Genomic DNA, 115,343 nt, shown 5'->3' with positions numbered 1-115,343 from the left:
CCACAAGAAATTGTTTCTGAACGCTTTTCTAAAGCAATTGAACAACTGGGAAATGAAAAGATTGAAACGCGATTTGCCGCAATTTATGCTTTAGAACGAATTGCCAAAGATTCTCCGAAAGATCATTGGACAATCATGGAAATCCTCGCTGCTTTTATCCGCGAGAATGCCCCAGTGAATAGGGAATATGAGGATGAGTCGCTGCAATCATCAAAACTTCCTACAGATATTCAAACAGCCTTAACTGTGATTGGCAGACGCGATTCATCTAAAGATCCAGTCAATCAGAAACTCGATTTACGCAATACAGACCTCTGTAATGCAGACTTAACGGAAGCTAACCTCTCTAGAGCAATTTTCGTCGGGGCTAACTTGCAATGGGTCAATTTTACCAGAGTAAACCTCTCGGAAGCAGACTTATCTGTTACCTGTCTTTGTGGCTCAATCCTCTATGAAGCCAACCTGCAAAAAGCAATCCTCCCAGAAGCCAATCTTCAAGGCGCAGTTCTTAGAAAAGCGAACCTTTCTCAAGCCATCCTTTACGATGCCAACTTGGAAGGCACAGTTCTTTGTGATGCCAACTTAACAGGAGCAGTTCTTTGTGATGCCAACTTGGAAGGAGCAATCCTTTGTGATGCGAACTTGGAAGAAGTCAACTTTGAGGGTAGCAATCTCCAAGATACAAACCTAATTGGCAGTAACTTGCAAGGGGCAAAACTTGCTGGTGCTAATCTAGACAGTGCATTACTGAGTACAGCTAACCTCCAAGGAGCTAATCTCCAAGAAGCTAACCTTTGTGGAGCAAACTTGAGCGGCTCGGAAAACGTAGAATCACAGCAGATTGAACAGGCAATTGGCGATCGCACAACAATCTTACCGGAAAACTTGAAAATACCCCAACATTGGCGGTAATAACAAGCTAAAGTTTCAGCATCTAAAACTTGATTACACGATAGGGACGCATAAGTGTGCGTCCCTATGTGTTTAATTTAGTACCCAAAACTAAAAAATTGCCAAAAACCTGATAGATATTCTCTATCAGGCAAAATTTTCCGCAATTTAAATCACGAACAATTATGAAACGCCGAGAGGTTTTTAACACAGTAGCGATCGCCACTGCAACTGCTGCTAGTCTAGTTTCCTGTAGCCAAGCTGGTAAATCCCCTAGCGTACAAGCAGGATTGCCGAATATTCGTTGGCGGATGGCAACTAGCTGGCCCAAATCTTTGGGTACTTTTATCGGCGCCCAAACAGTTTCCCGGCGAGTTGAAGAAATGACCAATGGACGTTTCCAAATTACGCCCTTTGCCGCTGGAGAGTTAGTACCGGGATTGCAAGTACTCGATGCTGTGCAAGCTGGGACTGTTGAATGCGGACACACATCTAGTTACTATTACATCGGCAAAAGTTCAGCATTAGCCTTCGCCACCTCCGTACCCTTCGGTTTAAATGCCCAACAGCAGAATGCTTGGCTTTATAACGGTGGTGGATTAGAAGCCATACACAAAATTTATACCAACTTCAACGTGATTAGTTTTCCCGCTGGTAGTACTGGGGCACAGATGGGGGGATGGTTCAAAAAAGAAATCAAGTCTATTTCTGACCTTAAAGGTTTGAAAATGCGCATTCCCGGATTAGGTGGCGAAGTCATGTCCCGTTTAGGGGTGAATGTGCAAGTATTGCCTGGAGGCGAAGTTTATTTAGCATTGGATAGGGGAGCCATTGATGCTGCTGAGTGGGTAGGCCCTTACGATGACGAAAAACTCGGTTTAAATAAAGCCGCGCAATTCTACTATTATCCTGGCTGGTGGGAACCAGGGCCAACCTTGGATGTGTTAGTTAATCTCACCGCCTGGAACCGCCTACCCAAAGAATATCAACAGATTTTGAAGACAGCGAGTTTTGAAGCCAATTTGAATATGCTGAGTCAATACGATGCCTTGAATGGACAAGCGCTGACGCGGTTATTGGCTGGTGGTACAAAACTAGTTCCTTACAGCCAGGAGATTCTGCAAGCAGCCCAGAAAATATCTTTTGAGTTATTTGAAGAAAATGCCAGTAAAGATGCGGCTTTTAAGCAAGTCTACGAACAGTGGAAAGCCTTTCGACAGCAGATTTTTAATTGGAATCGTGTTAACGAATTAAGTTATGCCAATTTTGTCACTTCTAATAACATCAAGTAATATCATGTCCGCGTAATTAGTTATGCTAACCGCAGTCATTACACCCCACCCCTTAATCCCCTCCCCGCAAGCGGGGAGGGGAGACAAAGCGTAGCTTTGGCGGGGTGGTGTTCAGATCCCCGACTTCTTCAAGAAGTCGGGGATCTAGCAGATCCGCAAAATTAATGCGATGAACCACTAGTCTAAACACCAATTCTTAGGAGAGCGCTAGTTTCCCAAAGAAGGTAAGAAACTGACAATTCCGGGGAAAACAATAATTAACACCACCACCAATAGTTGCAACAAAATAAATGGTATTACACCACGATAGATATCCTTTGTCGTAACTTCTGGCGGCGCGACACCACGCAAGTAAAACAGGGCAAAGCCAAAGGGAGGTGTAAGGAAAGATGTTTGCAAATTTGCTCCCAAAACTACACCATACCAAATCAAGTCAATACCTAAGTTTTGGGCAACTGGTACAAACAACGGCACGACAATAAAGGCAATCTCGAAAAAGTCGATGAAAAAGCCGAGGATAAATAGTACCGCCATACTGACAATCAAAAAGCCAGTTTTACCACCGGGAAGATTGGCGAGAACATCAAACATGAAGCGATCGCCATTTAATCCCCGAAAGACTAAACTAAAAGCTGTAGAACCAAATAAGATAAAAACTACCATGCTGGTGATTCGCAAAGTAGCATCACAAACTTGACGCAGAGATTCTAAGGTAAGTTGACGATTAGCAGCCGCCAGTGCGATCGCACCACCACAACCCACTGCACCCGCTTCTGTCGGCGTAGCAATACCAAAAAATATACTCCCTAGCACCAACAAAATCAGTATCAAAGGCGGTATCATCACTTGAATTACCCGCCTTCCCAAAGCTTTACCACCAATATCTCTGACCTCAGTAGGTAAAGCTGGTGCTAAATCTGGCTTCAAAAATGCCACAATCAGTACGTGTAGGGCAAATGCACTAGCCATCATCAAACCGGGAATCACCGAACCGATGAACAAATCGCCCACCGATACACCCAATTGGTCGCCCAGCACTACCAACACTACACTCGGCGGGATAATTTGCCCCAAGGTTCCTGATGCAGCTATCACACCAGTAGCTAATTCTTTGCTGTAACCATAGCGGAGCATAATTGGCAGAGAAATCAAACCCATCGCGACCACAGTCGCCGCTACTACCCCAGTAGTTGCTGCTAACAGCGCCCCCACCAAAATCACAGCTAAAGCCAGTCCGCCGCGCAAGCGTCCCAACAAAATTCCCATCGTTTCTAAGAGTCTCTCCGCTATCCCCGATTTCTCCAGCATTGCCCCCATGAAGATGAAATAAGGGATAGCTAATAAGGTATAGTTTGCCATGATGCCAAAAATCCGCTGTGGCATGGCAGTCAGAAACACTGGGTCAAAGACACCTAAGCTGATTCCCAATATTCCAAATAAAATTGCCACACCACCCAAAGAAAAAGCCACCGGATACCCCAGCGACAGCAACACCAAAGCACCAGCAAACATCACTGGCCCCAACCATTCATAAGCCAGTGTCATGATTTTCCTCCCTGCTTTGAAGAATTGCCAAGTTTTTGATCGCCTGAGAAATTCCCTGGAAAATCAGCAGCACAAAGCCGACAATAATCATCGCTTTAATGGGGTAACGAGGCAATCCCCCAGGATCGGATGAGGCTTCCTTAATTAGCCATGAAGCCACAACCGCATCCCAAGAAAAAGCGATCGTGATAATACAAAATGGGATGAGGAAAAATATAGTCCCTACTAAGTCTGCAAGTGCCTTTCGCCGAGGCGGCCAATTACTGTAAAAAATATCAACCCGCACGTGTTCGTTGTGCTTAAGGGTGTAAGCTGCTCCCAATAAGAAAACTAAATCAAAAATGTACCATTGAGATTCTATATAGGCGTTGGAAGTAAAGTTGTTACCGCTAATTCTTCCGAGATATCGCCCGATAACATTCCACACGCCAAGTACGATCATTATTAGTACTAGCCAACTGGTAAATCGACCAATGCGTTCAATGCAATTATCAATAATATTTGATATTTTTAATAATTTTTCCAATAGTTATTTTACCTCTTGAATTGCTGTAAGAGACTTATTTGTACTTTTAAGGGTTTGTAGTAAGCACTTTAGTGCTTAGAAAATAAGGACTAAAGTCCTTACTAATAACTTGCTTACCCATCAATTTAAACTTGACAGACCACTAGTAGTCTGTCCCAAAAGTTTTGAGAGGTTAGTGGTGTTCAGATCCCCGACTTCTTTAAGAAGTCGGGGATCTAGCAGCCCCTCAAAATTAATAGGACAGACAACTAACTTTAATTCCGAAAAATCGTCTATGTGGTTTCACTAATGTCAATCTACCAACTCATCTGCTAGAGATTCTAAAGGTTTACTGTTATATAAGCAATGCTTGCTAGAGTCTGGAGTGCATCAATTGTGGGCATCGATGCCGTCAAAGTAGGCGTAGAAGTCGATGTGTCAGGGGGATTACCGGGAATTGTTGTCTTGGGACTTCCAGATTCAGCGATTCAAGAGTCCAGAGAAAGAGTCAAAGCAACTTTGAAAAATACTGGCTTTGCCTTTCCGATGCGTAAAATAGTCATTAATTTAACTCCGGCAGATTTACGCAAAGAAGGCCCCTGTTTTGATTTGCCTATTAGTGTAGGAATTTTGGCGGCTTCTGAGCAAGTTAGCGCTGATTTGTTGGGGGATTATCTATTTTTGGGCGAAGTCTCTTTAGATGGCAGTTTACGTCCCGTGGCTGGTGTATTACCGATCGCAGCAGCAGCCCAAAAGATGGGAATTGCAGGTTTAGTTCTCCCTGCTGATAATGCTCAAGAAGCGGCAGTGGTTGAAGATTTAGCTGTTTATGGCTGCAAGCATTTGTCTGAGGTGGTAGATTTTTTAAATAATCCGGGGCGTTACAAACCTGTGCAGATAGATAGTACAACACAGACAACAACAGTATCCTACCCTAGTGCAGATTTGCATGATGTCAAAGGACAAGCTCATGCACGTCGTGCTTTAGAAATTGCTGCGGCTGGTGGGCATAATCTTATTTTTGTCGGGCCGCCGGGTAGTGGGAAAACCATGCTGGCACGCCGCTTACCAGGAATTTTACCGCCGTTGAGTTTTGCCGAATCTTTAGAAGTGACTCGGATTCATTCGGTAGCTGGTTTATTGAAAAATCGTGGTTCATTAGTACGCGATCGCCCTTTTCGCAGTCCACACCACTCGGCATCCGGGCCTTCTCTTGTGGGTGGTGGTAGCTTCCCTCGTCCTGGAGAAATATCATTATCTCACAGAGGTGTGCTTTTCTTGGATGAGCTGACAGAATTTAAACGAGATGTTTTAGAATTTCTGCGCCAACCTTTAGAAGATGGCTACGTCACAATTTCCCGCACCAAACTATCGGTAATGTTTCCCGCGCAGTTTACTTTAGTTGCAAGTACGAATCCTTGTCCTTGTGGTTACTATGGCGATACTATTCAACAATGTACTTGTTCTCCCCGCCAACGCGAGCAATATTGGGCAAAACTTTCTGGGCCATTGATGGATCGAATTGATTTACAAGTTGCGGTGAATCGATTGAAACCAGAAGAAATTACCCAACAACCGACGGGAGAAACATCAATATCAGTACGCGAACGAGTCCAACAAGCAAGCGATCGCGCAATTACCCGTTTCCAAGGAGAAGGAAATCTGCGTTGCAATGCCCATTTGCAAAGTAGTCATCTTCAGAAATGGTGCAAGTTAGATGATCTTAGCCGCAATTTATTAGAAGCAGCAATTAGAAAATTAGGCTTATCGGCAAGAGCAAGCGATCGCATTCTCAAAGTAGCACGAACTATTGCAGATTTAGCAGGAGAAGATGAGTTAAAAACCAATCATGTAGCGGAAGCGATTCAATATCGCACGATAGATAGGATGCAGTAGCAATCTTGTTATTATCGCTCAGATAGTTCCTGTTCCCAGCAGCTAGAACAACAAGGCTAATTTAAAAGTCAATATTTGGCTGGAAACTAGAGAATAGGGTCGTGCGATCGCATCTACTTTGGAACTTCCACAGTATCGTGTTGAACCTAATACTTGAAAGTGGGTTAAGTAGGAAAAGTAGGATCTTTTCTCTAAAACATTAAGTAAACTCTTATTTAAGTGTATTCTTGACGGGTTAGGCATAACTAGTATTGACAGAATTAATTTTGTCTTAACCTGTCAAAAATGATTCCAGTGTAATCTGTAGTCATCAGTAAGCTTTAACCATTAATCCTTTTAGTAAAGGATAGGTCGTTGCTGAATCAAAATCAGAAAATTTTATCTTGGAGTGTAGGATGAAAGCTTTGATCACACGAAAAATTGCCCTTGTCGTTACTGTAGTCACTGCAAGTCTTGGCTTGACTGCTAACAAAATTTCAGCTGACGTTGGGATCACTAAATTAGCTGATATCCTTCAAATTAATGTTACAGGCAAATGGTCTGCTTTAAGATTCATTGGCTTGACCTCAAACAATACTCTTGTAAATATAGATCCGAGTGGGTTTGCCAAAGCAATAAAAGTTAAAGGAATTGACGGCAACTTACAAGGTATTGACTTCCGTCCAGCAAACGGTCTGCTTTATGGTGTCACAGATACTGACAACATATACACGATCAACTCTAGAACTGGTCAGGCTACCTTTGTGAGCAAACTATCTAGCAGCTTTAATGGAGGATTTCAGTCAGGGTTTGACTTTAATCCTGTACCAGACCGCTTACGGATAGTAGGTAGCAATGACCAAAATTTCCGTACTAATGTAGATACTGGTGCAGTCACTGTCGATAAACTCCTAGCTTATGCTACTGATGATGTCAACGCCACAGCTGACCCCAACATTACCGCTGTTGCTTACATAAATTCGGTTGCTGGAGCCACATCAACTCAACTTTTTGGCATTGATTACGATCTTGACGTGTTAGTACTGCAAAACCCACCTAATGATGGCACTCTCAGAACGATTGGCAAGCTTGGTGTTAACTTTGCACCGATAAGCGGGTTCGACATCTTTACAAATGCACAAGGCAAAAATACTGGCTATGCACTGTCTGGTTCAGGTCTTTACACTATTAACCTATCTACTGGCACTGCAACTAAAATTGCCGATGTACCTAAAGGTAACTTCATTGGTTTAGCCATTACATCTAAGTAGGCATCCCCAAGCTCAACTTGATCTATTTGTTAAAAGCGTAAACGCGTATGCTCTGCTCTTGATTGTTAAGATATTCAATCGAGAACAGAGCAGGCGCTTCAGAAACTCTCACGAACTCCTCATAAACACATCACGAATTATGCTTGAAAAGTTTGTGATGTGTGTCTTCCACGCTGAAAAAAGATTCGCTCTTTTCGATAGAGGAAATTTAGAAATTGCTCGTCGCCTAAACATTATTGACGCTAGCGAAGTAGCAATTACAATTGTCACTGTCGAGGAACAACTTCGTGAACGATTTCAAGTTATTCGACGAGCGGTTCCTAATGATTTGGTTTCGGCTTAGAGGCTATTTATAAAAAAAATCTAAAGAGAAACAGTTGGATTAAAGACAAACGGTAGAATACAGATAAACAGTATATTTACTGACCTAAATCCCTGAATAAGTTTGTGGGTTCATTGTGCAAGACTAGTCCAACTGAAAATAAAATACAGGAGTTAAAGTTGATGTCAGCGAATCTTACAACGCCAGCAGGTTTGGCAGCAGGCATAATGCTAGGTGGTATGACGATGTTATCGCCGGGTGTAGCCCTTTCACAATCTGCTAACCCAAGCAACATTACAGGTCAGTGGAGTGCAATACTAAACGAGGGTAATTCTAGTCTTAACATTACACAATCTGCAAACGGTACTATCTCCGGCACTGTCAATGGATTCCCCTTGCAGGGGTTCTATAATAGTTCCTCACGCCGTATAGTATTTTTAGTCACAGTTAATGGAGTTCCACTTCAGTTTTATTCAGGATGGCTCTCAACTAACGGTTTGGCGATCGGGGGACAATTAAGCATTTGGGAGTTCTCAAGAGGTAATCCAGCTACTCAAGGAGTTGATTACAACTTTAGCGCTACTAAGGTCTCTGACTTCCCAAACTAGGCAGAAGGGTTCAGTGAATTCGTAGCGTACCTGCTTTATTGAACTCGGAAGTTGAGCCTTTGAACTCGGAAGTTGAGTCTTTTTACTCGAAAGTTGAGCCTCTGAACTCGGAATAAGCTAAAAAACATCTAATTTGCATAATCGAATTAAATATAACTCTTGTGGGGTGGGCATCCTGCCCGCCCAGCTTATGCAATTTAAATGTGGAACAGCTTACCACCTTGACATTTTCAAACAACCTCTAAGACGCAGGAGAAATTAACTGACCAATACGCTTGAGAATTTGCAAAACGGCGTACAGTTCTCTCGCCGATGCAAATGGAGCAAAAACTCTTGACAAATCGTACTGTGGTGTATTTGTTTGCGTCACTTTGACAAATAAAATATCGTCTCCATTCGTCACCATCCCAAACACAGGTTTATTGGGATTGGGGTTAGCCATCATATAAGCTAGAGCTTGCGGTACAGCCGACCAAACTGAGAGTGTGGTTTTTTTCGACTCCAACACCATCACCCACAATTGATCTTGTAACACTAAAACATCAATTCGTCCGCGCAGTATCTCCTCGCCATCATTCAGTATGAGTTCCACAGATGATTCAGCCTTAATTCTGAAAGGAGGATCGTAAAATCCAGAGAGTGCAAGTATTGGTGACACCAACAACAATATGACTGTCCCTTCTACTAAATCACCTCCGGCACGGTGATAGAGATACCTGCGGCGCACGACATCCACAGAAGCTTTTTCCGCTTCCGTAATTTCAGACAATCCCTCATACCACTCTGGGAAAAATTGCTCGTTTTCAACACGGACAAAACCGAATCGATTTTCTGCATCCTCTAGAGTGGTAATCGCTTCTGTAATTGCTGCGGTCTGTGTCATATTATGTCCGCCAAATTACCCATAATAAAATAACCCCACCCCCAACCCCTCCCCGCCTGTGGGGAGGGGAGACAAAGCACAGGGCGGGGTGGGGTTCTTCGGGTTTAATAAGCAATCAAGCGGACATGATATCATTGCTTCTAGGTAAAAATTACTTTGCTATAGGATCAACATCAGCGCATCTTTATTATCGCCAATTAGCGCCGCAGCTACGCCCGCCGTAGACATCGCGTTGTCATGTGACTATAAAATTCTAAATTCCTCCCCAAGAACGTTTCACCAATACCCTTGGGAGGATGTCACAACTCAGTAAATCAGTATCCAATATATCAGGGACTAAGCAACATCCCCTAGAAGGAGACTGATTGGATGAATTTGCAAGAAATTTGGAAGTTATTACAAGAGACATTCAAAGAATGGAGTGACGATAAAGCCTCACGGTTAGCAGCGGCGTTAGCTTATTACACGATTTTTTCCATTGCACCATTGCTAATTATTGTAATTGCGATCGCAGGTGCAGTATTTGGAGAGGAAGCGGCAAGAGGTCAAATTGTCGGGCAAATTCAAGGTTTAGTCGGGGTAGATGGCGCAAAGTTTCTCGAAACAGCCATCAAAAATGCTAACCAACCAAAAACAGGAGCGATCGCTTCGATTATTAGTGTCCTAGTTCTGTTATTGGGTGCTACAGGCTTATTTACTGAGTTGCAAGATGCCATGAACACGATTTGGGAAGTTAAACCCAAACCTGGACGTGGCATAAATAACATAATTCGTCTCCGGGTTTTGTCCTTTGCAATGGTGATCGGAATTGGCTTTTTACTTTTAGTTTCTCTAGTAATTAGTACGATATTAGCAACATTAGTTACATACTTTAGCAACTTATTGCCAGGTTTCGATTTCATCTGGCAGATTGCTAATTTAATCATCTCTTTTGCAATCACAACAGTACTGTTCGGACTAATTTTTAAAGTTTTACCAGATGTCAAAATTGCATGGAGTGATGTTTTAGTTGGAGCGGCTCTCACTTCAGTTTTATTCTCTATTGGGAAATTTTTATTAGGACAATATTTGGGTAATGGCAGCTTTGGCTCGACTTATGGTGCTGCTGGTTCACTGGTGGTAGTTTTAGCTTGGGTTAACTATGCCGCACAGATTCTTTTCTTCGGTGCAGAATTTACTCAAGTTTATTCCCGAAGGCATGGAAGCGGCATAGTTCCAACTAAAAATGCTGTACATGTATCTGATAACACAAACTATAATGGCAAGGCTCCAAGAGAACAAGCATCAACTAATAAAAATAAAAAGCCATCTTCTCGCTTTATTAATCGCTTCTTTCAGTATTTTAGAAAGCCCAAACGCTTAAAGCAGAGAAGAAAAAATCAGCGATTTTAATCCTTGATTACTGGAGATTTATATTTGTAAATCTGATAGATATGGAAGTATTTAATATCCAGTCCAGCCAATTAGTTATTCTTGCCACAGTTGAGTGATTTTTTGGAGTTACTTGCTGAACTGGTTGGGTTACAAACTTCCCCAGTTCCAACGTTTCCTGAATCCACCACTGCTGCTATTGGTAAAAAATGGGCGGATGATTGAGCGCCATCTGCAACGAGAGTTAATTACAGATGATGAATTGATGAGCAAGTTACGTCAGCAAGGTGTAGAATTTTTAGCTGACGTGAAGTTCGCGTATATAGAGGCTGACGGCAGGATCAGTATTATCATGTCCGATTCAAAAACTAGTTCCGTCCCTGAGCAAAAAGTAGCGTTAAAAAGCGATCTACATTAATTAGACTGTAAAATATGACGGTTGTATTCTGTGCCGAACTGTGATTGAGCGTTATACTTTGCCCGAAATGGCTAATCTGTGGAGTGAAGCTTATAAACTAAAAACTTGGCTGCAAGTGGAAATTGCTGTTTGTGAGGCTCAAGCTGAACTTGGTTACATTCCATCTGAAGCGGTTGAGGAAATTAAAGCCAAGGCAGATTTTGATCCAAAGCGGGTGTTAGAAATTGAGGCTGTAGTCCGCCACGATGTCATTGCTTTCTTGACAAATGTCAATGAATATGTTGGTGATGCCGGACGCTACATTCACCTGGGTTTAACTAGTTCGGATGTTTTGGATACGGCTTTGGCACTACAATTAGTTGCCAGCCTGGATCTGTTATTGCAACGTTTGGAAGATTTGATTCAGGTAATTCGCCAAAAAGCACGGGAACATCGTCATACAGTGATGGCTGGCCGATCGCACGGTATTCATGCTGAACCGATTACTTTTGGTTTTAAACTAGCTGGTTGGTTAGCAGAAGTGTTGCGACACCAAGAACGCCTAAGAATACTCCGCAAAACGATCGCTGTGGGTAAAATTTCCGGTGCGGTGGGAACCTATGCCAATATTGAACCCCGTGTAGAAGCGATCGCTTGTCAAAAACTCGGACTCGAACCCGATACGGCCTCAACCCAAGTTATTTCCCGCGATCGCCACGCCGACTACGTGCAACAATTAGCTTTGGTAGCTGCAACCATCGATCGCTTTGCTGTAGAAATTCGCAATCTCCAAAAAACAGACGTTTTAGAAGTTGAAGAATTCTTCGCCAAAGGTCAAAAAGGCTCCTCAGCCATGCCACACAAGCGCAACCCCATCCGTTCGGAACGACTGACGGGGATGGCACGACTCGTTAGAAGTCATCTAGGTGCAGCTTTAGAAAACGTGGCTTTATGGCATGAGCGAGACATTTCTCACAGTTCTGTAGAACGGGTAATTTTGCCAGATGCTTGTACTTTGACGCATTTTATGTTGTCAGAAATAACCGATTTGGTCAAAAACCTGTTGGTTTATCCTGAGAACATGAAACGCAATCTCAACTGTTACGGCGGCGTTGTGTTCAGCCAAAAAGTGTTACTGGCTTTGATAGACAAGGGAAGCAGCCGAGAAGAGGCTTATGCGATCGTTCAAGAAAGCGCTCACGCTGCTTGGAATCAGCCAGAAGGCAACTTCCAAGACTTAATTAGCAAAGATCCGCGTGTCACCCAAAAGTTGTCTCCAGCAGAACTAGAGGTTTGTTTCGACCCCCAGCAACATCTGCGGCATTTAGAAGAAGTTTACCAACGATTAGGTATTTAGAATTAATTTGCTTGTAGTAAGCGTTTAAGCGCTTAGGGACTTCCAAATAAAAAAATATTCAATTATTGATTGTGGGGTGGGCAACATGAGCGCCCAGTTTGTATGGCGGGCAAGATGCCCACCCCACAAGATTGGATCATTTATTTCTTGGAGTTCCCTTACTACAAACCTGTTACCCAAAAATACGCAGATATGCTCAAAAAAGATATACAGCGGATTTCAAGTTAGTGAGGTACGCAAGCTAAGTCTCAAAGTCAGGTCTTAGCGCAGCCCATTCTAACCCTTCTCTACGTTCGCACGGCGTGTCGTAGACAGACGCTCCGTGTAGCTTGCTTCCCCGGAGGGGTACGGTAGGCTCAGGGCATCGCTCCTGAATTCTGAATTCTGCTGTATAAAGATACCAACAAAATTTAATATTGCAATCTGTTTAATGCTCGAATTATTGCTAGCACTGGGTAGTATACATAACAAATACTTACTTATTTATTAATATTACGAGTGCTTTGATGATTGAAATCCTAGCCACACTTTCTGCCTCTGCGGCAGCAGGAATGAGAATAGGCATACCTTTGCTGATTATTGGATTATTGCAGGGTAGCAACTTGTGGTCACAAGTTCCAATTTTATCTCACATTTCCCCACCAATATTATTATGTTGCCTCACCAGTTGGTCATTAATTGAATTATTAGCTTCAAAAAAGCTCTGGGGGCAAAGATTGCTCCAAGTGGTTCAGTTATTCATGTCTCCCCTTGTAGGCGCAATTATGGGATTAGGAGTAGCGACAGCAACAGCAACCCCAAACTGGCTGATTGCCATAATTGGAGGTTTATTAGCTTTGGTACTCCAGCTCGTCCAAATTGGTTGGTTCTATCGATTACGTGGCTTACCACTGTGGGCAGTTTTTCTTCAAGATACTTTGTGCATTGCTCTAGTACTATTTGCCTTTGATGCTCCCTGGCAAGGAGGAGTAATTGCTTTAATACTGCTCTGGTTCGCAGTTCGTAGTGCAAAGCAGTGGTATAACTGGTATCGGCAGAAAAGTTAGGAATGAAGATAGAAGTTAAAAGTGAAAAGTTAGCGAGAAAAATTTAAAACTCCTAACTCCTAACTCCCAACTTCCAACTCCTAACTCTTGTGATTTACTGCAAAAGCCCAATCATGTGCAAGAAGCCGTGACCAGTAATCAGCTCTACGATTAAGGCAATAAAACCCAGCATCGCAATCCGACCATTCCATACTTCAGCACTAGTCGTCAGACCCCATTCCCAACGCTCTTGAGGGTACATCTTTACCATTTTTTTCATTTGGGCAGCTTGCGAAAGCTTGAAACTGGGGTTTCTCAGCGCATCAATTACTAATTGGGCTAGTGCATTAATAAATACTGGATGGGTATTGGGAGCTGGTACGCGACGGAAGTTGTGAATTCCTGCTTCTTCGGCTACTTCTCGATACTCAATATCAATTTCTTGTAGTGTCTCGATATGCTCTGAGACAAAACTGATTGGCACGACAACCAAATCTTTCACGCCTTCTGCGCCTAGTTCTTTGAGGGCATCTTCAGTATAGGGTTGCAGCCATTCTACTGGGCCGACACGACTTTGGTAAGCTAAGGTGTGGGCATTGGGTCGATTAAGAGTCTGCATAATTAACGCAGTACATTCTTCAATTTCTACCTGGTAAGGGTCGCCTGCTTCTTCTACGTAGCTTTTCGGAACGCCGTGAGCGCTGAAGAATATATGAACATCATCCGGGTTGGGGAATTGCTCAAGTTCCTGGGCTATGAGTTGCGCCATTGCTTGAAGATAGCCTGGTTGTTTATACCAAGAAGGAATGACGGTGTAATCAATCGGTTGAAGTTTTGGATCTTCTTGCCAAAGCTTATCTAAAAGCCGGAAGCTGGAACCACTGGTACTGATAGAAAACTGGGGATATAATGGTAATATTACCAGGTGTTCTACCTTATCTTGGGTAATCTGTGCGATCGCCTCTTCTGTATAGGGATGCCAGTAACGCATTCCCACGTAAATATTAACTTCTTGCCCCAAAAAACCTAACTGTTCTTTTAAAGCTTCCCCTTGGGCTTCTGTAATCCGCCGCAATGGGGAACCACCACCGATTTGCTTATAATTTTCTTGAGATGTTCTGGTTCGCCGCGTGGCAATAAACCAGGCTAGGGGCTTTTGCAACCAGCGAAATGGTAGGCGAATAATTTCCGGATCGGAAAATAGATTGTACAAAAACGGTCCAACATCTTCTAGCTTATCAGGGCCACCGAGATTGAGTAATAAGACGCCTACACGACCCATAGCAGTTACTTTCCCCCAATCTTTTCAGGTTTTTTACTAATGTTAACAATATATCTTTATTAAATATAAAGCTTAATAGCAAGGAAATATGCAATGGCAACAATTTTAAGAGATTGGAGTTACCGTTATCAGTGGTTATATGATGGTATCTCTCGTTTAGCAGCCTTAAGTGTAGGTGGTGAGGCGCGTTTTAGGCAACTTGCTTTGCAAGGCTTAACAATTCACTCAGATTCTCAGGTTTTAGATTTATGTTGTGGTAGTGGTCAAACGACGGAGTTTTTAGTAAAAACTTCACAAAACGTAACAGGTTTGGATGCTTCACCTAAGTCTTTACAACGGGCGCGGCTAAATGTACCGGAAGCTTCATACATAGAAGCTTTTGCCGAGGAGATGCCATTTGCAGACAATCTGTTTGATGTGGTGCATATCAGCGTTGCATTACACGAGATGCAGCCTCAGCAATTACGAAAAATTATTAATGAAGTTTATCGGGTACTGAAACCAGGAGGAGTGTTTACGTTGGTGGATTTTCATGCTCCGACAAATCCGATATTTTGGCCTGGGATATCAGTGTTTTTGTTGTTGTTTGAGACGGAAACAGCTTGGGAATTGTTGAAAACTGATTTAGCTGAGTTGTTAGCTAAGACTGGCTATACTACTTTATTAATGGCAGCTAAGAGACTCTGCTATTAATAAAGTATAGGTTGTTTTCATATAGTACTTAAGCAGGTAGGCGGAGAAAAAATGACGCAGGAACTAATAGACCTCAAAAAGAGTATTTTGGAAGGACGTTATGCAGATGCCTTAGCAATTGTAGATGAATTAGAAGGCATGAGTAAACAAGCTATTCTGCGGAATATCCAAGCTTATTTAAGGATTCTGCTGATTCATTTGATTAAGAACCAAGTAGAACAACGATTAACTGGTTCATGGGCAAATTCTATTCGTAATTCAATCAGAGAAATTAGAAGTCTTAATATCAAAGATAATAAAAAATCTTACTATATTAATTTAGGTGAGTGGGAGAGTTTAATAGAAGAGGAAGTGATTGAAGATGCGATCGCTGATGCGAGTGATGAAGTAATGAATGGAGTATATAATCAATTTCAACTGTCTGAAATAGTAGATAGAAAACAAATTATTCAGACTGCGTTGAAGTTTTTGACGCTAACTTATTCCCATTCAGCTAAGGAGTTACCCGCAGTTTTGGCTGAAAATTTAACTCAGTTATCCGGTGGAGAAGATTGGAAAGCGGGTAGGCGGTAAAAAAAATATTTTAATTCTTAATAGTAATTTTGATGAATTACAATTTTGTCATCATTATGATTCTTTTCCACCCATTACTAGATTTCAATCTCTAATAGAGATTTTGAGAAATTGTAATAAGCCAGATAACCAGGATTTTAAGACACTCTGGCGGCGGCGTTTCAATCCCTAATAGGGATTTTGATTAATTGCAATAATGCTAAACGCTGCTGGCGCAAATCTATGCTCAGTAGTTTCAATCCCTAATAGGGATTTTGATTAATTGCAATTGCTGATAAAGGTGGTTACGGTTACTTATTTGGTGTTTCAATCCCTAATAGGGATTTTGATTAATTGCAATCAAGTTCTTTGTTAGCGTAAGTTGTAATTTGGAATGTTTCAATCCCTAATAGGGATTTTGATTAATTGCAATTTTGCTAAAACTTGTAAGCTCGATAAACGATGTATGTTTCAATCCCTAATAGGGATTTTGATTAATTGCAATGCATCCTTAAACTCTGTTCGTAGGCTTGTTCTTCCCGTTTCAATCCCTAATAGGGATTTTGATTAATTGCAATTTTTATGGATTTTCTCAATCTCGCACTGAGCGGTTTCAATCCCTAATAGGGATTTTGATTAATTGCAATGCCTTGAAGGGTTTGAGGTGGATAAGAAATCGGTTTCAATCCCTAATAGGGATTTTGATTAATTGCAATTTCGTTAGTAAGGAGCAATAAAAATCATGCCTAGTTTCAATCCCTAATAGGGATTTTGATTAATTGCAATAGTTTTTCTTGATAGTTGAAATCAATCTTCGAGGTTTCAATCCCTAATAGGGATTTTGATTAATTGCAATCTTAGTTTTTCTTGATAGTTGAAATCAATCTTCGAGGTTTCAATCCCTAATAGGGATTTTGATTAATTGCAATGTAGCTTTGTCCACGATTGCATAGGTAAAGATGGCTTGTTTCAATCCCTAATAGGGATTTTGATTAATTGCAATAGCGGGAGCCTGAAAGCCAAGCTATATTTAGTTTTCAAGGTGCGGTTGCGCGATTCTAGAGCAATCATAGCATTAGAGAATTTCTTTGGGAAGAGTGTCGGGAAAGGTTGAAGGCTGAAACTCAATTATTGTAAGCATTTCAGAGATTGCGCGGATGAATTTGGACAATTAGTGGGGTGAAACGCTTGCTGGTGTTGAGATAGAAGTACTTTTTTTCGGGTGTGAAATTTGTACACCTACCCCTCCGCGCATTTGACCATACAGTAACCTAAATATAAGGGAACTTAGTAATTTAACGTAGAGATGATGAAAGAAATAACGCGCCGCAAATTTATGGCAACAGCGACAGTGGCGACAGGTTTTGCCCTTGCAGTACAACCCATTTCTGCCGGAGTCATCACTACTGATGCCAAGGGGTTAGTAGCTGGTACAGTGAAAATTCCTGTCAAAGATGGCGAAATTCCTGCCTATAGAGCAGCACCAGCTATCGGTGACAATTTCCCAATTGTTCTGGTAATCCAGGAAATTTTTGGCGTACACGAGCATATCCAGGATATCACTCGTCGCTTTGCTCGGTTGGGATATTTAGCGATCGCACCCGAATTATTTGTGCGTCAAGGCGATGTCTCGAAGTTAAGCAATATAGACGAAATTCGTCCAATTGTCGCCAAAGTACCAGATGCCCAGGTGTTATCCGATCTTGATTCCACAGTTGAGTGGGCAAAGAAGTCAGCTAAGGGTAATGGTGAGAAGTTGGGAATTACAGGCTTCTGTTGGGGCGGTCGTATTACTTGGTTATATGCTGCACATAATCCCCAAGTGAAGGCTGGTATAGCTTGGTATGGGCGACTTGTGGGCGATGCTACCGAACTTCAGCCCAAGTATCCCATCGATATTGCATCAAAACTGACAGTCCCGATTCTCGGACTCTATGGTGGCAAGGATACAGGTATTACTCTTGATACAGTAGAGCAGATGCGCGATCGCTTAAAGTCCAGCAGTAGCAAATCTGAAATTATCGTCTATCCCAACGCACCCCACGCATTTTTTGCCGATTATCGCCCCTCCTACCGTGAGAAAGAAGCTCAAGATGGTTGGAAACGCCTTTTGGCATGGTTTAAGCAAAATGGTGTTTAAAAAATTAGCTACTCATAGACTGTGACGCTGAAAAAAGTTCCAAATTGTTTCACTGGCGTTCAGCCCCAACTTCGCATTGAATTTGTTTAGGTTCTCGTCAGTTGAAGAACCACCAGGCCAGAAATGTCCACCGTTGACTACCGCTAGCTGCCAGACTTCGGAATTGCCACTGCAACCTGTGTAGATAGCGGTTTTCACTTTATCTTCAGAAAAATTTGGAGATGCATTTGATAAGGTACATCGATCGTGCGATCGCCAAAACTCTACCATGTCTGAGATCGAAACCAGCGCTCCTCGTTGAGTGTGGTCATCACCTTCATAAAGTACATCGCGATCGTTTGTACCGTTGATCGTTAACATCGATATGGGAGTTTGAGGTTGGCAACTAGGTTTTAGTCTAGCTGGGAGCGAACCCGCTACTGATGCAAAACCAGCAATTTTATCAGGTAACTTACAAGCTAGTGCTTGGGTAAGTATGCCACCTCTAGAAAAACCAGTGGCATAAACTTTATGACTATCAATATTAAGTTGCTGCTGAAGATGATTAATCAAAGCACTGACAAATAAAACATCATCTACCTTTCCTTGAGCGTTACCTCTAAGACTCCATTTTTGGTCAATTCCATCTGGATAAGCAACAATAAATCCTTTTTGCTCTGCTAATTTATTGAAGTGAGTCACGTCACTGATAGACCGACCATTACCATCATCTCCATGAAACACTAAAACTAATGGTATCGGACGGTCTAGATTATAAGATTTTGGAGTGTAAAAATAGTAAGTACGTAAATTTCCTTGATCGTATAATTCTCCATAATTATCACCAATCAAGATTTTTTCTTTAGTTATATTTTTTTCGTCAGCATGAATGGAATCGCAGGCCGTTACGAAACTAATTCCTAGTATAAATATCAAAAACTTTTTAAAAAAATGAGAATTTTGAGATATATTCATGTTGATTAAATTGACTTATGTTAGCTACTTGTATTTACTTCTAAGTCTTATTCAGTAACAAAATTTTAACTAATAGAGGCTAACAACTAAAGTTGTTAGCCTCTATTTAGATATTAAACTCTGACATTTACATAACGAGCAGGAACTCTAACTTTGACCCACCTGTTACCGCGTCGTACTGTTTCCCAATGTGCAGGAATTAGCTTCCGTTGATATCGGGCAACAACAGGTTTACGCACAATAGCAGCTCTGTGAACATTGGGTCTGACAATGATTTCTGCTGCTGATGCTTGTGACGGCAAAGAGGAAATTGCAAATGGGAGAGCAAGTAATGTACCTAATAAAATACGTTTCATATTCAAATCTCCATCAATTAATTTGCTTGAGTTTTATACAGCATTTATCAATAATTTGTGAACAGATATTCTTACCTGTTAACTTTACAGTAAGTTTTGTTTGTTGCACGAGTTAATTGATTTGCTGTATTGCTCTCAGTTTAAATTGCTGAATAATAAAACACAGGGTAATAAAGTCATAATTTCAGTATGACTTTATTCACATTTGGAACTTTGGACAAAAAAAGGGAGTTTAGAACTCCTATATTATTAGTATTATTTGTTACTTGATTACGTTTGGTTACTGAATTTTATATACAATCATAGCAATCAATACGGCAAGACCTAGCCCTCTGCGAAAATAATTAACGCCTTGAAATAGCTCCATCCACGCCCAAGTAAACAATGCGCCATTTGCCAGAAAGTCTAATACTGTATTTATTTTACCACTTGTAAAAACCAGAGTGAGTAAACTAGCTACTATCCAAAGAATAAGTGGTGGGTTTGGCATTTGAGCTAAAACAATTTTGCCACTGCTGTCACGGAAGGTTTTATCAACTAATGTATTTTCCATTGTTTGAAATTACTACTNNNGTAAANATTATTAACTTGCAAAAAATACACGGCGATTTATTGATTATAGGCNNNGGTTTTATTGCAAGTTATTTAATCATATTAAAACATNNNACCAATTCTATTTTCACCCATCTAATTGCTGAGATTAGAGCAGTAAAGGATATTCATATATGACTATATTGAAAGACATACTTGTAGCAATTAAATTAACGATTGCAACACATCCTTGGGTAAAGACGCGATGAATCGCGTCTGGGACTTCCAAAGAATAAATTATTCCAAGAAAAACAAGAGATAGGATTTCTCAAAAATGATAATCATTTTAAGGAAGAAAAGGGGTTGCCGAGTGCAACCCCTTTTCTCCCTCTCATCTATGCATGAAGAATGTATCAGTCTTCTCGCAGTAAAGATTGTCTAGTTAGTTTGACCAGGCACGGCGATCGCACCTGTTCTCTCTCGATGCGGTAGTGATCGCTTCTCTACCGACTTGTGAAAACACGCCCTAGTGTTGACTAGAAATAGTGAGTACCTACTACTCGTATATACCGCTCTCTTGAATCACATCAAAATTACAAGCAATAATCTATCTCTTGAATCACATCAAAATTACAAGCAATAATTGATTTTACTGGCTCAGTTGCACTCAAATTAATGACTTGATGCAATACATTACCTGGAATATATATAAAATCTCCGGTGTGAACAATCACGGATTTTTTTAAATCCTGCCCATATTTAACTTCCACTGAGCCACTAAGATTATAAATCATTGCTTCCGAGCCATCTGGATGATAGTGTGGGGGAACATGCTCTCCAGGTTGAATGGTAGCTATAAACATAGAAATTTTGCTTTTTATTCCCTGGTTTTTTGACAATTCCTCAAAGAAAAATCCTGGGTTGTCTTCATTTTTTTCTGTGCTTCTTAATACGAAAATTTCTTCCATTTTCTTCTGATACTTATGATATATAAAGGAGGATTAATTAAAATTAAAAATTCATTGTATATCATAAACAATGAATGATATATTCATAATTATTCCCCAAAATTCATCTATTTTTATTTTATCTTGTTCAACGATTGGCATACCTAAGCCATTATAAATTCTTTTAATTCTATTCCGGTGATACCAAAGGATTAAGTCAGGAAAACATATGCAATGTGTTGCTGTATCTGGATAAAGATTTGCATCAATTTTCGGTAGATCATACCAGTGTACATGGGGTTTATAGTGGTGGGCATTATGATACCCATAGTTAATAAATATCCAATTAAGCCAGTAATATTTACGGCTAATTAACGAAGAGTAAGTATTCTTTTGTTCATAATCTTTATTTAGCTTTGTTGTTGAACTTCCTAAAGGAATGATAGCAAATGTATGGTGATAACAATCATATACTCTTAAAATATTGAGCATGAGTATGTGTGCTAAAAATATATATAATATGCTCCAAGAATGAATGAAGTATAAAGTGGCAAAAAACATTGAGCGCAGAATAAAAACAACGATAATTCGCCAACGCATATTTTTATATTGTGAACGAATCATCGGTAAAAGTAAACTTCTCCATCTTGAAATCAAACTCAGAATAGGAATATAAAACAATTCTAGTGTTATAAGTATTAGTTGTAAAATGTATGGCCGACTTAAGACCCAATTAGTAATGGAGAAACCATCATATCCTACTTTGTGACGATGATGTTCAAGATGCTGATATTTGAGAAGCATATAGGGAACATAGCAAGCTCCACTAATTATTGTCATTAAGACACCAAAGATATAATTGATTTTAGGTTTTTGAAATATTGTGTCATGCATGAACTCATGGGTTAGCAATGCAGCCCAAATGCTTGTATGAGTGATGAGTATTGTACCTAATAAGTTTAACCAGAACCGATCTAATAATATTAAATACAAGCCGAGAAAAAAAAATACAATTGTGTAATTTATAACAAATATATCTAAAATTAATTTATAGTTAAGCCATGCTTTACCTTCTAATTTATTAAATCTTTTAATAAAGATTTTTAGTTTAAATCCCATAGTTTTAACGACTTGAACTTTCTTCTTATTGCATTAATCAGTAGGTATCACTGAATCATCAGCTTTACACAACTTGGCTAACTGTCAAGGTCATAGCATGATATTATGAGTATGACATTGTTAGTGAGAATGTGATGATTATAGTGGAAAACGCAGATTTTATGCTAAGTATTACTATGTTGAAATAAAAATATTTATTAGTTAAAAATTGACTAAAGAGCAGCGCAGAAATAACTTACCTATTTGTTGAAGGTGAAGAAGGATTGATACCATTTTGAGGTATAATTCGATAGTTCCAGTCTCCATGAAATTCAGACTTNTCTAAGCAAACGCTTGAAAGTTCTTTGTCACTGACCTCAATGCCTTTTTGGTACTTGTTTTCGTCAAGAGTAGCTTGAATTTTCAGTCCTTTTTTGGTATTCGTGTTACCAATGAGGTTAATCACGACCTTTTTACTTGTAAGTAGTCTGCCTCTCCAATTTTCAGTAATATGACAGAACATACGATGTTCTATCTTGTTCCACTTACTTGTACCAGGTGGGAAGTGTGCAACTTGAATTGTCAATCCAAATTCGTTGGCAAGTTTCTGAAGCTGGGTCTTCCATAACCGCAGTCGATACCCATTGCTACCACCACAGTCGGCTGTAAGGGACTTCCAAAGAATAAATTATTCCAAGAAAAACAAGAGATAGGATTTTACAATAATGATAATCATTATTGTAAATGGAATAGTTTATTTTCTGGAAGTCCCCTCTACAAATGGTCTATTTGTCGCATTCTTTTTTCCAATTGGTATTACACAAAAAAATTCGCCAATACGTATTTATTTTTTTACTTTCTTCTCTACGTCCTTAAAATAGAAAAGCCTCCCAGAATGGGAGGCTGAAAAGTTAGCGGAGACAACTTGTTAAACTACAGCGATCGCTCCTCCTAATGCAGAGAAAATGGCGGAGACGAATGCTGTGGCAAACAGCCACCACGCTGCTGTAGCTGCGGCTTTGCGGGTTTCTTCTGCTTGCCGCTGTGCTTGATGTTTTACCTGCTCTAGACGGCGTTGGGCTTCGTGCTGTATGCGTTCTGCACGTTGTAATACTGTGTTGCGCGCCCGTTCAATTTGGTCGATGATTCGGTTGGCATCTGCTTCGGAGATGTCCTCACGAGAACTCATGATTGCCACTAGGGTATCACGGTCAAAGGAGGACAGGCGATCGCGCAGGGCATCAAATCCCGCTTGGGGATCGTCAAAAACTGTGCGAATATCGCGCTTAATACTATCATAGTTAAGTTCTGGGCGATCCAGGGAGTTGAGATAGTTACGAATGCGGGCGAAAACCCCGTCAATTGCATCTTGAATGCCCCGTTGGATGCTCCGTACTTGTTCGACAAATTGATCCCTTACGGACACCATATTATCGGCAATCCGTGCTGCTTCTTCATCAGAAATATCTTCCCGAATTTTCAGCAGGGCGATGATGGTATCACGGTCAAACTGCGAAAGGCGATCGCCAAAACTTTCTACGCCGACTCGCGGATCGTGCAACAATAATTGCAAGTCGCGTTTGATACCTTCAGGGTTGAGTTCTTCTTTACCAGTTTGGCGCAGATACTCTTCCAGATAAGCTTTGAATGTTTCGGCTCTTTGTTGTGTACGGCTAGCTAGGCGACGAGGCGCACGCACAAAGTTCCGAATCGAAGTTTGGGTGGAATCAATGATTTCATTGACTTGTTCTTCACTCAAATCTTGGCGTTGACTGAGCAATTTCACTAGTGTATCTCGGTCTACCTGTGACAATCGACGGCGCAGGGCGACGGCTCCCTCTTTGGGATTTTCAAACAATTTGTTCAAATCTCGCTGAATACCTTCAGGATTGAGTTCTTGTTTGCCAGTATTTCGGAGATAATCTGCGATCGTTGTCGTCACAGAGTCGTATTGCTCTTTAGCTTTATCGACTACAATTTGAGGTGTGTGGCGGATATTATACCATGACTCCTCAGTAGCATTGATGATTTGATTAACTTGATCTTCACTCAAATCTTCTCGCTGACTCAACAACTGTACTAAGGTATCGCGGTCAAAGCGAGACAAGCGCGCCCGAATTGAGCTAACCCCAGCTTGCGGATCTTCTAGTAGCTTTTTGAAGTCGGCGCGGATGCCATCAGGATTCAGTTCTGATTTGCCGGTGTTACGCAGATATGATTCTACATTTAACCACAGGGTTTCTGCTTGATATTGTGCCTGTTCTGCTAATCCTTTGGATTCTACCAAGACGCGATCGCGTTGTTTTTCCAACTCATCGAGAATGCTATCTACTTCATATAACTGGACATCATTACGTTGTAACAATATCTCCCGAATTTCTTGGCGGTCAAGGTGCGCTAGTCGCAATGTCAGAGTTTCATAATCTGCCTCTGAGTCTGCCAACAGTGGTTTAAAATTCTGCTCAATGCCTTCAGGTGTCAAATCTGCCTTGGGAGTAACGAGCAGATAACTTTCTACTGCGCGTTGCAAGTCTTGGACGATATCTCTTTCTTCAACAGCTCTGACTGTTATTAGCACTTCTTGGCGGACAGTTTCTAGCTGATTGGCAATGCGCTGAATTTGACCTTGGGTAAGCAATCCCCGTTGTTGCAAAATTTTAGCGAAATCATTGCGGGATAGTCGTTCTAGTTCCCTGCGGACGATTCCAGGGTCGGCTGCTGGGTCGTAGATGACATCACGAAATTCCTGGGCAATTCTTTCTGGACTCAGTTGCCAAGCATAAGTATTGTACAGGTAGTTTTCCACATCAGACCGAATTGGGCTGTAGGGTTGTGATGGTGTTGGCAAGCCTAACTTATCTGCTTGTTCGGTGACTTTATCTTTAGCGCTGGTGAGACTACCCAAGATTTTTTCCACATCCAAATCAGACAAATCTGTGCGTCCCAACACAATGCCAGTTAAGGCAGATAGTCCTTGCTGGAGTGTACTTTGAATTGGCCCGGTAGCTGCCTTTTGGTCAGATTCTTTGGAACCACCGTTTTCTGCTAATAACCGTTCCAACTTGGCGTTGAGTTCGTCTGTTTTGCTTTGTCCTGGTGGAAGTGATTTTAGGTAATCCATCAACTCACCCAAACGGTCTTCGGTGGGTGGGTGCTGACTTACCACTTGCTGCCAAACTTTATACAAAGTATCAGCAATGCGACTAACGTCTTTTTTGGAAAGATCGGTGCGGCTACTGACTAACTCGATAAACTTTTGGCGGTCGATGTTGCGGATATCTGGAGTCCCTGCGATCGCTTTTAATTGCGGATCGTTGAGTAAATTTTCAAAATCACTCCGAATCTTCGATACATCGAGTTCGGGAGGACGGATCTTTTCTAAGTAATCTTCAATGTTTTCCCGGATACTTACGGGATCGATGGCGCTTCCGAGTTCTCGACGGACAGCGGCGGCGGCGGCTTCAGCTGTGGCTACCACTTGGCTATTCACAGCTTTCGCACCTAGTGCGGCGGTAGCAGTCCCCATAATCGCCTGAAACCCAGATGTTGCCGTATTGACAACTGAGCCAATTAAGGAGCCGACTGTGGTGGAACTTACCCAAACTAGAAGCAAAAAGTAAGCCCCCCAAATCACTAAACCAAGAATCGCTCCCAATCCCCGATCTGAGATGACAAGGCTCAATTTTACTGCTAGATAAGAAGCGATTAATAAGGCGACAGTCACAGTGATTAATGTCCAAATCCCGACTGCTGTGCCGATTTTGCGAATACTGCCGCCCAAACTTCCAACTTCCCCATTATCTGAATCCGAATCAGATGAGTGCCCCAGGTAGGAAATACCGACTGCAAGGGAGAGATTAGTTAGAACTAATTGGAAAGCAAAGGCAAGAATCACACCTGAGATTAAAGCCACAAAAAAGCGTGGCCCAGAAATGAGAACTGATGCTTGTTCTGGTGTGACGTTTGAGGGTTCTGCTGAAACCTGTGCTAACCACAATAGTGGTTTATAGAGTCCCACCATGATTTCTGTACTTTGGAACATTGGATTTCCTTCTACTAAGTTTAAAGTTGGGGAATTAAGAATTTCTTGAGAAGCAACTCTTAGTATTTATTATGTTTGTACCTATGGCAATACCTAACTCTTTAGATCAGAATCGTAGAATTTAGCTGTTTAAAGCATCTCTCCAAGGGCTGAAAGCTCTATCCAGCGGAAGATATAACTTTTACTATCTATTGATGAAAAAAATCATTTAATTGGCACGCAAGATTAATTATATACCGCTCATTTTTAATTATTAATTGCTTGTTTAATGATGTAACTTTATTTGAACTATATTTGTAAAATGAAATCCTAAATAAGATTTTTCCAGATGCCACACCAATTTATTTCTCAGCATGACAAGTGGTAATAGCAAAGAAAATTGACATTCTCACCGACCTAAAGGCGCAATGCTTTAAAGCATTGCGTGAAGCACGGGGCTTCAAACCCAAATATGTGGTTAAGGCAGGAGACAGTGTTTCGACTACGCTCAACAACCAGACAGGTGTTCACTGAGCGTAGTCGTACTCTTTTGGGGAAGCAAGCTACGCGCAGCGTCTCCGGTAAAAGAAGTGAGGCAGAAGGGAACCCACGTTTAAAAACACGGGGTTAATCTTGGACGCCTTGTGTCTCATGGCACTTTCTGCGGCGCTCAATGACTTGCTCTAAGCATTGGCGAAGCCTCTCTTAGAGAAGGCTTTACGCTGTGCTATCAACACAAATTATACTTAGAGCAAAAAGCGAACCAATATGTACAAAGCCGAAGCTACTAGTTGTAATAGCATCACCGGAATACCGTAGTGTAGAAAAGTTTTAAACGAGATGCGCCGTCCATGCTGCTCAGAAATTCCGGCGGCTACGATGTTAGATGATGCACCCACAAGTGTGCCATTACCTCCCAAAGTTGCACCAAACATCATTGCATAAAACAGTGGTAATACTTCTGGTGGAAACTGTCCTTGAAAATCTTGTGCAAGAACTTCGGCGGGTGCTAATCCGACAGTAACAATGTATTGTTTTAGTAAAGGCACCATCCCCACCACTAAAGGAATATTTGGCACTACGCTGGACAATAGACCCACAAAAAATAATAAAACTAGGGAACCTAGCATAATATTTTTTCCTAAAACTGCTGCCAATATTCCTGATAAGCCATTAATTACACCTGTTTTTTCTAGCCCCCCAATTAGCACAAAAATGCTCATAAAAAATATTAATGTACTCCAGTCTACATCTCGTAAAATGTTGTTAACTGAATCTATATTGCTATGGTGAGATAAAAGCAAAGCTAAAGCTGCTCCTAATAAAGCTGCGGCAGCAGGCGAGATCGGAACTGGTAAAGATTCTCCAATCACAAAAAATATCATCACGAAAAATACAATAACTGCACCAAGGCTTAAAGCTCGTGGATGATTTATTTGTGGGTGTGGCAGTTCTTCAAGATTATCTAACTGTGTATTCCAAATTTTACGGAATAAAAATGGTAGTGTTATAATCACTACAAGAACGGCAATTACTCCTCCTAAACTTAATTCCAACAAATAATCTGTAAAGCTGATATTCACAGCATCACCAACAATAAATGTTGCGGGATCTCCAACTAAAGTTAGCAATCCAGCACTATTAGCAACAAATACCATTAAAATCAACAATGGTACGAAATTTATCCCAACTTCCTGCGCCATTGGTGGAATTAAAGGTGCTAGCAACATAACTGTTGTGGCATTTGGTAAGACTGCACAGATGGGTGTCACAATAGCCACAATACCAAGTAGTAGACGTTTGCCTTTTCCCCTAGCTATGAGTACTATTTGAGTAGCTAAATAATCAAATATCTTAGTAGGTTCAAAAGCCCGTACTAACACCATAACTCCAAAAAATAAACCGAGTGTTCCATGACTGTTGCCAATGTAACCAACAGCTTCTTGTAAAGTCATGACGTTGCTAAAAACTAATAACAATGCTCCTAGTAATGCCGCAATAGTCAGATGTACCCATTCCGTCATTACTAAGACGATGACACCAATAAATGTGACTATGCTAAGGATTGCTTGCCAGTTTTCCACACCTAAGCTCCCGAAGTTGAATTGTTTACTTGCTAGCGAAAAAAGTCACCTAGTTGTAGGTGACTTATCTATGATTTGATAAAAATTACTGAAATTTTAAACAGCGATTATTCATCAATACAACTGGGAATACCTAAAACGGCACAGGGAAAATTAGAACCTAGAGCTTCAATCATTGGATGATTGACAGAGTTGCAACCTAAAAATAGAATATCGGCATTTTCTAATTCAACAACTTTGTTAAGTTCTGTAGAAATGGAGCCAAACCGTAAATGAGATTTGAAACAACCCTGCCATTCTTCAGCCAAACTTCGGGCTTGCCAGAGAATTATATCTGCTTGTTGTAGGGGAGTTATTAACGCCTGTAATTTTGGTTGAGTTAATACCTGTGTGACAGACTTTGATACTTCACTAACTTCACATTCTAATGGAGATTGTTGTTGGGGAAAGGTTAAGATATTTGGATACTGATTGCTTTGATTATCTTCTACTACATAAACGGCTTGAACTGTAACTTCTGTATTGGTGGCCAAACGCGTTTGATGGGCAATCCAAAAGGCAATATCTAATGCCGTATGACTGTTGGGAGATGCGTCATAAGCAACAATTAAGTTAACTCCTTTTGAGCTTTGAGGCTTTTTAGAAAAAGGTTTTTTTGGTTCTGGCAAGAGTACCATTTGTTCAATTAAGTCATCTCGACCTGTGGCACTTTGCAGACGTGCTAACATTGGCTTGATTTGCACAGCTTTACTTCTCCCAATGAAATGAATTAGCAATGAGAAGCAGGGGGACAAATTTTGGATTTTGGACTTCGGCTACGCTCAGTCGAACGATTTTGGATTGAGTGACGATAACCAAAATTTAAATCTTAAATCAGTCAAGGAAACCCCAATAATAACTGTATTACAGCCAAAGTCTTGGGGGTTCCTTCCATTGCCTACGGAGTTAGCTGACGGGCTAAGACTGGAAGGTGTCTCTCTCTTAGGAGTGCTGTTAGCGNNNGTGGGGCGTTTAGCCCGTGCTGAGTTAAAACTTTTTACTCTTAAATTGCCACTCTCTTCAAGATTAGCCCCAAACATTGGTTCCTCCGTTCCAAATCCAGCTTTCATGAATTTGAATTAGGCTACCCACTAAAAAAATGATAATCTAATTTACTCGTCTTGGGCAAAATATCGATCGAGGAAATTTAAGGCATGGTTTCGGAGTTCAAAATACTCTTTTGAGTTTCGCATGGCGGCGCGATCGCGTGGATGCTCAAAAGGAACTTCTAAAATCTCCCCAATACTAGCAGACGGGCCATTGGTCATCAAAACTATGCGATCGGACATATAAATTGCTTCGTCTACATCGTGGGTAATCATCATCACTGCTTGACGATTATTTTCCCAAATATCCAATACCTGCCGCTGCAATTTACCACGAGTTAGTGCATCTAGCGCCCCAAAAGGTTCATCCATTAGCAACATTTTGGGACGAATTGCTAAGGCTCTGGCAATACCTACTCTTTGTTTCATACCTCCAGAAATTTCATCGGGATATTTGTCAGCCGCCGCCGTCAAGTTTACCATTGCCAAGTGTTGATTTACAATGCTGATTTTTTCAGAGCGATTAGCATTTTTTAACACTTCATCTACGGCTAAACGGATATTTTCTCGCACTGTTAACCAAGGTAACAGTGAATAGTTCTGAAATACCATCATCCTTTCGGCTCCCGGCTGACGAATTTCTTTCCCATCTAGCCTGACTGAGCCGGAAGTTGCTTTTTCTAAACCAGCTACTATCTTTAGTAGAGTTGATTTACCACAACCTGAGTGACCGATTACAGAAATATATTCATCTTCACCAATCGTTAGATTAACTCCATCTAAAACGACAAAGTTATCTTTATCTGGTGTCGGATAAGACTTGACTAAATTTTCAATTTCTAAAAATCCAGGGCGGGGCAGAACTTTGTTCTGAGTATTAATCGGTAATGAGGTATATTCCATCATCAAAGGCTCCGCAAATAATTTAGTCAATCAATATTTGAACTTGGGATTTAAGACATGAAAAAACGACTGGGAGCGTTAGCCCTAATGGCAAAACTATTCAGATAACGCACCGGATCGCTGGGGTCGAAGCCTTTCTTATCTATAAATACTTCTGGTGGCTCGACCTTGTAATCATCCTTGGGACACTGAATGCCCATTTCAGATGCTATCTCCCGATATAAATCTGTTCTCCAGCCAAGTTCTGCTAGTTTCTCGGCATTTTTGGGGAATTCCTTAATTTGTCCCCATCGTGCTGCTTGTGTCATCAACCAGATACTTCTCGATCTCCATAAGAATGTGGAGTGTTCTCCTGGCTGTTTGGGAAGGTTGTCAGGGATATCGAAGAAAATCGTGGTGTCAGCGGCTTTAATGGTGCGGTCTTTGCCATCAAAGCCGCCATAGTTGTAGTTGCCGAGAATTCCCGGACTTGTAAATTTCGCGATTGGCGCATCTTTCTTTTTGGGTCTAGCACCTGTAAAGGAACGTTCTGTAAGTAGTTCGGCAACTTCTTGGCGGTTTTCTACTTTGCTGCAATATTGGCAAGCCTCAATCATCGCCTTGACTAAGGAACGATAGGTTTTGGGATATTTGTCAATAAAAGATTCCATCACCCCCAATAAACGGTCTGGGTGTCCCAACCAGACTTCTTTACCTTGTGCGAAGGTAAAGCCGATGTTTTCGTTACCTGTAATTGCTCGTGTATTCCAGGGTTCTGCAACCATGTAAGCTTGCATTGCACCAATCCGCACGTTTGTTACCATTTGGGGGGCGGAACGATGATGACGCGAAACTCTTTAAGGGGATCAACACCTGCGGCGGCGGATAAGTAACGGATAAAGTATTCGTAAATGGCGGAACTTAATACTACTGCCCAAACTTTGCCTTCTGAGGGCTGCTTGTCAAAGTAGCCTCGGAAATCGCGCCCAAAGGCTTCTAGCGCGCCATCACCATATTGTTCTTGATACTCGTACCAAGGACGCAGCCCAAAATCCCACATGGCTTTGTTCATCGTCATGGCGTTACCGTGGCGATGAATGGTCATAGCTGCACACAAGGGGGCATGGCGTGCGCCTTCGGCACCAATTCTGGCGTTGGTGACGGCACCGGATACTACGGGCGAAGCATCCAGACGACCAAATATCAAACCGTCACGGGAAGTAGCCCAACTGGCTTCGCGGTTAAGTGTGACGTTCAAACCATATTTGCGGAAGAAGCCTTTTTTCCAGGCGATCGCAAATGGCGCACAATCATTAACGGGAACGTATCCAATAGTGAGATCAGATTTTTCTAGGTCTTGGGATTTAACTACTGGTTGTACAGCTAAGGCTTCTTCTGTTAGTCCTTTGGCGGATCTATCTCCTGAAATCGCACAGGAAGATAACGCTATTCCGGTTGTGGTTGCTCCGATTCCTTTGATAAAGTCTCGTCGAGTCCAGTTACTATCACCCATTCTTGTAGCTCCATTGGTGATTAATTACTCACGCTTCAGGTGCAGAGTATTGTTAGATTTTGCTGTTTTGAACGCAGCCAAATTTTGTTAGTTAGAAGTTGTAGGGCGATGGGTGACTAATTCTTGAATTTTACCCACGGCGTAATCTAAAATTAACCCAGTTAAGCCAATTATGAAAACGGCTAAAAATACTGAACTTAGGTTTAAACGACTCCATTCATCCCAGACAAAAAAGCCGATCCCAACACCGCCTGTGAGCATTTCTACGGCGACGATGACCAACCAAGCTATGCCTAAACTAATTCGCAAACCTGTAAAAATATACGGTAAGCTTGCAGGCAAAATTATTTTTGTAATCCTTCGCCAATCAGGCATTTCCAAAACTCGTGCCACATCTAAATAATCTTTGGGAACGCTAGAAACTCCTAAGGCGGTATTAATAATTGTCGGCCATAAGGAAGTAATAAATATCACAAAAATGGCGGAAGGTTCTGCTAAGTTGAAAATTGCTAAGGCGATGGGTAGCCAAGCTAGAGGCGATACAGGTTTAAAAATTTGAATGATCGGATTAAACGCTAGCATTGCTAGGTCTGGACATGCCAATTAGAAACCCCAGAGGAATCGCTACTACCGCACCTAACAAAAAGCCTATTAATACCCGGCGCAGACTTGCGATCAACAGCCAACCAATTCCTAAGTTACCCGGACCTCGCTCGTAAAAGGGATTTCTTATGTAGTCTAGATTAGCGATTAGCGCTTCTGGTGGGGTGGGCATCAATTCATGATTGGCAAGTGCAATAATCCACCACAACACTATTATTCCCAAGAAGCCCAATACAGGTAGAAAGAAGACATCTCTAAGGATGACAGGTTTTGCCTTTTTCCAAGCCGCTTGTCCAGCGATCGCCGCGATCGCTGCTAAGTTTAGTTGAAATATCATTTACGACCTCAACAGGTTTAAGTGCAGGTACAAAAATTTGAGCAGTACCAGCCTTGGACACTGAATGAGATCGGAACATTATAAAAATGCCGTCTCTTCAGTCTCCTCTCAATGCCTACGAAGTTAGCTGACGGGCTAGGGCTGAGAGATGCCCTTCTAAAGAAAGTTATAAGTTATGAGTTATGAGTTACTAAATTTTATTTAATTCCTAACTCCTCACTCTCAACTCCTCACTTTCTATTAGATACGCCCCACAATTTGGTTCCTCCGCTCCAACATCACGCACTGTGATCTGTTGGATTAAGCTGACTTACTCTAAGTAAATACTAAGTTATTATGCGCATTATAACATTGATATACATAACCTAACATAGATACTTCCGTAAAAGTATCTGTCTTCTGATAGTTGTTGTTTATTTTGTTACTTAAATCAACTGCCTATCCTAACTTTTCGCTAATCCAGAAAATTGATAATTTTGGTTATCTTATGAATCAAATCCTTGCACAGTAAGCTAAATAATTTTGGCAATCAAGTCACAAGGCTGTTAACTGCTAGATTTAGATTGATGACATTAAGATATATATTATACTTTTTAAGCTTTATGTACGTATACTCATTTCACCAGCAAGAGGATTTGTAAAATCTACTTCTTTTGGTAGGTGAAAGATATTACTAATTTTGGTAAAACACGACTCTAGTCGTTAAACTATTTGCATATGGAAGTTTACTCATCTATCTCCTAGCTGAATTTAACATAATGGATTTTAGTCAACTCCTGGCTGAAAAAACGGACACCATCCTTGATAAATGGATTTTAGCAGTTCGCAAGGATAGACGGATTGAAAGTGCTGATGACCTATCTTATACAGCGGTAAAGGATCATATTCCTGATGTTTTGAAAGCTATGGTGACAGTGCTTTCAAAATCTCAAGAGAATGATATTCAATCAATGGTTACTGCCAGTTTTCAGCATGGAGCGATTCGAGCCGAACAAGGTTTTGATCCAGCAGAAATTGCTAGAGAATATCATCTGCTGCGAACAGTAATATTTGATGCTCTACAAGCAGATTTACTAAAAGGAATCCCCTCAGAGATAATTCGTTCCATGCGTTTGATTGACGCTATTATAGACGAAGCGATCGCTCGATGTTTCAAGAGTTATGTTGAGGAACGCCTGCGTGAATTACAGAAGTTGCAAGCATCACTAACGCTCCATAATGAAGAACTCACGCGGCTAATTAGCACTAATCAAGATTATCTTTCCCAACTAGCCCACGAATTGAAACATCCTCTAACTTCCATTATTGGTTATTCGGATCTATTTTTACGCCAACAACGACGAAAGACTGAGATCAAAGACAGCGTTACCAATCTAGAACATATTGAACGCGTACTACGCAATGGTAGACAGTTACTTCATCTAATTAATGATGTACTAGAACTTTCGCGCTATGACGCCGGGCAGATAAAACTCCAATTAGCACCTACCGATGTGCGTCAATTAATCGGTAATGTGTGTGAAATGTTGGAACCTTTAGCTGCGGGAAAAAATTTACAAATAGTAGTCGATTGCGATCGCATCCCGGAAAAATTAATCACAGATTCTTTTCAGTTGCAACAAATTGTTACAAATCTTATTAGTAATGCGATTCGTTATACAGAGTCGGGGACTATTATTATTATGTGTCAGGTGTTAGAGAAGCAAAGATGGGCGATCGCAGTTTCTGACACTGGAGTAGGCATTGCACCTGAAAACCAAGCCCAGATATTTGAACCCTACTTTCGCGTGAGTTCTAGCGATCGTCCCTATCTTCCTGATAGTACAGGATTGGGATTAGCGATCGTCTCGCGTTTAGTAAAACTATTGCAAGGTCAAATTAATCTAGCCTCACAGGTAGGCGTTGGTTCTACTTTCACCGCCATTTTTCCTTTAGTGGAGTTTTAAAAGTATTGGGCGACTGGAAGTCACGGCTACACTAGCATTGTCTACCTCCGTGGACTAATACAAAATCAAGGGTTTAAACCCACGCAGGTGGGTTTTGTCTGTATAGCCGCGATTTCAATCGCCGGGGCTTTTCTACCATCGCCATTTCTATCTTTCGATTTCATCTATTTCTTTGGGAACCCCAGCAGTTAACACCTCATGTCCCTCAGGTGTAACTAACACATCATCCTCAATCCGAATGCCAATGCCAACCCATCGCGGATCGGTCTGTGGCTGGTCTTCTGCTAGTTTGGTATCTGGCACAATATATAGTCCCGGTTCCACTGTCAAAATTTGACCTGGTTGTAAAATCTGTGGTTTGTCTTCACCATGCTGATAAACACCGACATCATGGACATCTAAACCTAACCAATGACTGGTGCGGTGCATATAATACGGTTTGTATTTTTCTTCTTCAATTAACTTGTCGATTTCACCTTTGAGAATGCCAAGTTCGACTAAACCTTCTGTGAGAACGCGCACTGCTGTATCATGAACTAATTTGAAGGGATTACCTGGTTGGACTTGAGCGATCGCTTGTTTTTGCGCCTCCAAAACAATTTCATACAGTGTCTTTTGTTCTGGCGTAAATTTACCACCCACGGGAAATGTCCGGGTAATGTCAGAGTTGTAATAACCGTAAGCACAACCGGCATCAATTAGCAGTAATTCTCCATCCTGCATTTGACGATTATTCTCAATGTAGTGTAGTACGCAAGCATTGACACCAGAAGCCACAATCGAAGGATAAGCTGGCCCCATTCCACCCCGCACTCGAAAGATGCGTTCCATCTCCGCCTGGATTTCGTACTCATAACGTCCCGGCGCGGCAATTTCTTGGGCATAGTTGTGTGCTTCGGTGGCGATCGCAGCTGCTTGACGCATCAATTCCACCTCAGCTTCGCTTTTGATCAATCTCATGCTGTTGAGGACAGGGCCAGTATCTTCAATAGCGATCGGGCCTGTACCGCGTTTCGGATAAGTCCGCAGTAAACTTTGGTAATGTTTCAGGATTTGATCGTTAAAAGTGCGATCGCGTCCTAAGTGATAGTAAATCCGGCTAGCTTTTTCTAAATACTGCGGTAACTTTTCATCTAACTCGCTAATGGGGTAAGCTTCATCAGCACCATAAATTTCCTTCGCTGCATCTACCCCACAAAGATAACCAGTCCATACTTCCTTTTCCCGATCCTTCGGTTGGACAAACAACACAAACCGATGTTCTGCGTGATGCGGTGCTAACACTGCTACTGCTTGTGGCTCATTAAAACCAGTCAAGTAAAAAAATCACTATCTTGGCGATAAACATACTCGACATCGTTGTGCATCACTGCCATTGGCGCACTGCGAAAAATGGCTGTTCCATCACCAATTTTTGCCATTAATTGCTCGCGACGCTGCCGATATTCTGCTTGCATAGTTGATGTATTTATGAAAGTATTGTGTTATTTTACACTTTTGACAACCAGAGTATGCACAGATTATGCCTCTGAATAGTTGCTAATCTAAGTTATTCTAACCAATATTTGTTTCGATTCAAGTCATAAATCATTGGATAATAATCAATTATCTCGAAAGACTTAGATCCCCGACTTCTTTAAGAAGTCGGGGATCTTGTTGTTATTGAATAATTTAGGATATTTATGAAATGAAATAAATTTTAAACGTTTATCTTATATAAATTATGGTATTTCATAAATCTAACAACACACAGTATAAAAACTATGTCCACTCAACCCCTAATAAAAAAAGCGATCGCTTACGTAACTAACAAAGATGGATTAATGGTTTTTACACATACTGATTTTCCTGAAGCTGGCGTGCAAGTACCAGCTGGTACAGTTGAAGAAAGTGAGGAGCCATCTGAAGCTGTACTGCGGGAAATTTATGAAGAATCTGGTGTTAAGGGAGTTCGCATTATTGAGTTATTGGGTATTTATCAATACAACATGACTCCCTATCGTGATGAAATTCAAGAACGTTATGTTTATCATCTCGAATTAACTCAGCCTACACCATCTACTTGGCGGCATTGGGAAATACATTCAAGTACGAGCAAAAACCCTATAGCCTTCGATTTTTATTGGGTTAAATTAGATAGCTCAAATTTAGGACTAGCTGGTGGTCAAGGTTATTTTTTATCTAAGCTTGTTCACAAAATAAAAAAGAGTCACGATTCAGCTATTACTTAAAAAAGTGCAAAGAAAATAAAGGTAAGATTATACAAAATATATTAAGAATAATGTAGCAATCGCTTCTATCTTAATTAAGTCTGTCTAATTGAACATAAAAAACTTCTGGTTCGTAGGTAGATTTTTGATACAACCTTCAAATGTCAAAGAAAATAGACAAAGTAATCATTTTTTATCTATAAATAATCATATATAAATTACAAAACATATTTTGTAATAGCTTATATAGAACTTGAAATTTTTAGAATAATAGTTTAAAACAAACAAATATTTATCTTCAAAGAGTGACATTAATAAATAAAAAATAGTTATAAAGAAATGTTGAAAACCAGGTAAATGTTATTTCGTTACAGAAAGAGATTGCCAAAAAAAGTTAAAAAAATATGGCAGCCAATAATAAAAATTCACCATGCCTGACAATTCAAATTCCTCACCATTAGGTTTGAATACATCTCGATTGTTATCAGATTCTTTTGCAAAATCAGAAATCTTGACAACTTCTCTTAAGAGTTTAAATTATGATTTGGGGTTTGGAAATAAGAGTTCTTCACTAGCACTAGAAAGTCAAGCGGTGACTGCGCCCATTAAAACGTCAGCAAATCCCAATCCTAATCCTTACTTAACTAGTGCGGCGATTACTCCTGACTTTAACGGTGATGGTAAAACAGACAAAGTTTGGGTCAATGCTTCAACTGGTGAGATTATCATTCGGTTGATGGATGGCACAACAGTTGTCGAACAGGGTTCTTTGGGTCAATTTGACCTATCGGCCTATGATTACAAAATTGCTGACTTCAATGCNNNNTGGCAAAACCGACTTCTTATTACGCAANNNGACAACCTAGGTGAAAATAGCGTTGTCCTGATGGATGGCACCAGAGTTGGTAGTGCGGCTGTTCTAAGTAGCGTTGATCCAGCCTGGAGTCCTCAGATTGGAGATTTCAACGGCGATCGCAAAACCGATATCTTCTGGCATAATGCCACAACTGGCGAGAACGCTATTTGGGAGATGGATGGCACCACCGTTCTGAATGCAACTGTTCTAGACCCTACAGACACAGCACTAACTCCTACCATTGTTGATTTCGACGGCAATGGCAAGAGTGATATCTTCTGGCGCAATGCCACAACAGGCGATAACACCGCTTGGTTTATGGATGGTACCCAAAAGACTGAATTTGCTCTGCAATCCCAAGATGCCGCCTGGACTTCTAGCCTTGGTGATTTCAACGGCGACTTTAAGACAGACATTCTGTGGAGAAACGCCCAAACAGGTGAGAACAAGGTTTGGACAATGAATGGTATCTTAGTCACAGAAGGTGCTTTGGCTACACTTGACTCATCCTGGACTTCTAAAATTGGTGACTTCAACGGTGATGGCAAGACTGATATCTTCTGGCACAATGGAACCACAGGTGCGAACACCGCTTGGTTGATGGATGGCACAACAGTTGCGACTGAAGCTTTTTTACCAGCCAATAACGCGGCCTTGACACCATCCCTTGGCGATTTCAACGGCGATGGCAAGACTGATATCTACTGGCGCGATCAGACAGCAGGTACAGACAACATTTGGACTATAAATGAAACGACAGCAGTTGAGACTCCCATTAGCGACGCAGATAAGCTTGGGCCAGAGTGGTATACGTTCTAAAATCAGAATTCAGAATTCAGAATCCTGAATTCAGGAGATGGAGGCAGGATTCATTATTTTCCCCTGCTTCCTCTGCTTCTTTCCCAATCCCCTTTATTCAAAACTTGTAACTTAAAACCTGAATTTCTCCCTTTTCCGGCAATTTACCAGGGCTAATGGAAATACTATCTCCATTGCTACGCCGCACTGGCATCCCTTGCATCAGGGTCAGAAAATTATCCAATGGCGAAAGATCGCACTTAGCAGCATCAGCAGCTTGTGTGCGGTAATGAGTCGGAATCACCAACTTGGGATTTAATACTTGAACAGCCTGCTTTGCTTCCTCAGCATTGTAGGCTTTTGCACTGCCTCCCACTGGAATAAATGCCACATCGGGACGCCCCATCAGGATTTTTTGCTCAATAGAAATGGGTGCAGCGGCTCCGCCTAAGTGTAGGATATTAATTCCGCCTTGCTTCCAACTCCAAGCAGTATTTGAGCCAAACTGCTTACCACCTTTGCGATCGTGGTCTATGGCAATTCCTTGGAACTTAATGCCTTTAAACTCATAAACACCTGGTTCGTAGATGAGTTTTGCATTTCCCGGTAGTACGTCCACAGCACCTTCATCTAGCAGTTGACTGCTAATGAGTACCAAATCTGCTGCAACTTTTGGTGGACGATACCCAGCAGTACAGCCGACCGACCGAAATGGATTGACGAGAATTTTCGCACCGCCACCAGTAAAAAGAAAGCAAGTATGACCCAACCACTGAACTGATAAACCGCTAGATTGTGCGTCAGCTTGAGATTCAGAACCCAAGGTAGTAACCAAAGCTGTGACCAACCCCGCCCCAGCATAGCCCATCAACTGTCGTCGTTTCATTAATTATGCTCTTGACTGTAACTGTTCCAGAAAATTTCGCAATAACTGTTTTCCTGAAGATGTCAGGACACTCTCTGGGTGAAACTGGACGCCCTGAATGTGAGGATAGTTCCGGTGTCGCACTCCCATAATGGTGTTATCTTCAACCCAAGCGGTGATTTCTAACACATCTGGGCAAGTCTCACGTTCGATTACCAAACTATGATACCTGGTGGCAATTAGAGGATTTTCTAATCCCCGGAAAACTCCCACTCCAGTGTGAGACACCTGAGAGGTTTTGCCATGCATCAACTCTGGAGCAGAAATTATTTTACCACCGAACACTTGACCAATGCTTTGATGTCCCAAACAGACACCCAAGATTGGCAACTCTTGACCTAGCTGTTTAATCAACTCTAGGGAAATGCCAGCATCTTCCGGGCGACCAGTNCCAGGAGAAATAACCACAGCTTCCGGCTTTAATGCTCGAATCTCATCTATGGATATCTTGTCGTTACGAAAAACTTTAATATCATCTGCCACTGGGAATTCTGCTGCCAATTCTCCCAGATATTGCACTAGATTATAGGTAAAACTGTCGTAATTGTCGATAACTATAATCAAAGTTCATCACTCCTGGTTTTTACCACTCATCAGTTGTAAAAAGCATAGACAAGTATCTCATGCTGTTTGTTAGGTGTAAAAATAACGCTGACGTGGACGCGTAAATATAAAGCGGCTACTCTGCGACCACTTTTTAAAGATTACCAAGTAATCCTTTAGCCAGGATGCTTGGCGCGTACGCTTAGCCCGTCGTAGACATCGCACGACTTAAATTTTGAATATATTCTACAAAGGGAATTCGGACAAAGTGTGATTCTCTTAATGACTCACTTAGCGATACTTGCGATAAATGCTCGCCGACGCAAATTACCTCTACAAAGCCGATATAATTAACGTTAACAGAGGAGGAAGCAATAGCGTACCTGCTACTAACATCGCTACGAAAGCAGAGACAAGCACTGCACCAGCTGCACAATCTTTAGCAATTTTTGCCAAATCATGGTATGTCTGCTTAACGGTTAAGTCCACAACAGACTCGATCGCTGTATTTAGTAACTCTAATGCCAAAACTAAACCACTAGTTATACCAATTACCGCGATTTCTACCGCTTGCAGATGCAAAAAAACGCTTAAAGCGATCGCCATTGCACAAACACTTACATGGATGCGAAAATTACGTTGAGTTTGAAAACTATAGCTGATTCCAGCCCAGGCATATTTAAAACTAACAAATAAATTAGAGGCTACTTTCCAGGAGAATTCCCGTTCGTTAGACACCAGTGTTTGTAACGAGGTAGGCGTTGGTGATGGAGAAATTTTTTGGGACATAGACTTAAAAACACAAGAACAGAGTTGCTACAGTGGGAATATTCGCCGATCTTAATGGCAGAATTAACTTTGAGGCAATCTTTAGGCAATTTTCCACAGAAGTATTATAAAAGTATTACCCAAAATTGACATTAAGGCATACATAAGCTACTGCTATTCCATGTCAATAGCAATACCGATTGTATTCAGCAATATCACTTGCTGTTTTAACATTCGCTCCAAACTTTTTTCATCAGGATGATCCCAGCCCAACAGATGTAATAAACCGTGAGCAGCTAACCACGCTAGCTCGGTTGGCAAGCTATGTTCCTGTTGTTGAGCTTGGCGTTGTGCTGTATCTACAGACACAATAATGTCACCTAAATATAATGGGACAGAGGCAAGCATTTCTTTGCTTTGAGGAAAATCAACCTCTAAAGCTGCAAAGGCTAAAACATCTGTCGGCTTATTTTGCTGACGATATTGAGCATTCAGTTCTTGAATTTGCGAATCATCTGTCAAACGCAGTCCGATTTCATAACTTGGCGCTGGTGGAATCTGAGGCTGAAGTATTTCCAACCAGTGATTAAACCAGTTTTCCCAAGTTTCAGGGGTAATTCGGTTCTCAGTCTCGTCAATTTTTACAGATGTTGTCGGGGACAACTCATAAAAATACTCCTCTACATATAGTTCAACTCTCAGGGGCACACAGTCTCCTTGTCTGAGGTTTACAATTTGTCGTTAATGAGTGAGGTAAGCAAGACCAACAAGTAGAGCTAAAAGCCCTACAGCAGTCAATCCAAAATGCTTTAGGGAAGTTCCACCCTTCCGCACCATGTTTCGCATGGCGAGTTTGACGTAGCTAGGTTGAGGTTCTGTTGAAGGTGAGTTGCTCATAGTTATTTGTCTACCGACTCTTTTATAACTGTAACAGTTGGTCTGGGATAGAATTGCGATCGCCAATATATTGCTAAGGCGTTTCTCAGTGAAACGCCTTAGTAATCGCGGTCTTATGCAACTAGTACCTCTATGCCAGAGTGTTTTCTACTAGTTTATTTTCTTGGCGCAGATAAGCTTGGATGAATGTATCAAGTTCGCCATTCATCACATCACCAATCGCCGTTGTTTCCGTGTTTGTACGTAAATCTTTCACCATTTGATAAGGGTGAAACACATAGTTACGGATTTGGTTTCCCCAGGAGGCTTCCACCATATCGCCACGAATTTCGGCAATTTCTTGGGCACGTTGCTCTTTAGCTATGACCAACAGTTTTGCTTTGAGGCGATTTAGAGCTTTTTCTTTATTTTGCAGCTGCGATCGCTCTTCTGTACAGCGCACAGCAAGACCCGTGGGAAGGTGAACAATCCGCACCGCAGTTTCTACTTTGTTGACATTCTGCCCGCCTTTACCACCTGAGCGAGTTGTGGTGATTTCCAAATCCTTGTCTGGAATATCCAATTGCACAGAGTTATCAATCTGCGGCATTACTTCCACCCCTGCAAAACTGGTTTGGCGCTTACCGTTGGCATTAAAAGGTGAAATCCGCACTAAGCGATGTGTACCCATTTCTGAACGCAAGTAACCATAAGCATAGCGACCAGTAATTTCTAGGGTTGCCGATTTAATTCCGGCTTCATCACCCTCCGACTCTTCAGCTAAAGTTACCTTATAGCCGTGAGCTTCGCCCCAACGGGTATACATCCGCATCAGCATAAATGCCCAGTCTTGAGCATCTGTGCCACCAGCACCAGCACTAATCGTCAGTACAGCACCCTCTGCATCATAGGGACCAGAAAGTAACTGTTGTAACTCCCACTGGTCAAGGTCACGATTCAGCTTAGTGATAGTAGATTCTGCTTCTTGGAGTAGTGCCTCATCAGTTTCTAACTCCAACAACTCAACAACTGCCTTAGTATCTTCTAAATTGGCGTGCCAGCTGATCGTATTGCTGAAGATGGGCTTTGAGATCGTTGAGTTCTTGTAGCGTTTGTTGGGCTTGGGTTTGCTCATTCCAAAATTCTGGTTGAGCAGATATTTTTTCGAGGTCTTGAATTTTGGCTGNNNGTGCAGGTACGTCAAAGATAGTCCTGGGTTNNNCCCAGGCGGNNNGACAACGTTTCGATTTCGCGTTTGAGTTCTAGGACATCCATAATNGCTTGCTTAATGAGAGATAGAGCGCTTTGGATTAAAAAATTGCTCTTTATTCTACTGATATTTCTTGATTTTAGCTGTAGTTGGGCAGGTTTTTTCAGCACTACTTGTATAAGTTACAAAATTTACTTGAAATTATCAAGCGCTTCTTTATTCGCTGAAGTAGTTTGATTTAACTGTTGCAGATAGGCTTTGATGAATAAATCAATCTTACCGTCTAATACCTCTGTCGCAGCAAGTGTTTCTACATTGGTACGTAAATCTTTCACCTTGGTGTAAGGATGCAAGATGTATTCCCGGATGAGTTTGTTGGATAGGGATTTTATCTGTCGGGGTTGAATTTCGTCAAGCTGGACACCTTGGGCTAGTGCGTAGGCGTAGCCAGCCGTAGGCATCGCAAACAATTTACTCTTGAGAATAGCTAAGGCTTTCTCTTTGTGATGAAAAAAACCGTGGTTGCTAAAAATTTAACCACGGTTTTTACTTTATAAAACTTTATCTTTTGTTAGTGTCTACAGACACTTAATCGCGGCCATTAATCGCAATTAGTAACCGCAAGATAAAGACGAACAAGTTGATGTAAGTAAGGTACATTGACAAAGCAGCAGGCAGATATTGATCATCGCTGTAAGTGCGGGGCAAGATGTAGAAATCGACAACAGAAACCCCAACAAATAGGAATACTCCTAAACCGGAGATGGCGATTTCTAACCAATTTGGCGTGTAAACACCAAACATAGCAAATCCGAATTGGGCAAGGCACACAACAAGCAAGGCAATTACACCAAGATTGATGGTTTTCGTCAAAGCCATCCCATCTTGTTCAGAAAGATTTGAACCTATTTGACGGGCAGCAATAAAGGTGACACCACAACCAAGGGCAGCCAACCCAATGCCTTGAATGCCAACACCTTGGGATCTCAAGGCGACAAATACCAAGCCACTGAGAGTATATCCAGATAAGAGGCTGTAGGTTGCCAACAGGGGTAGTGCAAGACCCTTATTACCTTTTTGGGCAATATTTTGGGCAACAAAGAACAAAATTAACTCCAAAATCACTGCACCAATGAAGGTGGGAAAGAATATTTCGGGGTTAGTACGGATAACTCCCAAACCACCGTAGGTTCCTAATGCTGTTAGCACCAATCCACCACCAACGTAGGGGAGAGCGTTGGCAATCACATTTGGGCCAACGAGGGCATGAGACTTAGCCTCACGGATAGCTTCACGAAAATTACTGGTATTGCTCATATTGAAAAACTGTTGTTTAGGAAAACGTTCTGCTTATTACTATTCTTACCAATATTTGAAGAAGAAGTCAGAATTCAGGAGTCAGGAGTCAGGAGTCAGAATTCAGGAGTCAGAATTCAGAAGTCAGAATTCAGAATCAAGACGCTCTCTACGAGACGCTAAAAGCGAACGTGGACTCGCTACCGCTACGCTATCCGCCACTCCTACAGAATTCATACTGAATTCTGACTCCTGACCCCTGAATTCTGTTTCGATAAATTTGCAATTAATTCAGTGCCGATCAAATTGCACTCAATATGACAGATAAGTATTAAGTCAGTCATGCATTTTTCAGCATAAATAGCTAGTTTTCGTTGCAAAAGCTAAAGATTATGTGCCATTCAAGAGTTATGTAAAAAACAAAAATAACCTGCAACAGAGGGGTTCGCAAAATCATGCGTACAAATACTGAATTGTGGAGTTAGACCCCTAACAAGTTCAGTGAAACGACGATGGCTTATTCTTCCCTGACTCAGCAAAATAATAACAGCTTAGAAGAAAATATACGCAACTCCATTTTCTCAGCAATAGGAGTTACAACAAGGGAATGTATATGGCAACAAGTGAGTCCTCTTTACGAACTGATGGTATAGAATTATTGCACTTGTACCACCAGAATCCTTCTATTAAACTTCGTAATAAACTTGTACAGTTACATACTGGCTTAGTACGGAAGATGGCTCATAAATTCAGCCATCAATGTAATGAACCTTATGAAGATTTAGAACAAATTGGGTATTTTGGTTTGATTAGGGCTATTGAGCGTTTCGACCCTAGCCAAGGATATGCTTTTAGTTCCTTTGCAGTGCCATATATTCGCGGTGAAATGCTGCACTTTTTGCGCGATCGCAGTACTCTATTAAAAATTCCCCGTCGTTGGCAAGAATTATACAATGAAGGGCAAAAGATTCGCAAGGACTTGGCAATGTCTTTAGGTCGTCAGCCCAAGGATGCTGAAATTGCCAGCCAACTCCGGGTATCTGTGCAAGAATGGCAAGAAACCAAATTAGCGGCTCAAAACCGGATGCCTTTGAGTTTAGATGCAACCGCAGTTAACTATGTTGATTGCCAAATAACCTTGGGTGAAGCACTTCCTTGTCCTCGTTCTCATGTGCTTCTGCAACAAGAAGAAGAACGCCAACAACTCCAAGGTGCAATCAATATGTTGGAAGAAAAACCCCGCATGGCAGTTGAAATGGTATTCTTGAAGGAACTTTCTCGCAAGGATGCTGCTAAAAACATTGGTACTAGTCCAATGACTGTAACTCGCTATCTGCAAAAGGGAATTCAAGATTTGATTTGTTATTTGCAACCGCAGGTAATGCCCACTGGGTCTTGATGTCATTAGTCAATGGTCAGTGGTTGGTAGAAAAGCAACTGACAAATAACTAATAAACTAATTATCGAGATTTTAAATCAGCGATCGCACCTTTGGTCATAGCAGCAATAGCTTGATCTGTCGCTTTTGGCAAATGATAATATTTACCGCCTGCTGTTTGCGATAATTCCTTGGCAAAGCCTGTAGACACAAATTTACTTTCCGTATCAATTACTAATAGTTGCATCCCTAAAGCACGAATTCTAGCAGCAATTTCTAATAATTCTCCTTTGATATCTGGCTTTTCTCCTGGTTCTAGCTGTTCACCTAAAGAACGCGCTAAAGGAATATTACCCCGCCCATCGGTGATTGCGACAAGGACAACTTGCCCAATATCTCCACTCATCTGAGCATTTAAGCCGACGCGCACAGCTTGAGTTAAACCATGTGCTAAAGGCGAACCCCCACCACAGGGCAACCTTTCCAAACGGTTACGCGCCAAAGCAATAGAACGTGTTGGAGGTAATAATACCTCTGCCTGTTCTCCCCGGAAGGGAATTAATGCTATTTGGTCGCGGTTTTGATAAGCTTCAGTCAACAGTTGCATCACTGCACCTTTAGCCGATTGCATTCGATTCAAGGCCATTGAGCCAGAAGCATCTACCACAAATACTACCAACGCGCCGGCTTTGCGTACCAGGCGTTTCGAGCGAATATCAGGCTGTTCGACAATAACTTTTCTATCTGGTTGTCTTTCTCTTCGTGCTTTTTGATATGGAGCCGCAGCTCTCAAGGTAGCATCTACTGCAATGCGTCGCGCTTTCCCTTTGGGTAACATTGGCTTAATATAGCGTCCCCTGTCATCGGAAAAGATGATACTGCGACTACCAGATTTACCTTGCCGCTTCGCTGTTTGAGTAAAGTAAAGCACGCTGTCATCAAGAATTACCCCTTCTGGATCAAAGATAAACTCTTCCGGGATATCGGGGGGTTCTTGTTCTTGATTTTCTTCTTGTTCTTCTTGTTCTTCTTGTTCCTCTTCTGATTCGTCCTGGGGTTCTTCTTGATTCTGTTGCGGCGGCGGTGGAGGGGGTGGCGGTGCTTGATCTGGTGGTGGTGTCTGCACAACTGTGGCGCGTGGTACAATTACCAATTCCACTGCACGGCGCAAATCTTCGGCATTAACTGTTGTCCGTCCCTCTAAAGCCGCAGCAGCTTTGGCAACCCGCGTGGCGAATAACTCGGCGCGATGTCCCTGAACTCCGCCACGAATGGCTTCATCCACTAAGTAGGCAATTTGTTCGTGGGTGATGATTACTTCTTTCAACCATTCCCGCGCCAAGATGATTTGGGTTTTGAGGGAGTCTAAATCTTCGTTGTACTGTTGGAGAAAGTCTTGGGGAGATTTAGAATAAGCGATCGCAACTTCTACTGCTTCTACTCTTTGATCTAAGCCGAGTACACCGTCAGCAGAGAGTGCGATCGCAATTCTATCTAGCAAATGCTCCCGTAATCCGCCTTCTTCTGGATTGTAGGTGGCAATGAATAGGGATTTACACGGATGCTGAAAACTAATCCCTTCCCGTTCGATCTGGTTGCGTCCCTCAGATAATACTGTTAAAAGCTGATTTGATATTTGGTCATCTAATAAATTAATTTCATCTACGTACAGTACACCCCGGTTAGCTGTAGCGAGTAAACCGGGCTGAAAAATCGTATCACCTTGTTTTACAGACTTTTCCACATCCACTGAACCTAGGAGTCGGTCTTCTGTGATACCTAGAGGAATTTGCAAAAAAGGCGCAGGGATGATTTCGACGGGAACATCTTGAATATTTTTATCTGCGTACTCCGCCAATAATTGATCGTCCCATTCTTCTGGATGGTTGGGGTCACAATTGCTGATTGAACCTTTGATAACTTCAATGGGCGGTAGTAGAGCGTGGATAGCACGAGCCATTACAGATTTTGCCGTACCGCGACGACCTGCGATCGCCACTCCTCCCAAACCAGGATCAACTGCGGCTAAAAGCAAGGCTAATTTAATTGCTTCTTGACCGACTACGGCTGTCAAGGGAAAAGCAGTGATTGTGGGGTTGATAGTAGGCGCAGGCATTGTTTGCTTTTATAGCGAGTCTCGGCCTTTAGCATACCAATTTCTGACACATTTAGAATAGGGATTATGGCAATGAGAGAAAGGTAAGGTTATGAGTATTGCTCAGACTAAACGCTTCACACTGGATGAATACCACAGGCTTGGAGAATTGGGCTTTTTCCATGAAGATGACCATATTGAATTAATTAATGGGGAAATTATTGAAATGGCATCCAAAGGTACAGTCCATGAAACTTGTTTAAGAAATTTGTGGAAGCAACTCCCAAAAATTGTAGGAGATAGGGCAACTTTGCAATCTCAAGCCCCGATTACCTTACCACCTAAGAGCGAACCTGAACCGGATTTTGCGATTGTTCAAAACCGAGATGATAATTATCTCTCCTCTCACCCTAAACCGACTGATGTGTTATTGGTGATGGAGGTTTCAGATTCTTCTTTAGCTTATGACCAAGATGTGAAAATCCCTCTTTATGCTCAAGCAGGTATTACTGATTATTGGATATTCAATTTATTCGATAATTATTTGGAAGCTTACAGTAAACCATATCAGGATAATCAAGGCAGATATGGTTATTCAAATAAGCGAATTTTCCTGTCAGATGAGATAATAACTTTTCCCTGCTTCCCTGATTTATCTCTTGATTTAGCTAAGGTTTTTCCGCCAAAACGGAACTTTTAAACTTTGTTATAGGATTCAGTCATAAGACAAAGGATTAAGTTTTATGGCTTATAGTGATTTTAAACTTATTGAAGTTATCGATTCTTTTGGGTTGGTTATCCACGAATCATCTGGACTATTTGCAAATGTCCAGGAGCAAGAATGTAGTGATTTATTATCTACTATTCTTAGGGAAAATGTTGATTTAGCTGTAGCGATAAGTTCGGAAAAAGCTCGAAGTGAAATGATAATAAGTCCAATTCTATTAGAAATTAGACGTAAATTTAATTATGAAATCAGCTTTTTTTCGGGAGTTGATTTTACTGTTGATAGCCAGCGAGGATTAAACGGCTTTTGTGATTTTATTTTGAGTCTTTCTTCGGAGCAGTTGCTTGTACGTAGTCCGGTGATTGTCTTAGTAGAAAGTAAAAATGAGAATTTGAGGTCTGGTTTAGCCCAATGTATTGCCGAAATGGTAGCTGCTCAGTTATTTAACGAAAGAGGTGGAAATCAAATAAAAGCTATATATGGTGCTGTTACTATCGGCACTATCTGGCAATTTCTCAAGCTTGAAGGTAATGTAGTTTCGATTGACTTGAGTGAATATTATATTAAGGATATTAAAAGAATTTTGGGTATTTTGTATGGTGCGATCGCGCAAAGTAAGCCGTAAATTATTTATTGTATAGAATATTATTCTAATAAATAAATGCTGATTTTGAGGTAATACGATAGATGATTATTAAAATTGATAAATTGCACACGATAATTTTTAGGTTAAACTAGACTTTTATTTAGTAAAATTATCTAAATATATGAAAATACCGGACAAGCAGGATAACAAAGTTGAATTATCACATGAAGAGATTTTGAAAAGAGTTGAGAAAGTAATATTGGAAACCTTATCAATACAGTATGAAGATATAAATCTAGATGATAGTATTTTTTTAGGACAAGAATATGATCATGTCACTACAGTTTATGGCTCTGTTTTAGATTTTAGCCAATGTTCCTATCCAGAAAATTCGCTTGGAATGAAACCTCTAGATGGAGTAGAGCTATCAATGGCTTTGGAGGAAGAATTTGACATTGAAATTCCCGATGAAGAATTCGATGGCAAAGCATCTATGACTATTAAGGAGCTTGTTGACTTTATTTCTTTAAAACTGGGCAGTGCGTAGCCTTAAACTTTCCCAGTCCCTCATGGTACGAAAAAAGATATATTGAACTGAGTTAGATATACGGGCTGCCTAAAATAGCTTTGATAAACCTAGATTTATACTCAAATAGATTTTACCAAGACACCGCTATTTGAGTTTTTTTCATATTTTATGATAATACTATTAGTAAAGTTGGCTAACAGTCAATTTCTACAATATAAAATAAGGTAAAAATGCACAGAATTTTGATTTTCAAAAATGAAAAACTTCTGCGACAAGCACTTACCCACCGTTCTTATGTCCATGAAAACCCTGGAGAAGGCGAACATAATGAACGCTTAGAATTCCTCGGTGATGCTTTGCTGAATTTTTTAAGTGGCGAATATCTCTATGGTCGTCATGCAGAAATGGGAGAAGATGAATTAACCCGGCGGCGTTCGGCGTTGGTGGATGAGAAACAATTAGCAAAGTTCGCCGAGGAGGTAGGTTTAGACTTTAGGATGCGGTTAGGAAAAGGCGCAATTCGAGATGGAGGCTACCAAAATCCTAATTTGCTCAGTAGTACCTTTGAGGCAGTTCTTGGTGCTTACTATTTAGATAATGATTCTAATATTGAAACAGTTCGCGCAATTATAGAACCACTATTTGATTCTGTAGATCCTAAGCATATAATTTTGTCTCGTTCTAATGTAGACTCAAAAAATCGCTTTCAAGAATGGGTGCAACGTAATGTTACTCCAAATCCCCCTAAATATTTTACAGAACAAGTAGGAGGCCCTTCTCACGCGCCTGAATTTATCGCCAAAGTATTAGTAGATGAAAAAATTTACGGAGAAGGCAAGGGACGGAATAAGAAAGACGCAGAAAAAGCTGCTGCTGAAGATGCGCTAGATAAGTTGAAAATACAAGCTTTATTGTAGAGTTTATGCGTTTAGAAATTTTGATAATTTTAAAATTAGAAGCTTTTTAACACTGAAAAACTGCAAAAAAAGAGGGTGGCGTATACCATCCTCATTTTATTTTTTGTTACTTTACTCATTCCCAGATAGTAGCCAGAAAAGAGTCAACTATTACAGTTGCGGTACATACTGTTGCTTCTCCGGTACTTCAGCGTACTCAGCTACAATCTGGCGGAATTCTTCGCCGTCAATGGTTTCTTTTTCGATGAGCAAATCTACTAAGCGATCGGTGACAGTGCGATGGTCACGGATGATATTCTTAGCATTGTCGTAGCACTGCTCAACAATTTCTCTAACTTGAGCATCAATGCGAGAAGCAATGGATTCGGAATACTCAGATCGGGTTGTCCAATCACGACCCAAGAATACTTCTCCCTGCTGGCTTTCTAACGACAGTGGCCCTAAGTCCGACATCCCGAACCGAGTCACCATCTGCCGGGCCATTCCCGATAGTTGCTGCAAGTCTCCACCAGCGCCAGTTGTGACTTCCGCAGCCCCAAAAATCACCTCTTCAGCGGCGCGACCACCCAAAGCACCAGTAATTCTGGCTTTCAACTGAGAACGAGAAATTAATCCCTGTTCTTCGTTGGGTGTAAACCAAGTTAAACCCTGTGCTTGTCCACGTGGGATAAGTGTAACTTTTTGCACTGGGTCATGGTCTTTTAACAAAGTCCCCACTAAGGCGTGTCCAATTTCGTGGTAGGCAATTAAGCGCTTGCTCTTGCTGTCCACCAAAGGAGTACCTTCCATCCCTGCAACTACACGATCCACCGCATCATCAATTTCGCGGAGAGTGATAGCTTCTTTACGTCTTCTCGCAGTGAGAATTGCTGCTTCGTTGAGTAAGTTGGCTAAGTCAGCACCAGTGAATCCAGGAGTGCGGCGAGCGATCGCATCTAAAGATACGCTAGTGTCTAGTTTCTTGTTCCGCGCATGGACTTGCAAGATTTCCAAACGCCCTTTGATATCGGGTGCATCGACTGTTACTTGGCGGTCAAAGCGACCGGGACGCAATAAGGCTGAGTCTAGTACATCGGGACGGTTGGTGGCAGCAATAATAATGATGCCTGTGTTACCTTCAAACCCGTCCATTTCGGTGAGCAATTGGTTGAGGGTTTGCTCTCTCTCGTCGTTACCGCCACCGATACCAGCACCCCGTTGGCGTCCAACGGCGTCGATTTCATCGATGAAGATGATACAGGGGGCGTTGTCTTTAGCTTTCTTGAACAAATCGCGGACGCGGGATGCACCCACACCAACGAACATTTCTACAAATTCCGAACCGGAAATACTGAAGAAAGGTACACCTGCTTCACCTGCGATCGCTTTTGCTAGTAAAGTTTTACCAGTTCCAGGAGGCCCAACTAACAGCACTCCCTTGGGAATCCGTGCGCCTACAGCGGTAAATCTTTCTGGCTGCTTCAGGAAGGTGACAACTTCTTGCAATTCTTCCTTAGCTTCTTCAATCCCAGCTACATCATCAAATTTGACGCCGGTTTTCGCCTCCATTTGGAAACGCGCTTTCGATTTGCCGAAGTTCATTGCTTGACCTGGCCCGCCGGGAAGGTTGCTAGAACGCCGGAACAAAAAGAATAACCCAGTAATCAATAAAACTGGAAAGATGAGATTGCCCAACAATCCCCAAATTGCGCCATCATTCCGCATGGGGTGAGCATCAAAACTAATTGATTTTTCTTTGAGCTTGCTAATTAACTCAGGAGCGTTAATAGGCAAATCCACACGCCACCTTTGGACATGATTTTCCAGGTCTGGATCGCGGGCTTCTATAATTGCTGTCCTACCGCCTTCATACAGATCCACACTGCTGACGCGATCGCCATCCAAGTATTCTAGAAAGCGACCATAAGTCATGCGGGTATTAGCTGTATTCTTACTCATGTCGGCAGGAGCGCCTGCAAAGGCCCCTTGCCAGAAGAAAAAGCCAATTACCAAAGCTGGCAACGTCCAGAGTGCTACGACTTTCCAAGAGAATTTCATTTTAATTTGCCTCTAGATGCCTATACAACTCGTTAGCTCTAGTAACCGAATGTTCATCACTCTGTCACTTTAAGCTGTTAAACGGATGTTTATAAATCCATTTTGTTTAATTTGATCTCTTACATGCACTGTCATAAGGCAGTTAGAGCATTATGGCGATGCCAACAAGAATCTTAATCAAAGTTAACTTAATTTTAATACAATATCGCACGAGAAAAGGGAGCGCAACGAGATGCAAAGACAGAGAGAATTTCTCCAGAATGCTCCTCATATCGTCCAAGCCGCTCTCAATAATGATTCTGGGGGAGTGAGCGAGATGAGGAAGAAGGGGAGAAGTTACAGTAAGTTTTTCTTTTCCCCCCTGCTCCTCTGCCCCTCCGCACCTCTGCTTCTTGTGCCCAATCCCCTACTTTACTTCTGTAATTTTTAGAGTGTAAGGAAGATACTTGCCCTTTTCGTAGGAACCAACCCAAATTTGGTAACTTCCAGGTAGCCATTCACCAACAATGCCAGCATTTTTGCCATCAAAGTCGTCATTGCACCAAGTACCACCGGGCCCTTTGATAATTATGGTGGTGTCTTCAGGACTTTGCACTTGCAACTTTAGGTAGTCAAATTTACTTGTTAACGCTAATGTGTGGTCTGGTGTTTCATCCACAAATCCGGTACAAGGGCCGGTGGCTGTTTCGCTTCTCCCACCTACTTGACTCCCAGATATTGAACCACCACTCATCCCGCGAACTGTCAGGGGGTCTGGCGAAAACTGAGGGCTAAGGGTGACATCTCCAAATATCGTTGGCGCTTCCTGAGCATCAACCGCAGCATTAACTGTCGATATGATGAAGAGCGTAACTATCATAAACGATAATCTCATCCCTCTATTGAGCGCTGTTGTCGGCATTGTAATTACGTTTGCTTCTAAGTGTTTTTGAAGACATTAATTTTACACACCAAGTTCCCAACATGAGGAGAATTGACTACCTATTTTAGATGTGAAATTGGGGATAATTCATTAGTAATTAGTCAATTATTTCTTGTTCCCATAGTTGCTTTACCTTATGGATAAGGGCACACGTTTGTGCGCCCCTAAAATCTGAAATATTTCTAAAATCTGGAAGTAATCGCTACTTAGCTTCCGTCATAGCCCGACTCAAGCGCGGTTTATCTAAACCAATCTGATTTAGTAGTAACCAAGATTGGATCAAGTCGGGGCCATGAACATCTCCAGTTAAAGCTGCTCGGAGCGATCGCATCACTAAGCCTTTTTTGACTTTTTGTTCTTTCACAACTTGTTTAATAATCTCCTGGGCGGCGGCTTCTGACAGTTGCGGCTGATTGTCTAAAGCTGTGACAATCGCTTCAAGAACAGCCGCCGAGCCTTCTTGCTTCAGTTGTGTACTGCTTTCCTCGCTAAATTCAACTCTGTCGCTAAAAAACAATTGGCCTTGAGCTACTCCATCTACCAAGCGAGTCAAACTCTGACTAATTAAAGTTACTAACTGTTCTAACCAGGGGCGATCGCGTCCACCATCAAATTTATAGCCAGCTGCTTCCCAAAAGGGGATGAGTAAATCTGTGAGTTTATCTACTGGCGTTTTGTGAATATATTGACTGTTCAACCAATCCAGCTTGTCCCAGTCAAACTTTGCACCTGCTTTATTTACACGCTCAAAGCCAAATTCTTTAGCAGCTGATTCTAAGGTAAATATTTCTTGCGTCGAGTCTGGTGGCGACCAACCCAGCAATGTCATGTAATTTACCAAACCTTCAGCAGTAAAGCCCATTTTCTGGAAGTCAGAAATGGAAGTGACGCCATCTCGCTTAGAAAGCTTGCGCCCTTCCATATTCAAAATTAATGGCGTATGGGAAAACTCTGGGATTTTTGCACCCATTGCTTCATACAGCAGAATTTGCTTGGCGGTGTTGGCGATGTGGTCTTCTCCCCGGATGACATGGGTGATTTGCATATCAATGTCATCCACTACAACGACAAAGTTGTATAAAGGTTGACCGCTACCCTCTTCTGAAGCGCGGGCGATGACCATATCACCACCTAAATCGCTACCTCGCCAAGACATCTTTCCCCTTACTAGATCGTTCCAGACAATTTCCCGCCCATCTTCGATTTTGAAGCGAATCACAAAGGAGCGACCTTCGGCTTCAAAGGCGGCGCGTTGTTCTGGGGTGAGGTTGCGGTGACGGTTGTCATAGCGAGGTGCTTCGCCTCTGGCTTTTTGAGCTTCTCGGAGCGCCTCTAGTTCTTCGGAAGTAGTGTAGCAGCGATAGGCTAATCCTTGAGCTAGCAGTTTTTCTACTGCTTCTTTATAAAGATCCAGGCGTTGGGATTGGAAAAATGGCCCTTCATCCCAGTTCAGTCCTAGCCAGCGCAATCCTTCAAGAATATTGTCGGTGTATTCGGGACGCGATCGCTCTAAATCTGTATCTTCTATTCGCAGTATAAATTTACCGCCGTGGTGACGGGCAAATAACCAGTTGAATACAGCGGTTCTAGCTGTACCAATATGTAAATTTCCGGTTGGACTCGGCGCAATACGGACTCTAACAGTCACAGTTAATTCTCTCTTTCGCGAAGCATGATAAATGTAGCTTATATTTAAACTTTGAATTCTGAGTCAACCTCTTTGGGTAATTCAAAATCCAATATCACCTAAGTTAGGTGATTTGCTACTCATAATTTTTAGAACGGGACTGACGGGGCTCGAACCCGCAGCTTCCGCCTTGACAGGGCGGTGCTCTAACCAATTGAACTACAATCCCTTGTTTGGCAACTTTGCTATTATCACTATTTTTTCTTTACTTGTCAAGTGTTTCGGAGTTAGGAATTAGGAATTATTTTTATTACGTATTTCACAGGTGCGAATTATACGTTAAAAAGACCGTGATAATACAACTTGTGGCTCTGATTCCAGATGTTGCAACATTCTGGATTGCATTTGTTTATACTGCTGCTTCAATAGCTGTTTGCTCAATTGGGGTTGAGAAACTGGCGGTAGACGATGACTCTGTTGCACCCAAGTTTTCAACATTTGCCGCTGAGTTGGCTCAATGCGACTGCTGAGAACCTTTATACAAGAATGTGGTGCTTCCAGAGTAAAGAAAATCAAAGGATATTGTTCATTTTCGGACAGAAGACCTACCATCTTAAGATTTTGAGTATTTTGCATATCTAAGTAGCAGGGTAGCCACTTAGGAGCCAATTGCCGATTGTAGAGTACAGTTACCCACAACAGCATCGGATGAGGGGATGTCACAAAGACAAACTGGTTATAACGGGTAGAAACCGCATAATTTTTGATTTCTTGTTTAGACAACATTAACCATAGCGCTGTTATAGAGCCTTGTGGGGTGTCTAGAAGCTGGGGAAAAACAATTTCTTGAATTGGTTTATTTGGAGGCCACAAAAGTTGCCGATAGCTTTGTTCTACTGTGATTGGCAATGGGGAATTTAAGGGGCGGCTAAGAACGGAGTTAGAGGCAAAATTTGTAGGTAAACTGTGACAATTAGACTGTTCTAAACTATTTAAAACTTGTAAAATTTCAGCGATATTTTGAGGGCGATCGCTTACTTTTTTAGCCAGACAAGCCATAATTAAATTATTGAGTTTTTGAGGTATTTTAAGAGTAGGTTTAACATCTGCGATCGTTTTTGGTGCTTCAAAGTGATGTGCTTTATACCAAGCACCAAAGTAATCAGTTTCCGGTTGCCAAGGTTTTTTGCCTGTAAGCATTTCAAACATCATCACGCCCAGGCTATAAATATCAGAACGACTATCTAGTTTTTCCCCATCTAGCTGTTCTGGAGAACAGTAGGGTAAAGTGCCGTTAAATCCGCTACTTGTACTAGCTGTTGATGTATAATTCAAAAATCTGGCAATACCAAAATCGAGAATTTTAACTAACTGACCCAATATCGGATCGGGAATAACTAATATATTGGCAGGCTTGATATCTCGATGAACCAACGGACAAATTTTGCCATCAATATTAATCCCTTGATGGGCACACTGTAAGCCCAAACAAATTTGGCGAACGAGAGTCAAAAACATGGGCAGAGATAGCGGAATTAAATCCTTTAAACTCTTGCCACATAGATATTCCATGACATAGTATGGTTTTCCTTTCTCATTCACACCATAATCATAAGCCCGCACTATATGTACGCTCTTTTGACTCAAGGCTGCACTCATTAAAGCTTCACGAGCAAAGTCTTGTTGCATCTTAGTATTAGCAACAGTTTGAGTCAAAAACTTGATAGCAACTGGTATACCTCCTAACAAAACATCATTCGCTAAAAAAACTTCACCCATGCCACCGCTGCCAATTAATTGCTTGAGTTGATAACGATTGGCAAGTAAGCCCGTACTACTTGGAGATGTAAATGGGCTTTGATTCACTTTGTTCACCTCTGATGCTGAGTCCATTTAAAGTTAGCAATAAACACATAAAAATCTTGTTAGTTAATGGTGGCAAGCATTTTGATTTTGTTAGCAGAATTTCAACGAGGTAATAGCATTTTCAAAAACATTTCCAAAAATTTATTCATCCAAGTTTTTAAAACTTCTGTCTCAGATTTTTGATGTGTGGCTAAGTTTCGTAATATATCTAACTTCAGCTTTTCGTACTCTGTTTTTAGAATATTTTTGGCTTGACTAGGCAAAATTAATTCATTTGACTGTTGACTAGTATCTAACCAATCTACAAGTTGTTGACGCTGTTTAGCTGTGAGATTTAAAGTCGTTACATGAGAGCAATGAGTTGGATCTTCTAAGGGAAAAAATAGTAAATGATAGTAGCCTACTTCTGCTAAACTACGCGCTATATTTTGACTCTTATTATCTTTTAGATCCAGAAAATAAGGTAGCCACTTAGTTGTAGAAGGTTGAGCGTCATATAGTACTGTTACCCAAAGTAGCATCGGGTACACATTCATTTTACTAATAAATTCAGTACTATGTATTTTATCCAAAAATTTTGCAATCTCTTGTTTGGGCAACATTGCCCAAAAAGTTGGTATAGGTCTTTGAGGAGTCTGTAGTAAATGGGGAAATCCAATTGGCGCAATTGGTTTATTTTTAGGCCAATTTTTCTGCAAACACTCTTTTTCTGATAGTAAAGTTGCAGGTACTAATTGAACTGGAAGTGATACTTTAATAATGTCGGTACTGTTACTATAAATAACATTATTAACTTGAGCATTAACTTTTTCTAAATCTTCTAATATTTGGTTGATATTCTGAGGGCGATCGCTGACTTCTTTAGCTAAACAACTCATCAATATTTTTTCTAATATTTCTGGTATTTTAACTTGCGGATTTACTTCTTCAACTGTAGGTGGCATTTGAAAGCGATGGGCTTGATACCAAGTACCAAAGGAGTTACTTTTTGTTTGAAATGGGTGTTTTCCTGTCAGCATCTCAAACATTAATACTCCCAAACTATAAATATCAGAGCGGACATCTAGCAGTTTACGCCCTTCCATGTGTTCTGGAGAACAGTAAGGCAAACTGCCAATAAAAGAATCTGTTAGGGTCATCCCGCTTCGCTCTGTTAAAAACTTGGCAATACCAAAATCTAGTATTTTAACAATTTCACCTTTTTTAGTATCTTCAGCAATAAATATATTTTCTGGTTTAATATCTCTGTGAACAATAGGATAAATTTCTCCTTTAAGACTGATACCTTGGTGGGCACATTGTAAACCCAAACAAATTTGATTACAAATTTCTAAAAACTTCGATATTGTTAAGGGCTGAATTTTCAGAATTTGTTTGAGATTTTTTCCTTGCAGGTATTCCATTACATAAAATGGAGTTTTATCCTCAGTAACTCCATAACTTAAAATGCGAACGATATGTTTACTTTTGCGACCCAATTGAGCGCCAATAAAAATCTCTCTGGCAAAACGTTGAGACATTTGTTGGTTTGACAAACTAAGTGATAGGATTTTGATTGCGATCGGCATACCGCCTTTAGCAGTATCTTCTGCTAGATAAACTCTACCCATACCCCCTTTGCCAATCAAATCTCTGATTAAATAGCGATTGTTTAAAAAGTGTCCGATGTAATCGTCTAATTCTGCTTTTTGCCCTACCATACTCTCACTTTTATTTTCTGGCATAAAAATCATTTATAAAAAATGTTATTGGCAAAATACTTTAATTCAGTCTAGCTAATTATTAAATTTAAATCTCAGAAATATCTGAACTTTGAGAAAATTAATTATATGCTGTAAATATGCTTAAGCTGTGTGCAAAAGCTGCTAAACATTGTGTAACATATTTATTAAGGAGTACGGTTGAGAAATTACACGTAAACTATAAATAAGCTAGATAAAGTTACTTAGTAGATTCCGTGAATACACAGGAATAATCAAAAATAACTAAATAGAAGTCAAGCTGCGATATCTACGATGGTCACTGAGCTTTGCCGAAGTCGGGCTACGCCTACGCACTTTTATTTCTATACGGTTAAAGGTTAAAATTTGGGATGAAACGGCGTAATAATCTAATAAGTGGATTTTCAATTTTAATTTTAAAGGCCAGTATTTGGGTGCGTTGCAGGGAGTTAAAATTGTTATCACTGATAATAATTAATGATTGTTGACCATCCGGTAGTTTTGGTCCAAGAGTTAAGCCTTCGATGTTGTCTAGCAGTACATCTAATTTTCTCAAATCTAACAGCAGTTTTTTCTTAACAGGTTTAATATTTTTGGAGTCAACTGCTAAAAGGCTATCAATATTATGAATATCATCAGCTTCTTCTAAAGAAATCTGAAATAAGGAAATCGCAAATCCTAAACCAGTAAAAGACCTTTCTAAACTTAAGAAGTGTCCTTGATTATCGAGAGCAAGTAAATCAGGTAATCCACTAGCAAATTTGCCAATCAGATTCAAAAATGGTGCAACTGGTTCAGTTTGGTAAAGAAATTCCTTTTCTGACTGGTTGTTGAGCAAGTTGTATTGCAAAATTCGGCAAGGGCTACCGATATTAGGTTTAGCTGCAACACCATCTTGAATTAGAGCATTTTCGGTGGCTGTGAATAGATGCTTATTATCGGGTGTAATTGTGAGGCTTTCAAAAGCCAAATTGTTGCGGATACCTTGTTGACTAGCTTTATCTGGTAAAAATTTATTTGGTATAGGGAGTGTTGCAATTTCTCTGCCAGAAGATAGCGAGAACTCTTTAATAAAAGGATTAATTAATTTTGCAGCATCGCCTTCAGAAGAAACAAATACGGTTGCTTTATTAGTTAATGCGATACCTTCTGTATCAGTTTCACTAGGTCGAAATGTTTGACCATTTTCATTTAATAATGTGGTAACGCTGACTGGAATAATTCCACCTTTTTGTAAGGAACCTTTACTAAAGTCGATTTTCAAGGTGTAGAAACGAGCAGCAGCTTTTTGTCCACGATCATCAGAGATAGCATAATAAAGGTTGTTTTTTGGATTATATGTAATTCCAGATAAACCTCCAACTTCAGTGTTTTGAAAGATTAGACTTTTTGGTAAGTTGGCTTCTCCGATAAATTCTATACTACTGACTTCAACACCATTTGACGGTAAGTTTGCGAATATGAAGCTAATAATTACAATTAAAATCAAAATGTAAAGAATTTTTGGAAATACGAAGATTTTTTTAATTATCTGCATAGTTTTTTTATTAGATAAGTATTTATAGAAACGTCCAAATTTACGTCTCTAAGAATAATATCAATTAAATAAAGAATTTGACAGATATAAGCCTGAAAATCCTTATAAAATAAAGCTTTTTTAATCTTGGGGAAAATCTGAGCAGATGTTTCCTTTACTCAGACTTTGCAAGACGAATTTTGAATTTGAAAACCTTTAGAAAATACGAAATTATTTAAGCTAGTCGTAAATCATATTCATCTTGAAAAAAGTTGACAAGCCAATCTTTGACTTTAAGGGTGGCGCGGCAGTCATCTTCATTGTAGCGTTGAATAATTTCCAGTAAGGTGCGATCGCCTGTTTCTAACCATTGATCGTACCAGTAAATACACTTGGCACCACTGGCTTCTTTATCACGCCACTCAAATCCTATCCAACGAGCGATCGCTTTCAAGGCATAGCTTTCTACGGGCAATGCTACACTTTGGGTTAATTGTTCATACACATCCACAAATCGATTCAGTACAGGACGCACTAAGGAGTGTGGAGTGCCGTAAAGTTTTGCCAACCGTTTGACTGTATCAAACTCGTAGACACAAAAATGATAAATAGGCGCTTCGGGATATTGCCAAACCAAATCCAAAAATTGCTGCCAAACTAATTCTTCGTCTTCTGGTTTGTCTGCTAAAAAAGAATAAAATTGTTCTGTATTAGCTTGTCTATTAACAACTAAAACTCCTAAGAGATAATCTAAATCTAAGTCTGGCTGGGCTTCAATATCAAAATAAAGCTCTATGGGCGCTGTGAATGTAATATCTTCTGTTGGTAGCGGGTAGGGTAAAATTAAAGGTCGTTTTTCTAGCACAGATTGAGCTTGCACTACCAATTTGGGCGCTACTTCGGTGTCAAAACCAAGTAGCTTTTCTAAGCTGCTGGGACTGGTGTTAGCAAGAGATTCCAGCGTGTTAATGTCTAAGGCTTGGAGTTGAGTGTAGCGCAGGGGTGTTACACCTGGTAGTAGTGAGAGATGTTTTTCAGATTGAGCGATCGCATAACATTCACTATACCAATGGCAAAAATTGCACTTTTGGCGAGAAATAAACACCTCTGGCGGATTCGGTGACTCTAAAACTTGAATAAATTCTTCTAGAATCTGCTGCATCCGTGGCATCCATTTAAACAGATCCACTGCATAATTTGTATTTTTACTTCGCAATATCAGCGAAGCTGTTTCAGGTGCAACTCCCTGCACTGTTGCCAAAACTTGGGCATGAAATGCAGCGACAACCTGATATTCTTGCTTAGGGCGCTTACCCAGTTCAATATTTGCCGGGACATAGATCCAATCTCCAAAATGGGATTGTCCTGGTTGTTTCACGAGTAAATCTGGACGACTTAGCAGAGTGTCTGCTTCGGAATAATTTGCTAACAGTACTCCTTTATAGATGTATTCAACCCCACGCTGCATCAATTCTAAAGTTGCCTTCTCTGCCTTTTCCCAGTTTCCATAAGAATAATCTGGTTGGTGATAAGTCATTTGTGCCAAAGCACTCAACTGATGAGCGATTTTGTCCTGTTGGAGTTTCCGTAGCAACTCATTGGGAGCATCGCGCTGACTTTTGTCACCGTGGATATCTAGAAAAGGTCGGCGTTTACAGCGTTGGTATTGCAGTAGGAGTTCAGCATTAATTAGCATCCTTTTAAGTTAACAAGAATTAGCATAATCTGGGAGTAACTATGACAATTAAAATCTGGAAGTGGCAATACCTTCTCTAAATTCGCGCAGTGTGTCGTAGACAGACGCTACGCGTAGCTTGCTTCCCCGTAGAGGTACAGTGGGCTACGCCAAGGTGTTCACGCTTAATTTGCCGTTTATTTTATACTGTCAACAGCTAGCTATTGGCGTAAACAGCATAAACGTTTGCTTTTCTCCTAAANNNCAACTGAGGGAGAGTAACAAAACCACGGTTTGTCCATTATTACAAGGGTACATGACAGAACAACATGAANNNCCGTGTCTCATCTGTGAGCGTGTCACACTCTGGAAAAACGGTCAGAATCCCTACTTTATCCACGAATTCGAGCATTCAATCTTTGTAATTGGCGATCATCAATTTCATCGCGGATATTCCCTAATCCTTCTAAAACAACATATTCGAGAGTTGCATGAACTTCCCCCAGGTATCCAGTCTGCCCTATTTCAAGAGGTGATGCTGGCAGGAAAAGCTCTTGTTAACGCTTTTAATCCCTGGAAAATGAATTATGCCTGTTATGGAAATGGTGAGCCACATATTCATTGGCATCTCTTCCCCCGTTACGAGTCCGATCCAGACCGCAAGGCTAATCCGTGGCATCATGTATCAGAGTTCAAACACCATTTGATTACTTCTCAAACAGCCCAAAATTTAGCACATAAAGTTACAGAACATTTATCGTTACTGATGACGAGATGAAATTTAGCAGCGAAGGCTTAAATTAATTTCATCGCTTTTACCATAAAGTGCAAATACTTTTGAATATCAATAACTTGCAAACAGCAGATATTCCTTGTGAATTATGACTAGTATTTCTACATCATCAATCAAGCTGCATCGAGAGCAATTTCCTGCTTTAGCGAACAAGGCTTATTTCAATTATGGGGGACAAGGGCCGATGCCCCAAAGGGCAATGGATGCGATCGCCCAAACTCAAGCTTATGTTCAGGAAATAGGTCCCTTTGGTAATGAGGCGTATAGCTGGATAGCGCCCCAGACTCAAGCTGCTAGAGTTGCGATCGCTTCGGAGTTAAATGCACCATCTGAAACAATTACTCTCACTCAAAATGTCACTGTTGGCTGTAATATCGCCATGTGGGGCATCGAATGGCGTGCTGGCGACCATCTCCTACTTTCAGACTGCGAACATCCAGGCGTGATTGCCACAGCCCAGGAAATTTCGCGAAGATTTGCTGTGGAAGTTACCACTTGTCCCCTAAAAGCGACTTTAAATGAGGGCGATCCAGTAGAAGTTATTGTCCAGCATTTGCGCCCGAATACCCGTCTAGTAATATTGAGTCATGTTTTCTGGAATACTGGTCAAGTTTTACCTCTTGATAAAATTGCCGAAGTATGCAGGAATAATCATTCTTTTTTACTGATAGATGCTGCCCAATCTGCTGGTTTATTGCCTTTAAACTTAACTGAATTGGGAGTAGATTTTTATGCTTTCACTGGTCACAAATGGTTATGTGGCCCAGCGGGTGCTGGTGGTTTGTATGTCCGCCCAGAAGCACGAGAAAGCCTGAAACCTACATTTATTGGCTTGAATGGCATTGTTGTAGATAGTCAATCTCAGCCTGTAGATTGGCTTCCAGATGGGCGACGATACGAAGTGTCTACATTAGCTTATCCGTTGTATCTTGGGTTAAAGGAAGCGATCACAATTCATCAGCAATGGGGAACGTCACAGGAACGTTATGAGCAAATTTGCCATAACAGTGAGTATCTCTGGCGACAATTGACAGCATTAGCCAATATTAAATGTTTGCGAACTTCCCCACCCGAAAGCGGTATAGTCTCCTTTCAACTTGAAAATAATCAACCTCAGACTCATTTGAAGTTGGTAAAATTTTTGGACTCACAAAGGATATTAACTCGGACAATTGCCGATCCTAGCTGTATACGCGTTACCGTTCATTACTTTACTTTAGAATCGGAAATCGACTTATTGATTGAGGCGATTCAAAATTTTTGCAAAAGTAATTAAAAGTTAGGAGTTAGAAGTCTGTAAATTATGATTTTAACTCCTAACTCCTAACTCCTAACTCCTAACTTAAAAATGGAACGCCCAATCTTATACTTAGCAATAACTAACCACGGCTTTGGTCATGCTACCCGCACGGCTTCTGTAGCTGCAACAATTCAAAAGTTATGTCCAGAAATTCTGCTAATTGTGGTAAGTACTGCCCCACGCTGGCTTCTAGAGTGCTATATAGAAGGCGATTTTATCTATCGTCCCCGTGCATTTGATTTGGGTGTGGTGCAAACAGATAGCTTGACAATGGATAAAGCAGCGACTTTAGAAAAATTGCTGGATATTAAGAAGCATCAAAATTCGCTGATTGCCTCAGAAGTGAATTTTATCCGTCAAAATCGCGTTAATCTCATTTTGGCAGATATTCCCTTCCTTGCTCCTGGGTTTGCTAAAGCGGCAAATATTCCCTGCTGGATGATGAGTAACTTTGGCTGGGACTTTATCTACCGGGATTGGGGAGGTGAATTTACCGCAGTTGCAGATTGGATTAGTGATTGGTATGCAAAGTGCGATCGCCTGTTTCGTCTCCCTTTCCACGAACCAATGCCAGCTTTTAATAATATCACAGATGTCGGCTTAACAGGCGGTTCCCCCCGTCACTCTGCTGATGATTTACGTTCTCTTTGGAGAATAACTGCACCAGTTGAAAAAACTATTTTGTTGACCTTTGGCGGGTTGGGTTTGCAGCAAATTCCTTATGATAACCTACAGCGATTTCCAGATTGGCAATTTATCGTATTCGATCAATCTGCCCCTGATTTACCTAATTTAGTGAAAATTAATGACCACAAATACCGCCCTGTAGATTTTATGTCTATTTGTGGGCGAGTTGTTTCTAAACCTGGTTATAGTACTTTTTCGGAAGCCACAATACTAGGATTACCAATTGTCACCATACCGCGTGAAGACTTTGCCGAAGCAACTTTTATAGTAGAAGGCATAGCTAATTATAATCAGCATCAAATCATCACCCCATCTGAGTTTTTTCAAGGGACTTGGAATTTTCTCCATGAGTTACCCCAACCTCCAAGGCAATCTCAACCAATTGCTAAGGATGGTAATGAAACTATAGCTCAAGCTGTTATCAATTATTGCCATACTAAAGATAGTAGATAATATTTCTCAGAAACTTTTCTGGTAAATATGAAACTTTGACAGTAAAAAGTTTTTCATAAGTTTTTTATTTCCTTCTATGCCAATCTGTTCAAATCCAGACTGCTCCATCAATTGTTTTGTTTTTTTGCTATCAAGAATTAACAAATAAACAGTTTCATCGCTGATTATTTCACCATTGTTTTCTCTGATCCATCTATACTGCTTCTTAACGCCTGTATCTGTTTTTGAAACTTTGACCTGATGGATTATGCCTCCTGGTAATTTGTCTACCTTATCTATATGCATACCTTGAGCGCTCAGAACCAATAGACCATTCATTTTGAGATGTTCGGCAACACGCCTTAATGCTATTACATTATTCTCAATACTATTAATATGACTACATAGTAAGTATTCATTGTCGGCATTTGTATCTAGAAAAAACCAAACGCCGCTATTTGAATAAGCTAGATCAAAACTCTCTTTCAGTTGCATGTTAAGAACATCAGATTCGACCAATTTAATTTTATTTCCCAGTCGTTTTTTTGCTAAATCTAACATTTGTTGAGAAATGTCAACTCCTGTAAAGTTACAATTCGGTTTTAGTTTTAAGACTCTTTCTGCTACTAGACCTGTACCTACTCCTATCTCTAGTATATTATTAGAGTCTCTAATTATAGGAAACAGAGATTTAACAACCTCATCGTGGTAGTCAGTGTAAATATATTGAAATAATAAATCATAATAGTTTGCTATGTCGGCGTATATTTTCATAAAAACCTCGTCACAGTAAGCACTTACAGCAAATAAATTTTATAGGTAGATATTAATTATACTGGACTTTAGACTAGTTCGCGGTACGAAGCGAGTGAGACAATCAAGAAAAAGTATTATTAAAGCTCGAATAGAATGGAGCGGAACAATTAGTTTTTTACAAATTTACTAAATATAGTTTTATACTATTTTTAGTAAACATTCTCGATGGGCACAATATTTGGATTGGATGACAATTTTAATAATAGTTGAGTAGTGTAGCGATCGCAATAACAATTTGTTTAATATACTTATCATACCTTAATTTCAGTATTCTACATGACTCACTACCAAAAGTTACTCAGAATTTCTACTACTGGCAAATCTTTTCAAAACATCACCGCAAAAATTGCAGCCACAGTTGTAGAATCGGGTGTTGAAACTGGTCTTTGTACTTTATTTTTGCGCCACACTTCAGCTAGTTTAGTAATCCAAGAAAATGCCGATCCTGATGTTCTTGTGGATCTAGCTAATTTTATGTCAAAACTCGTACCAGAATCAGGCAAATATATCCATGATGCAGAAGGAGCCGATGATATGCCAGCACATATTCGTACTGCACTCACCCACACTTCTGAACATATCCCCATTAATCGCGGACATTTAGTACTGGGAACTTGGCAGGGAATTTACATTTGGGAACATCGCCAGCACAGTCATTCCAGAGAATTGGTTGTTCACATTTCTGGATAGCCGATTCTCAAGTTTTATTGAAGGTGTGGTTTTGTAGAGTTTAAATACTCTGGTTATACTATCTACCTTTTGGATATAATCTCCTAAAATCACGGTGATATGCATTAAAAAATATCGCCTTGATAAATTTTTCATCACAATTATTGATGCAAAAGTAGCCAGATATGCATTAAATAGTTTGTGTATATTTGTAAATCAAAAAGTTAAGTTTATTTGTGATTATTAAATAATCCGCTTATGCCGATATAAACTAATATTTAGTGTCAGCTGTCTGGGCTATTACTATGAAGCAAGAACTAACACCAACTAATACTTTTCAAGTTATTGATGAAATCCTTGCCCAGCAGTCTGTTAATTTATTGTCACTTAGTCCCCAAAAAACATTAATTACCAGCTTTGCAGAATTGGGAAATTTGATTGCGGAACAAAATACCGACATTCAAATTATCACAACTATTGAAGAAACTCTCGAAAGCATAGTCTGTACTCAAATAAAAAATTTCCCAGAAAACATATTTTGGGATTTTGATTTTCTGGTAAATAGTATGCTTAGACAGGCTTTAAATGCAGATGAGGGTGCTATTCCTTTCTTAAAAGTTTTTGGTGAAAAGATGGTTTGTCTGACAGAAATGTTCGGAAATCACACGGAAATACGCTTCCGTTATGTTCATGATTTTATCTATGGATTTGACTGGGCAAGATGGGTACAAAAAGAACCGCAAAAACGCGCACATATAGAACCTTTTAGTCTGGTATTTTTGGATTATTTGCTCGTCAAAGGTAAGGAACTTTTACAACGTATTAATCATGGTCAGGTCGTATCTTATAAACTGTGTGAGACGGGCTACCGCAACCCCTTTACCTTTTCTCGTGAACCAGAAGATGAATACCGTCTGCTAACTTATCTTGCTGAAGAAGAACTTATTCCAGTAGCAGTATGGAACTGGAATGCTAGCCCTGTGTGGAACAAACCTTTCCAAGAAATGCGCCAGCAATTAGCATTAAAATTAAATATTCAACCTCAGAGACGCTGATTAGCAATTAAAAATTGCTGAAGAAAATAATTATGAAAATTGCTGATTTAATTACTTGGTTTGAAGAATGGGCGAATCCCGCTTGGTGTGAAAGTTGGGATAATTGTGGCTGGCAAATTGAACCAGGAGTTTTGCAGGAAAAAGCACGGGTTTTGGTGTGCTTGACACCGACTTTGGCGGTAATGGAGGAAGCGATCGCAGAAAATGCTAATCTAATATTCGCCCATCACCCCTTAATTTTTCATCCCCTCAAATCTTTACGCACTGGTGAAGCGATCGCTGAAATGGTACGGTCAGCTTTTACCCATAATATTGGTATTTACACTGCTCACACGAACTTTGACCAAGTGCAAGATGGGACTGCTGACGTTTTGGCTCAGATTTTAGAACTCAAAGAAGTTACCCCCATAGAACTTACACAAGGAGGATTAGGATATGGTCGTGTTGGTTTGCTAGAGCCATTTCTGACATTACAAGAATTACTCGCTACTATTCAAACCCGACTTGCTCCCCCTAATTTGATTTTTTCTCCAACTGCTGATTTACAGCAAACAATTTCACGAGTTGCCGTTTTGGGCGGTTCGGGGGCTAGTTACATTTCAGCCGTTGCCAAAACAGGCGCCCAAGCTTATCTAACTTCTGACTGTAAATTTCATCAGTTTCAAGAAAGCCGCGATTGCAATCTTATTTTAATTGATGCTGGACATTATGCTACCGAACGTCCGGCTTGCGATCGCTTGGTGCAAAAATTCCAGTCTTTAAATTTAGACTGGGTGCAATTAAGTCAAAAAGATGAAGATTTCCGCCAGTTTTTTGCTTGATTACTGATGCTTGATTGTATTTTGTGGATACTTGTCGAAAAAATTGATTGTTGTATTTTAATTTTGTTAAAAAGTTAGCTTTTCAACATTGATGTTGAAAATTCCTCTGCCCTTTTATTTCTGTATATTAATAGACGGAGTATCGAAAAATCATATTGTGATGTAAATCACTGATTGAGCGTAATACTAATCACACAGTATTAATGTTTCATATCAATTAGTAACAGAGAAAAATGTTTCACACTAGACCTAATGATTTGCTCACTCTGCCTTAATCAAGATGATTCGCACAATTATCGCATCTGCTTTCCAAACGGGATATCTTAGTGTTGAATCTGAGGGTTTACTCCAGCAGGTGCTAGCCACTAAATGTTATCAGCCAGAGGATTTGCCAGAACTCGCAGCCCTATACGATGCAGTCCGCGCAGGAAAAATTAAACGAGAAGCATCCTCGTCGAACGTACTTATAGAATTTCCTTTACCACATAAATCCTCCTGAGACTTCTAGAGTAGAATTTTCTCATGGTCTTTTCCCTCTACCTCTTCCCTTACGCTGTTGCCTTTTTTCAGACAAAAACCTGAAAAACTGAAAACTATTTGGGTGTTGTTGTTGAAAAGCATCAAGGTCAGCAAGAGAATGAGTTAAGATCAGATACAAGTGGGTAAAAGTAAAGCTAAGTCCTCGGACTTCCCAGTAATGCCAATGATTAAAAGTAGGCAAATTAAACAACCGCAATCAACGATTGTTTTGGAGTATTCTTTATTACATAATGGTAGGAATGACTCACCAACAAATATAAACCTGGTTAGGACAGGTACCGAATTGTTTGACTTCTATAGAAGCAGACATTCCCTAGAATAAGCTGGAGAGAGATTTAGTTCATTGGTAGAGCATCTGATTTATGACCCAACATTATCCTGATATTTTGACAACCATAAGCAAATCTTGGGATTGGGTTATGAAGCGTACTTGTTCTAAACAGTGAAATTAACCTCTTAAAGGTGTAATGTAATGGGGTAGAACCCAGATTTTGACAGGTTTAACTACGTTGTTTAAAAAGGCAGAAACAGTACATGCTACACCGCAAGATTTATCAACTGTGTTGCGATGGGCGCGAGGTATGTGTTTTCTTGCGGGACCAGCAACGCTGGATTGAACGCGCCCGCATCATAGACATAGAGGGAGATTTAGTGACCCTACGCTATGAAACAGAAGAAGAGGACGAAGTTTGTTCTTGGGAAGAAATGGTTCGCCTCGAGAGCATTGGTGCTGTAACGCAAAAATTGGCTTCAGTACCACGCGGTAATGTAGAACCTCTGATGACTGAAGATTGTCCCGAAGCAGAGCGCATTCCCAACCGTTACACTGACTCAAATCCAGAATAATTCAGTGCTGAGTGTTGAGTGCTGAGTAAAAAATCCTAACTCAGCATTAAGCATTCAGGACTCAGGATTAGATAAGCCTTCAAAGGCAGGACAGTAACCTTCGAGAGTTACCTTAAAGTTATACAACGGGGAAGCTGGGTTCCAACACCGCTGCCCCCTTTGATGTCGGCATGTACCACAACAGTCTACATCTGTCCATGTATAGCGATCGCTGTTTTGGTTGAGCAGTTCTCGTTGAGACAATCCCCTTAATACTAATTCTTCCCCTTGCCAACGAGCTTCGATTAAACCAGTATCGGCAAATTGCCGCCAACGCGGATCGGCAGTAATCACATTGGGTAGGGTAATTGTGATTACTGTTCCCAACTCTGTCAGTTCGCCTTCGTAGTTAGTCTCAGGTGCTGCTGGTTGTAAAAATGTGTCGCCGATGGGCAGTTCTACTAAGGTATCAGCCGCCGGGGAATGTACGTGGTAGCGGTTTTGCAACTCCTCTAAGCTAGTCAAGTCTGCCAAGTAAGCAGGAGAACCGTGGACAAAAACGACGTGCTGGGGTCGCAAATTATGAATTAGCTGCGTAGTACCAGGGCCATCACTATGCTGAGCTAAAAGATAGCTTTCGACAGTGGTGGGCGCTAAATATTCTTTGTTAACTTTTATATCAATTTTTTCTGGCAAGAGAATCAGCCAAGGCCCGGTGTCCAATTGGCAATGTTCGCCTAAATCAGATGTCGAATCGGTGAGGACAATACAAGGTGACTTGCCTACACTGGGGCGATGTTCTGGTTGTAACCGACGCACGCGGGGACGTACCCGTTCATCCCAAAATAAGGGTTGATGGCGGGCAAAGTTCTGCACCGATGGGGGGAGATGGGGTAGCAGTTCGAGGTATGCATCACACCCAGTAGCGACAGCACCATCTACCCAGATATCTAAATCTCGTCCGGTGAAGTGGTGATGCGATCGCAAGAGCATTAATAATTCTTGACCCAATCCTAAAGCCGGGGTGGGAAGGATTACAGAACAATGGTCAGCGATCGCTCGATTAATTCGCTCGGCTAGTTGATTTTCTTGGTTGCGGCGGTGAGGATGACGGGATGTGCCATAACTACCTTCAATGATTAGCACATCTAAGTCTAAGCCCCGCAGTTCCTCTAAACGCAAACCTTCTACCAAGCGAGAGTTAGATAAGAAAAAGTCCCCTGTATACAGTAGCTTGTAAGTACGCTGTGGGGTGGTGTAGGTCAGAAGAATTGCCACTGCTCCTGGTAAATGCCCTGCGGGAAATAATTCTGCTACCAAACCATCTTGAAATTCTACAGGCGATCGTAATGGCAATGCATGACAAAATTGGGAAATTTTCTCAGGGTCTTCGTCTAGCCAATTCAGTGGCAGTAACTTGCTAGTCACCTCACTACCATATATGGGTAACTTGGGAAAAGCTTTATGCAGCGCCAGTAACCCTTTAGCATGATCTGGGTGAGCGTGACTAATCAAAACTAAATCTGCTGGCTGGGGCAAACTAGTTCCACCTACCGACTTAGTAAGCCCCTTAGCCAGCGATGAAATATTTTCAAAACCACAGTCCAAGAGGATGCGGTGTGGGCCCATTTTCACCAATAAACATACGCCCTCATTGTCATGCTGGACACTATAGGGCAAACATTCTAATTCACTACCCGCTTCCGCAGCATCTACGCGAGAGGATGCCGACAGATTATCCCTCATGCTCTCCTCCCCTCAAACCTCATCATCATGGACATATCCCAAAAGCCAAAAGTTACACAAATTTTGGTTTTGTGACTTAGGGGTAAGTTTTATCGTGCGCCCCTACACCCTGAGAATACAGATTTTTGATTGGGGAGGACGCCTCCACGAACCCGCACTGGTTCGGAAAGGTGGGCTAACGAAAAGCCATCAAGCTAGTAAGTTAAGGAGTCTGGCTCTTGTTTTTTTCCCTTTGCAAGTTCTGAGCTATTTTAGTCAAATCACCCTACAGCAAGTCGCCAAAGGGTCTACAGACTTATCTCAATGTGCCGAGCCGTTACCGTGATAGTCATCTGAATCATAGAATCCATTTTTCGTGCCAAAAAATAAGCACGAAAGCGTAAATATAACTGTTAACCCGGCTAGAATCAGCTTTACATCCATTTGTCTGCTGCCCTTTACTCAAAGACTTTCCTATATTAATTTAGTGCTTCCGCAATCAAACGGAATCACTAGAAAATCTTTACTATGCTTATGTGGATTGGGCAATAGGTAAAGTTACCGCAATCAGTCAGATTGTAGAACCTTTCGGTCAAGCTGTCTATCCATCTAGATGTAAAGCAATATGACAGCAGGAACAAGCCTCTACAGCCCGTAAAAATCCTCATCTAAAATCTGCTCAATGGAAAAAGGACAAACGGTGGGATACTCACTTTCTTGGGGTATCCGAATCCCAAACTTAGCCAACTTACCTTCTTTAATGGCTAGCTTGCGAGCATCTGGGTAGGCTTTTTCCACTGCCTCTACCAGAAAACTTTTTAGAGAAGGAGTATCTGCTAAATTATTCAGAACTTGCTGACGATGTTCAAGTATTGAGCTATACCAGTTTCCTTTCATGCCATCAGGTACATCATACTGAACTCTTAATTTGAGTAAATGCGCCAACAAAATTGTCAGATTGCTTTTCAGAGCATTTTTCTCTGCCTTACCCAAATCAACTAGCTCCTCAATCAAATGCTCAATATCTAACGCCTCAAATTCATGATTTTGTAACTGTTGAATGGTTTGCTCAATCCATAATTGCAAATCTCGATCGTATAGCGGGTTAGGCATTTCTCAGATTAGCTCCTAACTATTCATATCATGTCCGCTTGATTACTTACTAAACCCCAAGAACCCCACCCCGCCAAAGCTGCGCTTTGTCTCCCCTCCCGAAGAGCGGGGAGGGGTGCAATGACTGTGGAAATCATAAATAATTATGCGGACATGATATCACTCACAGTTCGCCCGGAAGTTTATTCGATCATAGCGATGAAAGCGATCGCACATTGTATGTATATCTACTCTGGTGAATCTGTTTGTTATAATTCCCAGTGGTAAATGCGATCGCACAACAGGCACAGGGGCAAAAGCAATACGATTCGGCGGGCAGGATGCCTACCCCACAACAATCATCCCTTAATTCAGCAACGCCTACAATCATTATTGGCGCGATGGTTTTTTACCAAAGCCATAATGCAGTGTATGCATAATCCAAGTTTGAAAGTTGTCAATGTAGCTAAATATCACTGGCACTACCACTAGTGTCAGCAGGGTAGAAGTTGTGAAACCGCCCATAATAGCAATTCCCATCGGTTGGCGAACTTCAGAACCCGCACCAATTCCTAATGCTAGGGGCAAAATACCTGCGATCGTTGCAAAAGAAGTCATTAAAATTGGGCGCAGACGTGATACGCCTGATTCAATGAGTGCCTGACGTTGGGTTTTGCCTTCTTGCATGTTGATGATTGTATAGTCTACTAACAGAATCGAGTTTTTGGTGACAATCCCTAACAGCAACACAATCCCAATTAGGGCATATATTCCCAAGGGTTTTTGAGCAACCATCAACGCTACCAATGCGCCGCCTAAACAAAAGGGTAAGGCTGCCATAATCGATAATGGATGAAGAAAGTTGTTATACAGCAGTACCAGAATTGCATAGATACACATTAATGCCAGCCCTAATGCGCCGCCAAAGCGCCCAAAAATATCTTGCATAATTTTGGCACTGCCTGATGGTTGCTGTACTACCCCTGGCGGTAAGTTTTGCATTGCAGGTAGTTGGTTAATTGTTTGCACCGCCTCTCCTAAAGAAAGCCCTTGCAAATTGGCTTCTACAGCTACTTGACGGGCGCGATCGTAACGGTTGATGGTAGCAGGGCCGCTACCAAAGCGGATATCTGCCACTGCTATGAGGGGAATCAATCTACCATTTTGACTGGGGACTTGGAGATTTGTGATTGTGTTGATGTCAGCCCGCGCTTGCGGATCGATTTGCACGCGAATGGGGATTTGACGATCGCTTAAATTAAATTTTGCCAAGTTGGCCTCATTATCGCCGATGGTGGCAAGGGAAGCAGTCCGAGCGATCGCTTGCACTGTCACTCCCAAATCTGCTGCCCGTTGGGGGTTAGGAATTACTAAAATCTCTGGTTTTACCAAACTTGCAGTCGAAGACACTTCTACTAATCCGGGTAGCGATCGCATCTGCTTTTCTAGGGCATCAGCAGCTTGATTCAAGGCTTCGGGATTTTCACTTCTGAGGACAATTGATAAACCTTTACGACTGTCACCCGGTGACTGACTTTGAAAACTAATTCTAGCTCCTGGTATTTGCTCAAAGTCAGGACGCACTTGTTCCTCAAACTGTTTTTGGGAAATATTTCGTTTTTCTCTAGGTTTGAGATTAATGGTAAGGCTGGCAGAATTGATCTCTTCTGTTGCTAGTACACGTTCAACTACCGGGTTTTGGCGGATGATATCAGTTGCTTGTGTGACTACCTTGTTAACGTCTTCTAATGTGGAACCAGGAGGTAATTCTATAGATACGCTGGAAATTCCAAAGTCGCCATCATCAACGAAACCTTTGGGAATCAAGGGAACCAGCATCAGACTGGCAATAAAAAAAGCTAATGCGATCGCCATTGTTGTCAATCTATGGCGTAACGCCCACTGTAAAAGCGATCTATAAGGTTGAAACCCTTGACGCTTTTCATCTCCAAGTTTTCTACTTCCCTTCCCGCCACCTGGAAGTATAAATTTAAAATTAAAAATTTTTATTATTCCCCTCTGCCCCTCTGCCCCCCGGTCACTGAGCCTGTCCTGAGCGTAGCCGAAGGGCGTAGTCGAAGTGTGCCCCTCTGCCTCTTTTAAAAGATACGCCCCCATCATCGGCGTAACCATCCGCGCGACAAGAGTTGAAAAAATTGTGGAAACGGCAACGGTAACGCCAAATGGTTGAAAAAATTGCCCTGGAATTCCACCCATAAAAGCAACGGGCATAAACACTGCAATAATTGTCGCTGAACTTGCGATTACTGCTAATCCTACTTCGTCGGAAGACTCAAAAGCAGCTTCCCAAGCCGACTTGCCCATAGCGATATGCCGTTCCATATTTTCAATTTCCACAACGGCATCATCTACTAAGTTGCCCACCGCCAGCGCTAATGCCAACAAAGTCATGTTGTTGAGGGTGTAACCAAGGGCTTGCTGCACTGCAAATGTGGGAATTATTGATAGGGGTAAGGCAACAGCAGTAATTAATGTTGCTCGCCAGTCCCGCAAAAACACTAAAATAACGATGACCGCCAACACCGAGGCTTGAATCAACTCATCAATGGTGCTTTGGTAAGATTGGCGGACAATATCGGCCCTAGTAAAAATTAAATCTAACTTGACATCTGGGGGAAGGGTTTTTTCCAGTTGTTTGACTGCTGCTTTTACTCCTTCTTCCACTGTCACCAGAACGCTGCCAGTACTACGCAAGACTTGGAAAGCTACCACAGGTTGATTATTTAAACTGGCGGCTTGGCGCACGTCACCAAATTTATCTTCTACAGTTCCCAAACTGGATAAAGGTACGGAACCTCCTTGTGGTAATAGGATTTCGTAAGTTTTCAAAATATCCACACTGGTGGCACTTCCTAATGTGCGGATACTTTGTTCGCTACCACCAACTTCGGCACGTCCGCCAGGTAGGTTAATGTTCAAAGCGCGGATTTGGTCGTTTACCTGAGTGGCGGTAATCGCTAAAGATTGTAAGCGGTCTGGATTAAGATTAATGCGAATTTCTCGGTCAACGCCACCCACACGCTGAATTTGTGCTACACCACGAACTCCCAATAAGGTGCGGCTAATAGTTTGGTCTACGAGATTACTTAATTCTTCTACAGAACGCCGATCAGATTTAACCGCGTAGGTAATCACCGGGCCGCCGGCAAATTCCAGACGTTCCACAATCGGATCGTTGATGTCTTGGGGTAAATCTTGGCGAATTTGAGCGATCGCATTTCTAACATCATTGGTGGCGCGATCGCTATCTGTACCCAAAACAAAATTGATTGTCGTCTTAGAATTCCCATCGCTAACGGTAGAAATCATGTAATCGATATTACCCAACCCCGCCACAGCATCTTCAATTTTTTTCGTCACTTGGGATTCTAGTTCTGCTGGGCCTGCACCGGGTTGAGTGACTTTGATCAAAACTGTTGGCACATCAATATTTGGGTTAGTATCAATCCCCAAGGATATGAATGAGAACCAACCCACAACGGTCAAAATTAAAAATAAAACTATGGTGGGAACAGGTTTTTTAATCGACCAGGCTGAGATATTAAAAGACATTGGGAAATTTTAGATTTGGGATTTGGGACTTCGACTACGCTCAGTCGAACGATTGGGGATTCGACATCTCAGGGTAAAAATCCAGAATTCAGAATTTAGAATTCAGAATTCAGAAAACTTTAATACTCAAGCTTGATAACACACCAATTCGCTCAAGTCGAGAAATCTTATCAAGACTGCCTTATCAATTGACTGCTCGACTTCCCGCTAAATCACTCACTGATTGGATTCAAAATTCTGACTTCTGACTCCTGAATTCTGACTTCTGAATTCTGACTCCTGCTTCAATCTACAACTCGAACCCGATCGCCATCTTTGAGATAGCCAGCACCATCAACGACAACGCGATCGCCTAACTGTAACCCACTCTTGATTTCCACTGTGTCGTTATTACCAGGATCTCCTAACTCGACTTTCTGACTGCTGACTGTATTTTCACCCGATAAGATGAATACAATTACACTTGCGTCAGCTTGGGACTGCACTGCTTTTTGTGGCACTACCATTTTCATCCCTGAGTTAGTGGTAATTGCAGCACTAGCAAACATTCCTGGTTTCAGTAAAGTTGTTGGTGGTAAGTCAATTTTCACTGTCGCTTCCCGTCTTTGATCGTTCAGCTGTGGTTGTATATCTCTGACTCGTCCTTGCGATCGCACCCGCCGATCGACATCAGAAGTAATTTGCACCGATGCGCCAATTTTCACCTGAGTTAGTTGAGTTTCGGGCACCTTCGCCTGAAGTTCTAGCTTTTCATCTCGGATAATCGAAAATAGTTTTTGTGTGCCACCAATCACGGTTCCCACCTGGGTTTGCGGCGGTACACCAGTCACATCACCAACTCTAGCTAGTTTTTCGGCGATTACTCCCGAAACCGGCGCACGTACCACAGTTTGTCCTAACTGAGTTTGCAGTTGTTGCACCTTAGCAGCACTGCTTTTGACATCGGCTTTGGCTTTATTGACGATCGCTTGGGCGTTATTAATGTTAGCTTGGGCACTGCCGATATTAGCCTGGGCACTACGTATATTTTCTTGGGACAGGTTCACAACTTCTATGGCAGTTTTCACAGCGTAAGAACGAGTATCAAGTTCTTGTTTGCTAATTGTCCCAGAGTCAGCGAGTTGTTGATAGCGCTGATAATTCTTGCCTGCTTCCTCTAACCTCGCCTTAGCTTGAGCTAAATCGGCTTGTCTTTGCTGGACTATTGCTTTATTTGATGCCAAATCTGCTTGTTTCGATGCCACATCTGCTTGTTTCGATACCACATCTGCTTGTTTCGATTCTACATCTGCTTTTGCTTGGCTAATTTGGCTTTGCAGTATGGAACCATCTAACACCGCCAATACTTGACCTTGTTTGACAAAAGCTCCTTCTTTGACATTTGCGGGGATGCTTTTAATTTGTAAACCGTTTGTTTGCGGTAGTACCGGAATTAAATCACTCGCCGCTACAGTCCCAGTCGTTTTAAGGGTACGGACAACACGGGCAGTTTCTACTGTGGCGACAGTGACTGTCATCGCTGGGTTAACTTTTTTATCCGCTACGGCGCTTTGTTGACGGGATGGAAAACGATTTAATAGACTCATCACAACCAAGGCGATCGCAATTCCTAAACCAGTACCCAAGAATAATGGCTTCAACCATGCCTTGGTTTGTTTTTGATCTGATTTGCTTAAAAAACTCCTATCTTCAGAGGTTATAGCTTCTTCCACCTCAACTTCTGAAAGACTTTCATCGCTCACAGTTTCACCTCTACTTGCTGTCTGTCTATCCATACCAAATTTTGGTATTTTCTTAAGAAAACTTGAAGTTTATTTACTTCGATATCAACTATGACGTATTTCATAGTAAATGTCTTTGATCTGCAATAGTATATAATACAACTTTCTCACTAAGAGAAATTACTACTAAAAAGCGATCATAAATTTTATGTAAGTTATGATACAAAAAATTCTCTAATCTTATAGAACTACTCTATGTCACACACCATCTCTATTTAGATCACTGTCAACCAAGGCTTAGATATGAAAAACTGATATAGCTCATCTAGATTTATCTAATTAGAATCGAAAGTATTTATGTACCTTGGTACACCAGGAAATTATTTTTTATACGTAATCAACCATTTATCTAAAGCCTTTGTTTTGCCAAAAGCCGTGTATCCAGGTACAGATAAAGCTAGCGTCTACAGCTACACGTGAGTTACAAAGGAGCAAACTCCATTGCCTTAGATTCCAGCAAGGGTGGCCTTGATTATGGAATTTTGAAATCAATCAAATCAATAAAAAATTGGTATTTACCAGAGTAAGCAGATATGTTCAATGCCACTGAAATTTTAATTGATGCCTTTGTAAATGAAATTCGAGACGGCTACCGTCGCACTTATGGCTGCTTTAAAAATGATTATCAGGATATTATCGCCTGGGCAGGTAACATGGCTTTGGAAAACATTGCCAATAGCGACGCCCTTTATCACAATGTTGAACACACAGTCCTAGTCGCCCTAGTGGGGCAAGAAATTTTACGTGGTAAACATATTAGGGAAGGCGGTGTTTCCAGTGAAGACTGGTTGCATTGTATTATTTCCTTAGTGTGTCACGATATTGGCTACGTTAAAGGGGTTTGTCGGCAAGACCGAGAAACAGCAAACTTATATGCCACAGGTAAAAATGGCAGAATGATTTCTGTGGCTGCTGGTGCTTCTGATGCCAGTTTGACGCCGTATCATGTTGATAGAGCCAAGCTTTTTATTGATGAGCGTTTTGGAGGTCACAAGTTAATAGATGCTGAGGCAATTAAGAGCAATATTGAATTGACTCGATTTCCGGTACCTGCGGCAGAAGATCATCAAGATACAAGGTGTTTTGCCGGATTAGTCCGGGCTGCTGATTTGATTGGTCAACTAAGCGACCCACGTTACCTGAAGAAAATTACTTCTTTATTTTACGAATTTGAAGAAACTGGTGTAAATAAAGTTTTGGGCTATAAAACCCCTGCCGATTTACGCAATAACTACGCTAAGTTTTACTGGAATGGCGTATATCCCTATATTCAAGAAGGACTGCATTACCTATCATTGACACAACAGGGAAAACAAATTCTTGCAAATCTTTACTCAAACGTGTTTGTTGTGGAACATGAAAAACAACAAGAAGAACAGCAAAGGTATTTAGAGCAGTTAGCAGTTAAGAGCTAAGAGTTGGGAGTTAGGAGTTTAGGAGTTGAAAATTATTAATCATGAGTTATGAATTAAGATAAAAACTTAATAACTCATAACTCCTAACTTATAACTCCTAACTACTATGGATTGGTGGCGACGACTGAAGAAAAATCCTTTGGCACGATTTGGGGCTATTTTACTGTTAATTTTCTATATAGGAGTAATTGCAGCTGATTTCGTAGCTCCTTATGACCCCTATGCTTCACAGCCTAATGGTTCACTGCTGCCACCAACTAAGATCCACTGGGTTTCTCAGTCAGGGCAGTTTATCGGCCCCCATGTTTATCCGACGACTCAGGGAGATACTAATTTAGAAACAGGCGATCGCAAACTCATTGTAGACTTCAAAAATCCATCACCTCTGCGTCTATTTGTCTCCGGGCCAGAATACCGATTGTTGCAGATGAGTTTGCCATTACCCCCGAAGTGGGATGAAGTCACGATCTTTCCTGGTATTCCCTTAAATTGGCATTTATTTGGGACAACAAGTGGCACAAAAGTCAACATATTGGGTACTGATGACCAAGGGCGCGACCAATTCAGCCGCCTTTTACATGGCGGTCGCATCAGTATGTTTATCGGGATTTTTGGCATTATCATTACCTATCCCCTTGGTTTGCTCATTGGGGGAATTTCTGGCTATTTCGGCGGTGTAACTGATAGCCTAATTATGCGCTTGGCAGAAGTGCTAATGACTTTCCCTAGTATTTATCTTTTGGTGACATTGGGCGCAGTCTTACCAGCGGGTTTAAGTAGTACCCAGCGCTTTTTGTTGATTGTGGTGATTACTTCCGTTATTAGCTGGGCTGGTTTAGCACGAGTCATTCGGGGACAGGTACTATCAATTAAAGAGCGAGAATTTGTCCAAGCTTCGCGTGCAATGGGCGGGAACCCACTTTATATCATCCTCCGCCATGTTTTACCGCAAACGGCTAGTTATGTAGTTATCTCTGCGACTCTTGCAATTCCCAGCTTTATTGGTGCAGAGGCGATATTGAGTCTCATCGGCTTGGGTATTCAACAACCAGACCCCTCTTGGGGAAATATGCTTTCTCTGGCTAGCAATGCTTCAATTTTGGTGTTGCAACCTTGGCTAATTTGGCCGTCAGCTGTGCTGATTATCCTCACAGTGCTGGCATTCAACTTACTCGGTGATGGGCTGAGAGATGCACTTGACCCGCGCAGTTTAAGAAGATAAGCCTTCAATAAATAGCAAATGGGTACTCCGATATAGCAAATGCGATCGCCCTTTGATGTCGCTTAATGTGGGGTTAACCGACATTGCGTTAAAAGCGGCTAATTTAAAGCAATATACGTTGGTTAATGCGGGGGGTGAGTGGTGGATGAATTTGAAGAATTTATCAGGGGACGTGCTTTGGCTCAATTATTAGAGCAAGAAGCTGGAGTTGCCAAAAGATTGTAAGAATAATACTATCAAGTGGCCGCAGAACAGAACTTAAGCAAGAAAAGTGTTTGTGTTTAAAAGTTTTAAATGTGTTCGTGCCTAAAGTTTGCTAAGAAAATCAAGTAACAAAAATTTGATTAATTCGTTTTTAATGCTGTATTTGTGAGGTTTTCAGCCGCCTGTTCGTCGCAACTGACTTGCGCGGTCGAGTCTATCTCAATAGATTTGTATAAGATTGGAATTAATGATCCTTAAATAAATAATCTGATAAAAGATGATAAATATTGATTTATCAAAAGCTTTCCAAACAGGTCAAAGGCTAAATACACGATTTGGTATTTTTATTCTTAATCCCTATAAAATTGGGAAACTAAACTTAACTTCAGGAAAATTAATAGCTTGTGATCCCCTAGTTTTTCCTGGCACAGACCCCTTTAGTCCCAATTTTAAGACTGGTTGTTATCCAGTTTTTTTGAGCATTGCACGCAACCTTAATAACGAAGAACCAATGGTTGCTTATGCTATGGTTCAGATTAGCGAAGTAACCGCAGTGCGATGGGAATTAGCTACTAGAGTTGGTGAAAAATTAAGTGATTTAAAAGAAGGAGAGGGATTTTTTGGTTATGGAGTTGATTCTGGAATAGGGTGCTTTATGGATGCGGATGCTGCTCAAATTATTATTAATAATACTTGGGAAACAGAAATTTATGAACACACTTTAGCTTGCAAACTAGATAATTTACTCGAAGAAGAAAATAGCCTTGGCGTAATGTTGGCTAATATGTGTGTCAATGAGTTCAATAAAGCAAATGTTATTGCATTTGCAACGGCGTTGGGTGATGGGTTTTATTATACTTACTTTGGATACGATACGAATAATAATGTTGTTAACGTTATTACAGTGAGTTTATCTGGATATCTCCAGTAATAAAAAAGTAATAATATTTTCTGATATTTAACTCGAAACTATAAAAGACAAGGTTTTCAGTTGCCATTACTGTGTACCTTGATTGCGAGGTCGAAACTAAAGCAAACGCAATAGAAAAAATTAAATTGGTGCTGCTTAATAACATTCATAAGTAGACGAAACAGAAGGTTTTGCTACGATATAAAGTTAGCTTTCAATTGTTTAACTCCTTTGCCTGACTAATGAAAAGTTTTTTCTAAATCATTAAGTCGGTAGGCACGAGCAAACTAATATATTTTTAGTTTTGTAAAAACAGTGAAATAGTGAATATTATCTCAAAGATGTGAATAAAATTATTGGGATTTTAGCTAGTGGCATTTCTCAAGAAATTTAATATCGAATTCGCGGATCTACATAAGCGTTTAAAATATCAATCAAAATGCTGGCACTGACAACGATCGCACCAAAAAACACCAGCACTCCCTGGACTGTGGGATAATCGCGATCGGCGATCGCTTGATAAAGTCGATTAGCTAAACCAGGCCAAGAAAATGTTACCTCTGTCAAAATCGCTCCACCCAACAGAGACGCAAAAGTTAATCCCAAGACTGTAATCACTGGAATTAAAGCATTCTTTAAAGCGTGAGAGGCTAAAATCTTATTTTCACCAATACCTCTAGCTCTAGCCGCTTCTACATAATCTGCTTGCAAAGTTTGCTTTAAATTCACTCGCACAATTCGCTCAAAAATCCCACTGAGCAAAATTCCTAGTGTGAGACTCGGTAGAGCCAGATGGTGTAAGGATGTGAAAAACTGAGTGAAATTTCCACCGAGCAAGCTATCAATTGTATACAATCCAGTGACAGTAGTCGGAGCCGATAGATTGGGCGGAAACCGGTTGGAATTAGGAAACCAACCCAATTGGACTGAGAAAATCAACTGCAAAAGCATTCCCGCCCAAAACATCGGAAGTGCGTAGGTGATGATCCCAAATAAGCGCCCGCCGACATCAAAATATGTCCCAGGACGGGAAGCTGAAAGAGTTCCAACTGCAATGCCGACGATGAGTGCAACCGCCATACTACATACTGCTAACTCCACTGTCGCCGGGAAATATTGCCCAATGATGTCCCAGACATTTTGTCCGCGACTCATTAAGGAGGTTCCCAAGTCAAAGCGCAGTATGCTTCCCAAATAATTTAGATACTGTAGCCACAACGGAAGGTTTAAACCAAGTTGTTTTCGCAATTCTTCTTTAGCTGCTTCTGGCGCACGTCCACCAAGAATTGCATCTGCTGGATCTCCTGGTGTTGCTCTTAGTAAGAGAAATACAATGGTGATGATCGTTAATAGTTGAAGTGGCGCAAGAAGCAACCGAGAAATAATGTAATATTGTAAAGCTTTAGAACGAGACATAAGGAATTTAAAGTTTAAGATTCAAAATACAATTTTAGGAACTATTTTAGCTATCACCTAAATATATATTAAACATGAAATTTTTATTGAATAGTCAAAAGTCAATGGTCAACAGTTATTACTAATGACCAATGACTAATACTTCGACTACGCTCAGTACAAGTGACCAATGACTACTTTTTAAGTGTCTGGTAAACCAAAATTTGGGTAGGGTTAAGTTTTACGCCATTAACACCATTTCGGGCAAATACATAGTCTTTGTTTTGCCATAAAGGAACATAAGGTACATCAGTAGTAACTTGCGTTTGAATTTCGGTAAAAATTTTCTGACGCGCTTCGGGATTTTGTTCTTTGCGTTGCCCATCAATCAGTTTATTTATGGCTTCGTTATAGTAGAACGAACCCTGAGTTTGACTGCCTCCATCTTCGCATCCTTTCGCAGCAGAACCTTTGTCACAAGACAAAAATGGCTGGACGTAATTATCTGGATCTAAAAAGTCTGGATACCAATCAAGTAAAGCTGCCGGATACAAACCTTTGGCAATATCTTTAAAGAAGGCAGGCCCTTCCGCTTGGGTAATTTCAAATTGCAGTATTCCATCCATTTTGACATCCACAAGAGATTTGAGTGTCTGTGCTGCCAAACTCCGAGTAGGTGAACTAGAAGGATACCAAACTTGCACTTTTGCAGGATTCTCTTTGGAGAAGCCAGCGGTAGTTAATAATTTTTTAGCTTGATCGAAGTTAGCATCGCCATATTTATCTTTGAATAATGGCACAGAAACTTTAAATGTTGTGGGAATCATGCTATATAGCGGATCTGCTTGACCAAGTAACACCCGCTCATTTAAAAGTGGACGGTCAATTATGGATGCGATCGCTTGTCTTACCTCTAATTTATCTAAAGGCTTTTGATTCCGGTTTAATACCAGATAACTTACTACACTACCTTCAGCTGCGATCGCTTGCCAATCCCCTTTTTTACCACCTTCTTCCAAACTCCGATTTTGATCTGGTTGCAGCGATAGATAAGCTACATCGATTGCACCTGTACGGAAAGCATTAAACAAATTAACTGGACTAGTTTGAATTTGGAGATTAACACCTTTGTTAGCTGGTTTTTCTCCCCAGTATTTATCAAACACATCAAATCGGATGGAATCAGTACCATACTGTCCTAATTTGTAAGGGCCAGTTCCCACAAAAATATTCGGTTTGAATTTACCAGCGCCGACTTCATAAGCTTTTGGCGAAACTGCACAAATTCCAGGAAATGCCAGCAGTGAGGGAAAAGCTGCAAAGGGCTTTTTCAACTTGATGGTTAACTCATACTCGCTTGTAGGTTTGATAGAATCTACTATATCAGCTAGTAAGAATGAGGGTTTTCCTTTATTTTCAATAAATCGCTGAATGGTAAAGGCCATTGCTTGAGCATTGAAGGGAGTACCATCATGAAAAACTACTCCCTGGCGTAAAGGGATGGTATAAGTTAAGCCGTCTTGACTGACTTTGGGTAATGCTGTAGCTAATTGGGGTTTAATTTCGGTGCTTCCTGGTTCGTAGTTGTAGAGGCGATCGCTCATATTAAACACTAAGCCTAAAGATGCTAACTCATAAGCATCAGCCGGATCAAGGGTTCTGGGCTTTGCTGTTGTACCGATAGTAATACGACCATCACCTGTAGGGGTATTTACAGAACCGGATGGTGGCGTAGAAGGTTGCGGACGAGGAGCGCAACTAACAACTAAAAATAAACATAGACAGAACAAAGATAGGAATTGTGTAATCCGACCCCACCGTTTCACGGACAAGGAAAACCAGGTCATAGCAATAATATATTTGATATCAGCGGTCAGCAATTTTACTATATTTATGACTCTTATGCTGAATCTTCACAATTTAGAGTGGTTCTTGTTTCGATGGAACCCTCCGTAGCCATCTCAATCAAAAATTTGTGGCGGATACTCAACTTCATAATTAAGTTTACTGCTACTGTGTGATGCCTACGCCCATGCACTGTTTGGTTACAAAAAATCATTGATAAAATACAGAATTTGAAATTTAAGATTTGTTAAGTATTGAAAAGTTTTTATTTAATTAAAATTTTACAACATTGGTTAAATTTGTCTTAAATTCATGGTTACTAGGAAAATAGGTCTTGTTAAGGTTTGACCTTAGCCCAAGTAGTGTACGTTGAGATTTTAAATGTTGCTGCTTGGGAACAGATACCGATAGAGCGGTTTATCGTCAAGATTGGCTGTATTGTCAAAAAGAAGAGTGTTTGAACATCAGCGACTAAAGCGATCGCGATATTGTTAACAGCAGATTGAAAGTCGAAATAGTGAGACTAAGACCGTGAAGTATTTCTTTCTATCTGAGGGATGGGCAGTTGCAAGAGTTTGGGCATCTGATGGACTCTGGCAAATAACTGCATGGCGACGCCAACCAGATATTCAGCGCATGAATATTTGTTTAGTCGAAGAAAATGAATTGCTCTGGCTTTATCGAGTTGAAGAAGCCGTTTTAACCGTAGAAGTGAAGCCAACAACACCAGTAATTGGTAGTCAGACCATCGGTCAAGTAGTACTCAAGCGTCTGATGAGCGCTGAACAGGTAATCGAACGCCTGGGTACAGCCGAGGCGAAGTGTCAACTGCAAAATATCCACTTGGTGGTTCAGTAGATATGGGGCATGGGGAGCAGAGGGGATAAAACTTATTACAACTTCTCTTCTCCCCTGCTCCCCTGCTTCCCCACTCCTCGTAAAGAAAAGATAAGAAAATTTAATCCCTGACGAGTATTGGTAGCGAAAAAACTTAGAGATGCTACGCGATCGCATCAATTTACACGCTTGCAAACAATTCCATCAATAGTTACACTTTTTAAAACATTCTCATTTTTGCTTGGCGATGGCTACCCTACATAGGTAAACCTCCCGAAGCGAGTAAGCATTGCCAAAGCACCCACGGTGTATGACTTATTAAGACTAAGCTGTGGTAATACTCTGGCTCTGGCAATAACAAAAAACAAGAGAGAGTTTTATGAGTGGCGATTTTCGTCTCTCATAACCTCAGTAAGAAAATTGCTTTGTAAACTAACTCATCGAGGAGGAGCGTAGTCGATGGGACTACCCTGGTACCGAGTACATACAGTCGTTCTGAATGATCCAGGGCGACTGATTTCTGTACACTTAATGCACACAGCCTTAGTAGCAGGCTGGGCTGGTTCGATGGCACTCTACGAACTAGCTGTTTTTGACCCTAGCGATGCAGTTCTCAACCCAATGTGGCGTCAAGGGATGTTCGTCCTACCCTTTATGGCACGTTTGGGCGTCACCCAATCTTGGGGTGGTTGGAACGTTACTGGTGGACCATCAAGCGATCCTGGCTTCTGGTCATTTGAAGGCGTTGCTGCCGCTCATATTGTTCTTTCCGGTCTGCTATTTTTAGCCGCCGTATGGCACTGGGTTTACTGGGATTTGGAACTCTTTAGAGATCCCCGCACTGGTGAACCGGCTCTCGACTTGCCAAAAATGTTTGGCATTCACCTGTTCTTATCTGGTCTACTTTGTTTTGGATTTGGTGCTTTTCACGTCACCGGACTATTTGGGCCGGGGATATGGGTTTCTGACGCCTATGGTATAACTGGCGCAGCACAGGCAGTAGCACCAGAATGGGGGCCAGATGGCTTTAACCCCTATAATCCTGGTGGCATTGCGGCTCACCACATTGCCGCTGGTGTTGTTGGTATTATTGCAGGCTTATTCCACCTGACAGTTAGACCCCCCGAACGGCTCTACAAAGCCCTACGGATGGGGAACATTGAAACAGTACTTTCTAGCAGTATTGCAGCAGTCTTCTTCGCTGCTTTCGTGGTTGCTGGTACTATGTGGTACGGTAACGCCGCCACACCCATAGAATTGTTTGGTCCCACCCGCTATCAATGGGATCAAAGCTACTTCCGTCAAGAAATTCAGCGCCGCGTCCAAACTAGTGTTGCTCAAGGTGCAACCCTTGACCAAGCCTGGTCGCAAATTCCCGAAAAGCTGGCTTTCTATGATTATGTTGGTAATAGCCCCGCTAAAGGCGGTCTATTCCGTACAGGGCCTATGGTGAAGGGTGATGGTATTGCCCAATCTTGGCAAGGTCACGCCGTATTCAAAGATTCTGAAGGACGGGAATTGACCGTGCGTCGTCTCCCCAACTTCTTTGAAACCTTCCCAGTGATTTTGACTGATGCAGATGGAATTGTCCGCGCTGACATTCCCTTCCGTCGGGCAGAATCTAAGTATAGCTTCGAGCAATCTGGTGTCACCGTTAGTTTCTACGGTGGCAATCTGAATGGTCAGACCTTTACAGAGCCAGTCGATGTGAAGAAGTACGCCCGTAAGGCTCAAGGCGGTGAAATCTTTGAATTTGACCGAGAAACCTTGAACTCTGATGGTGTATTCCGCACCAGTCCTAGAGGTTGGTTTACCTTTGGACACGCCGTATTTGCTCTGCTGTTCTTCTTTGGTCATCTCTGGCATGGCGCTCGGACAATCTACCGAGACGTATTTGCTGGTGTTGACGCGGATCTTGAAGAGCAAGTTGAGTGGGGTCTGTTCCAGAAAGTGGGTGACAAATCAACCCGCCGGAAAGAAGCCCTTTAATTTCAGTGCTGAGTTCTGAGTGCTAAATTCTGAGTTAAGGCTCTGACTTAGCACTCAGGTGACTCAGCATTAAAAACTTTAACAACTGGCTGGATAAAGAGGAAATCGTAATAATGGAAAGCGTTGCGTACATCTTGATTTTTACTCTGTGTATAGGTACTCTCTTCTTTGCGATCGCATTTCGCGAACCCCCTCGCTTTGAGAAACCAAAAGATAAGTAGATCCTATCCATAGACTTTTAAGCGGATTTAATCTTAATATCCGTTGCTACTAAGTATGGTGGCAACGGATATTATTGTGTTCGTCCTTTGTTGGTTTTCACTACTAAGTAAATGACAAATCATTTTTATATTGTGATATAATTTCCAATCTTGGGAGTAGATATGTGTTAATGCTAGCTTTTCTGCGCTAGGATAAAAAAGGATGTTTTGTGTAAGCTGCCATAATACTGCTTACATAACACATCGCGCTTGTCGCACCACCTTTACGGAGACTAGAACCAGGAACAAATCAGCATGGTCAATCAGAATTTAACCGCTACAGAAATTGGATTCACTCACGAAGATTTCGCTGCTCTACTTGACAAATACGATTATCATTTTAGCCCTGGTGATGTTGTCCCAGGAACAGTTTTCAGTATAGAGCCGCGCGGCGCTCTGATTGACATTGGTGCTAAAACCGCAGCATATATACCTATACAAGAAATGTCTATTAACCGGGTGGATAGCCCGGAAGAAGTATTACAGTCAAACGAAACACGCGAATTTTTCATTCTTACCGATGAAAACGAAGATGGTCAATTAACCCTTTCCATTCGCCGTATTGAATATATGCGGGCTTGGGAACGCGTGCGGCAGTTGCAAGCAGAAGATGCTACTGTCCGTTCTGGCGTGTTTGCAACCAATCGTGGTGGAGCATTGGTACGAATTGAGGGATTACGTGGCTTTATCCCCGGTTCTCATATCAGTACCCGCAAACCAAAAGAAGAATTGGTAGGTGAAGATTTACCATTGAAATTCTTAGAGGTTGATGAAGAACGTAACCGCTTAGTTCTATCTCATCGTCGAGCGCTGGTTGAGCGGAAGATGAACCGCCTAGAAGTCGGCGAAGTAGTAATAGGTACTGTTCGTGGCATCAAACCCTACGGTGCTTTCATCGACATCGGCGGCGTGAGTGGTCTACTACACATTTCTGAGATTTCCCACGAACATATTGATACACCTCATAGCGTGTTCAATGTCAATGATGAAGTGAAAGTTATGATCATTGACTTGGATGCAGAAAGGGGTCGCATTTCCCTATCTACCAAGCAGCTAGAACCCGAACCCGGCGACATGATTAAAAACCGGGATTTGGTCTACGATAAGGCAGAAGAAATGGCTGCTAAGTATCGCGAACAGCTATTAGCCAAGCAGCAAGGTGCTACTGCTGCGGCTGCACCTGCGGAAGTTCTTGCAGACGAAGATATTCCACCAGCAACAGAACTTGACGAAGATATTCCACCAGCAACAGAGCTTGACGAAGATATTCCAGTAGTTGCGGCAATTGAAACAGAGATTCCAGCAGCGACGGAAACTGAAGAAGAAATTCCAGCAGCGACGGAGACTGAAGAAGAAATTCCAGCAGTTCCAGCAGCTATTGAAGAGTAATAAATTTTTTATAGTTTTACTTGTCTTTAAGTAAGAGTATTAAATCATTTTATAAAGAGGGAAAAACCCTCTTTTTTTATGTGGAGAATCGCTGAAAGTGAAGAGTTGGGAGTAGTTAGAAGTTAAATATTATGGCAACCATTAAATGTAAAAATACCACTTTTGATAATATCCAGGCAATTTTGTTTGACAAAAACGGTACTCTAGAAGATTCAGAAACGTATTTGCGATCGCTAGCACAAAAAGCAGCAAGATTAATAGATGCTCAAATTCCTGGAACTGGGGAACCCCTATTAATGGCATTTGGCATCAATGGCAATTTTCTAGATCCCGCAGGTTTAATATCAGTAGCAAGCCGCCGCGAAACAGAAGTTGCGGCTGCGGCATATATTGCCGAAACAGGAAGAGGATGGTTTGAGTGCTTAAAAATAGCCCGTCAAGCTTTAGATGAAGCGGAAAAATACATTGGACAAACTCCTTCACCACTGTTTGTAGGTAGCTTAGACTTGTTGAAATATCTACGGGAAGGGGGTTTGAAACTTGGCATTCTCTCAGCTGCGACAACTGAAGAAGTACGTAATTTTGTAGCCAATCACCAGTTAAGTGATTATATCCAGTTAGAAATGGGCGTAGATGAAGGGCCGAGTAAACCAGATCCAGTGTTATTTTTGCAAGCTTGCCAGGCTTTGGGAGTTGAACCGAACGCTACCTTGATGGTGGGTGATGCAGTTGGTGATATGCAAATGGCGCGTAATGCTAAAGCCGCAGGTTGTATTGGTATCACTTGGGTAGGTAAGTCAGATCATGTCCGAGGTGCAGATGTGGTGATTAATCAACTTGATGAAATCCAGATTTTAGAGGATTAATTTAGACGATTTTATTCTTCTTTCTTCTCTTCTAAATTGGTTATCTTTGTATTTGGCAGAAGGATATGGTCTTCCTGATTGTGTCTTTCTTCTTTCTTTTCTTGTACAACTTGAGTAGCATATATTTCCACATCTCGCTGAATAATATCTTCTACATGACTTGCAAATAGATTAAATGCCTGTTCGTGGCTTGGATAAATACGATAAGGGCTGTCAACTGTGAGAATTGCCACCCTTGGGTTTTCAAAGACTCAACTGTTCGGCGATAGTGTCGCCAGCGTTCTCCATAGTGAAAAAACTCTTCAATGGCAGCACTAATAGCAACTATTTGGCTCAAACCAAAAGTTGACCACATAATGATATCCCTGTTGTTAGGTTTGAAATTAGTGTTGATATTTAAACTTACCAATGCTGGGAGAATTACACCACCAATAATAGTTGTTATCCGTAAAAAATAATGGCGATCGCGCGATAAATTTGCCTTCCTTTCCATCCAGAGTACTTGGTCTAACCAGCGCGATCGCAAAAAATGTTTTTGCACATCACCTAAATTAATACCTGCAAATAACTTGTTAAAATCTTCTTTTAAAAATTCGTGATAACTATCTTTTTTAGCCATTTTTTACTCCTCATTAGAAAGTAACCCCTTAATTACTTTGCCTAAACTCTCAACTCCTTTCTCTAAGTCGATTAAGTCGATGTATTGTAATGTACCAGATTTAGCTAGCTTTTCGGCTCGTTCATCAGTAGCCTTTCCACGCAAAGCATCTGCAAGTATATCTGCGGTTCTACCACTACCAGCAATCACAATAACTAACCTTCCACTATCAACGCTAGAAAACGCATCCTTAAAGGTAATTTCACCACCGTTCAAGAGTAGTGTCACCGAAGGTGCATCATTAGCCAGCATAGTCGCAACGCAAGATATCCAAGGAGACTCGTCGCCCCAATCATTACCAGGAACTAGCACGAAATGAGTATGGTTTGGCTCTAAGGGTATTAAATCAGCAGCAGTTTCTGAATAGTTAGGTAAAGCCACTTTACTTTCGGGTGTCACACCAACCAAAGCAAACTTAGCACCTATCTGGGTACGAGCCGCACCCATCATTCGCATAATTCCTACATCCGTACCTCCATCGACGACATAAGCCCCTAAAGTTTCGGCAATGGGGGCTAAAACTTCCACAAACAACCTTTGAATTCGGAGAAAGTCAGCTTCACTGATGTTACTTGCACCCCCCACTACTACTAAAACAGGACGCGAACCGCCAAGCCCTATTTCCTCAAGAGCATTTGGCAATTCCGCTTGCTGCTCAACTTGAATAGCTAATGCTGTTTGCCCATTGTCAAAGGTAAGTTTTAAACAACTTTTCATTTTTTAAAAATATTGACTGCTGAGGTTTTCCAGCGTAGTGCTTCGCAGTCCTTTTCTGCAAGTGTTGTATTCCGTTCTCACCAAAAGGACTCTCTTTTTCTAGCATAAATTGCTGCATTCTTAATTTCGTAAGCTTTTTAGCTTATTTTGTCGCCACGTCAGATGTTATCAGTAATTTTTACTTGCTACTTGTTAAAGGAATAACGATGGTAAACTCTGTTCCATATCCTGGAGTAGAATAAACTTCAATAGTTCCTCGATGTTTATCTACAACAATTTGATAAGCGATCGCCATTCCTAATCCGATTCCTTTACCCACAGGTTTAGTAGTGAACATATAGTCAAATACTCGTTGCTTTACCTCTTCTGACATCCCAATACCATTATCGGAAATCTGAATAATCACTTGTTTTTCATCAGTGAGTTCAGTCTGAATGCGAATTTGTCCTTCATTCTTTACTAATGATTCTTCTATAGCATCAATTGCATTCACTAGAACATTCATAAACACCTGATTGAGTTGCCCCGCATAGCATTCTACTAGGGGTAAATCACCGTACTTCTTAACGATCTGAATTTCTGGTTGATTAGGCGTGGCTGTCAGGCGATGATTCAGAATCATCAGAGTGTTTTCTAATCCTTCATTAATGTCTACAAATTTCATATCTGCCTCATCAAGGCGCGAGAAATTACGCAGCGACAGCACAATTTGACGAATGCGCTTAGTTCCCACTTGCATCGATGCCATTAACTTAGGTAAATCTTCTGCCAGAAACTCAATATCAAGGTCTTGGATGCGATCGCTAATTTCGGGTGTAGGATTTGGGTAAGTTTGTTGATAAAGCTTGAGCAAATCGAGGATGTCTTGGCTGTAAACGCTAGCATGGTTGAGGTTGGCATGGATAAAATTGGCAGGATTATTGATTTCATGTGCCACTCCAGCAACCAATTGTCCCAGGCTAGACATTTTTTCGGTGTGGATTAGTTGAGCTTGGGTATTTTGCAATTCTTTCAGGGTTTTGCTGAGTTGTTGCGCCTGCTGGCTAGAAACAAAGGCGCGATCGCGAATCTGTTCATATAGTTGTACTTGTCGCCATGCACTAATCAACCCAACTACCAACAATCCTCCTAAAACTGTAGCCAACAGGTTCAACGCCTGCAATGGCGATTCAATATTTTCTTTTGGCACAATTAACGCTACTGACCAATTTGCCTCTCTCAGGGGAGTGTAAGCAACATAACTCCACTTACCATCCAGTTGAAGCAATTCAATATTTGTGCGTTTAGCTACCATTTTTTGGCTAATTTCAACTAATCTGGGATTACGCGAGTTCAGAAAACTCTTGGCAGCTTTTTCGGGTGTACCAATTAGTTCCGTGTTGGGATGAGCGATGGGAATTCCTTGAGAATTAAGCGCAAAGGCATAGCTGCCTTTACCTTGATGTAAATTGCTGATGACCTCAACGATCCGATTAATTGGAATTCCTCCCATTAAAACACCTGCTGGCTTTGTACCTCTTTCGGCAGGAATCGGTGAACTAATCTGAATTTGTAATTGATTGCTTGTACGTCCAAGAATTGGATCGGCAGCTACTGTGTCACCCGCCATACTCCGCTGAAAAAATTCTCGGTCTTTAACATTTGGAGCACCTCCTTGAGTATTAATCAATGAACCATCCGGTACGGCAAACGCGATGAGCAAAAACAGTTGCAGCCGCTTCAACTCAGATTGCAAGTAAGGTTCCATCGCAGACCAATCTAGCGATCGCACCACAACAGAATTTGCCAAAGTCTTAATTTCTGTCTTCCGAATGGCTAGCCAGTTATCGATATCATCTTCACCTTGCCGTGTTTTTAACAGTGCTTGCTCCTTGAGACTATCGAGTAGCAATCCCTTAACAATCTTGTAACTAGTGATAGCTGTGGCGCTAATGCTAATGGATAAAATCACCACAATTGATAACAATAGTAAGTTTCGCGATCGCTTTTTCAAAGAATAGTAGTTTTTGTTGATTTTAGCACTCCATCGGGGATTAATTTTCAACCAGATTTTTCGCATTTTAAGCATCATCGTTGCTTTACTCCAAGTTAAAATTTAAAAAGTAAAAATGAAAAGTGCTGAGTAAACTAGAAATTACTCAGCACTCATAACTCATAACTCAGCACTAATTATTGTTGTTGAGTAGAGATTTGAATGACAAACTCTGTCCCCTTTCCAAGTTCGGAAGTACAAGAGAGCGAACCACCATGTGCTTCTACCACAATTTGACGAGCGATCGCTAATCCTAATCCAGTGCCTTTTCCGACAGGTTTGGTGGTGAACAAATGGTCAAATACTTTTTGTTTAACCTCTGGTGACATCCCCACGCCATTATCAGCAATCTTAATCAAAATATTCTGACCTGAGTCTGCTACACGAGTTTGAATGGTGATGCAATTGGGGTTAGCAAGAATCGCTTCCAAACTCCGTTCTGCATTGTGTTGTTCAAGTGCATCAATGGCATTTGCTAACAAGTTCATAAACACCTGATTAAGTTGTCCAGCAAAGCATTCCACGAGGGGTAGTTTGCCATAATTCTTCACCACCTCAATTGCCGGACGGTTTTCATTAGCTTTTAAACGGTGTCTGAGAATCAGAATACTGCTGTCAATGCCTTCGTGAATATCAAAGGGAACTTTATAATCCTTATCTGCTCTAGAAAAGGTTCGCAAACTGGTACTAATACTGCGGATACGGCTAACACCCAATTTCATCGAGTCTAGCAATTTAGGTAAATCTTCACGTAAATAATTCAGGTCGATGGCATCAATTTCATCTTGAATATCTAAACCAGGATTGGGAAACTTTTCTTGATAAAGATTAATTAGACCCAACAAATCTTTGACATAATCTTTGGCTGGTTCTAAGTTGCCAGCAATGAAGCCGACAGGATTGTTAATTTCATGGGCAACACCTGCTACCAAGTTACCAAGGGCAGACATTTTTTCACCTTGCACTAATTGTAATTGCATCGTTTGGAGTTCTTGTAATGCTTGCTCTAATTGTTGCTTTTGCTGTTGTAGCAATTTTTGTGATTGCTGGTATTTAGTGATATCTTCAGACGTTCCCAGGATGCCAAAAACGTTTCCTTCTCTATCTTTTAGGGGAATTTTATTTGTATTAGACCAGATTTGTTTTCCGTCTGCTTGCTGTAATGTTTCAATAATATTTAGTTCAGCTTGTCCAGATTCCATAATGCGGCGATCGCACTCTACATACCAATCTGATTCCTCGCGAGTCCAAGATAAATCGTAGTCTGTTTTAGCAACAACATTTTCTGGTATTCCTACACCCGAAGCTTGAGCAAAGTTATGATTACAGCCTAAATAAACACTATTGCGGTCTTTCCAGAAAACAGATTGGGGGATGTTATCCATAATTAACCGCAAGAATTGTTGCGTCTGTCCCAAGTTTTCTAGAGTATTTTGTGCTTGCTGATAAAGTCGGGCATTTTCTAGGGAGATTGCAGCTTGAGTGCATAATAGATTGAGAATTTCGACGCGATCGCTAGTAAAAGCTCCACTCATCAGATTGTTTTCTAAATATAAAATTCCTAAGAGTTTCCCTTGATAGAAAATTGGTGTACACAGTAAGCTTTTGGGTTGCTGACGAATAATATAGGGATCGGCTATTAGCGCCGGATGCAATATTGCATCAAAGATAACGGTAGGTTCCAGACTGCGTTTGACGGCGCAAATTAGACTATGAGGAACATCTGCACTATCTTCCATAAAAATGGACTGTAACACCGTTGATCTCTGCCCAACTTGAGCAGTCGCCTCAACTAGCAATCTACCTTCTTTAAGTAGTAGTAACGCACACTTATCTGCTCCAGAATTTTCAATCACCACTTGCAACAGCTTCGTAAGTAATTTATCCAGTTCAATTTCACTAGAGAGAGTCTGAGAGGCTTTTAAAACTGTTGCCAAATCTAGCATTATTGATGTGTTGCTGCTAGAAGTTACTGATTTATTAATGCTTGGGTGGAAGGTACTAATGCTGTCAATATTTGCGAACGTCTCATTGGATGTGAGTAGTGAACGCTTCTGCTGTAAAATGGGGGCTAGCAGTTGTGGATAATGCTGTTCTAGGTCATTGACTTTGGCTTTAGCATCCCAACGGGTGTAGCAATAGTAAGCATTAATCAAATATTCTTGAGCAATGCGTTCTTTGCCCCATTCTAAATAAAACTTGGCTGCAAGTTCGTTGGCGAGAGCTTCTTCATTAACGTATTCATTTTCTTTAGCTTTAGCAATGGCGCGATCGTATGATTCAATTGCATCCATATACTTGCCAGAAATTCTTGCTATTTCCGCAGATAACAAGAGATATCGATGTAGAAAGTTTTCTGGGCAACTATTCGCCCAGGTTTTCTGAATTTGTTGATGCTCTTGAATAATGTCCCAATACCGCTTTTTCTTCTCTAATGTCACATTGGGATAGAGAGCTATCAAACTGAGTGGATAATAGAAATGATACTGAATAATTGGGAAGAAACCAGAGTTACAACCAAGAGTTTTCTCAGCTTCTTCTGCTGCTTCCAAAGCATCTACATAGCGCCCATAAAGGTACGATAATTGGATTTTGAGAAAGCAGTACCAATTAATTCCATGTTCAAAGTTGTTCTTCTGTCTCCATACTTCGATATAAGGAATCTCTTCGTTATTGCGATCTTCTAATAAATCGGTGGTTTTAGATATATCTTGCAAATTCAATAAAAACTGCCGCTGTAAAGTAAATGCATACAGCATATTGACATCATTAACCTGTTGGACATAACTCAGATATTTTTCAGTTTCCGCGTAAACATCTGAGAGGCGATCGCCCTTAATTAACATCGCCCAAATCAAAAACGAAACAGCCCAAACCCCAAACACCAAATTTCCAGTTTCTTGACAGATTTGGAATGATTGTTGAGAAAGCGGCAAATTCGTTTTTAAATGCTGATTGTAGGGATTTATGGTATGTGCAAAGATATTATTGGTCTTAAAAATAAATTGGGTGCTATTGAAATGACGATCGAGTTTTAGTGCTAATGTACCAAACTCATAAGCTGTTTGATAATTTCCTTGATTTGCCAGACTCATCCCATATAAACAGTAAGCAAAACCAGAGCTTTCTGCATTGCCATACTTCAACGATAAACCGATCATTAATAGAGGAACCAAGCAACTGAGGTATTGATCTCCTCCCATATAAGCTGCTGCCCAAAGGTCAGCTAAAATACCCATACAAACCTTCTGATCTCGATCTGTCATCTCAGGCAGATCGAATAAATCTGATATACGAACCGTTTGCAGTTTAGCTTTTAATTCTTGAAGTTCAGTTTCGATAGCAGCTTGCTGTTCTTCAGAAGTAACTGGCAGATTCATCCCCATGATTCTCAAACCTTTGACTCCAGCTTCAATACTAGCTGCTAGATTTTCACCCTGAGTCATTTTCAGATACATCTGAATCCTATAAATATCTACTTTTTCAAACCTATCTTGGCTTTGAGCTAACGCTATATCAAATAATTTTTCAGCTTGGTAAAAGCTACCAGTAAGATATTCGCATTCTGCGGATTCTCGATATAATTCAAACGTAATATTGTAATTAAATAACCAACTTTCGTCTATTAGTAATTCTCTGCCTAAAGTGAAATATTTCAGGCCTGCTCTATAAGCAGTAGAAGCTTTTGCTTTTTTACCAGCAATTAGATTTAGTTGAGCAAGTTCATCTCTTTGAGATTGTCCATCAATTATGTCAATTCCCTCATTTAGCTGATTAACAATGTCAAAAATACTGGTTTCAAGCGCTTCAGGTGATGTATTGTTTAACAGTAATTGCCCAATTTTGAAATGAGTAGCTTTTCGTTGAGATTCAGGGATAAGGGAATAGGCTGCTTGCTGAACACGGTCATGAAGAAATCTGTAAGAGCAAGAGTCAGGAGAATTGTATTGCTGAAATTCTGAATTATTAATTATAAATTCAGACTCATCATGGTAGAACTTATAAACCTCATTGGTAGGAATAATCAACCCATCTTGCACAGCTTTCCAAAAATCTGTGGCTGTTTCCAACTGGGATTTTTCATGGACGATCGCTAATGTCTTTAAATCAAATTGGTTTCCTACACAAGCTGCTAACTTCAAAACTTCTTGAGTTTCTGTTGACAACTTTTGCAGTTGAATTGCCATAAACTCTACTACATCATCACTAAGAGCGAGCGATCGCACCTGAGCAATATCACATTCCCAATAACCACCATTAAAATTAAATGTAATTAGTTGATCTTGATGTAGCGCCTTGAGAAACTGGGTACTAAAGAAAGGATTCCCTTTAGTTTTTCTCAATACTAATTCTGTTAAAGGTGTGGCTAAAGCTAAAGAGCAACTCAATGTATCTGCAACTAAATGATTGATAGAAACCCGATCGAGGGGTAATAAGGTAATCGTATTGACTGTGGCATCTAATTTCTGAATCTCTTCCAAAGTCAGCATCAGCGGATGTACTGGGTTGACTTCATTATCTCGATAAGCACCAATTAAGAGTAGATAGCCGATGTCAGCTTCGCTCATTAACAAGTGCATTAACTTTAAAGAAGCAGAATCTGCCCATTGCAGATCGTCAATAAAGATCGCCAATGGATGTTCTAATGCAGTGAAGACTTGAGTGAATTTCAAAAACAGCGAATTGAAGCGATTTTGTGCCGCACTTCCAGAGAGTTCCGGCGCAGGTGGCTGTTTACCAATCATACTTTCCAGTTCTGGAATCACCTCAATCATCACTTGTCCGTTCTCACCCAAAGCAGAAAGAATTTTGCGCTTCCATTGCTCGAATTGGGCGTCAGTTTCACTCAGCAGTTGCCCGATTAAGTCTCGAAAAGCTTGCACAAAGGCAGAGAAAGGGATGTTGCGCTGGAACTGGTCAAATTTACCTTTAATGAAATAACCCCGTTGTCGCACAATTGGCTTGTGGACTTCGTTCACCACAGCAGTTTTGCCAATACCAGAGAAACCTGCTACCAAGATAATTTCAGTGCTTCCCTGGCTAACTCTTTCAAAGGCATCCAATAAGCTTTCAACTTCAGCTTGGCGACCGTAGAGTTTTTCTGGGATGATAAAGCGATCGCAAATATCCCGCTGACCTAATTCAAAAGATTTAACCCTGCCAATTTCTTGTAATTGAGACAAACATTTTTCTAAATCAAATTTTAGCCCTAATGCACTCTGATAGCGGTCTTCAGCATTTTTCGCCATCAACTTCATCACAATCTCACAAAGAACTTCGGGAATCTCCTCTTCCCCGTTGCCCCCTAATTGTTCTGGTTGCTTGGCAATATGACAGTGAACTAACTCCATCGGATCGTTAGACTCAAAAGGTAGGTGTCCAGCCAGCAATTCATAGAAGGTAACGCCGAGGGAATAGTAATCACTGCGATAGTCAATTCCGCGATTCATCCGTCCGGTTTGTTCGGGAGAAAGGTAGGCGAGAGTACCTTCTAAGACATTAGGACTGTAAATTTCCTGGGTTTCTCTGGGTAAAAGAGAGGCAATGCTAAAGTCAATCAACTTGACTTGCTTAGTTTCCGGGTTGATGAGGATGTTGGCTGGCTTGATATCTTTGTGGATAATTCGATGGCGATAAAGTTCGTCAAGAGTATTACTCAGAGCGATCGCAATATCCAAGAACTCTGTCAGAGTATATTGGTTGCTCCCTATTTTTTGGTTGAGCCAATCTTTGAGGGAAATGCCGCCAAAATCCTCCATCACCAAAGCATAGCTGTTGCGGTAAGGTTCCAGGCTGTAGGGACGAACAATACCGGGTAAATTAAGATTTTTAGCAATAGTGTACTGATTACGGAACAGCAGCAGTTCATTGAAGGTAGGATACTCTTGCTGGAGCAGTTTGATCACAACCGGAAGTCCATCCGCCTCTCGAATAGCACGGTAAACTAAGGTTCTAGAGCCTGCATAAAGTTGTTCGCTAATTCGATAGTTCAAAAACTTGTCCATCGGCTCAACTGCTGTATTCATACTTCATCAACTCTTGTTAAATCAGCTACTTATTTAAAGTAGTTTGCCCAAGAATAAGCTTTTGCTAACTCAGTTTTCTTTTAAAGAATCGCATTTTACGCGTGTAATCTATCTGTAGCTCCTTCAGCAAAACTACCGCTATTTCCGGTAAAATCAAGTTCTGAAGACTGTGGATTTGGGAGAAACTTGGGGTGGCTACACTTGGCGTTAACATTGACCACATCGCCACTATCCGGCAAGCGCGGCGGACGGTGGAACCAGATCCGGTAGCGGCGGCGGTACTGGCAGAATTAGCGGGTGCAGATGGAATTACGGTGCATCTGCGTGAAGATCGGCGACATATCCAAGATCGGGATGTGCGGATATTGCGGCAAACAGTGCGATCGCATCTTAATTTAGAAATGGCCGCTACAGACGAAATGCTAGCGATCGCTCTCGATATCAAACCAGATTACGTAACTTTAGTCCCCGAAAAGCGCGAAGAAGTCACAACAGAAGGCGGACTAGATATTATTGGTCAAATTGCTAGAATAGGTGAGATAGTCGATAAATTGCAAAGCGCTAGCATTCCAGTTAGTTTATTTATCGATGCCGAACCTGCACAAATCGAAGCATCTGTCAAGATAGAGGCGCAGTTTATCGAATTGCACACCGGACAATATGCTGAGGCTAAAGATGAAACAAATCGACACCGAGAATTATCCATATTAGCTAAAGGGTGTCAACAAGCGATTCAAGCTGGATTGCGAGTTAACGCTGGTCATGGACTCACCTATTGGAACGTCTATCCGGTGGCTGCGCTTCCAGGCATGGAAGAACTGAACATTGGTCATACCATCATCAGTCGGGCAGCATTAGTAGGTATAGAAAGGGCAGTCCGCGAGATGAAGCAAGCTATAAGGGGGAATGGGCAATAGGGCATGGGGCATTGGGCATTGGGTATAGGGAAAGGGAAAGGGGTAAGGGGAAAAGGGGAAAGATTAAATTTATTCCTTTTCCCTTTTCCCTTTAACCTTTTCCCCTGCTCCCCCTGCTCCCCTGCTCCCTATATAAAAAGAGGGGTTGTCACTGCGAAATCTAGAAATTGGGATCAAATCTTCAGCAAAAACTTCTATGAGCGCAACAGAGTCTAACAACCTGCCACTTTGGGTACAGAATAGAGATAAGGTGATAGCAGAAAGCACTGATGTCGAGTGGCGCTATCAGACACCGCCTGATTATTCCCGTTCAAATGAGAATCTTGCTAAAGAAAGTATCTACAATCATCTTGAAGGAACACTGGAAGCGATCGTGCAAAACTTAGTGAGAACCTTTGAGATGGAGGTATCCTTCAAAGCTAACCCGCAAGAGTGGTTATCTATTGTGAATGACAACTTTCGCGTCAGTACCAATGGCGGAGTAGAGTATACCGCAGCAGATTTATCAGCCCAAGGTACTTACAATCTATTTATGCCTGATTCAGAGCATTACAAAGCTTCAGAAGAAACCTTTGAATCATCCGCAAAAGTCTTCCACACAACATTTCCCCAAGGATTTCCTTGGGAAGTTCTGGAAGTTTTCTCAGGGCCCCCAAATGTCACATTTAAATGGCGGCATTGGGGACATTTTAACGGAGAATATAAAGGCCATGCGCCTACTGGAGAGACAATAGAAATTATCGGTATGAGCATTGCAAAAGTTACCGATGACTTGAAGGTTATTTCCTTAGAACACTACTTCGACAATAATCTGTTCTTGGAAAAGCTAACATCTGGTGGCAAACAGACAAACTCTGAAAACCAGAAAAGTGCTTGTCCATTCAGTTCTTGGTTCAAGAAATCCCACAAAAGTTAGTTTGTCAGGGTACAGAGTCACTGTGCCCTGAAATTATTCACATAGCAACCAAAGGATGAAAATGCAAACATACCATTACGTTTTGGCAAGTCACCGCTTTCTTCTCGAAGAAGAACCCATACACGAAGTTCTCAAAGAACGCACCCGTAACTACCACGAACAAGAAAAACAAATCGATTTTTGGTTAGTTGAGCAACCAGCTTTCTTAGAAGCACCGCAGTTTAAAGAGCTAAAGGCAAAGTGTCCCCAACCAGCAGTCGCAATTATTTCTACAAATCCTCAATTTATTACTTGGTTAAAACTGCGTTTAGAGTACGTCATCACTGGCGAATTCCAGGCTCCTTCTGAGGCAATACCAGATGCTTTAGCATCGTTAGTTACCGTATCTTAGGCATAGGGCATTAGACATTGGGCATGGAGAAAAGACAAGGAAGATGGGGGAGACAAGGAAGAGACTTGTTCAATAATTCCCTCTTGTCTCCCTTGTCCCCCTGTCTCCCTTGTCCCTCTTGCTCCCCTGCCCCTCTGCCCCTCTGCCTCTTTCCCACACCCTAATTTTATTTTTGAGTAACAAAATATATTTTTTGACACATATTTCATCACCATACTGAAGTAGCTAGGTTTTCAGCTTTTTTCTTATAAAATCTTCTAGGACACCTTAATTTACATAATCTAACTTTTGTGCATAGATTTCAGAATTTACCAAGTGTTTTAGGATTAGCGATTGTAGGGTTGATTGGTGGTATGAGTTCTGTACTTGCTCAAAAAACCATTCCCTCTTGTCAACCACCAAATGCGGGTGAGTATCTTTTATTAGTAGTCAGTCCCACAGCAAATAATCAAAAGCAGTTACGTAGCGCCTTACCACCCGAACTTAAAACTATTACCTGCAAATATCTCAACGAAACTGTGACGCGAGTCGGGGGTTTTAATAAAATTGACGATGCCAATCGTTGGGCAAGATATGTCAGCAATATTGTTGGCTTGTCTGCCATAATTACAACTCGACCGACGACAACGGCAGATGCGCAGCCACAGTCACAGCCCAAACCCAAACCACCTCAGCAGACAGTCAGTTATAATCCTCAAGCTTTAGGAGAAGGTTATGCAGTGCTGGTAGATTATTACAACCGTCCAGAACTAGTAAATAGTGTGCAGCAAGTGGTGGGAGGTAACGTCGGTTTTGTTTCTTATGGACAACGCCCCTACTTGCTAGCAGTTTATACCACTAACCAAACTGAAGCCTATAATACATTGCAAAAGCTAAACAATGGCGGTTTCGTTGCCAGTCTAGTAGATAGTCGTAAGGTGATTCTGCTGCGTTCGACTGTGCGGTTTTAGTGATATTAAGTTCACTGGTATCTTGATGCGATCTACCAGAGTGGTAATTTGTCAATTGACCTAATTTGGGATTTTAAATTCAAAATTTCAAAGGATTTTCAGCGAATATATTTATACTCGTTCTGCGAGAAGCAAGTTATTTGGAACAAATCCTTTCATCCTTAATCCCCTGAATTTATTTACGGGGTAAATCTAAAATCCAAAATTGATTGACAAATTACCAGTTACTAATTATCAATATCTCCTCAAACAAAGATTTATTGCCCTAGTTTAATAAGCAGACCTAGCTAACCAATAGATGGTTATACCCAAAGCCGATCCAGCGATTACCTGAACTGGTGTATGTCCGAGTAATTCTTTCAGACGGTCTTGGCTAAAGTCTGGTTTTTCATGGAATAATTCATCAATCATTTGATTGAGAATACGAGCTTGCTTACCAGCCGCTTGGCGAACTCCAGCTGCATCATACATGACAATGATGGCAAAAACGATCGCAACGGCAAAATCAGGAGATGCCCAACCCAGTGTTTGCCCTACACCAGCGGCTAGAGCCGTAACCAGAGCCGAATGGGCACTGGGCATACCTCCGGTTGTCACCAAAACACGCACATTCAATTTGCGATGTTTGACGATCTCAACTACGAGCTTTAATGCTTGAGCAATTAAACAAGCTACCAGAGCAACCAGCAGCACCCGGTTGTCTAAAATGTTGCCTATGTCCTGCATGTTATTTTGGTTAGGTTAGTAAATATTAGCAGCAGTTGTTGGTTGAGGAAACATTTAGATTCAACCCAAAATTCCCAAATTGATCTATCAGGTTAGAAAAAGACCAGCGATTCAAAATAACCTCAAAGCTTACTTGATAAGCTTTTGTAATTTTGAATCAGTGAATTTTTAATTTCGCTGGGCAGTAGTAGTACAGTATGGTGTAAATAAACTACCCATTCCCAATCAATAAAACGCTTGCGGTACAGGAATTACGAATTACGAATTACGAACTTGTACTGAGCGTAGCCTCTCGTAGAGAAGTATTACGAATTACCCAAAGCGTTACTAGTTATTACGGCTGGTAATAAAATGAGCGATCGCTTGGAGTGGTTTAGCTTTGTCTCCAAATGGTTCTAATTCTACACAAGCTTCTTTAACTAGCTCTTGGGCTTTTGAGCGCGATTCCTCAAGTCCCCAAAGGCTGGGATAGGTAACTTTATTAGCTCTTTGGTCTTTGCCAGCTGTTTTACCTAATTGCTCTTGGGTAGAAGTGATATCCAAAATATCATCGATGATTTGGAATGCTAGCCCAATATTTTGAGCATAACGGGTTAGTCGCTGTACATCTTCAGGTGATGCATTAGCAATCAGCCCGCCACAAACTACGCAAGCTTCCAAAAGTGCGGCTGTTTTGTGTTTATGAATGAAATTTAGGGTTTCTAAGGAAATATCAGATTTACCTTCCGACTCTAAATCGACAACTTGACCGCCGACTAAACCAGCTGCCCCCAACGCCCGACCAAGACGGGCAATAACCTGCAAGACTACCTCTCTCTTAACGCTTTGGGGGGTTTGAATGGCAACAGACTCAAAAGCAAGAGCTAACAAGCCATCCCCAGCCAAAATCGCTACATCTTCACCATAGACTTTATGATTTGTCAGTTTGCCACGACGGTAATCGTCATTATCCATTGCCGGGAGGTCGTCATGAATCAACGACATTGTGTGGATCATCTCCACAGCACAAGCTGTTGGCATGGCCATCTCAATGGTTCCACCCATCATTTCACAGGTGGCAAGGCAAAGAATGGGACGTATACGCTTACCTCCAGCTAATAACGAGTAGCGCATCGCCTCATAAATCTTTTCTGGATAAATGACTGGGATAGCCCGATCCAAAGCATTATCACAAAGCTTTTGTCGCTCTTTTAGATAGCCTGCTAAGTTAAATGTGGCTTCCTCTGGTGGTGTCTTTTGGACGTTATCAGTTGCTACCATTCTTTAATTCCTGACATTTTGCGATTTTTGCCTTATACGTCACAATTTTAAGGTGCTGTGGGGCTGAAAAAAATGAAGAGTTAGGAGCAGAGACGCGATTAATCGCGTCTGTACAGGATTTGGAAGTTAAGAGTTATTAAGAATAGTTTTTAACTCTTCACTCTCTTTCTTCTTTTGCCGCTCTGGAATAGCTAGCAAATGTATTTTCCAACAATATGGCAACAGTCATTGGGCTAACACCACCAGGAACTGGGGTGATAAATCCTGCTACATCAGCGGTTGATTCAAAATGGACATCGCCAATGAGACGACTTTTGCCATTAGCATCGGTGACGCGATTCATCCCCACATCTACCACAACAGCGCCCGGTTTCACCATATCAGCAGAGATCAATCCGGGACGACCTACTGCTGCAATTAGAATATCAGCATTTTGGGTGATGGTTTTGAGGTCATGCGATCGCGAGTGAGCGATCGTGACTGTGGCATCAGCTTCTAATAACATCAGTGCCATCGGTTTACCCACCAAAATACTGCGCCCCACCACTACTGCTTGTTTTCCTTGCAAAGGAATCTCATATTCTTGTAAAAGGCGCATCACACCAGCCGGGGTGCAGCTACGTAAACCGTTTTCTCCCCGTACTAGTCGCCCCAAGTTAACTGGGTGCAGTCCATCAGCATCTTTATCGGGATCAATTTGATGTAGCAGAGTTACAGCATCCAGGTGGTTAGGTAAGGGCAATTGCACAAGAATGCCATCCACTCTTTTGTCGTGGTTGAGTGCAGCAATTACCTCTTCTAACTCCTCAAGGGTAGTTTCGGCAGGAAAATGCTTACCAAAAGAAGCGATCCCGACTTTAGCGCAGGCTTTTTCTTTATTGCGTACATAAGCGGCTGATGCTGGGTTATCACCAACCATCAACACTGCTAAACCAGGAGGTCGTCCAATTTTTGGTTGTAATTGTGTAATCGCAACAGAAAGTTCTTGCTGAATTTTTGCTGCTAATGCTTTCCCATCAAGGAGTTTGACAGTTTTTGTTTCCATGAAAATCCCCAGCTATGTTCGCTTTTTGTCCAAAGTCCAAAATGAAAATATTGATTCTTAACTCTTGACTTTCGACTATTATTGTGTTGCTGTTTGATGTCGTAGCGTTTCTCTCACAGTAAATTCATAATGTTTATTTTCTCAGATCAGCGGCATCATCTGAAGAATAAAGAATTGGGAGAGTGGGAGTGGGGAGATGAGGGAGCAGGGGAAAACAAGGGGACAAGGAAGAATTATTAAACAATTTTCTTCCTTGTCTCCCCCCTCTCTCTTGTCTTCCTTGTCTCTTGCCAATGCCCCATACCCAAAATAAATAAATCGGTGGCTTTAATGCGACAAACGAAAAATCTTTTCCTTTCGTTCTTGTACGGGCACAGTATTGTTCCTTACCGTTTAGGGTTGACTTTTTTCCTGATAACAGGACTTTGTAGTTGTGGTAACTTGACATCGCCTGGTTTGCCTGGTGCTGGCTTAAAAATTGGTAAAAATGTTACTCCAATTGGAGAGATTAAACCAAAACAAGACAATCAGGCTATAGTTTACATCCAAGGTCAGGTAGAAAAGCAAGCTCCCCTGATCAAACAGTGGGCTTATAAAATTAAGGACTCAACGGGCAAAATTTGGGTAGTCACCAATCAAAAAAATCTGGGTGAAGGTTCAGAAGTTGTAATTAAGGGTAAAGTTCGCTACCGAAGTATTCCCTTAGCTGGCAAAGAATTGGGGGAAGTTTATCTAGAAGAAGAATAATCAGCAATTAAAAATAAAGACATGAATAATCAACAGGTGCACGTAGCGATCGCAATTCTCTACCAGAAAAACAAGTTTCTCATGCAACTGCGTGACAACATCCCTGGTATTCTCTACCCTGGTTACTGGGCGCTGTTTGGCGGTCACATCGAACCTGGTGAAACGCCAGATGTAGCGGTAAAACGAGAAATTTTAGAAGAAATCGGCTATAAACTACCACCCTTTCTTGAATTTGGCTGTTATCCCAACGAAAGAGTTGTTCGTCATGTCTTTCATGCACCACTCTTGGTGGAATTAAATCAACTGGTTCTGAATGAGGGCTGGGATATGGCGTTATTTACACCAGAAGATATTCGTCAAGGTAACTGTTATTCACAAAATGCTGGCGAAGTGCGACCTTTAGGGGCAATGCATCAAAAAATTATGTTGGATTTTATTGAGAAAAATCCAACATAATTTGGGGATTAGTCATTTGTCATTGGGGATTGATTATTAATTCTTCTTCCCCTACTCTCTGATCTCCCTCATCCCCTACTCCCCACATCTCAAGAAGCCAAAATAAAGTTAGAACGAACTCTTATGGGGTCATCACTAATGCAATCAGCAAACAAACTGCCGCGATGGTTAACTATAGGATTGGCATTTCCCATTGCCATTCTCAACGGCTGGCTATTGCTCCAGGTTATACAGTATTTTCAACCCTTAGTTAGCATTATCGCCGCTGCCATCCTCCTAGCTTTTGTCTTGAACTATCCAATCCAGTTTCTTCAGGAACAAGGAGTCAAACCCAACTTAGCGATCGGGGGAGTGTTGCTTTTGACTCTGGTGGTTTTAGTAGCTTTAGGCATTACTTTGGTTCCCTTGATTATTCAACAGCTGGTTGAACTGGCTAATATTTTGCCCAGTTGGATTGATTCTGGTACTCAGCAACTGCAAGCTTTTCAAGATTGGGCGTTAAGTCAACAGCAACTTCCGATTAATTTAAGTGGTTTATTTACCCAAGTTCTAGAACGATTATCTAACCAACTTCAGTCCTTCACTGGTAGAATTCTTGGTTTTGCTGTCGATACCATTGGTATTGTCCTCAATGTGCTGCTGGCAGTAGTGCTGACTATCTACTTAATATTGAATGGTGAACGTCTTTGGGACGGAGTTTTTCAGTGGTTTCCCCCTAATATTGGGTCAAGATTACGGGAATTACTGCGAGAGGATTTCCACAATTACTTCATCGGTCAAGCAACATTGGGAGCTGTGTTAGGGGTGACAATTACACTAGTGTTTTTGGCGCTGCAAGTTCCCTTAGCTCTATTGTTTGGTATTGGTATTGGCTTATTTTCACTCTTCCCCTTTGGTACGGGGGTAGGTATTGCCATAGTAAGTTTGTTGGTAGCGCTGCAAAATTTTTGGTTAGGGGTGGAAGTCTTAGGTGTAGCTGTTGCGATCGACCAAGTTAATTCTAATATTATTGCACCTCGAATTCTCAGCAATTTGACTGGCTTAAATCCTGTGTGGGTGGTGATTTCTTTATTGCTAGGCGCAAAGTTGGGAGGAGTACTGGGTTTGTTAATTGCGATCCCGATTGCCAGTTTTATCAAGGATATAACAGATAGCTGGCGGGCTGGAGAGTTTAATAAGATAGAGGATATAGAGTCAGAACCTATTACGGTAACAAGTGATAGAGCAGGGACTTATAGTTAAAATCAAATCATTCAGATTAACTTAAAAACTGGCGATATTGTCCATAAATAAAGTGCAAAATCATAATTTATGATGCTAAAAAACAAGAAGCTCTTAATTTGTGCATCAAAAATTTTCTAGCAAGCAAAATAATCGTAAAAAATTTGATTGTAAATGTAGTCTGCACTTCTCTACGAGACCCTGACGGGGCGACAAAATAAGCTAAAAAGCTTACTAAATCAAGAATGTAACAATTTATGCTAGAAAAAAATACGTCTAGTTTTTTCAAGAAGAACTATAGCAATCCTATTTGATTTGTGAAAAATTATAAATAAGAAAACGAACCGCAAAGTACGCTTTCGCGCAGCGTCTCGTCAGAGAAGGGCGTAAAGGGAAGAAAGAAGAAAGAGATATATAACTTTCACAAATGATTTAGGACTGCTATATCTATTGATAATGTTACCTAAATATTTCCCAAACACATCTCAAAAGTCAACTGACTAGTGCCGAATATCTCTTTCTGCAAATTTTGATTAACGTGCTGCAAGTGATTAAGGTTTATTTTAACAAATCGGGAAAATTTAGAATTAGCGAACGCTGCCTATAAACGAAGGTTTGATATTGAATAAATGTTCCGTGATTTCAAAAAAGGTGGCTATAATTTCGAGGATACTAATGTATGTAATAATCGATTAATAAGTTTAATTTTATTGATAGCGATCGCCGACACTTCTGCCACAATCTCTGGACAAAACATTAAACGTCAAGGTGTCCAAAAACATGTTGGTCGTGTTAAAGAATATGGGCGCACAGCCAGGCAGCATAGCAGTTTTTATATTGGCTTATATGGTCAGATTTGGGTGAATTTTTGGGAATCATGTCAAGATTTAGTCACGGTTTTAATGAAACGTAATTTTAGAGATTGGGTGAAGAATAATTTATGATAGAAATCTAAGGCTTTCTCAGAAAGGCGATCGCTCATGACTACCGAAAACAACCCAGCAGTCATTGTAGACTGGGAACACCCCATACCGCCGACAGATTTAATTTTTGATGACGGAGAACCCTTGGAATCAAATCGCCACCGCATTGCCATGAATGTGTTGATTCGGTCATTGCAGCAAGCTTGGGCTGACCGGAATGATTTTTTTGCTGGTGGCAATATGTTTATTTATTACAGCAGCGCCCAAGTACGTAATCAGGATTTCCGTGGCCCCGATTTCTTTGCTGTCTTGAATGTGGATGGAACTAATTCTCGTCAAGGTTGGGTAGTGTGGGAAGAAAACGGTCGTTATCCTGATGTGATTGTAGAATTAATGTCACCATCTACAGCCAAAATAGATCAGACTGTTAAGAAAGACCTTTACGAACAAACTTTTCATACTTCAGATTATTTTGTCTATGACCCCTTTGACCCCACTTCTTTGCAAGGGTGGCATTTAGATCATAATCAGCAATATCAATCTTTGACACCAAATGAGCGTAGTTGGTTGTGGTGTCAAAAGTTAGGTTTATGGTTGGGAACGTATGAAGGAACAATAGACAGAGAAACGGCGGTATGGTTGCGGTTTTATGATGTAGCTGGCAATTTGGTTTTGTTACCAGAGGAGGCTGCTGCTGCACAAACACAAGCCGCAGTTGTACAAGCCGAAGCTGCTGCTGCAAAAGCGGCTCGTTTAGCAGCTAGATTGAGAGAGTTGGGTGAAAATCCAGATATTTTGTGAGGGATTTTAGCAAACAAACTATTGAATTGATGTCTAGATCCCCGACTTCTCAAAGAAGTCGGGGATCTAAATTTTCATAAATGATTTAAGAATGGTATATTTGTTTGAAGTGTAAATTAAAAAGTAGATGTAATCGCTATTTTGTAAACTCACAATAAACAGGTGCGATCGCTATTTTAAAAAGTTATAAGAAACAAGTGCGATCGCTATTAAGTAAAGCTTCACAACTAAGGTTGAATCCGCACAAATTCATATTTATCAGTGCCAGGTATTTGTTGAACTTTGACTAGAAAGATGGGATTGTCTTTGCGATCGCCTGATTCTGAAAACTGAATCTTTCCTGTCGCACCATCGACTGAAAAACCCGGACTATGCAACACCTTTTGTAATTCATCGCGTCTGTTGGTCTTGGTTCGTTGTAAACCTACGATGATCGCCAAGGTTGCATCATAAGCCGTAGCTGTTCGCCAATTGACAGTTGCACCCCAAAGTTTTTGGGCTTTTTGCGGAAAGATGTTATTAGGAAATGCTGCGGGATACCAAGGTGCAGAGATTATCAGTCCGTTGATACCTCTGCCCTCCTTTAAGGTTTCGTTAGTGAAAAGTGTAGGACTACCAAATACAGTCAACTGCCCTTGATTAGATTGTGCCACCGCTAGACCTTGCTTTATTTTGTCTATATAAAGACCTAACACTAAGGCATTAGCACCGCTACGTACAGCTTGAGAAATGACAACACTAGGGTTAAAGTCACGGGCAGAAATATTGCACTCTGTAGAATTAATCTGACCGCCAGCAGCTTTTATCGCTTTAACAAACTCATCGTTAAACGACTGATTATCTATCCCTTGGTAATCAACACAGATAAGAAAATTGGTTTTACCCGCTATTTTAATGGCGTAATTAGAGACGCTATCTGCTATGGATTTAACACTAGGAGCAGTGCGGAAGATATAATTGCCAACCCTGTCAAGGTTTTGGGCATAACTGGTGGGAGAGATCATCACTAACCCGTCTTTTTGATAGACTGGGGCTGCGGAGAGAGAAGCATTACTGGAATTATGTCCCACGACAGCTAAGATGTTGGTATCTTTGCCAAACCGAGTGGCAAGCTGTGCAGATTCACTTGGATCATTATCATCATTAGCGATCGCTACCTCCAAAGCTTCGCTATTGATGCCACCACTGCTATTCACCTCATCTTGAGCTTGAGCCACACCGCGCAGTATCTCTTTTGCTACATTTGGATTTGTCCCGATAGGTACGCTCACAGCAATTTTGAGCCGATCTCCTTTCTGACGAGCTTTAGCATTATTCAAGTAAATCAATGCTTCTGGGTCTGTTCTATTAGTAAGATTCGCTTGACGGTATGAATTAAACTTATTAATAGCAGTCTGACAATCACCATTTAAAAATGCTTTCACTCCAGCTTCTTTATCTGAGTTCGTATCTTGTTTTAATAAAATTTCTTCACCCAAACTAATTCTGTCACCCAAAGCATACCCCTCTTTTACACAGGAATTTACTATAGATGAAACTACAGGTTGAGGGTCATCTTTACCCCTAGAAAAGTAGACTACAGTACCACCAAAAATTACTCCGATTACTCCGAGAATGGAAGCTACTATATAGTTAAATTTTCTAGGTTCGGGAGGTGGAGGATTGACAATTACCGGAGGCGGGGTAAGTGGCTGTTCAGCAATTATTGGAGCTTCAACTAGGGCTATATCTTCATCTCTAAGTCCTAACGTTTGTTGAAGACGTTTCAAATCCGCCGCAGCTCTCTCGCTGAGAGGAAACCCTTGTTTAATCTCGTCACGGAACGCTAGCTCATATCGCTGTAATTTTCTCTTTTTGTCTTTGATAGGTGTTAAAACCTGAGTTTCAATTGCAACTGCATCTTCAGGTGATAGTTTTAGCGTCTCTTGTCGTGCGTCCAATGCAGCGCGACCAGTAACAGAAATTTTGCCGTTACCACCCTCTACCCAATACTCAACGTCTCTACGATATTTGAGTTCAGGATCGTCAATAGGTGCTTTGGCAAGGTTAATTTTATAACCTTCCTTGACAGCATATATTTCTGGTTTCATTGCAGGGGCAGCTTCTTGAACCTTACTTTTGGCATACTCATGCAATTCATCAATAGAAATCCAACCATCTTCATCTCGATCTGCTGCACCAGTCTCCAGTCCCTCAACTATGTAGCGGGTGTAAGTTGAAGTATCCGATCCTTGCTGTTCAAAAGAATATTGGGTTGAGGTACTAGATGTCAGAACAGCTCGTCCTTCTCCACCTAATTGGTTTTTAACATCCACAAAACCCTCATCTTTTGGGGACATACCCTCGGCAAACGCGCCACTAAAGCAACAATCGAGAATCACTACCTCACGTTTGGAACGGCTCTTGTTCATTACATCATGCACAAAGCTAGCTGGCACTGTTGTTGCCCTAGCTGGTACTCCCTTGCCGATTTTGCGTGTGTTATGAGCTGCAAAGTAAAGCTTGCCGTCCTCGTCTTTAATGCCGTGACCAGAGAAAAATAGCAGCACAAGGTCATCTTTTTGACGATCGTCAAACAAGATTTCGATCGCGACCGCCATCTCATGTTGTTGAGGATTCAGCAGCACTTTTACCTCATCAAAACCGCCAATCTCTGGGTGCAGCAAAACTTGCTGCATCGCCTCGACATCTTTTGTTGCTGCTGGCAATGGAGTAAGACCAGGCTCATACTCACTTACTCCTATTAGAAGTGCTACTTTCGCCATCTCGTTATTCTTCCTTAATGCTGGAATTTCTTAGTTACCTGCGATAAACTTTTGCGCTTGTTCAATAGCGGCGTTTAACTCTTCCTGACTGCTAGCTTTCACCTTCAGTTTTTTACCGTTAGCTTCAACTTCCAATTCAATGGTTTTGTTACCCAAGCGATCGCCCAAAAATCCCAGTAATTTCTTAAAATTGGCAAGGCTTACCTCTGTCTGCAACACCCCCACCAGAAAACCACCAACAGATTTGGCTCCTTCGGGTATTTCTGTAGCTGCTACTAATTCAGCACTTTCAACATCTAAGTCTTTGATTTCTCGCAGCAGATACTGTGCTTCCCGTTCTTGCTCCTCTGCATCTAAGTCTGGATTAGAAAGAGCGATCGTCAGTTTGACATTAGATTCAGAACTCATTTTGTGCCCTTTTAGGTTTTTCAGCAGTTGATGGTCAATAGTATTTCTGTAGTATATCGATTGACATCACATCTTCTATGTAAATTTCCTGAAACTTTTTCAAGATTTTTCCAAAAACTCATAAAATTCAGGCCAAAATCTGGTATAAATACAGAACATCCCTCTTCAATAGCTTCCAAACTTAGAGGCAATCAACAGTATTTCATCTGACAAGTTGTTTCGATACAGCAATTTGTTTTACCACGCTTGCGATCGCAAAGTAAGTTACGAGTTTGTCCTTGCAACTTCCTTAGAAGCGATCGCTAGATCAAACTATTACAGGACGGCATAAATCCAGCGACTATCTCAAATAACCAGACAAGGGGCGGAAGCCCCTTGTTAAAGGTAGGCAAACTTGCGCCACAGTTGTTAAGTTAACTAAAACAAGTCCAAATCTGTCACAGCACCAATACTGCTAGAAGATACCAATTTGGCATATTTCGCCAACACGCCTTTAGTGTAACGCGGAGCCGGAGGTTGCCAATTGGCACGACGACGGGCCAGTTCTTCTTCAGATATATTCAACTGCAATAAACGAGCTGGTGCATCAATAGTAATACTATCGCCTTCTTCTACAAGCGCGATCGCCCCACCAACTGCTGCTTCTGGTGCAACATGACCAACCACCATGCCGTAAGTACCGCCAGAAAAACGTCCGTCGGTAATTAATCCCACCGCATCACCCAAACCTGCACCGATAATTGCTGAAGTGGGAGCCAACATTTCTCGCATTCCAGGGCCGCCTTTAGGCCCTTCGTAGCGGATTATGAGAATATCACCAGCTTGAATCTTACCAGCCAAAATTGCATCTAAAGAGGCTTCTTCGGATTCAAACACCCGTGCGGGGCGGTAATTACTGGTTTTTTCACCCCAGTAATTTTGGCGACAGCCCCTTCCGTTGCCAAATTACCTCTGAGGATGGCTAAATGTCCTTGAGGATACATCGGGTTATTCCAAGGACGAATCACATCTTGATTGGCAGATGGTTCTTCTGGGATGTCTGCTAATATCTCTGCAATAGTTTGACCGCTGATGGTGAGGCTATCACCGTGTAATAAATCATGCACAAGTAACATCTTCATTACTTGCGGAATGCCACCAGCTTTGTGCAAATCTGTAGCGACATACTTCCCACTGGGTTTCAAATCACACAAAACGGGAACGCGGGCGCGGATAGTTTCAAAGTCGTCTATAGTTAAATCTACCTCAGCGGCACGGGCGATCGCTAAAAAGTGTAGTACTGCATTGGTCGAACCACCGACTGCCATAATCACAGAGATAGCATTCTCTATAGATTTGCGGGTGATAATTTGACGAGGCAAGATTTGTTTACGAATGGCTTCGACTAAAACGAATGCTGATTTCTCCGTGCTGTCGGCTTTTTCGGCATCTTCCGCCGCCATTGTCGAAGAATATGGTAAACTCATCCCCAGCGCTTCAAATGCTGAAGACATGGTGTTAGCTGTGAACATTCCCCCACAAGAACCAGCACCCGGACAAGCTCGACCTTCAACCTCTAATAATTCCTTTTCGTCAATTTTTCCAGCACTGTATTGACCAACAGCTTCAAAAGAACTGACAACAGTTAAATCGCGTCCGTTATAGTGACCGGGTTTAATTGTCCCACCGTAAACAAAGATAGCCGGGATATTCATCCGGGCCATTGCCAGCATTGCCCCTGGCATATTTTTATCACAACCGCCAATAGCCAGCACACCATCCATACTTTGTCCAGTACAAGCGGTTTCAATGGAATCGGCAATCACTTCCCGCGACACTAGGGAATATTTCATCCCTTCGGTTCCCATCGAAATCCCGTCGCTGATGGTTATTGTGCCGAACACTTGCGGCATCGCCCCGGCGGTTTTAATCCCTACCTCTGCTCTTTGCGCCAGTTGATTTATCCCCATATTACAGGGAGTGATCGTGCTGTAGCCGTTGGCAATGCCCACAATGGCTTTGTTGAAATCTTCATCTTTAAAACCAACTGCACGCAGCATAGCTCGATTAGGCGATCGCTGCACCCCTTGCGTCACAATTTGGCTTCTCAAATTATCCGACATCTTTTTTCCTTCCGTGCCATCATCGCAACTGTTGCGATTGTATTACCTGATGATTTTCTCATGCCTGGGCGGTGCGATCGAATATGAGTAATTCTCTATGTTTCACCGTGTCTTTTGGTCAGCCCTAATTAGAATAAATCTTCATCTAAGCATTTGTATAAAATAGGGATGATTCTTTTTGTGTGTTAGGTATCTGTATCTATAGTGCCGGAAATACTAATATAGAATCGCGTAAAAAAACATACCATTTCAAATATAAGAGCTTGGAATATAATTATTCTTTTTACTTCCGCTTTGCAGTACTTAGGGATAGCAAGACGAATTTAAATATGAAAAAAAGTCATTGCCCCAAGCTGAGGCTCTGACTTTCTATGTTTATAGCTTAGTATATTGATAT

At 41.3% G+C, this 115,343-nt stretch carries 91 protein-coding genes, 1 tRNA gene, 8 pseudogenes, 1 CRISPR repeat array and 2 riboswitches (1 of these 103 cut by a window edge); of the genes and pseudogenes, 48 read left to right on the top strand and 52 right to left on the bottom strand.

The window, feature by feature from the left end; translation table 11 throughout:
- Nucleotides 1-912, top strand: the 3' portion of a protein-coding gene (locus tag QUD05_RS07290; protein WP_289795481.1) for a pentapeptide repeat-containing protein. Its footprint begins 315 nt before the window's first position; only the last 912 of its 1,227 coding nucleotides appear in the window; its start codon lies off the left edge, out of view; the stop codon is at nucleotides 910-912.
- A gap of 164 nt (nucleotides 913-1,076) precedes the next feature.
- Nucleotides 1,077-2,183: a TRAP transporter substrate-binding protein gene (locus QUD05_RS07285; RefSeq protein WP_289795480.1), complete on the top strand. Its 1,107-nt coding sequence runs from the start codon at nucleotides 1,077-1,079 to the stop codon at nucleotides 2,181-2,183.
- 207 nt (nucleotides 2,184-2,390) lie between these two features.
- Here the strand turns inward: QUD05_RS07285 and QUD05_RS07280 are convergent, their stop codons facing one another.
- Together QUD05_RS07280 and QUD05_RS07275 are read right to left on the bottom strand one after the other, a co-directional pair.
- Nucleotides 2,391-3,728, bottom strand: coding sequence for a TRAP transporter large permease (locus tag QUD05_RS07280; RefSeq protein WP_289795479.1), 1,338 nt, complete (start codon nucleotides 3,726-3,728; stop codon nucleotides 2,391-2,393).
- Nucleotides 3,712-4,254 carry a TRAP transporter small permease subunit gene (locus QUD05_RS07275; RefSeq protein ID WP_289795478.1) on the bottom strand — a complete coding sequence of 181 codons (543 nt, stop codon included), beginning with the start codon at nucleotides 4,252-4,254 and terminating at the stop codon, nucleotides 3,712-3,714. The genes QUD05_RS07280 and QUD05_RS07275 overlap by 17 nt, the downstream gene beginning before the upstream one ends.
- A gap of 345 nt (nucleotides 4,255-4,599) precedes the next feature.
- On the opposite strand from QUD05_RS07275, the gene QUD05_RS07270 reads away from it, so the two are divergent.
- From QUD05_RS07270 to QUD05_RS07255, 4 genes are all read left to right on the top strand, one after another.
- Nucleotides 4,600-6,129: a YifB family Mg chelatase-like AAA ATPase gene (locus tag QUD05_RS07270; RefSeq protein WP_289795477.1), complete on the top strand. Its 1,530-nt coding sequence runs from the start codon at nucleotides 4,600-4,602 to the stop codon at nucleotides 6,127-6,129.
- A 395-nt stretch (nucleotides 6,130-6,524) separates the two neighbouring features.
- On the top strand, nucleotides 6,525-7,379 hold the full coding sequence (locus tag QUD05_RS07265; RefSeq protein ID WP_289795476.1) for a DUF4394 domain-containing protein: 855 nt from the start codon (nucleotides 6,525-6,527) through the stop codon (nucleotides 7,377-7,379).
- 139 nt (nucleotides 7,380-7,518) lie between these two features.
- Nucleotides 7,519-7,722, top strand: coding sequence for a hypothetical protein (locus tag QUD05_RS07260; protein ID WP_289795475.1), 204 nt, complete (start codon nucleotides 7,519-7,521; stop codon nucleotides 7,720-7,722).
- A 161-nt stretch (nucleotides 7,723-7,883) separates the two neighbouring features.
- On the top strand, nucleotides 7,884-8,309 hold the full coding sequence (locus QUD05_RS07255; RefSeq protein ID WP_289795474.1) for a hypothetical protein: 426 nt from the start codon (nucleotides 7,884-7,886) through the stop codon (nucleotides 8,307-8,309).
- Nucleotides 8,310-8,550: 241 nt separating this feature from the next.
- Here QUD05_RS07255 and QUD05_RS07250 read toward each other — a convergent pair whose 3' ends face one another.
- Nucleotides 8,551-9,192: a type I restriction endonuclease gene (locus QUD05_RS07250; RefSeq protein ID WP_289795473.1), complete on the bottom strand. Its 642-nt coding sequence runs from the start codon at nucleotides 9,190-9,192 to the stop codon at nucleotides 8,551-8,553.
- Between the two features lie 369 nt (nucleotides 9,193-9,561).
- On the opposite strand from QUD05_RS07250, the gene QUD05_RS07245 reads away from it, so the two are divergent.
- From QUD05_RS07245 to QUD05_RS07230, 4 genes and pseudogenes are all read left to right on the top strand, one after another.
- Nucleotides 9,562-10,584, top strand: coding sequence for a YihY/virulence factor BrkB family protein (locus QUD05_RS07245; RefSeq protein WP_289795472.1), 1,023 nt, complete (start codon nucleotides 9,562-9,564; stop codon nucleotides 10,582-10,584).
- A gap of 94 nt (nucleotides 10,585-10,678) precedes the next feature.
- Nucleotides 10,679-10,981 (top strand): annotated as a pseudogene (locus tag QUD05_RS07240) (DUF421 domain-containing protein); the annotation flags it as partial.
- Nucleotides 10,982-11,021: 40 nt separating this feature from the next.
- Nucleotides 11,022-12,317, top strand: a complete 1,296-nt coding sequence (gene purB, locus QUD05_RS07235; protein WP_289795471.1) for an adenylosuccinate lyase — start codon at nucleotides 11,022-11,024, stop codon at nucleotides 12,315-12,317.
- Nucleotides 12,318-12,823: 506 nt separating this feature from the next.
- Entirely contained in the window at nucleotides 12,824-13,363 is a 540-nt protein-coding gene (locus QUD05_RS07230) for a DUF4126 domain-containing protein (RefSeq protein WP_289795470.1), read from the top strand.
- Nucleotides 13,364-13,457: 94 nt separating this feature from the next.
- Here QUD05_RS07230 and hemH read toward each other — a convergent pair whose 3' ends face one another.
- Nucleotides 13,458-14,624: a ferrochelatase gene (gene hemH / locus QUD05_RS07225; protein WP_289795469.1), complete on the bottom strand. Its 1,167-nt coding sequence runs from the start codon at nucleotides 14,622-14,624 to the stop codon at nucleotides 13,458-13,460.
- A 93-nt stretch (nucleotides 14,625-14,717) separates the two neighbouring features.
- Between hemH and QUD05_RS07220 the strand changes: the two genes are divergently transcribed.
- The 3 genes from QUD05_RS07220 to QUD05_RS07210 all read left to right on the top strand — a co-directional run bounded on the left by QUD05_RS07220 (nucleotide 14,718) and on the right by QUD05_RS07210 (nucleotide 18,009).
- On the top strand, nucleotides 14,718-15,317 hold the full coding sequence (locus QUD05_RS07220) for a class I SAM-dependent methyltransferase (RefSeq protein WP_289795468.1): 600 nt from the start codon (nucleotides 14,718-14,720) through the stop codon (nucleotides 15,315-15,317).
- A gap of 51 nt (nucleotides 15,318-15,368) precedes the next feature.
- Nucleotides 15,369-15,890, top strand: a complete 522-nt coding sequence (locus QUD05_RS07215; protein ID WP_289795467.1) for a DUF29 family protein — start codon at nucleotides 15,369-15,371, stop codon at nucleotides 15,888-15,890.
- Between the two features lie 81 nt (nucleotides 15,891-15,971).
- Nucleotides 15,972-16,872: direct repeats of the CRISPR family, unit length 37 nt; unit sequence GTTTCAATCCCTAATAGGGATTTTGATTAATTGCAAT.
- 306 nt (nucleotides 16,873-17,178) lie between these two features.
- Nucleotides 17,179-18,009, top strand: a complete 831-nt coding sequence (locus tag QUD05_RS07210; protein ID WP_289799908.1) for a dienelactone hydrolase family protein — start codon at nucleotides 17,179-17,181, stop codon at nucleotides 18,007-18,009.
- A gap of 12 nt (nucleotides 18,010-18,021) precedes the next feature.
- Here QUD05_RS07210 and QUD05_RS07205 read toward each other — a convergent pair whose 3' ends face one another.
- From QUD05_RS07205 to QUD05_RS07175, 7 genes and pseudogenes are all read right to left on the bottom strand, one after another.
- On the bottom strand, nucleotides 18,022-18,840 hold the full coding sequence (locus tag QUD05_RS07205) for an extracellular catalytic domain type 1 short-chain-length polyhydroxyalkanoate depolymerase (RefSeq protein ID WP_289795466.1): 819 nt from the start codon (nucleotides 18,838-18,840) through the stop codon (nucleotides 18,022-18,024).
- Nucleotides 18,841-19,076: 236 nt separating this feature from the next.
- Nucleotides 19,077-19,319, bottom strand: a complete 243-nt coding sequence (locus QUD05_RS07200; RefSeq protein ID WP_289795465.1) for a hypothetical protein — start codon at nucleotides 19,317-19,319, stop codon at nucleotides 19,077-19,079.
- Between the two features lie 280 nt (nucleotides 19,320-19,599).
- The gene (locus tag QUD05_RS07195) at nucleotides 19,600-19,872 is read right to left on the bottom strand and encodes a hypothetical protein (RefSeq protein ID WP_289795464.1); all 273 of its coding nucleotides are present in this window, start codon (nucleotides 19,870-19,872) and stop codon (nucleotides 19,600-19,602) included.
- Nucleotides 19,873-20,443: 571 nt separating this feature from the next.
- Nucleotides 20,444-20,818 carry a cupin domain-containing protein gene (locus QUD05_RS07190; protein ID WP_289795463.1) on the bottom strand — a complete coding sequence of 125 codons (375 nt, stop codon included), beginning with the start codon at nucleotides 20,816-20,818 and terminating at the stop codon, nucleotides 20,444-20,446.
- 51 nt (nucleotides 20,819-20,869) lie between these two features.
- Entirely contained in the window at nucleotides 20,870-21,916 is a 1,047-nt protein-coding gene (locus QUD05_RS07185) for a fatty acid desaturase family protein (RefSeq protein ID WP_289795462.1), read from the bottom strand.
- Between the two features lie 235 nt (nucleotides 21,917-22,151).
- Nucleotides 22,152-22,565, bottom strand: a pseudogene (locus tag QUD05_RS07180) (ISAzo13 family transposase); the annotation flags it as partial.
- A gap of 258 nt (nucleotides 22,566-22,823) precedes the next feature.
- Complete coding sequence (locus QUD05_RS07175) at nucleotides 22,824-25,937, bottom strand: MFS transporter (protein WP_289795461.1); 3,114 nt, start codon at nucleotides 25,935-25,937, stop codon at nucleotides 22,824-22,826.
- A 360-nt stretch (nucleotides 25,938-26,297) separates the two neighbouring features.
- On the opposite strand from QUD05_RS07175, the gene QUD05_RS07170 reads away from it, so the two are divergent.
- Nucleotides 26,298-26,450 carry a hypothetical protein gene (locus QUD05_RS07170; RefSeq protein WP_289795460.1) on the top strand — a complete coding sequence of 51 codons (153 nt, stop codon included), beginning with the start codon at nucleotides 26,298-26,300 and terminating at the stop codon, nucleotides 26,448-26,450.
- A 212-nt stretch (nucleotides 26,451-26,662) separates the two neighbouring features.
- On the opposite strand, the gene QUD05_RS07165 is transcribed toward QUD05_RS07170, so the two are convergent.
- From QUD05_RS07165 to ntrB, 5 genes and pseudogenes are all read right to left on the bottom strand, one after another.
- Nucleotides 26,663-28,000, bottom strand: coding sequence for an SLC13 family permease (locus QUD05_RS07165; protein WP_289795459.1), 1,338 nt, complete (start codon nucleotides 27,998-28,000; stop codon nucleotides 26,663-26,665).
- Between the two features lie 107 nt (nucleotides 28,001-28,107).
- Entirely contained in the window at nucleotides 28,108-28,728 is a 621-nt protein-coding gene (locus QUD05_RS07160) for a universal stress protein (RefSeq protein ID WP_289799907.1), read from the bottom strand.
- 191 nt (nucleotides 28,729-28,919) lie between these two features.
- A riboswitch (cyclic di-AMP (ydaO/yuaA leader) is annotated at nucleotides 28,920-29,135 on the bottom strand.
- Between the two features lie 16 nt (nucleotides 29,136-29,151).
- Nucleotides 29,152-29,988: an ABC transporter ATP-binding protein gene (locus QUD05_RS07155; RefSeq protein ID WP_289799906.1), complete on the bottom strand. Its 837-nt coding sequence runs from the start codon at nucleotides 29,986-29,988 to the stop codon at nucleotides 29,152-29,154.
- 50 nt (nucleotides 29,989-30,038) lie between these two features.
- A pseudogene (locus tag QUD05_RS07150) lies at nucleotides 30,039-31,480 on the bottom strand (ABC transporter substrate-binding protein).
- A gap of 87 nt (nucleotides 31,481-31,567) precedes the next feature.
- Nucleotides 31,568-32,420: pseudogene (ntrB, locus tag QUD05_RS07145) on the bottom strand (nitrate ABC transporter permease).
- A 97-nt stretch (nucleotides 32,421-32,517) separates the two neighbouring features.
- Nucleotides 32,518-32,737: riboswitch (cyclic di-AMP (ydaO/yuaA leader) on the bottom strand.
- Nucleotides 32,738-33,178: 441 nt separating this feature from the next.
- Here ntrB and QUD05_RS07140 point away from each other — a divergent pair.
- The gene (locus QUD05_RS07140) at nucleotides 33,179-34,366 is read left to right on the top strand and encodes a sensor histidine kinase (protein ID WP_289795458.1); all 1,188 of its coding nucleotides are present in this window, start codon (nucleotides 33,179-33,181) and stop codon (nucleotides 34,364-34,366) included.
- Nucleotides 34,367-34,513: 147 nt separating this feature from the next.
- Here QUD05_RS07140 and QUD05_RS07135 read toward each other — a convergent pair.
- Nucleotides 34,514-35,823, bottom strand: a pseudogene (locus QUD05_RS07135) (aminopeptidase P N-terminal domain-containing protein).
- Nucleotides 35,824-36,129: 306 nt separating this feature from the next.
- Here QUD05_RS07135 and QUD05_RS07130 point away from each other — a divergent pair.
- Complete coding sequence (locus QUD05_RS07130) at nucleotides 36,130-36,597, top strand: NUDIX hydrolase (protein ID WP_289795457.1); 468 nt, start codon at nucleotides 36,130-36,132, stop codon at nucleotides 36,595-36,597.
- 409 nt (nucleotides 36,598-37,006) lie between these two features.
- Nucleotides 37,007-38,251 (top strand): annotated as a pseudogene (locus QUD05_RS07125) (FG-GAP repeat domain-containing protein).
- Nucleotides 38,252-38,348: 97 nt separating this feature from the next.
- Here the strand turns inward: QUD05_RS07125 and QUD05_RS07120 are convergent.
- The 8 genes from QUD05_RS07120 to QUD05_RS07085 all read right to left on the bottom strand — a co-directional run bounded on the left by QUD05_RS07120 (nucleotide 38,349) and on the right by QUD05_RS07085 (nucleotide 43,869).
- On the bottom strand, nucleotides 38,349-39,116 hold the full coding sequence (locus QUD05_RS07120) for an MBL fold metallo-hydrolase (RefSeq protein ID WP_289795455.1): 768 nt from the start codon (nucleotides 39,114-39,116) through the stop codon (nucleotides 38,349-38,351).
- Nucleotides 39,117-39,119: 3 nt separating this feature from the next.
- Nucleotides 39,120-39,719: an anthranilate synthase component II gene (locus tag QUD05_RS07115; RefSeq protein ID WP_289795454.1), complete on the bottom strand. Its 600-nt coding sequence runs from the start codon at nucleotides 39,717-39,719 to the stop codon at nucleotides 39,120-39,122.
- A gap of 312 nt (nucleotides 39,720-40,031) precedes the next feature.
- Complete coding sequence (locus QUD05_RS07110) at nucleotides 40,032-40,487, bottom strand: diacylglycerol kinase family protein (RefSeq protein WP_289795453.1); 456 nt, start codon at nucleotides 40,485-40,487, stop codon at nucleotides 40,032-40,034.
- A gap of 153 nt (nucleotides 40,488-40,640) precedes the next feature.
- Entirely contained in the window at nucleotides 40,641-41,168 is a 528-nt protein-coding gene (gene ybeY, locus QUD05_RS07105; RefSeq protein WP_289799905.1) for an rRNA maturation RNase YbeY, read from the bottom strand.
- 39 nt (nucleotides 41,169-41,207) lie between these two features.
- A complete protein-coding gene (locus QUD05_RS07100; RefSeq protein ID WP_094350437.1) occupies nucleotides 41,208-41,363 on the bottom strand; it encodes a DUF3285 domain-containing protein in 156 nt (51 codons plus the stop codon).
- Between the two features lie 130 nt (nucleotides 41,364-41,493).
- Entirely contained in the window at nucleotides 41,494-42,477 is a 984-nt protein-coding gene (gene prfB / locus QUD05_RS07095) for a peptide chain release factor 2 (RefSeq protein WP_289795452.1), read from the bottom strand.
- A 266-nt stretch (nucleotides 42,478-42,743) separates the two neighbouring features.
- Entirely contained in the window at nucleotides 42,744-43,013 is a 270-nt protein-coding gene (locus QUD05_RS07090) for a hypothetical protein (protein WP_289800142.1), read from the bottom strand.
- Between the two features lie 127 nt (nucleotides 43,014-43,140).
- A complete protein-coding gene (locus QUD05_RS07085; protein WP_289795451.1) occupies nucleotides 43,141-43,869 on the bottom strand; it encodes a Bax inhibitor-1/YccA family protein in 729 nt (242 codons plus the stop codon).
- Nucleotides 43,870-44,461: 592 nt separating this feature from the next.
- Here QUD05_RS07085 and QUD05_RS07080 point away from each other — a divergent pair.
- Nucleotides 44,462-45,247: an RNA polymerase sigma factor SigF gene (locus QUD05_RS07080; protein WP_069069688.1), complete on the top strand. Its 786-nt coding sequence runs from the start codon at nucleotides 44,462-44,464 to the stop codon at nucleotides 45,245-45,247.
- 61 nt (nucleotides 45,248-45,308) lie between these two features.
- Here the strand turns inward: QUD05_RS07080 and bchD are convergent, their stop codons facing one another.
- On the bottom strand, nucleotides 45,309-47,342 hold the full coding sequence (bchD, locus tag QUD05_RS07075; protein ID WP_289795450.1) for a magnesium chelatase ATPase subunit D: 2,034 nt from the start codon (nucleotides 47,340-47,342) through the stop codon (nucleotides 45,309-45,311).
- Nucleotides 47,343-47,433: 91 nt separating this feature from the next.
- On the opposite strand from bchD, the gene QUD05_RS07070 reads away from it, so the two are divergent.
- The 4 genes from QUD05_RS07070 (at nucleotide 47,434) to rnc (ending at nucleotide 50,080) form a co-directional block, all read left to right on the top strand.
- A complete protein-coding gene (locus QUD05_RS07070; protein WP_289795449.1) occupies nucleotides 47,434-48,021 on the top strand; it encodes a Uma2 family endonuclease in 588 nt (195 codons plus the stop codon).
- Nucleotides 48,022-48,064: 43 nt separating this feature from the next.
- Nucleotides 48,065-48,673: a hypothetical protein gene (locus QUD05_RS07065; RefSeq protein WP_289795448.1), complete on the top strand. Its 609-nt coding sequence runs from the start codon at nucleotides 48,065-48,067 to the stop codon at nucleotides 48,671-48,673.
- Nucleotides 48,674-48,815: 142 nt separating this feature from the next.
- Nucleotides 48,816-49,181: an acyl carrier protein gene (locus QUD05_RS07060; protein ID WP_289795447.1), complete on the top strand. Its 366-nt coding sequence runs from the start codon at nucleotides 48,816-48,818 to the stop codon at nucleotides 49,179-49,181.
- Nucleotides 49,182-49,393: 212 nt separating this feature from the next.
- Nucleotides 49,394-50,080: a ribonuclease III gene (gene rnc, locus QUD05_RS07055; RefSeq protein WP_289795446.1), complete on the top strand. Its 687-nt coding sequence runs from the start codon at nucleotides 49,394-49,396 to the stop codon at nucleotides 50,078-50,080.
- Between the two features lie 150 nt (nucleotides 50,081-50,230).
- Here the strand turns inward: rnc and ftsH2 are convergent, their stop codons facing one another.
- The 8 genes from ftsH2 to QUD05_RS07015 all read right to left on the bottom strand — a co-directional run bounded on the left by ftsH2 (nucleotide 50,231) and on the right by QUD05_RS07015 (nucleotide 61,465).
- Nucleotides 50,231-52,117 (bottom strand): ATP-dependent zinc metalloprotease FtsH2, encoded by a 1,887-nt coding sequence (gene ftsH2 / locus QUD05_RS07050; protein ID WP_289795445.1) that lies wholly within the window; start codon nucleotides 52,115-52,117, stop codon nucleotides 50,231-50,233.
- Nucleotides 52,118-52,523: 406 nt separating this feature from the next.
- Entirely contained in the window at nucleotides 52,524-53,018 is a 495-nt protein-coding gene (locus QUD05_RS07045; protein ID WP_289795444.1) for a hypothetical protein, read from the bottom strand.
- Between the two features lie 223 nt (nucleotides 53,019-53,241).
- A complete protein-coding gene (gene gltX / locus QUD05_RS07040; RefSeq protein ID WP_289795443.1) occupies nucleotides 53,242-54,687 on the bottom strand; it encodes a glutamate--tRNA ligase in 1,446 nt (481 codons plus the stop codon).
- A 134-nt stretch (nucleotides 54,688-54,821) separates the two neighbouring features.
- Nucleotides 54,822-54,895, bottom strand: a tRNA-Asp gene (locus tag QUD05_RS07035).
- 110 nt (nucleotides 54,896-55,005) lie between these two features.
- Complete coding sequence (locus QUD05_RS07030; RefSeq protein ID WP_289795442.1) at nucleotides 55,006-56,532, bottom strand: serine/threonine protein kinase; 1,527 nt, start codon at nucleotides 56,530-56,532, stop codon at nucleotides 55,006-55,008.
- A 101-nt stretch (nucleotides 56,533-56,633) separates the two neighbouring features.
- Complete coding sequence (locus tag QUD05_RS07025; RefSeq protein WP_289799904.1) at nucleotides 56,634-58,232, bottom strand: serine/threonine protein kinase; 1,599 nt, start codon at nucleotides 58,230-58,232, stop codon at nucleotides 56,634-56,636.
- A gap of 373 nt (nucleotides 58,233-58,605) precedes the next feature.
- On the bottom strand, nucleotides 58,606-59,790 hold the full coding sequence (locus QUD05_RS07020; RefSeq protein ID WP_289795441.1) for an esterase-like activity of phytase family protein: 1,185 nt from the start codon (nucleotides 59,788-59,790) through the stop codon (nucleotides 58,606-58,608).
- A gap of 214 nt (nucleotides 59,791-60,004) precedes the next feature.
- Complete coding sequence (locus QUD05_RS07015; protein ID WP_289795440.1) at nucleotides 60,005-61,465, bottom strand: TM0106 family RecB-like putative nuclease; 1,461 nt, start codon at nucleotides 61,463-61,465, stop codon at nucleotides 60,005-60,007.
- A 295-nt stretch (nucleotides 61,466-61,760) separates the two neighbouring features.
- On the opposite strand from QUD05_RS07015, the gene QUD05_RS07010 reads away from it, so the two are divergent.
- From QUD05_RS07010 to QUD05_RS07000, 3 genes are all read left to right on the top strand, one after another.
- On the top strand, nucleotides 61,761-62,222 hold the full coding sequence (locus QUD05_RS07010; RefSeq protein ID WP_289795439.1) for an HIT family protein: 462 nt from the start codon (nucleotides 61,761-61,763) through the stop codon (nucleotides 62,220-62,222).
- A gap of 103 nt (nucleotides 62,223-62,325) precedes the next feature.
- Nucleotides 62,326-63,513 (top strand): aminotransferase class V-fold PLP-dependent enzyme, encoded by a 1,188-nt coding sequence (locus QUD05_RS07005; RefSeq protein WP_289795438.1) that lies wholly within the window; start codon nucleotides 62,326-62,328, stop codon nucleotides 63,511-63,513.
- 72 nt (nucleotides 63,514-63,585) lie between these two features.
- Nucleotides 63,586-64,677 carry a glycosyltransferase family protein gene (locus QUD05_RS07000; RefSeq protein ID WP_289795437.1) on the top strand — a complete coding sequence of 364 codons (1,092 nt, stop codon included), beginning with the start codon at nucleotides 63,586-63,588 and terminating at the stop codon, nucleotides 64,675-64,677.
- 6 nt (nucleotides 64,678-64,683) lie between these two features.
- Here the strand turns inward: QUD05_RS07000 and QUD05_RS06995 are convergent, their stop codons facing one another.
- The gene (locus tag QUD05_RS06995) at nucleotides 64,684-65,430 is read right to left on the bottom strand and encodes a class I SAM-dependent methyltransferase (protein ID WP_289795436.1); all 747 of its coding nucleotides are present in this window, start codon (nucleotides 65,428-65,430) and stop codon (nucleotides 64,684-64,686) included.
- A gap of 318 nt (nucleotides 65,431-65,748) precedes the next feature.
- On the opposite strand from QUD05_RS06995, the gene QUD05_RS06990 reads away from it, so the two are divergent.
- The 5 genes from QUD05_RS06990 (at nucleotide 65,749) to QUD05_RS06970 (ending at nucleotide 69,403) form a co-directional block, all read left to right on the top strand.
- Nucleotides 65,749-66,162, top strand: a complete 414-nt coding sequence (locus QUD05_RS06990; RefSeq protein WP_289795435.1) for a secondary thiamine-phosphate synthase enzyme YjbQ — start codon at nucleotides 65,749-65,751, stop codon at nucleotides 66,160-66,162.
- A gap of 284 nt (nucleotides 66,163-66,446) precedes the next feature.
- Nucleotides 66,447-67,196: a hypothetical protein gene (locus tag QUD05_RS06985; protein WP_289795434.1), complete on the top strand. Its 750-nt coding sequence runs from the start codon at nucleotides 66,447-66,449 to the stop codon at nucleotides 67,194-67,196.
- A 32-nt stretch (nucleotides 67,197-67,228) separates the two neighbouring features.
- Nucleotides 67,229-68,017 carry a Nif3-like dinuclear metal center hexameric protein gene (locus QUD05_RS06980; protein WP_289795433.1) on the top strand — a complete coding sequence of 263 codons (789 nt, stop codon included), beginning with the start codon at nucleotides 67,229-67,231 and terminating at the stop codon, nucleotides 68,015-68,017.
- A 280-nt stretch (nucleotides 68,018-68,297) separates the two neighbouring features.
- On the top strand, nucleotides 68,298-68,516 hold the full coding sequence (locus QUD05_RS06975; protein WP_094350459.1) for a hypothetical protein: 219 nt from the start codon (nucleotides 68,298-68,300) through the stop codon (nucleotides 68,514-68,516).
- A gap of 575 nt (nucleotides 68,517-69,091) precedes the next feature.
- Nucleotides 69,092-69,403: a DUF6679 family protein gene (locus tag QUD05_RS06970; protein WP_185580559.1), complete on the top strand. Its 312-nt coding sequence runs from the start codon at nucleotides 69,092-69,094 to the stop codon at nucleotides 69,401-69,403.
- Between the two features lie 54 nt (nucleotides 69,404-69,457).
- Here QUD05_RS06970 and QUD05_RS06965 read toward each other — a convergent pair whose 3' ends face one another.
- Nucleotides 69,458-71,128, bottom strand: coding sequence for an MBL fold metallo-hydrolase (locus QUD05_RS06965; RefSeq protein ID WP_289795432.1), 1,671 nt, complete (start codon nucleotides 71,126-71,128; stop codon nucleotides 69,458-69,460).
- Here QUD05_RS06965 and QUD05_RS06960 point away from each other — a divergent pair.
- The gene (locus QUD05_RS06960; protein WP_289800141.1) at nucleotides 71,127-71,453 is read left to right on the top strand and encodes a hypothetical protein; all 327 of its coding nucleotides are present in this window, start codon (nucleotides 71,127-71,129) and stop codon (nucleotides 71,451-71,453) included. The two genes, QUD05_RS06965 and QUD05_RS06960, sit on opposite strands and share 2 nt — an antisense overlap.
- Here the strand turns inward: QUD05_RS06960 and QUD05_RS34305 are convergent.
- The 4 genes from QUD05_RS34305 to QUD05_RS06945 form a co-directional block, all read right to left on the bottom strand.
- Complete coding sequence (locus QUD05_RS34305) at nucleotides 71,429-71,551, bottom strand: DUF8629 family protein (RefSeq protein WP_094329843.1); 123 nt, start codon at nucleotides 71,549-71,551, stop codon at nucleotides 71,429-71,431. The two genes, QUD05_RS06960 and QUD05_RS34305, sit on opposite strands and share 25 nt — an antisense overlap.
- A 201-nt stretch (nucleotides 71,552-71,752) precedes the next feature.
- The gene (locus tag QUD05_RS06955; protein WP_289795431.1) at nucleotides 71,753-72,220 is read right to left on the bottom strand and encodes a DUF29 domain-containing protein; all 468 of its coding nucleotides are present in this window, start codon (nucleotides 72,218-72,220) and stop codon (nucleotides 71,753-71,755) included.
- A 369-nt stretch (nucleotides 72,221-72,589) separates the two neighbouring features.
- On the bottom strand, nucleotides 72,590-75,772 hold the full coding sequence (locus QUD05_RS06950) for an efflux RND transporter permease subunit (RefSeq protein WP_289795430.1): 3,183 nt from the start codon (nucleotides 75,770-75,772) through the stop codon (nucleotides 72,590-72,592).
- A 284-nt stretch (nucleotides 75,773-76,056) separates the two neighbouring features.
- A complete protein-coding gene (locus QUD05_RS06945) occupies nucleotides 76,057-77,547 on the bottom strand; it encodes an efflux RND transporter periplasmic adaptor subunit (RefSeq protein WP_289795429.1) in 1,491 nt (496 codons plus the stop codon).
- Nucleotides 77,548-78,086: 539 nt separating this feature from the next.
- Between QUD05_RS06945 and QUD05_RS06940 the strand changes: the two genes are divergently transcribed.
- The 3 genes from QUD05_RS06940 (at nucleotide 78,087) to QUD05_RS06930 (ending at nucleotide 81,325) form a co-directional block, all read left to right on the top strand.
- On the top strand, nucleotides 78,087-78,968 hold the full coding sequence (locus QUD05_RS06940) for an Npun_R2479 family HD domain-containing metalloprotein (protein WP_289795428.1): 882 nt from the start codon (nucleotides 78,087-78,089) through the stop codon (nucleotides 78,966-78,968).
- Between the two features lie 106 nt (nucleotides 78,969-79,074).
- Nucleotides 79,075-80,190, top strand: a complete 1,116-nt coding sequence (locus QUD05_RS06935) for an ABC transporter permease (protein WP_289795427.1) — start codon at nucleotides 79,075-79,077, stop codon at nucleotides 80,188-80,190.
- A gap of 481 nt (nucleotides 80,191-80,671) precedes the next feature.
- A complete protein-coding gene (locus QUD05_RS06930; RefSeq protein WP_289795426.1) occupies nucleotides 80,672-81,325 on the top strand; it encodes a DUF4241 domain-containing protein in 654 nt (217 codons plus the stop codon).
- A gap of 369 nt (nucleotides 81,326-81,694) precedes the next feature.
- On the opposite strand, the gene QUD05_RS06925 is transcribed toward QUD05_RS06930, so the two are convergent.
- Entirely contained in the window at nucleotides 81,695-82,720 is a 1,026-nt protein-coding gene (locus QUD05_RS06925; protein WP_289795425.1) for an ABC transporter permease, read from the bottom strand.
- Between the two features lie 173 nt (nucleotides 82,721-82,893).
- Nucleotides 82,894-84,546, bottom strand: coding sequence for an ABC transporter substrate-binding protein (locus QUD05_RS06920; protein WP_289795424.1), 1,653 nt, complete (start codon nucleotides 84,544-84,546; stop codon nucleotides 82,894-82,896).
- 529 nt (nucleotides 84,547-85,075) lie between these two features.
- Here QUD05_RS06920 and QUD05_RS06915 point away from each other — a divergent pair.
- The 5 genes from QUD05_RS06915 (at nucleotide 85,076) to QUD05_RS06895 (ending at nucleotide 89,885) form a co-directional block, all read left to right on the top strand.
- Nucleotides 85,076-85,402, top strand: coding sequence for a hypothetical protein (locus QUD05_RS06915; RefSeq protein ID WP_289795423.1), 327 nt, complete (start codon nucleotides 85,076-85,078; stop codon nucleotides 85,400-85,402).
- A gap of 438 nt (nucleotides 85,403-85,840) precedes the next feature.
- Nucleotides 85,841-87,370: a photosystem II chlorophyll-binding protein CP47 gene (gene psbB, locus QUD05_RS06910; RefSeq protein ID WP_289795422.1), complete on the top strand. Its 1,530-nt coding sequence runs from the start codon at nucleotides 85,841-85,843 to the stop codon at nucleotides 87,368-87,370.
- Between the two features lie 113 nt (nucleotides 87,371-87,483).
- Complete coding sequence (locus QUD05_RS06905) at nucleotides 87,484-87,591, top strand: photosystem II reaction center protein T (protein WP_084227385.1); 108 nt, start codon at nucleotides 87,484-87,486, stop codon at nucleotides 87,589-87,591.
- 294 nt (nucleotides 87,592-87,885) lie between these two features.
- Nucleotides 87,886-89,019: a 30S ribosomal protein S1 gene (locus tag QUD05_RS06900; RefSeq protein ID WP_289795421.1), complete on the top strand. Its 1,134-nt coding sequence runs from the start codon at nucleotides 87,886-87,888 to the stop codon at nucleotides 89,017-89,019.
- Between the two features lie 131 nt (nucleotides 89,020-89,150).
- Nucleotides 89,151-89,885 carry an HAD family hydrolase gene (locus QUD05_RS06895; protein ID WP_289795420.1) on the top strand — a complete coding sequence of 245 codons (735 nt, stop codon included), beginning with the start codon at nucleotides 89,151-89,153 and terminating at the stop codon, nucleotides 89,883-89,885.
- Nucleotides 89,886-90,036: 151 nt separating this feature from the next.
- Here the strand turns inward: QUD05_RS06895 and QUD05_RS06890 are convergent, their stop codons facing one another.
- The 4 genes from QUD05_RS06890 to QUD05_RS06875 form a co-directional block, all read right to left on the bottom strand.
- Complete coding sequence (locus QUD05_RS06890; RefSeq protein ID WP_289795419.1) at nucleotides 90,037-90,504, bottom strand: DUF4231 domain-containing protein; 468 nt, start codon at nucleotides 90,502-90,504, stop codon at nucleotides 90,037-90,039.
- A 3-nt stretch (nucleotides 90,505-90,507) separates the two neighbouring features.
- Nucleotides 90,508-91,260 (bottom strand): TRP family putative cation channel, encoded by a 753-nt coding sequence (locus tag QUD05_RS06885; protein ID WP_289795418.1) that lies wholly within the window; start codon nucleotides 91,258-91,260, stop codon nucleotides 90,508-90,510.
- A 178-nt stretch (nucleotides 91,261-91,438) separates the two neighbouring features.
- Complete coding sequence (locus tag QUD05_RS06880) at nucleotides 91,439-93,319, bottom strand: sensor histidine kinase (RefSeq protein ID WP_289795417.1); 1,881 nt, start codon at nucleotides 93,317-93,319, stop codon at nucleotides 91,439-91,441.
- A gap of 110 nt (nucleotides 93,320-93,429) precedes the next feature.
- A complete protein-coding gene (locus tag QUD05_RS06875) occupies nucleotides 93,430-99,318 on the bottom strand; it encodes a trifunctional serine/threonine-protein kinase/ATP-binding protein/sensor histidine kinase (protein ID WP_289795416.1) in 5,889 nt (1,962 codons plus the stop codon).
- Between the two features lie 191 nt (nucleotides 99,319-99,509).
- Here QUD05_RS06875 and QUD05_RS06870 point away from each other — a divergent pair, with 191 nt between their 5' ends.
- From QUD05_RS06870 to QUD05_RS06855, 4 genes are all read left to right on the top strand, one after another.
- Nucleotides 99,510-100,235: a pyridoxine 5'-phosphate synthase gene (locus QUD05_RS06870; protein ID WP_289795415.1), complete on the top strand. Its 726-nt coding sequence runs from the start codon at nucleotides 99,510-99,512 to the stop codon at nucleotides 100,233-100,235.
- Between the two features lie 196 nt (nucleotides 100,236-100,431).
- A complete protein-coding gene (locus QUD05_RS06865; protein ID WP_289795414.1) occupies nucleotides 100,432-101,151 on the top strand; it encodes a nuclear transport factor 2 family protein in 720 nt (239 codons plus the stop codon).
- 61 nt (nucleotides 101,152-101,212) lie between these two features.
- Nucleotides 101,213-101,542 (top strand): MgPME-cyclase complex family protein, encoded by a 330-nt coding sequence (locus QUD05_RS06860; RefSeq protein WP_289799903.1) that lies wholly within the window; start codon nucleotides 101,213-101,215, stop codon nucleotides 101,540-101,542.
- A 290-nt stretch (nucleotides 101,543-101,832) separates the two neighbouring features.
- Nucleotides 101,833-102,492 (top strand): hypothetical protein, encoded by a 660-nt coding sequence (locus QUD05_RS06855; protein WP_289795413.1) that lies wholly within the window; start codon nucleotides 101,833-101,835, stop codon nucleotides 102,490-102,492.
- A gap of 270 nt (nucleotides 102,493-102,762) precedes the next feature.
- Here the strand turns inward: QUD05_RS06855 and QUD05_RS06850 are convergent, their stop codons facing one another.
- The 3 genes from QUD05_RS06850 to folD all read right to left on the bottom strand — a co-directional run bounded on the left by QUD05_RS06850 (nucleotide 102,763) and on the right by folD (nucleotide 105,523).
- Complete coding sequence (locus tag QUD05_RS06850) at nucleotides 102,763-103,218, bottom strand: divergent PAP2 family protein (protein ID WP_094350479.1); 456 nt, start codon at nucleotides 103,216-103,218, stop codon at nucleotides 102,763-102,765.
- A 327-nt stretch (nucleotides 103,219-103,545) separates the two neighbouring features.
- Nucleotides 103,546-104,478, bottom strand: coding sequence for a geranylgeranyl diphosphate synthase CrtE (gene crtE / locus QUD05_RS06845; RefSeq protein WP_289795412.1), 933 nt, complete (start codon nucleotides 104,476-104,478; stop codon nucleotides 103,546-103,548).
- Between the two features lie 157 nt (nucleotides 104,479-104,635).
- Complete coding sequence (gene folD, locus QUD05_RS06840) at nucleotides 104,636-105,523, bottom strand: bifunctional methylenetetrahydrofolate dehydrogenase/methenyltetrahydrofolate cyclohydrolase FolD (protein WP_289795411.1); 888 nt, start codon at nucleotides 105,521-105,523, stop codon at nucleotides 104,636-104,638.
- A gap of 330 nt (nucleotides 105,524-105,853) precedes the next feature.
- Between folD and QUD05_RS06835 the strand changes: the two genes are divergently transcribed.
- The 5 genes and pseudogenes from QUD05_RS06835 to QUD05_RS06815 all read left to right on the top strand — a co-directional run bounded on the left by QUD05_RS06835 (nucleotide 105,854) and on the right by QUD05_RS06815 (nucleotide 109,671).
- Nucleotides 105,854-106,270 (top strand): hypothetical protein, encoded by a 417-nt coding sequence (locus QUD05_RS06835; protein ID WP_289795410.1) that lies wholly within the window; start codon nucleotides 105,854-105,856, stop codon nucleotides 106,268-106,270.
- 21 nt (nucleotides 106,271-106,291) lie between these two features.
- Nucleotides 106,292-106,726 carry an NUDIX hydrolase gene (locus QUD05_RS06830; protein WP_289795409.1) on the top strand — a complete coding sequence of 145 codons (435 nt, stop codon included), beginning with the start codon at nucleotides 106,292-106,294 and terminating at the stop codon, nucleotides 106,724-106,726.
- Nucleotides 106,727-106,864: 138 nt separating this feature from the next.
- Nucleotides 106,865-107,968, top strand: a complete 1,104-nt coding sequence (locus QUD05_RS06825) for an AI-2E family transporter (protein WP_289795408.1) — start codon at nucleotides 106,865-106,867, stop codon at nucleotides 107,966-107,968.
- 536 nt (nucleotides 107,969-108,504) lie between these two features.
- A pseudogene (locus tag QUD05_RS06820) lies at nucleotides 108,505-108,891 on the top strand (IS4 family transposase); the annotation flags it as partial.
- Between the two features lie 36 nt (nucleotides 108,892-108,927).
- Nucleotides 108,928-109,671, top strand: coding sequence for a Uma2 family endonuclease (locus QUD05_RS06815; protein ID WP_289795407.1), 744 nt, complete (start codon nucleotides 108,928-108,930; stop codon nucleotides 109,669-109,671).
- 227 nt (nucleotides 109,672-109,898) lie between these two features.
- Here the strand turns inward: QUD05_RS06815 and QUD05_RS06810 are convergent, their stop codons facing one another.
- From QUD05_RS06810 to ilvD, 3 genes and pseudogenes are all read right to left on the bottom strand, one after another.
- Nucleotides 109,899-112,436: a caspase, EACC1-associated type gene (locus tag QUD05_RS06810; protein WP_289795406.1), complete on the bottom strand. Its 2,538-nt coding sequence runs from the start codon at nucleotides 112,434-112,436 to the stop codon at nucleotides 109,899-109,901.
- A gap of 30 nt (nucleotides 112,437-112,466) precedes the next feature.
- Nucleotides 112,467-112,844 carry a hypothetical protein gene (locus QUD05_RS06805; RefSeq protein WP_289795405.1) on the bottom strand — a complete coding sequence of 126 codons (378 nt, stop codon included), beginning with the start codon at nucleotides 112,842-112,844 and terminating at the stop codon, nucleotides 112,467-112,469.
- A 417-nt stretch (nucleotides 112,845-113,261) separates the two neighbouring features.
- Nucleotides 113,262-114,946: pseudogene (gene ilvD, locus QUD05_RS06800) on the bottom strand (dihydroxy-acid dehydratase).
- Between the last annotated feature and the right edge of the window lie 397 nt (nucleotides 114,947-115,343).

The sequence above is a fragment of the Nostoc sp. GT001 genome, from assembly GCF_030382115.1.
Taxonomy (GTDB): Bacteria; Cyanobacteriota; Cyanobacteriia; order Cyanobacteriales; family Nostocaceae; genus Nostoc.
The sequence above is the reverse complement of the archived record's forward strand: the minus strand, read 5'-3'. Positions and strand labels throughout refer to the sequence as shown.

Excerpts from the sequence above, each read along its gene's own strand:
- QUD05_RS06950 (WP_289795430.1), bottom strand. The coding sequence starts at position 75,772 with ATGTCTTTTAATATCTCAGCCTGGTCGATTAAAAAACCTGTTCCCACC.
- QUD05_RS06905 (WP_084227385.1), top strand. The coding sequence starts at position 87,484 with ATGGAAAGCGTTGCGTACATCTTGATTTTTACTCTGTGTATAGGTACT.
- QUD05_RS07260 (WP_289795475.1), top strand. The coding sequence starts at position 7,519 with ATGCTTGAAAAGTTTGTGATGTGTGTCTTCCACGCTGAAAAAAGATTC.
- QUD05_RS07060 (WP_289795447.1), top strand. The coding sequence starts at position 48,816 with ATGAAAATACCGGACAAGCAGGATAACAAAGTTGAATTATCACATGAA.
- QUD05_RS06825 (WP_289795408.1), top strand. The coding sequence starts at position 106,865 with ATGCAATCAGCAAACAAACTGCCGCGATGGTTAACTATAGGATTGGCA.
- QUD05_RS07015 (WP_289795440.1), bottom strand. The coding sequence starts at position 61,465 with ATGCTAATTAATGCTGAACTCCTACTGCAATACCAACGCTGTAAACGC.
- prfB (WP_289795452.1), bottom strand. The coding sequence starts at position 42,477 with ATGAGCAAACCCAAGCCCAACAAACGCTACAAGAACTCAACGATCTCA.
- crtE (WP_289795412.1), bottom strand. The coding sequence starts at position 104,478 with ATGGTAGCAACTGATAACGTCCAAAAGACACCACCAGAGGAAGCCACA.
- QUD05_RS07190 (WP_289795463.1), bottom strand. The coding sequence starts at position 20,818 with ATGGAAGAAATTTTCGTATTAAGAAGCACAGAAAAAAATGAAGACAAC.
- QUD05_RS06890 (WP_289795419.1), bottom strand. The coding sequence starts at position 90,504 with ATGGCTAAAAAAGATAGTTATCACGAATTTTTAAAAGAAGATTTTAAC.
- QUD05_RS34305 (WP_094329843.1), bottom strand. The coding sequence starts at position 71,551 with ATGGATGTAAAGCTGATTCTAGCCGGGTTAACAGTTATATTTACGCTT.
- QUD05_RS06960 (WP_289800141.1), top strand. The coding sequence starts at position 71,127 with ATGCTCTCCTCCCCTCAAACCTCATCATCATGGACATATCCCAAAAGC.
- QUD05_RS06850 (WP_094350479.1), bottom strand. The coding sequence starts at position 103,218 with ATGCAGGACATAGGCAACATTTTAGACAACCGGGTGCTGCTGGTTGCT.
- QUD05_RS07285 (WP_289795480.1), top strand. The coding sequence starts at position 1,077 with ATGAAACGCCGAGAGGTTTTTAACACAGTAGCGATCGCCACTGCAACT.
- QUD05_RS07020 (WP_289795441.1), bottom strand. The coding sequence starts at position 59,790 with ATGCAGATAATTAAAAAAATCTTCGTATTTCCAAAAATTCTTTACATT.
- QUD05_RS06975 (WP_094350459.1), top strand. The coding sequence starts at position 68,298 with ATGATTCGCACAATTATCGCATCTGCTTTCCAAACGGGATATCTTAGT.
- QUD05_RS06940 (WP_289795428.1), top strand. The coding sequence starts at position 78,087 with ATGTTCAATGCCACTGAAATTTTAATTGATGCCTTTGTAAATGAAATT.
- QUD05_RS07110 (WP_289795453.1), bottom strand. The coding sequence starts at position 40,487 with ATGTCCCAAAAAATTTCTCCATCACCAACGCCTACCTCGTTACAAACA.
- QUD05_RS06985 (WP_289795434.1), top strand. The coding sequence starts at position 66,447 with ATGAAGCAAGAACTAACACCAACTAATACTTTTCAAGTTATTGATGAA.
- QUD05_RS06945 (WP_289795429.1), bottom strand. The coding sequence starts at position 77,547 with ATGGATAGACAGACAGCAAGTAGAGGTGAAACTGTGAGCGATGAAAGT.
- QUD05_RS06815 (WP_289795407.1), top strand. The coding sequence starts at position 108,928 with ATGACTACCGAAAACAACCCAGCAGTCATTGTAGACTGGGAACACCCC.
- QUD05_RS06805 (WP_289795405.1), bottom strand. The coding sequence starts at position 112,844 with ATGAGTTCTGAATCTAATGTCAAACTGACGATCGCTCTTTCTAATCCA.
- QUD05_RS07195 (WP_289795464.1), bottom strand. The coding sequence starts at position 19,872 with ATGGAAAATACATTAGTTGATAAAACCTTCCGTGACAGCAGTGGCAAA.
- QUD05_RS07045 (WP_289795444.1), bottom strand. The coding sequence starts at position 53,018 with ATGCCGACAACAGCGCTCAATAGAGGGATGAGATTATCGTTTATGATA.
- QUD05_RS07025 (WP_289799904.1), bottom strand. The coding sequence starts at position 58,232 with ATGGTAGGGCAAAAAGCAGAATTAGACGATTACATCGGACACTTTTTA.
- QUD05_RS06835 (WP_289795410.1), top strand. The coding sequence starts at position 105,854 with ATGCGACAAACGAAAAATCTTTTCCTTTCGTTCTTGTACGGGCACAGT.
- QUD05_RS07120 (WP_289795455.1), bottom strand. The coding sequence starts at position 39,116 with ATGAAACGACGACAGTTGATGGGCTATGCTGGGGCGGGGTTGGTCACA.
- QUD05_RS06865 (WP_289795414.1), top strand. The coding sequence starts at position 100,432 with ATGAGCGCAACAGAGTCTAACAACCTGCCACTTTGGGTACAGAATAGA.
- QUD05_RS07280 (WP_289795479.1), bottom strand. The coding sequence starts at position 3,728 with ATGACACTGGCTTATGAATGGTTGGGGCCAGTGATGTTTGCTGGTGCT.
- QUD05_RS06980 (WP_289795433.1), top strand. The coding sequence starts at position 67,229 with ATGAAAATTGCTGATTTAATTACTTGGTTTGAAGAATGGGCGAATCCC.
- QUD05_RS07085 (WP_289795451.1), bottom strand. The coding sequence starts at position 43,869 with ATGAGCAATACCAGTAATTTTCGTGAAGCTATCCGTGAGGCTAAGTCT.
- QUD05_RS06925 (WP_289795425.1), bottom strand. The coding sequence starts at position 82,720 with ATGTCTCGTTCTAAAGCTTTACAATATTACATTATTTCTCGGTTGCTT.
- QUD05_RS07215 (WP_289795467.1), top strand. The coding sequence starts at position 15,369 with ATGACGCAGGAACTAATAGACCTCAAAAAGAGTATTTTGGAAGGACGT.
- folD (WP_289795411.1), bottom strand. The coding sequence starts at position 105,523 with ATGGAAACAAAAACTGTCAAACTCCTTGATGGGAAAGCATTAGCAGCA.
- QUD05_RS07255 (WP_289795474.1), top strand. The coding sequence starts at position 7,884 with ATGTCAGCGAATCTTACAACGCCAGCAGGTTTGGCAGCAGGCATAATG.
- QUD05_RS07230 (WP_289795470.1), top strand. The coding sequence starts at position 12,824 with ATGATTGAAATCCTAGCCACACTTTCTGCCTCTGCGGCAGCAGGAATG.
- QUD05_RS07185 (WP_289795462.1), bottom strand. The coding sequence starts at position 21,916 with ATGGGATTTAAACTAAAAATCTTTATTAAAAGATTTAATAAATTAGAA.
- QUD05_RS07175 (WP_289795461.1), bottom strand. The coding sequence starts at position 25,937 with ATGTTCCAAAGTACAGAAATCATGGTGGGACTCTATAAACCACTATTG.
- psbB (WP_289795422.1), top strand. The coding sequence starts at position 85,841 with ATGGGACTACCCTGGTACCGAGTACATACAGTCGTTCTGAATGATCCA.
- QUD05_RS07270 (WP_289795477.1), top strand. The coding sequence starts at position 4,600 with ATGCTTGCTAGAGTCTGGAGTGCATCAATTGTGGGCATCGATGCCGTC.
- QUD05_RS06990 (WP_289795435.1), top strand. The coding sequence starts at position 65,749 with ATGACTCACTACCAAAAGTTACTCAGAATTTCTACTACTGGCAAATCT.
- QUD05_RS07250 (WP_289795473.1), bottom strand. The coding sequence starts at position 9,192 with ATGACACAGACCGCAGCAATTACAGAAGCGATTACCACTCTAGAGGAT.
- QUD05_RS07065 (WP_289795448.1), top strand. The coding sequence starts at position 48,065 with ATGGCTTATAGTGATTTTAAACTTATTGAAGTTATCGATTCTTTTGGG.
- QUD05_RS07155 (WP_289799906.1), bottom strand. The coding sequence starts at position 29,988 with ATGGAATATACCTCATTACCGATTAATACTCAGAACAAAGTTCTGCCC.
- QUD05_RS07005 (WP_289795438.1), top strand. The coding sequence starts at position 62,326 with ATGACTAGTATTTCTACATCATCAATCAAGCTGCATCGAGAGCAATTT.
- QUD05_RS07000 (WP_289795437.1), top strand. The coding sequence starts at position 63,586 with ATGGAACGCCCAATCTTATACTTAGCAATAACTAACCACGGCTTTGGT.
- QUD05_RS06930 (WP_289795426.1), top strand. The coding sequence starts at position 80,672 with ATGATAAATATTGATTTATCAAAAGCTTTCCAAACAGGTCAAAGGCTA.
- QUD05_RS07210 (WP_289799908.1), top strand. The coding sequence starts at position 17,179 with ATGAAAGAAATAACGCGCCGCAAATTTATGGCAACAGCGACAGTGGCG.
- QUD05_RS06880 (WP_289795417.1), bottom strand. The coding sequence starts at position 93,319 with ATGCGAAAAATCTGGTTGAAAATTAATCCCCGATGGAGTGCTAAAATC.
- hemH (WP_289795469.1), bottom strand. The coding sequence starts at position 14,624 with ATGGGTCGTGTAGGCGTCTTATTACTCAATCTCGGTGGCCCTGATAAG.
- QUD05_RS07140 (WP_289795458.1), top strand. The coding sequence starts at position 33,179 with ATGGATTTTAGTCAACTCCTGGCTGAAAAAACGGACACCATCCTTGAT.
- rnc (WP_289795446.1), top strand. The coding sequence starts at position 49,394 with ATGCACAGAATTTTGATTTTCAAAAATGAAAAACTTCTGCGACAAGCA.
- QUD05_RS06955 (WP_289795431.1), bottom strand. The coding sequence starts at position 72,220 with ATGCCTAACCCGCTATACGATCGAGATTTGCAATTATGGATTGAGCAA.
- QUD05_RS06995 (WP_289795436.1), bottom strand. The coding sequence starts at position 65,430 with ATGAAAATATACGCCGACATAGCAAACTATTATGATTTATTATTTCAA.
- bchD (WP_289795450.1), bottom strand. The coding sequence starts at position 47,342 with ATGCCTGCGCCTACTATCAACCCCACAATCACTGCTTTTCCCTTGACA.
- QUD05_RS06830 (WP_289795409.1), top strand. The coding sequence starts at position 106,292 with ATGAATAATCAACAGGTGCACGTAGCGATCGCAATTCTCTACCAGAAA.
- QUD05_RS06810 (WP_289795406.1), bottom strand. The coding sequence starts at position 112,436 with ATGGCGAAAGTAGCACTTCTAATAGGAGTAAGTGAGTATGAGCCTGGT.
- QUD05_RS06920 (WP_289795424.1), bottom strand. The coding sequence starts at position 84,546 with ATGACCTGGTTTTCCTTGTCCGTGAAACGGTGGGGTCGGATTACACAA.
- QUD05_RS06875 (WP_289795416.1), bottom strand. The coding sequence starts at position 99,318 with ATGAATACAGCAGTTGAGCCGATGGACAAGTTTTTGAACTATCGAATT.
- QUD05_RS07090 (WP_289800142.1), bottom strand. The coding sequence starts at position 43,013 with ATGCCTACGGCTGGCTACGCCTACGCACTAGCCCAAGGTGTCCAGCTT.
- QUD05_RS06935 (WP_289795427.1), top strand. The coding sequence starts at position 79,075 with ATGGATTGGTGGCGACGACTGAAGAAAAATCCTTTGGCACGATTTGGG.
- QUD05_RS07080 (WP_069069688.1), top strand. The coding sequence starts at position 44,462 with ATGGCAACAAGTGAGTCCTCTTTACGAACTGATGGTATAGAATTATTG.
- QUD05_RS06885 (WP_289795418.1), bottom strand. The coding sequence starts at position 91,260 with ATGAAAAGTTGTTTAAAACTTACCTTTGACAATGGGCAAACAGCATTA.
- ftsH2 (WP_289795445.1), bottom strand. The coding sequence starts at position 52,117 with ATGAAATTCTCTTGGAAAGTCGTAGCACTCTGGACGTTGCCAGCTTTG.
- QUD05_RS07130 (WP_289795457.1), top strand. The coding sequence starts at position 36,130 with ATGTCCACTCAACCCCTAATAAAAAAAGCGATCGCTTACGTAACTAAC.
- QUD05_RS07245 (WP_289795472.1), top strand. The coding sequence starts at position 9,562 with ATGAATTTGCAAGAAATTTGGAAGTTATTACAAGAGACATTCAAAGAA.
- QUD05_RS07200 (WP_289795465.1), bottom strand. The coding sequence starts at position 19,319 with ATGAAACGTATTTTATTAGGTACATTACTTGCTCTCCCATTTGCAATT.
- QUD05_RS07220 (WP_289795468.1), top strand. The coding sequence starts at position 14,718 with ATGGCAACAATTTTAAGAGATTGGAGTTACCGTTATCAGTGGTTATAT.
- QUD05_RS07070 (WP_289795449.1), top strand. The coding sequence starts at position 47,434 with ATGAGTATTGCTCAGACTAAACGCTTCACACTGGATGAATACCACAGG.
- QUD05_RS06965 (WP_289795432.1), bottom strand. The coding sequence starts at position 71,128 with ATGAGGGATAATCTGTCGGCATCCTCTCGCGTAGATGCTGCGGAAGCG.
- QUD05_RS07160 (WP_289799907.1), bottom strand. The coding sequence starts at position 28,728 with ATGTTAGCACGTCTGCAAAGTGCCACAGGTCGAGATGACTTAATTGAA.
- QUD05_RS06860 (WP_289799903.1), top strand. The coding sequence starts at position 101,213 with ATGCAAACATACCATTACGTTTTGGCAAGTCACCGCTTTCTTCTCGAA.
- QUD05_RS07265 (WP_289795476.1), top strand. The coding sequence starts at position 6,525 with ATGAAAGCTTTGATCACACGAAAAATTGCCCTTGTCGTTACTGTAGTC.
- QUD05_RS06895 (WP_289795420.1), top strand. The coding sequence starts at position 89,151 with ATGGCAACCATTAAATGTAAAAATACCACTTTTGATAATATCCAGGCA.
- QUD05_RS06970 (WP_185580559.1), top strand. The coding sequence starts at position 69,092 with ATGCTACACCGCAAGATTTATCAACTGTGTTGCGATGGGCGCGAGGTA.
- QUD05_RS07100 (WP_094350437.1), bottom strand. The coding sequence starts at position 41,363 with ATGAGCAACTCACCTTCAACAGAACCTCAACCTAGCTACGTCAAACTC.
- QUD05_RS06900 (WP_289795421.1), top strand. The coding sequence starts at position 87,886 with ATGGTCAATCAGAATTTAACCGCTACAGAAATTGGATTCACTCACGAA.